The organism is Bacillus cereus group sp. MYBK101-2 (assembly GCF_051918845.1).
GTDB lineage: Bacteria > Bacillota > Bacilli > Bacillales > Bacillaceae_G > Bacillus_A > Bacillus_A paranthracis.
The window spans coordinates 1-98,941 of record NZ_JBQAIE010000018.1; the positions used below are offsets into that span (position 1 = coordinate 1).

Below are 98,941 nucleotides of genomic sequence, written 5' to 3' on the forward strand. Positions count from 1 at the left end.
AAAACCCATTGTTTTTCTACTTATGATTGGGGTTTTTATCCATATACAGGAAAAATAAAAGAAGTTGTCTCCAAAAGTTCGTTTTTAACGACCTTTTGGGACAACCTCTTTACTCTTTTATCACAATTATAAACTCTTCCGTTAACACTTTTAGACAAACCATTTGTACAGAACATCAATATAAAATTATTACTGTCTGTAAATAGTAGCTTCACCATATCTTTTTTACTACAATGATGACTTTTCTGTATGAATATTCTATAATCTTTATATATGACTATTAAAAAATAAAGGATAGGTGATTCACTATTATACAAGCCACGCAACTAACTTACCCACAAAAACATCCTATGTCACTCTCACAATTTCTATTTTCACTCGTTTTTGCGATTTGGGGAACAGGATTTCTAGCCGACCTCTTTATAGGTCTTCCTACCGTTATTTATACAGAAGGTTTAACCGATCCAAAACAAATTGCTTTAACAAAATCACTTACTACTTTTGGGAAGAATTTATTTGTATTGTGCATTTTATTAATTTTAATTTATGCATATAAGCCATTAAAAAATTTAATTGTCCCAACACTAAACTTTACAGCATTAAAAAAAGTAAGCACATACATCTATATCATTCTTTTTTATGGACTACATATCATTAATGACATATTTATAATTAATAATATTTTTCCTGATGCGGTAAAAGAGCAGTCATCTGCTTTAGATCTAGAAATGTTAAAACAATACAAACTATTATTACTAATAGGTGGCGCTATACTTGTACCTATTTTTGAAGAACTTATAGTCCGCGGTATTATTCTTCACTTCCTACAACAGCGTTTCCCATTTTGGATTGCAGCGCTTGGGTCTAGCTTCCTCTTCGGAATAGCTCATATATACTCAACTGGTGTGATGTTTAGTATGTTCATCATGGGTCTATTTATGGCTATTTTATGTAAAAAAACAAAATCCATTATTCCAGCTATATTACTTCATATTATGAATAATATGTTAGCCTTTTTAGGATAAAGAGAGGTATCATCACGATACCTCTCTTTACTCTTTTATAACAACTTCAAACTCTTCTTCCACATAATGCTTCATAAAGATTTCTTTATCTTTCTTCTTTAAATGATTTAATATATGTTCCATATCATTACTAATTTCTCTTTTAGTAGTATCGGTATGTACCGCTATTTCATCTATTTGATCTATTCCTTTTTCATTTACTGTCTTCGTATATTTTCTCGCATAATCGATAGATCTATATTTTGTAATAGCTGCAATCCAATTTTTTAGCGTATTTTTCTCTTCATCATACTTTTCAATATGATTCCAAATTGCCAATAACACATCATCCATACATTCCTCTTGCACATCTCCAAACGAAGCTACATGCTTCTGAATAATACTTTTTATTAGTCCGCTGTACTGCTCGATAATAAAATATAATGCTTTTTTGTCCCTTTTCCTTAGCTGATTCACAACATTTTCTTCTGTAATTTTCATACATCTCCTCCTCTCTCATGCTCTACATCTATTAATTCGTATCGGTACTACTCATTTCTATCAATTTATACATATTTATTAATAATATCCAAAATAAACCTCATGTAGTAAAATATAACTGATTACACAGAAGGAGATTATATATGTTGAGCTTACTTTGGATTGTTTATATGCCACTTCTTGTTTTATGCGGATTTTTCGGTGGTATTTTTTTAATTGTTACTAGCGTGAAACACCGTAAATTATTTGTCGGTTTAATGGGACTACTTAGCTTTTCCTTTGTCACACTACCTTTTGTTTTTTGGGGCATGGGAGTGGAGAGCAATACAATCATCCCTATTTCCACTACTTTATATTGGATACTGTTTTCTTTAACTGGATTATTAGCAGGGTTAAGTGGATTACAAGCCAAAATTAAAAGTATACGTAATATGGGATTCATTATTTTTACCGCTGGAATATTAGGGGTTATTTTCTGGGTGCTCATGTCTGTAGGTGATTCATTCTATATATAACATTTTTTGAAACCCAAAAATCGGAGGTAATACAGAAGTGTTCGGAATATTAACTTGGATGATTTTAGCTCTTACTTTCATGTTATGCGAATTCATCGTCGGCATTTTTTTAATTATTGCTGGCATGAAACATCGGAAATCACTTACCACTATAGCTGGTTTCATTAGCATATTACTTATCGTTGTTCCTATCTTTTGTATAGGTTCTGGAATAGATTTAGAAGGGATGATTCCAATTTCGGGAACTTTATATTGGTGCTTCTTCTCTTTAGCTGGACTATTAGCTATTATAAGCGGCAGACACATATCGAGTATTCGTTCTATGGGGACGATTTTGTTTATAGCAGGGCTTTGCTCCGTAGCTGGTTATCAGCTTTTATATGTAACTGCATAAAGAACACAAAAAAAGCAGGGAATTTAATTCCCTGCTTTTCTATTTGGTTTATTGCCTGATGGTAAGAAGAACGATAATACCCAAGCAATACCTGCAAGTATCGTTGCAATTAAGAAGGCATCGTTAATACCGTTAATTGCAGATAGCTTTGAAATTTGTCCATATAATAATTGCGTGCTCATCGCATCTCCTGCTTGCGCTGATCCAGCTAAGGCCGCTAAGCTTTGCCCCATGCCGTGTACTTTATCAACTAAAATTGGATTTGAAGTTGTTAACATGTTGCCGTAATCTGCTACGTGAGCAGTCGTTTGTTGCGTCATAAGTGTAATTAAAATCGCTGTTCCGATTGAACCCGCTACTTGTCTTGACGTATTTTGCGTTGCTGTACCGTGAGAAATTAATTTCATCGGCAGCGCGTTCATACCAGCCGTCATAATTGGCATCATAATGAATGACATACCAATCGAACGTATAATATAATCCATCATAATAACGCTATATGGTGTATCCATAGATAACGTTGTGAACTCATATGTCGCAAATGTTGTAATGGCTAATCCAACAATTGCTAACGGACGAATACCATACTTATCAAATAGTTTACCTGCAATAGGTCCCATGATCCCCATAATTAATGATCCTGGAAGTAATAATAAACCTGATTCTATCGGTGTGAAACCGCGAATGTTTTGCAGATATACTGGAAGTAATAACATCCCCCCGAATAATGCCATCGTAACGATTGCGTTAATTACTAAAGTAAAAGTAAATACTGGGTATTTAAACACTTGTAAATCAAGCATTTTATTATCCGTTGTTAACTCTCTCCAAATAAATAACGCTAAACCAATTACACCGATAATAAGTGAAATAACAACTTCTGCACTAGTCCAACTATTATTTCCAGCTTCACTAAATCCGTACAATAAGCTTCCTAGTCCAATACTTGAACTAACCACACCGAATATATCTAATTTCGTTTTAGACACTGGCTGAGCTAGTGTAAAGAATTTTAAAGATAGGAACGTAATAATTAAACCGATAATAAACATCGCATAGAACATTAAGTTCCAGCTGTAATTTTCAATTACCCAACCTGTTACAGTTGGTCCGATAGCTGGTGCTAAAATCATTGCTACGCCTAGTAATCCCATCGCTGCTCCGCGCTTATGAGGCGGGAATAGTGTCATGAAGATATTCATACCAACCGGCATTAAAATACCCGCACCAACCGCTTGAATAACACGGCCCGTCATCATCATCGTAAAGTTTCCTGAAGTAGCACAAATGATAGATCCTACCGTAAAGAATAACATTGCTGCTACGAATAATTTACGATACGTAAATCGTGAAACTAAAAAGGCACTAATCGGTACTAAAATACCATTTACAAGCATGAAACCTGTAATTAACCATTGTGCTGTTGAAGTTGATACGTTAAATTCATTCATTAACGGAGGTAATGCAACGTTAATGATTGTTTGGTTTAAAATAGAAACGAACATGCCGAGAATTAATACAGCTACAACTGCTTTTACGTTCACATTCTCTACAGGCGTAGACATTTGTTTTTTCGGCACTTCTTTTTCTTCTTTTACTTCTTCTTGCTTTCCTGTTTCTAACTCAACTACATTAGAAATTTCCGGTTCTTGCTTTCGTTCAATTTCTTTCTCTTCTGTTTCAACTTTACTTACTTCTATTTTACTTACGGCTGGGACTTGTTCTTCTCCCATTTTCGTTTTTTTCTTTCGTAAAAGACGATTTACAAGGAAGAAGACGATTATACAAAATAGTGCATATCCTGCAATTACAATTGAGGACATCTCATCTCCCCCTTACTTATGAATACGAACTGTCACATTCATGCCAGGAACAATATTTACTGATTTGCTATGATCTAAAGAAATTTTAACTGGTACTACTTGTGTTACTTTCGTATAGTTCGCTGTTGCGTTGCTTGATGGTAACATAGAGAATGTGTTCGCTGTTGTTAATCCAACTTGCTCTACTTTTCCTGATAACGTTGTATCTGGGTATGCATCTACATACACATCTACGTCTTGACCTTTTTGTACATCGTCAACATCTGTTTCTTCAATGTTTGCCGTTACCCATAAATTGTTCATATCAAATGCATAAGCGATCGGGCTACCTGCTCCAACGAAAGCATTTGTCGTCGCGTTTGATTGTACAACCGTTGCATTTTGTGGAATTGTTACATCTACTGTTTGTTCTCCATTTGCTGCCGCTACAGTAACAGCACCTAATTTATCGTTCTCATTGTAGTTCTTACCTACTTCAGCTTTCCAGTCAGTTAATTTACCTGCTACTGGTGATGCAATCGGAATTACCTTTCCATCAATTTTTGCATTGTCTGTTTTTAAGTAATTTTCCGCTTGATTGTAATAGTAATAACCGCCAATACCGCCGCCAACTAGTACAATTAATGTGATAATGTTGATAATCACCATTCTTCGAAACTGATTCATTGCATTCCTCTCCTTATATCGCATATAATTTTTTTCTAAACTATTTACGTCCTTATTGTTTAGACTATTTAATTGTTAATTATATTAACTTTTAAACAAAAAAATCACACCATCTGCGGTGTAAATCGAAATTTATCTACCTGCGAGCGGTGCTGATTTCTGAAGGACTATCGTTTATAATTATAAATAATTATTTTAAATCTACAACCGACAATTTACGTATGAAATGTCGCTTAAACAACAATATAATACCAATATGTTGCTTAAGTATAGAAAATTAAACGAGGGGAAATAAAAATGTCTATTAAAAATACAAATGATCCACGTGTAAAACGGACGAGACAACTCATACAGGATGCTTTTGTCGCTTTAGTAGGCGAAAAAGGGTTTGAAAATGTAACTGTTCAACATATTGCAGAACGTGCTCCTGTAAATCGTGCTACGTTTTATAGCCATTACCACGATAAATATGACTTATTGGACAAAAGCATTGAAGAAATGTTAGAGAAGCTAACAGAAGTCATTAAACCGAAAAATAGAAATAAAGAAGATTTTCAACTTGCATTTGATTCACCACATCCAAGTTTTTTGGCCTTGTTCGAACATATTGCAGAAAATGCGAACTTCTATAACGTCATGCTTGGTGATAAAGCTGCCGGAAACTATACGTATAAGATGATGAAAGCAATTCAAACACATTTAACATTAAGCCTCTCTATTTCACAACCTAACGATGAAAAACTAATGGTTCCGCGTGATATTCTCATTAGTTATGTTACTGGTGCCCACCTCGGGATGATTATGTCATGGCTAAAAAGAGGGATGATATATACCCCGCATTTTATGGCCATGCAATTAACTCGCTTAATCATTTTAGGTGCTCATACTGCAGCGGGATTAGAACGACCTTTTTAAAATATAAAAAAGCGAAGGAGAGGCTCCTTCGCTTTTTCTATTAATTAAATGTAATGTTATGTACAGCCTCTTTATCAAGATGTTTAATAACTTCTACAATTAACTTCACTGCATTTTCATAGTCATCACGGTGTAACATTGCCGCATGAGAATGAATGTAGCGCGTCGCAATCGTAATTGCCATAGACGGAATACCATTTACAGCAATATGAATTGCACCTGCATCCGTTCCACCGCCCGCTACTGAATCATATTGGTATGGAATTTGTAATTCATCAGCAACATCAACTACAAAGTCACGTAAACCTGTATGACCAATAACAGAAGCATCATATAAAATGATCTGTGGTCCATCACCCATTTTACTTTGTGCTTCTTTTGACGTTACCCCCGGTGTGTCACCAGCAATACCAACATCTACTGCGAATGCGATATCTGGTTTAATATAGTTTGCAGATGTTTTCGCACCACGAAGACCGACTTCTTCTTGTACAGTCCCTACGCCATATACAACGTTTGGATGCTTTTCATCTTTTAATTGTTTTAATACGTCAATTGCAATTGCACAACCAATTCGGTTATCCCATGCTTTTGCAAGTAACATTTTTTCATTCTTCATCACTTGGAATTCAAAGTAAGGTACAACTTGATCTCCTGGTCGTACGCCCCACTCCATTGCTTCTTCTTGGCTAGAAGCACCAATATCAATGAACATGTCTTTAATTTCAACTGGCTTTTTACGCGCTTCTGGAGGTAAGATATGCGGTGGTTTTGAACCGATAACACCTGTTACATCTCCTTTACGCGTTACAATTGTTACGCGCTGTGCAAGCATAACTTGTGACCACCAGCCACCAACCGTTTGGAAACGAAGGAAACCTTTGTCATCGATTTGTGTAATCATAAATCCAACTTCATCTAAATGACCTGCAACCATAATTTTCGGGCCGTTTTCTTCCCCTACTTTTTTCGCAACTAAACTTCCTAAATTATCAGTAGAAAGTTCGTCCGCAAACGGCTCAATATATTTCTTCATTACTTCGCGTGGTTCACGCTCGTTACCCGCAATACCACGTGCATCTGTTAATTCTTTTAGCATTGTCAATGTCTCGTCTAATTTTGTCATTGCCAACACCCTCCTTTTTCTTCAGTCACTTCATTATACAAAAGGAAATTGAAATATTCAAAAATTAACTTAGTATCCTTGTGTTTGACGCTGATGATTTACTTCGTTTTTATCTAAATATGCCTTTTCAATCTCTTCTTGTTCAAACTCAAGTGCTTGTCCAAGTCGAAGGTAGCTTGTAAATAATTCAATATAGTTCGTAATAGATGGTTGATCTGTAAAACGAATCACCTTCGCATATGTGTCTAAGAAAATTTCTACTTGTGTTTTATTCGTCTGTGCACACTTATAGAATAAGAAGTTTTTATCAATACCTAAATCAATTCCGATTGATAAAATAAAATGTAAACCATCTACGTATTCTTCTAGTATGACTTCACGTTCTGATGCTGGTTTGTTGCTCCAATATTTAAAACAACGTGTTTCATTTGCAAGTTCTCCAATTTCTACAAGAAGAGCTAACATTTTCTCTTTTAACAATTTTTTCGGTTGTAAGTCATGTTCTTTCGCAATACGGTCATCTAATTCTTTTTGTAATTTAAATAGTTGTAGTAAGTCCACTCTATTGTCCTCCTCCAACATCGCATTTTACGCAACAATGTTGTTTCATCTCAAAGTTCATTATTATTTTTCGTTTCTTATTAATAAGTCAGCCATTTACCTCTTTACAAAATAGCTTGTCCTTAATTTACAAATACGTTTCAATCATCACGATTAGATTGCTTACTCCAATTGGTGATAGTTAATAATTATCCAGGAATTGCCCACTAATAAAAATATTATTTTATCTGATGAAAGTTCCATATCATCTTTCCATTATAGCAGTGTCGTTTCAGGTAGGAAAGATACTCTTCTTTCCAGAGGATGATAATTAAAAGAAGCCAGGAGGATTCTCCTGACTTCATATGCATATTCTTCTATATTGCTATAACTTTTATATTGATTTTGTCATATCGATAACGACACACTTCTCTTTGCATACAAATAAAAAAACCTTAGAAGAAAAATCTTCTAAGGTTTCAACTAATTAATTAGTTAATGTTGTTTTTTGCAACTGTTGCTAATTCAGCGAAAGCTTTTTCGTCATGAACAGCTAAGTCAGCAAGCATCTTGCGGTTAACTTCGATGCCAGCATTTTTAAGACCGTGCATTAAGCGGCTGTAAGAAAGACCATTCATACGAGCTGCTGCATTGATACGTGTAATCCATAATTTACGGAAGTCACGTTTCTTTTGACGGCGGTCACGGAATGCATACATTAGAGATTTCATAACCTGTTGGTTAGCAACCTTGAATAATGTATTTTTTGAACCGTAGTAACCTTTTGCTAATTTAATTACTTTTTTACGACGTTGACGAGTAACTGTACCACCTTTTACTCTTGGCATAATATTACCTCCTAATTGTTCTATATATCAGCCGAACTTATTTTAAGTTGTCAAGCATTTGACGAATGCGTTTGAAGTCACCAGCGCTTACTACACCAGCTTTACGTAGTTTACGTTTAGCTTTTGTAGATTTGTTAGCGAATAAATGGCTTGTGTAAGCGTGAGAACGTTTCAGTTTACCTGATCCAGTCTTTTTGAAACGCTTTGCAGCGCCGCGATGAGTTTTTTGTTTAGGCATAGGTATTTCCTCCTCTATCTATTACTTATCGTTTTTCGGTGCTAAAACTAAGAACATACTGCGTCCTTCCATTTTAGGCTTAGATTCGATTGTACTAACTTCAGCACAAGCTTCTGAGAAGCGATCTAAAACACGTTGACCGATTTCTTTATGAGTAATGGCACGTCCTTTAAAGCGAATTGACGCTTTAACCTTGTCGCCTTTCTCTAAAAACTTGATAGCATTACGAAGTTTTGTGTTAAAGTCGTGTTCATCAATTGTTGGACTTAAACGAACTTCTTTCATGCTAATTACTTTTTGATTTTTGCGCTGTTCTTTTTCTTTCTTCTGTTGCTCAAAGCGGAATTTACCGTAGTCCATAATGCGGCATACTGGCGGTTTCGCATTTGGAGCAACTAATACTAAATCAAGATTAAGATTTGCAGCTAAGTCTAAAGCGTCATTACGAGACTTGATTCCAAGTTGATCGCCATTTGCACCAACTAAACGTACTTCACGTGCACGAATTTGCTCGTTAATCATCATATCCTTGCTAATAGTAAGCCACCTCCAAGGTTTTCTCAGAACATAGTTTGTAGTCATAGAACCCGACAAAAAAAGTGCGGGCATACGACACCCACACTTGTAAAATCTTAAGTAAGAAATACATTTACCTGTAAACTGCGAATGCGTCCATCAGGTGAGAAGCGGGTGCTTCTACTTGTTCCACAAAACAATATTCTATTATCCTTGATGAGTTTATCATAGGACATGACGTCTGTCAAGAAGACGCGATGTGTTTTACTAACAACAAGAAATATTGTAACAAACAACTAACATACTTGCAATACTTTTTTACGATAAGTGTTACATGGTTTTTTTTTCTAATTTCCCTTACTCATATTACATAGAAAAGCCGCGGTATACCGCGGCTTTTTCTTATCGTTTTCCTTCTACTTTAATCATATCAACAAAAGCATCTAATGCGATTGTTTCTGATTTTTGTTCACCGTATTTACGTACGTTTACGCCGTTTTCAGTTACTTCATTGTCACCTACTACAAGCATGTACGGAATTTTTTGCATTTGTGCTTCACGGATTTTGTAACCAATTTTCTCTTCACGAGTATCTAATTCAACACGGATACCAGCACGGCGTAATTCGTCTTGTACTTTCTTCGCATAGTCTAAATGTACTTGCGGAGAAACTGGAATTACTTGTACTTGAACTGGAGCTAACCAAGTTGGGAATGCACCTTTGTATTCTTCAATTAAGAAGGCTACGAAACGTTCCATAGTAGATACAACACCACGGTGAATTACAACTGGACGATGTTGTTTACCGTCTTCACCGACGTAAGATAGTTCAAAGCGTTCTGGAAGTAAGAAGTCTAATTGTACAGTTGAAAGTGTTTCGTCTTTTCCAAGAGCAGTACGAACTTGAACGTCAAGTTTTGGACCGTAGAATGCCGCTTCACCTTCAGCTTCATAGTAATCAAGACCCATTTCATCCATAGCTTCTTTTAACATACCTTGTGCCTTTTCCCACATCTCATCATCAGCATAGTACTTTTTAGTATCTGCTGGGTCGCGATAAGATAGACGGAATGAGTAGTTCTCTAAACCGAAATCTTTGTACACTTCTAGAGTTAAGTTTACAACACGTTTTAATTCTTCTTTAATTTGATCTGGGCGTACGAAAATGTGCGCATCGTTTAAAGTCATTCCGCGTACACGTTGTAATCCAGATAACGCACCTGACATTTCATAGCGGTGCATTGTTCCAAGTTCCGCAATACGGATTGGTAATTCACGGTAGCTGTGAATATCGTTTTTATAAACCATCATGTGGTGAGGACAGTTCATTGGACGAAGAACTAACTCTTCATTATCCATTTCCATTGATGGGAACATGCCATCACGGTAGTGGTTCCAGTGACCAGAAGTTTCATAAAGCTCTCTGCTTCCTAGTACTGGAGTGTATACGTGATCATAGCCTAAGCTTGCTTCTTTATCAACGATGTAACGCTCGATAATGCGGCGGATTGTTGCACCCTTTGGTAACCAAAGTGGTAAACCTTGTCCTACTTTTTGGCTATTAGTAAATAGTTTTAATTCTTTACCTAATTTACGGTGATCGCGCTCTTTCGCTTCTTCAAGCATACGTAAATGCTCATCTAATTCTGCTTTCTTAACGAATGCAGTACCGTAAATACGTTGTAGCATTTTATTATTGCTATCGCCGCGCCAGTAAGCACCCGCAACGCTTAATAATTTAAATACTTTAATTTTCCCTGTAGATGGAAGGTGAACACCACGGCAAAGGTCGAAGAATTCGCCTTGCTCATAGATTGAAATAACTGCATCTTCTGGAAGATCGTTAATTAAATCTAATTTTAACTCATCGCCGATTTCTTCAAAACGGCGAATTGCTTCTGCACGTGGTACTTCATGACGAACGATTTCTAAGTTCTCGTTCACAATTTTTTGCATTTCTTTTTCGATTTTCTTGAAGTCTTCAACTGTAATTGCTTCTTCCATATCAATATCGTAGTAGAAGCCATTTTCAATTACTGGACCAATACCAAGCTCAACCTTAACATCTTTATATAAACGTTTTAACGCTTGTGCTAAAAGGTGAGCTGTTGAGTGGCGTAAAATATATAAGCCATCTTCAGAATCTAATGTAATGATAGAAACTGCACCATCTTCTTCGATTGGTGTAACAAGATCAATCATCTCATCATTTAATTTTCCAGCCACAGCTTTTTTCTTTAAGCCTGGGCTAATAGAAGCTGCGATTTCTTCAGTTGTTACGCCTTTTGGAAACTCCTTCACAGCTCCATCAGGGAAAGTAATTTTAACTACATCTGCCATCACTGGTCACTCCTCTTTTTCTCAAAATAAAAAACACTCATCCCGTAAAAAGGGACGAGTGTTGAATTCGTGGTTCCACCCTTGTTCCAATTAACATAATTGTTAATTGCTCAAGTTCAACATAACGGTGTTGTCCGTTAGCAATTACTAGAAGAATCGTTCACTGCTAAAGTTTAGAGGTGGTAAGTAATAATCCCGTACTAGGAAGCTCACACCCTAAGGCTTCCCTCTCTGAAAATCGTAGAAAACTACTCATGTCCTCATCATGACATTTCAATATATTTCATTTATGTAGGTAATTATATGCTCAAAAACTTAGAAAATCAAGGGCGTTACCTTTATTTTTTAAATTTTTCACATTGCGCTCAAACTCATGTAATCCATGTAATTGTACCCGTTCTTGAAATACATTTCGCAAAGTAATAATCATATTATGGTCTTGTTCTTTCGTATATAAATAAATTTTTTTCGGCGAAATAGAGAGAAGTGGTGCAATTACTTTCGTATCAATATATACATCCTTTTGTTTTAATAAGTCTTCATCTATATATTGAACCAATTTCTCTTGTTTTAAACGTCTACCTTTATCATCATAGAAAATAAAACTTTCATCAAAAATAAGATGTACACATGACAAACGTGATTTCCGGCTACGAACTTGTTGCCGAAGCGTTTCAATAAACATTTGATATTCTTGTTCCAACTTATACTCATCAATCGCCACTTCAGCAAGCTTAGCTACCATTTCCCTATATGTACGAAGACGAAAACGAACATATGATGAAAACGAGAATGAAAGTGGATCACAAAGCCAGTTATTTAAAGAGGATTTAATATATGATTCAAATGTGTGACGTGTTAATTCACGAGCAATTCCTTTTCTTCTTCCTTTTAAAATCTCTTGTGCCATATGCAATATTTGATGGCACTCTTCCTCTTCTTCATAAAAAAACTTCTCTTTTAATATTGTATATATCCACTCATTTTGTTTCACATTCACAATGAAATATACCATTACTGGCAATAAAATCTTTTCAATATAATTTGATTCACATACTGGTATGTGAATCACCACTTTTTGTTCCTGTAAATACACACTCGTTTCCTTATATAACAGTTCCGCTCTTTTCAGTAGTTGTCTATATACGTGCATAGCATCATTTTTTTCTTCGAAGCAAATTTCAATCACTTTTGTCCCCCCTTTTATCCCTGCTCTAAAGGACTGTATCTATACGTTACAAATCCTATAAGAGTCCGTCCCGCGTGAAAGTTCACTCTTAGTAGAATTACCTTTCCTATCGTTAGAAAATCCACTCGATATGGCTTGCTAATTTTATATATATTAAGGGAGGGAGAAAAAAATGATACAGGCTACTAGGAATTTTCAATAAGAACTTTTCATTTTATAATTCGACTACTTTAAAAAGCGTTTAACTACAAAAAAAGAGCAAGCTTCTCAGCTTACTCTTTACTTATGACGACGGTTTTTCCCGCCAATCGGAATTGGTTTCGCTAAATATTTAATTCGCTCCATAATACGAGCTGCTTTCATTTCTTCCGCTTCACCGCGCTGTGTATACGTTAAATGATGTTCTAGCTGTTTAAAATCAAAGTTAGACGTAAAGAACGTCGGTAAGTTTTCTAACATACGGAATTGCAAAATTGCACCGAGTACATCATCACGTACAAAGCTTGACATCGCTTCTGCTCCAATATCATCTAACATTAAAACTTGTACGCGTTTTACTGCATCAATCTTTTCCCCAATCGAATTATCTTGAATCGAACTTTTAATTTCACGTAGAAATTCAGGGAAGTATACAAGCATCGAACTTATTTTCTTTCGAGCAAGCTCATTCGCAATTGCTCCTAACAAATACGTTTTCCCTACTCCAAATTTACCGTACAAATATAAACCTTGTACTTTTTTACCAGGTTCATATGTACTTAAAAACTCATTAGCTGCACCAATTGCATCAATACGCGCATCTAAATCTGAAGGGTCTAAGTTTTCCATCGTTGCTTGCAAAATATCAGTTGGCATATATACACTTTGAACGAGCTTTTCATATTTCTTCCTCTCGTCATATGCTACTTTTCTAACGCAACGATCATATTGAATATCAATCATCTTCCCTTGGATAACGAGCTTTGGCTCATATCCTTGCAGCATGTTTTTACACGAACCTAGATCCGGACAATCCGCGCAACCTACACTTTGTCCAATATATTCGTATAATTTCACAAGACTGCGTTCAATCATAGACGTTGTTACTTCCCCTTTATGTTCGTCTATAAATTCTTTCACACGCGGATGTGCCATTACTTCCGCCTTTAATACTTCATATCTATTTTTAAAATTTTCATTTTCCATTAACTTTGCAAATGAATTTTGAATATGCTCCATTTTCTCACCTCAAAGAGCGTTCATTCTCTTCTATTAATCACGCTTATATTTTTTTAACACTTCTTCTAATCGTTTTCGTTCGTCCTCTAACGTACTTGCACCTTTTTCAGCATTTACATCTTTTTTCACAGTTTCTTTCTCTTGTTCTTTCGGCTCTTCTTTCAGCCAATCTGGTACCATTTCTTTTCGTACTGTTTTCTTCGACGTACGACCTTTCTTCTTCGTCTCAGCCCATTCTTGATATTGACGATTTTCTTCTTTCGCTAATGCCATCGCTTCAGCTACTGTACCGACCTTTTTACGTGCCCAATGTCCAGCAATCTTCTCCACATACGTTTTCGCAAGTTTCATATCTGAGCGTAGCATAACGTAATAAATAAGTACATTCACAACACCTGGTGTTAACTTTTGATTCATCATTACATCTTCAACGATTTGCAAGTCAGCCTTCGTTGCCTCTGCACCGCCAGAGATTTCTTTCAATAGTTGTTTTGGTGAGATTTCCTCTAACTGTTTGATTAACATCTCTTCTTGCGATGAAGGCTCTTTTTCTTTCATCATACGTGCAGCGTGAGGCTGTACTCTTTCACTTAATACAGGTAACGCTTGGCCGTTTTCGAACTGATACCAATCACGTGCTCCTTTTCTAAGCCTTTCGATATCAATTGTCTGCATCTCTGTCACCGCACCAAGAACGATATTTTGCATCGATAACACATCTACATCATACACGTAAGCAAGTGTAATAACACATTCTCGCACTTGATCTGTAATCGCCTTTTTAGGGACAAGAGCGGACAAGCCATCTACAAATAAGGAGAAATCAAAGAAATCATTCCAAACTTTTGGAGCGTCTCCCTTTTCATTACTTGGCATAGCTGTCGTTTTTGGAATACGAAGGTCTTCTTGCGCATGCTCAAGCTGTCCTGGATTAAACGAACCAAACACATCATTAAAAGAACGAGTAACATTTTCATACGATACAAAATCAAATTCTTCTTCTAAGAAATATTGTTTTACTTGATTATATTTTGTCCGACTCAATCGATTATATAAAAAGATACTTAAAACAATATCATCAAAAAACTGCTTCGGAGATAAAGGTGGTTGCAGCTCATATATAAACATTCGAATATCTTTTTCTTTCTTAATATATACTTTCAAAAGCCCAATTGCCTCTAACTTTACTCGTTCCCCATATATTTCAGGAAGCTGCATTTGCATGGTCACCATAAGGGAATGATGCGTATTCTCTTTTCCAAACACACGATCTTGTTCTAACTCTCCCCATAGCGTCATGTACAAGCTAAAAGCTCTACTACCTATTAACGGCTGATATAACATCGTTAACACTTTTCGGTCGTAATTATGCAGTAACCCTTTCGCACTTACTTTATAACGATCAATCGGCAATAGCTCCATCCATGACTGTTTTTCCATTCTTGCTTTCCTTTCTCTCATCCAATCTTCACTATATAATTTATTAGCGAAAAAGAGCTATTAGCTTTCGCTTCTAGCTCTCTTATCTCATTACTTACGGTATGTAAAGAGAATACGATACAGATGCTACTCTCTTTCTTTTTGCAGTATATCTTTTAATTCTTCAATAAATACATTTAAATCTTTAAATTGGCGATATACAGAAGCAAAACGCACGTAAGCAACATCATCGATATCACGCAGTTCTTCCATAACAATTTCACCAATCATATCACTTTTCACTTCTGATATACCTAAATTACGAAGTTCACGTTCCACACTTTGAGTTACTTCTTCTAATTGTCTTAAAGATACTGGTCTTTTTTCGCACGCTTTAATTAAGCCACGTAAAATCTTTTCTTTATTAAACTCTTCTCGTGTTCCTTCTTTTTTTACAACGATAAGAGGTGACTCTTCCACTCTTTCAAATGTCGTAAAGCGGCTTAAACAGCTTTCACACTCTCTCCTTCTTCGAATAGAGCGCCCCTCGTCTACCGGACGCGAATCTAACACTCTTGTACCATTATGAGAACAGGATGGACAACGCAATATATTCACTCCTTTACACTATACTCTTTATTTTTTCTCTACTTACTTCATCTGACAATATATATACATTATTATATAACTCATTTTAACTCTCTTACCACTTTAAGTTTAAACGCATTATGTTATCATCTCGTTTTCAAAAATAAGATAGTAGATAGGGCGTTAACTCATTCGTAAGAGCTCCATTTATTTAACTAACGAGTACGTTATATTTTCTCTTTTTTATAAACTAAAAAAGAGGTGCATTATACACCTCTTTACATTTTAAATCAATTATGTTCTTTTTTAAAGAGCTTTTGTTTCTCTCTGCTTAATTTCGAAGCTACCAGTGCCTCGAGGAAGCTCGATGCTCTCACGCGTTTTCGCGTTTAAACCTTCTGCAATATATTCTGCAGCAACATTTGGATCAATACGATCCCCACAAGTATAAACATCAATACTTGCGTAACCGTGCTCCGGAAAGCTATGAATTGTTAAATGTGATTCCGAGATAATTACTACTCCACTTACACCTTGTGGTGCAAATTTATGGAAAGCAACCTCACGCACTTCAGCACCAGCTCTTAGTGCTGCATCCACAAATAATTGTTCAATATACGGCATGTCATTAAGCTTGTCGAAATCGCAATCCCAAAGTTCAGCGATCACGTGACGACCCATCGTATCCATAGTATCCATTCTACAGTTCCCCCTTGTAAATTTATTCTAACTGTTCGAATTGAAAACTAATTTGCAATTTGGCTTGCTCCACTACCACGGGGGAAAGTTAGTCCAGAGAGGTCCTAACCCTTTAAGTAGTGACTACGTACCTCAGCTCTTAAGTTTACGAGTGTTAGTATACTTTGTTTATTTTCATTTTGCAACAACAGTTTTTTCGATTTTCTGTCATATTTTCCTCTTTACTTTTCCCTAAAAAAAATAAATGATTCACGAATGCAGTAATCCCAACACTTCGTGGTATGTCCACTTCTAAAAATATACTTATATAATTTTTTTCCTTTTCAGAAAAAAATAAAAAAAAGAGGGCAAATATTCACTTGCCCTCTCCTTATTCACTTAAATATGTTGCACATTTTCTTGTTTCGCTAATTCATCCACAACTAACGTTACAAGATCTACAACACGACGAGAGTAGCCCCACTCGTTATCATACCAAGCAAGTACTTTTACTTTACGATCACCCATTACCATTGTAGATAAACCATCGATAATAGCTGAGTGTGTATTTGTATTAAAGTCAATAGATACTAAAGGCTCTTCGCTGAATTCTACAATGCCTTTTAACGCACCGTTTGCAACAGTTTTGAATGCATCGTTAATAGCTTCAACTGTTACATCACGTTTTACATCTACTACTAAGTCAACAAGAGACACGTTTGGTGTTGGTACACGAAGTGCCATACCATGAAGTTTTCCATTTAAATGTGGAAGAACTTTTGCTAGCGCTTTCGCAGCACCTGTCGTTGTCGGAATAATTGATTGTCCGCAAGCACGTGCTCTTCTTAAATCTTTATGTGGGTTATCAATATTTTTTTGGTCATTTGTATAAGCGTGAACTGTCGTCATTAAACCGTTTTCAATTCCAAACTGCTCATCTAACACCTTCACAACAGGCGCTAAACAGTTTGTTGTACAAGATGCATTTGAAATAACAGTATGTTTTGTAATATCTAATTGGTCTTCGTTCACACCTACTACAATTGTTACATCTTCATTTTTACCAGGCGCTGTTAAAATAACTTTTTTCGCTCCAGCTTCAACGTGAAGAATTGCTTTTTCTTTTGAATTAAATTTACCAGTTGCTTCAATTACAACTTCAACACCTAAATCTGTCCAAGGCAATTCCTTTGGATCGCGGTTGTTTAAAAGGCGAATCATTTTCCCATCAACTAATAAGTGATCTTCAAATGCTTCTACTGTTCCGTCAAACTTGCCGTGAACTGTATCATATTTAATTAAATGTGCTAACGTTTCAGATGGATAGCTTGCATTGATTGCTACAATTTCGAATGCGCTTTCTTTTATTGCCTGACGAAATACCATTCTCCCAATACGTCCAAATCCATTAATTGCCACACGAGTCATAATATGTTATCCCCCTTGAATGCGTTATACTATTTATCTCCAATCCCAATAATAGTATAACACAAAAAGGGGATATGTCACTAAGCATTTTCATTAATTTCACAATTTTTTAGTCAATAATGTTCCAATTCTTTAAAATGACCTCCAATTGTGTTTTCGTTCCCATAATTGTGCCATCATTATTTATCACTTCATCTGCATGTTTCACTTTTTCTTCTAACGGCATTTGAGATTGAATACGAGCTGTTGCTTCTTCTTCTGAAAAATTATTTCGCTTCATTAAACGTTCTAATTGCGTATGTGGCTTAACTGCTACAACTAAAACGCGGTCAACGAGACTTGTTAATTTACTTTCAAATAAGAGAGGAATATCTAACACAACCGCTTGCATACCTTCTTTTATGTACATTTCCTTTTGCCTATTCATTTCCTCACGCACTGCAGGATGAACAATTTTGTTTAACTGCAATCGTTTCTCTTCATTATAAAAAACGACACTTCCTAATTTCGGCCGATCTAGTTCTCCATCTTCTTGTAATACTTCTGTTCCAAACACTTCTACAATTTTGTTATATGCTGGCTTTCCTCGTTCTACAACTTCTCGCGCAATAATATCTGCATCAATAACTGGTATATTTAGCTCGCGAAACATTTGAGATACTGTACTTTTTCCGCTTGCAATACCTCCCGTTAATCCAATTACTACTGTCATCATATAATCCTCCTCATAATAAAAGGCGCGAAACTAATGTTCCACGCCCGTACTTACATTTTCCAAATTCCAATAATAATGAGTAATACCCCAGGCAGGAATGTAAATTTTTGCAACCATTTCATATTTGATAAAACCGTTCCAAGTTTCATTCCAATAAATAAAAACAAAGAACTCATCACTGCAACTAATATCGCCATCATAGCAGGTGCATACCCTAATAAAGATGCACCAATTCCAGCACCAAATGAATCTACAGAAAGAGCGATACCAAGAAGTAACGCTTCTCCTGCAGAAATGGTGCCTGATTTATCGAAATCTGCTACAGTCGGTTTCCGTAAAATTTGAATGACTAACCCAAGCGAGGCAATCTCTAATTTCCATACCTTCTCCTCTTGCTTCGGTTCTTCTTTTTTCTCACTTCGAAAAAATTGGTATAATACCCAAATTCCTATTCCAATAAGAACAAGCCCACCGATACGCGTTGCGATAACAGGTGAAAATACTTTCGCAATCATATGTCCAATTCCCATTGAAACAAGCATAACAGCCGCTGAACACATTCCGATAATTATAATTGATCTTAGTGGAATTCTTACGCTTCTTAAACCATATGTTAGCCCTACACTACAGCTATCTAAGCTTAATGTAAAAGCTAATAAAATAAGAGATAAATAAAGGTACATCGGTAAGCTCCTCCCTTATACATAGCTCTGCTGTATGTATATGACAAATGCCTATCCGATGTTATCTCTTTTCTATATTCTTGGCTGACAAATTGGGCAGTAATGCGTTCCTCTTCCACCAACAACTGTTTTTTCTAATATCGTACCGCAAGTCACACACGGTTCTCCTTTTTTTCCATATACATTTAGCAGTTCTTGGAATGAGCCAATTTGCCCTTGTGAGTTGATATACGTTCGAATTGTACTTCCGCCACGCTTCACTGCTTCGCCTAACGTTGTAACAGTCGCCTCATAAATTCGCTCAATTTCTTCTGCTGTTAAAGACGACGCTTCTCGTTCTGGATTAATTTGAGAACGGAATAAAACTTCATCTACATATATATTTCCAAGCCCTACTAAAAGACGCTGGTCTAATAATACAACTTTTATTTTACGATTTGTCTTTTGCAATCTCTCGTGTAAATACTGTGGTGTCAATTCAGCATCAAATGGCTCTGGACCTAAGTCAGCAAGAGGCATTTGATTCATTTCCTCACCTTTTTTAAAGAGATGCATCGTACCGAACTTTCTCACATCTTTATAATGTAATTCCGTTCCATCTGTAAATAAGAAACGGACGTGCGTATGCTTATCAATTGGTTCATCCTCTTGATGCAATAAAAACTTTCCTTCCATACGCAAATGTGAAACAATGACATAATTTGTTACATATAAAAGCAAAAACTTTCCTCTTCGCTTTATATTTTCAATCATCTCGCCTTTTAGCATTTCTTTAAAGATTTCTGCATCATCTGGACGTTTTACGATTTTGGGATAGGTAATAATGACATCTTCAATCGTTTTTCCTGTTACAAGATTTTCAAGTGTCCGTCTGACGTTTTCAACCTCTGGTAATTCAGGCATTTCATCACTTCCTTATTTTGCGTCGTACCAAGTTGGACCGTAAGAATAATCAACTTTCAGCGGAACTGCGAGTTCAATTGCATGCTCCATTACTTCTGGTACAAGCTTCTCTAATTTTTCAATTTCTTCTTTTGGTGCTTCAAATATTAATTCATCGTGTACTTGCAATAGAAGACGCGCTTGTAATCCTTCTTCTTCTAAACGATCTGCCATAATAATCATCGCTTTTTTAATAATATCTGCTGCAGTACCTTGAATTGGTGTATTCATAGCTGTACGCTCAGCAAAGCTACGCAAGTTAAAATTACGACTCGTAATTTCCGGAATGTAACGGCGGCGATTTAATAATGTAGCTACATATCCTTTTTGTTTCGCATCTTTTACGATGTCATCCATGTATTCTTGTACACCAGGGAAACTTTCTAAATACTTTTCAATAAATTCCGCTGCTGCTTTTCTTGTAATTCCTAAGTTTTGTGAAAGACCATAATCACTAATACCATACACAATTCCGAAGTTAACAGCTTTCGCTTGTCTTCTCATATTTGAAGTTACTTCATCTTTTTCAACGCCAAATACATCCATAGCTGTTTTCGTATGAATATCCATATCATGTTGGAATGCTTCAACTAGCCCTTTATCATTGGCCATATGAGCTAATACACGAAGTTCAATTTGTGAATAATCTGCCGCGTACATAATCCATCCTTCTTCTGATGGAACGAATGCCTGACGAATCTTTCTTCCTTCTTCTAATCGAATCGGGATATTTTGCAAGTTTGGATCCGTTGAACTTAATCGACCTGTTTGCGTTAATACTTGATTGAAGCGAGTATGAATTTTAGATGAATCTTCATGTACAACTTTTAATAACCCTTCAATATAAGTTGAATTGAGTTTCCCTAATTGACGGTAATGTAAAATATTTGGAATAATTTCATGGTGATCCATCAGCTTGTCTAGTACATCAGCTGACGTAGAATAACCTGTTTTCGTCTTTTTAATAACTGGTAAGTTTAAGTTCTCAAACAGAATCACACCAAGCTGCTTCGGTGAATTAATATTAAATTCTGTTCCCGCCAGCTTATAAATTTCCTGTTCCATTTCCTTTAATCTACCTGCAAGTTCTTCTCCCATATTACGAAGACGTTCTGTATCAACTTTTACACCTTTCACTTCCATATCAGCTAATACACGTGCAAGTGGTAATTCTAACTCTGTAAACAGTTCATATTGCTCATTCTTTTCTAACTCTTCAACGAATGTTTGCTTTACATCATATAATACATGCACTTTACGAGCTACATGCTCCGCTACTATCTCTAACTCTGGAACAGCACGCTTCGCACCTTTTCCGTAAACTTCTTCATCAGATTTCACAGCATGCGTTTCTTTCATTTTCGCTACAGTACGGAAATCTTTATCTGTATCAGCCGGATCAAGTAAGTAAGCAGCGATTAATAGATCAAAGTCAATTCCTTGCATATCTATACCGTTCCATTTCAGCGCAACGATCGCACGCTTCGCATCAAATGTATACTTTCTCATTTCTCCATCTGCAAGCCACTCTTTAAAAGCATCTGATTTAAGTGCAATGTCTGTCTGAATAAAGTAACATCCGTTTTCATTTTGAATACCGAAACCTTGAATATCTGCTTTATGATAATTATCTTCTTGTACTTCAACGATAAGCGCACTATCTTGCTGAAGCATTTCTTCTGTAACTTCTTCTACAATATCAAATGTAATATCATCTAATTCAGCTGGAGCCGTTTCTTCTGGCGTAACACCTAATTTATTTAAAAGAGATGTGAATCCTAAATTCTCGAACATTGGAATGACATCACTTGCTTCATACCCTTTATACTCCATATCATCCACATGCACTGTAATCGGCGCGTCTGTAATAATGGTTGCAAGATCTTTACTCATAAGAGCTTGGTCTTTATTTGCTTCCAGCTTTTCTTTTAATTTCTTCCCGCTTACTTGATCTATATTTTCATACACTTCTTCAACCGTTCCAAACTGTGTTAACAATTTAATCGCAGTTTTTTCACCAACTCCTGGTACACCTGGAATATTATCTGATTGGTCTCCCATTAAACCTTTCATATCGATAATTTGCTTTGGTGATAAGCTGTATTTTTCAAATAAAGCTTCTTTCGTATATTCGTCTACTTCCGTAATCCCTTTTCGAGGAATACATACAAGCGTGTTATCAGAAACAAGTTGAAGTAAGTCTTTATCTCCTGAAATAACTTTTACACTAGCTCCTTGTTCACTCGCTTCTTTCGCTAGCGTTCCCATAATGTCATCCGCTTCATAATTTTCTAATTCATAACGCGGTACATTGAATGCATCAAGCATCTCACGAATAAATGGGAATTGCTCTGATAACTCAGGCGGAGTCTTTTGACGTCCTCCTTTATACTCACTATATGTTTTATGACGGAATGTCGTTTTCCCAGCATCAAATGCTACTAACATATGCGTCGGTTTTTCTTCCTCTAATATTCTCATTAACATCATTGTAAAACCGTAAATTGCGTTCGTATGTATACCTTTGTCGTTATTTAAAAGCGGTAGTGCAAAGAAAGCACGATACGCGATATTATTACCATCTACTAATACGACCTTTTTTTCCAAATCAGAAACCTCCCCATACAAATTTGAAATGATTTTTTTCACAGAAAAAAACCGTTTCTTTCCTCTCTCTATATTAACATGACTAATAGAGAGAAGAAAAATAACGGTTATTTTCTTTCATATATAAAACAGACTTATATTGGCATAAAGGGAAGTGACGAGAATAGCTTAACTATTCTCGTCCAAAATTACTCCTTGGATGAAGGGGTTTTCATGTATTATATTAACAGAGCTTTATTAATATTTAATTAAGCCATTGTTAATATATTGTAAACATCCTTCATCCTATTTTTCAGTTGCTGATTTTGGTAAAACAACTGTAAACGTTGTCCCTTCTCCTACTTCACTATCCACTGTAATCGTACCGTGATGCGCCTCGACTAAATGCTTTACAATTGATAACCCAAGACCTGTACCACCAGTATTTCTACTTCTCGCTTTATCAACTCGGTAAAAGCGTTCGAAAATACGCGGAATTTCATCTTTACTAATACCAATTCCAGTATCCGATACTTTTATATAAGCATTATATTTATCTTCTGCTAATTCTACAGAAACAACGCCTCCAGCCGGTGTATATACGATTGCGTTATTCATTAAATTAATAAAGATTTGCTGCAAACGACTTGGATCTCCAATGACAGAGACACGTTTTAATGCATTTACTTGTAAAGAGATTTCTTTTTCTCCCGCTTTATTATCAAGCACCATATGAATATCTTCAAGAAGTCCCTTCATATCAACGGTACCCATATTCAATTTAAATCCTTGTTGCTCAATCTTTGATAAATCTAATAAATCTTCAATTAATCCTTGCATACGTTCACTTTCTTTTAAAATAATGTGCAAGAAATGTTCGCAGAATTTTTTATTATCCATAGCACCGTCTAAAAGTGTTTCTGAAAAACCTTTAATAGAAGTAATCGGCGTTTTTAGTTCATGGGAAACATTCGCTAAAAAGTCTTTTCTCATTTGTTCTAACTTTTTCAGCTCAGTAATGTCATGGAATACAAGGACAATCCCTTTCCATTCATGGTTCGTCCCGATAATCGGTGCTCCATATACCTCGAAATGCTTTCGCTCAATGCCAAGTGGCAATAACATTTGTTTGCGCACTTTCACTTCTGTCATAAAGATTTCTTCCACAAGTTCTATAATTTCCGGATGATGAAATGACTCATAATATAAACGATTTAAATATTCTTCATCTGTGACGTGGAAAGTTTCCTTATACGAACGGTTTACAAGGTTAATATAACCGCGGCTATCAATTAAAATCATTCCACTTCCCATATTTTCAATTAACGTATGCAGACGATCTTGTTGCATTTCTTGCTCAAGTGTCATCTCTTGTAAATTACGAGCTAAAATATTAATCGCTTTACTTAACATTCCCGTTTCATCCGAATGACTTTCATAAGCGCGTGCTTTATAATTCCCCTTCGCTAATTCGATGGCAACTTTCGTAACGGATTCAATAGGCCTAATATATTGCCCTGTAATTTTCATACCTAAAAATACGACGACGAGACACGCGATAACAAATCCGATAATTAATAATCCCCACGTTTTTTGATGAACGTCTTTCAAAGGCTCAATTGTGCTCTTCACCAAAATGTATCCTTGTTTCCCTGCTACATCTTGCACGAACACCGCATGGTAAAATTCGTTATTCTGATCTGCTTCTTTCGTAATGACTTTATTTCTTTGCTTCGTTGTTTCCGAGGAAAGTTCTTTAATTATTCCTTGGCTAAAAGCAGATTGTTCTCCCCCACTATATTGAACCTTCTTTTTTTCATCTACAAATGCAATAGAAGCCTGTATTTTTTCTTCTAACTTCTCAAATACATATGGATTTTTTAAAACATCATCAAAACCTTGTTCTTCTGCTAATACCGCAACATACTCTGCCTCTTTTACCATTCTCTCTTTCGCATGATCTATATAATAGTTTTCAAACACGGTTTCCAGCAATAAACCGAGTCCGACTAAAATAAAAACAATAAGAGAAACAAATGTAAAAAGAAGCCTGGAACGAAATTTATTCATCCCCTTTTGGCTCCTCTAATTTATATCCTAAACCACGTATCGTTTTAATGTACGTCGGTTTTTTCGTATTTTGTTCAATTTTATCGCGCAAATGGCTAATATGAACGTCAACAATTCGTGTATCACCAGCGAAATCATAATTCCATACAGCACTTAATAATTGATCACGCGTTAATACGCGACTTTTATTTTTCGCAAGATAAACAAGTAGTTCAAATTCTTTTGGTGTTAATTCAAGCTTTCTTCCTTGGAAATAAGCCTCATAAAACTCCGGTAAAATTTTAAGTTCAGCAATTGTAATGCTCTCTTCATCTGACGATTCTGTAACTTGCTCTTCTTGTTGTAATTTCGTACGGCGTAAAATTGCCTTCACACGCGCAACAACTTCCCTTGGGCTAAATGGCTTCGTCATATAATCATCCGCCCCAAGTTCAAGACCTAGCACCTTATCAAACTCATCATCTTTTGCTGTCAACATTAAAATCGGCGTCATAACGCGCTGCAATCGTAATTCTTTACATACTTCCATACCATCCATTTTTGGAAGCATTAAATCTAATATAATTAAATCTGGACGTTCTGTTGTCGCTTTTTGAAGCGCCATTTCTCCATCCATCGCTGTTATCACTTCAAAACCAGCTTGTTGTAAATTAAATTCGATTAAAGTTAAGATAAACTCCTCATCATCAACTACTAAAATACGATTGTTCATTCTTTTCCTCCAAGTTATAGACTTGAAACCTTCTTCATCCTAGTATTTTCCCCGTTATTCTCATCATACTAGAAAACAAGGTCCCTCTCAATATAATTGTCTATTCATGGATTCAGATTGTTCTATTGTGATTACTCATTCGCTTCCATTAACGCATTGTTATCCATACTTTATATACTTCTATATTTTCACTCCATTCTACTTCCGTATGAATATTGAATTCGTAATTTTTTGCTAGAAAGAACGAAAGAGCATACGCTATTTTATAGTCACGCGTTTCATATCCACCAAATACTCTTCCATACATTTCATTCGCGATCCCGTCTGCCCACACTTCAGCCTCTCTCATCGTTTCAAAGATAACGTCTTCTCTCTTCCATCTCATCTAAAAAAACCACTCCTTCAATTGACTTTAATTATCAAATCACTATATAGTAAATATTGTTAATCTGAAAATCCTAATATAAAAGATAAGGAGACTCTATTATGCGACTAGTGCTACCTATTCTATCTTTAATAGTAACGTGCATTCTTACATTCAACGCCCCAAGCTGGGACACGATTAAAACAGGTTGTTCTGATTTCGCCGAAGGATTCACACAAGGATTCTTCAACTAAAAATAGCGCTAGCTCCTTATAAAAGGTATGCTAGCGCTATTCACATTTTCATGTTTTAAAAATTATCTAATGCTTTTTCCATAATAGAGACTGATTTGTAAGGTGGCGTTACTGTTAATGAGCCTTTCACAACAATATCCCCTTTTTCATCATGAGCAGATACAAGCATATCAATTGTATGTTCCTCCTCAGAAACAGCCACTACTTCAAAGTGGATTTGTAACGTTTCATAATGGTGAACATGCTTCACGAACGTAAGGTCCTTTCTCGTAATATGACTACCTGGACCTGGTAAATATTTCGTAACTGCCGTTGTAATCATTCCAGTTAGCATAATGCTTGGTACAATCGGCTTTTCATACGGAGTTTGGGATGCGTAATCATGCTGAATATATAATGGATTGGCATCATTCGTTAACCCTAAGTACAATAACAAATCTTTATCCTCAATTTTTTCAGTGATAGATAATTTCTCTCCTACTGTAATTTCATCCATTTTACGACCAATTTGAACTTTTTTCTTTAACATGTTACAACCCCCTCCGATTTTTTCACCTTATTATCCTACGAAAAGCGATACTTGATCCGACATTTACTATGATGAGGGCAATGTATAGTATAAATCTATAGTTTCGTTATAGGATACACCAAATGATAGCGTTTTCATGTTATTTCAAAAAAACATTTGTATAAATAGTAGAAAAAGATTCGGGGCCCCGAATCTTTTTCTACTTATATTTAATGATTAAACAAGAACCTTCATAACATTACGTACAGATTCTACAGAGCGATCTAACGCTTCTTTTTCATCTGCAAGAAGTTCTAATTCAATAATTTTTTCAATTCCGTTACCACCTAGAATTACTGGTACCCCTAAGTAAAGGTCACTATAACCGTATTCACCTTCAAGGTACGCAATAGCCGGTAATACACGGCGTTGATCTTTTAAGATTGCTTCTGTCATTTCAACTAAAGAAGCAGCTGGTGCGTAATATGCACTACCGTTTCCTAATAAGCCTACAATCTCGCCGCCACCTTTACGGGTACGTTCTACGATTGCTTCTAAACGCTCTTTCGGAATTAACGTTTCTAACGGAATGCCACCTGCATAAGAATAACGTACAAGAGGTACCATATCGTCACCGTGTCCACCAAGAACAAATCCTGTAATGTCTTTCACAGAAAGGTTTAATTCTTGTGCGATGAATGTACGGAAACGAGCTGTATCTAATACGCCCGATTGACCGATAACACGCTCTTTCGGGAATCCCGCTTCTTTAAATACAGAATATGTCATTGCATCAACTGGATTTGTTAACACAACAATAATTGCATTTGGTGAATGTTTTGCAATGTCGCGCGTAATACTTTTCATAATTTTGGAGTTTGTTGCTACTAAATCATCACGGCTCATACCAGGCTTACGCGCAATACCTGCTGTAATCACAACAACGTCAGAATCAGCAGTATCTGCGTAATCAGATGTTCCAATAATGTTAGCATCAAAACCTTGTACTGGGCTCGCTTCTAACATATCTAACGCTTTCCCTTTTGTTGGATTTTCCAGTTGTGGAATGTCCACTAATACAACATCTGCAAGTTCTTTTTGTGCTAATAAGAATGCCGTTGTTGCTCCTGTAAATCCTGCACCGATGACTGAAACCTTCTTGCGCTTGATTGTCATAATTTACCCCCCGCTTTAATTATGCGTTTTTGATTATCGCTACATCCATGTTTTTAATAAGTTCATTAGCGAACTCAGAACATTTCACTTCTGTTGCACCTTCCATTAAGCGTGCGAAATCATAAGTTACTACTTTTGAAGCAATTGTTTTCTCAACAGAAGCAGTTACTAATTTCGCAGCTTCGTTCCATCCTAAGTGTTCTAATAATAATACACCTGAAAGAAGAACAGAAGATGGGTTTACTTTATCTAAACCTGCATATTTTGGAGCTGTACCGTGTGTAGCTTCAAAGATAGCATGTCCAGTCACATAGTTAATGTTTGCACCAGGTGCAATACCAATTCCACCTACTTGTGCAGCAAGTGCATCAGAGATATAGTCACCATTTAAGTTCATTGTTGCAACAACATCGAACTCACGTGGACGAGTTAAAATTTGTTGTAAGAAGATGTCTGCAATAGAATCTTTTACGATGATTTTTCCAGCCACTTCAGCGTCTGCCATCGCTTTATTCGCTGCATCTTTACCGTCTTTTTCAACGATACGATCGTATTCAGCCCAAGTAAATACTTTGTCGCCGAATTCTTGTTCCGCTACTTCGTAACCCCAGTTTTTGAAAGCACCTTCTGTAAATTTCATAATGTTTCCTTTATGAACTAATGTAACAGAAGAGCGTTTTTCGTTAATTGCATATTGAATTGCAGCACGAACAAGACGCTTTGTCCCTTCTTCTGAAATTGGCTTAATACCAATACCAGATGTTTCTGGGAAGCGGATTTTATTAACACCCATTGCTTCTTTTAAGAAAGCAAGAACTTTTTCTGCTTCTGGAGATCCTTGTGCATATTCAATTCCAGCATAAATGTCTTCTGTATTTTCACGGAAAATAACCATATCAGTATCTTCCGGACGTTTTACAGGTGAAGGAACACCTTCAAAATAACGAACTGGACGTAGACATACATATAAATCTAATTCTTGACGAAGTGCTACGTTTAGAGAACGAATACCACCGCCAACTGGAGTTGTAAGTGGACCTTTAATCGCGATTAAATATTCACGAATTAAATTTAAAGTTTCTTCTGGTAACCACTCGCCTGTTTGGTTGAATGCTTTTTCCCCTGCAAGCACTTCTTTCCAAACGATTTTCTTCTCACCATCATAAGCTTTTTCAACTGCTGCTTCTAGTACACGAGATGCAGCTGCCCAAATATCAGGACCAATTCCATCTCCTTCGATAAATGGAATAATCGGATTGTTTGGTACATTCATAACACCATTAGTTACAGTAATTTTTTCACCTGTCGTCAATGTGATAACCCCCATGTTTGAAATTTCATATGTATGAAACTGAGGGAATAACCCCTCAGTTCAAACCGTTAGTCAAATTAAAATATTCTAATCATTACATCTTTCCGAAAAAATCAGACTTTTGAAAGCGTATTTTCACTATCAAAATAGTGTTATTCGCTTATCGTTGTGCAATTGGAACGTACACTTGATGTGTTGGTCCATTATAATCAGCACGCGGACGGATTAAACGGTTGTTTTCATATTGTTCTAGAATATGAGCTAACCAGCCTGACATACGGCTAATTGCAAAAATAGGTGTAAATAAGTCATGGTCAATTCCTAAACAATGGTATACAGAAGCTGAATAGAAATCAACATTTGGTGGAAGACCTTTTTCTTTTGTTACAATGTCTTCAATTTTGATAGACATATTATACCATTTCTCTTCTCCTAAAAGCACGCATAATCTCTTAGACATTTCGCGTAAATGTTTTGCACGTGGATCACCATGCTCATATACACGGTGGCCAAAGCCCATAATTTTCACTTTATTTTGAAGAGCATTATGAATATATGATTCTACATTTTCTTCTTCGCCAATTTCAGTTAACATCTTCATTACATTTTCATTTGCCCCGCCGTGAAGAGGACCTTTTAACGCACCGATTGCTGCTGTAATGCCAGAATATACATCTGAAAGTGTAGCTACACAAACGCGTGCAGTAAATGTAGAAGCGTTTAACTCATGATCTGCGTGAAGTACAAGTGCCTTATCAAAAGCTTCAATTTCAACTTCATTTGGCTCGCGATCATTTAACATGTACAAGAAGTTTGCAGCTAATGATAAATCATTTCTAGGCTCAACAACATCTAAGCCTTTACGGATTCTTGCGTAAGCAGCAACTAAAGTTCCCACTTGAGCCTGTAATTTAACCGCTTTCAAATAATTGGACTTTTCATCCATAATTTCAGCGCTCTCATCGTATAATGATAGCATGGAAATTGCAGTTCGTAAAACAGACATCGGATGTGCGATTTTTAAATCTACTTGTTTCAAATATGCTAAAATCTCACCTGGAACTTTATAGTATTCCGATACAATCTCCTTAAATTTCGCTAGTTCTTGCTCGTTAGGAAGCTTGCGATGCCATAATAAGTACACTACTTCTTCAAATGTAGCATTCTCAGCTAAATCATCAATATTATACCCAACATAAGTTAATGTATCATCAATAATAGAGCTCACAGATGATGTTGTTGCTACTACCCCTTCTAAACCTCGAATAACAGTCATGACATTCTCTCCTTTTCCTGAAAATTCTCCCAACCTTGCTCCTTATATCTATTTGCTTCCCTTTTGAATTATGAACGCCCGTTCACTCTTTAGGCAAGCAAAATGCACGATCATGCAAATTTGTTGCGATGTTCCCCTCTTATTGTCCATTGTTTACATGGAAAGCATGAGCGTGAATGTCTCCCCGAATCCTCACGCTCAAAACAACAAGTTAGTGAGGAAAATGAATTCCGAAGAGTTTTATGATAAAAACAACATAAAGCAATATCATTATAAAATTGTTTTATGTTGTTTTTATTTTATCTGGTGTAAAGTCTCTGCTGTTATGTAACTTTTCAAAGTTTCTAATCCTATTATAAACAATTATCTGACTTTTGTGAACAGAAAGAATTCAAAAATTTTATATTACTATAAAATTCTTTATTTAAACATCTGTATAATGTTCATAACTGCATAGGCAATTCCAGCCCCAATTAATGGACCTACAGCGACCCCATTAAATAAAGCAACTGCTATAATTGTCCCGAAAACGAGTGCAGTTGTAATATGAGGATCTGTCGTTAATAATTGTACGCCACCTTTCGCTAACAGAGCAACTGCTACCCCTGAAGCTAAAGCAATCCATGCATAATACGATTTCGCCGCTTCCCCAAGTTGTTTAAAACCTATTTCCCCCGTTGCAATCGGTACGAGTACTGCTATTGTAATAACCGTAACACCGAGGTTAATCCCTTTCGTTTGTAGATAAGGGAAGACTTTATCTCCTAGAAACGTAAATTTCAATAGAAATAACACACCAATAGCTACAGTAAGCGATTGGTTTTTCGCAATAAGTCCTATAATAAGTAGTATGAATAAAAATAACGTTGACTGACTAATCATGTTTGCACTTCCTTTCTGAAAATAATGAACTCATTTCCAAACCAAAATACCTTTAAACCTATCGTTATACATGCTATATCGATGCCTATCCAACATGAATCACTTCATTTTTTTATGCATTTTAAAATGAAAAACTGAGACTTTCACCATCCAAATGTAAGCATGTATACATTTTAAAAAACGGGCGTCTCTCCTTTCTTTTCTAATTAGAAACAGGTAAAATAAAAAGAAGAGAAAATGAAGTTTTTACCATATAGTAGAAGCATCAACAGCAAGCTTTCACAGTCACTCACATACTGAAAAAGCAGGAAAAATCCATCATTCCACTATAACATAAAGTGAAACTTTAATCAGTGGGGTACACTCGTTATAAGTTGAACGAATTAGGATAATCCAAATTGGAATGGGAGGTATACATCTTTGAATCGAAACTTACTATATATGATATTGCGACTCGTATTTGTCATTGTAGCTACGGTAGCCGGGTTCTATGCATTACTATATATGTCAGGACTTATCTATCCTTTTATTATCGCTTTCGCATTTGCTTATTTGATTAATCCTGTCGTCAATTTTCTTAATCAAAAACTACAATTCCCCCGCGCACTCGCAGTACTCGTTAGCTTAATTCTCGTATTTGGAGCTATCGTCGGACTCGTTACATACCTTGTAACAGAAGCAATATCTGCTACAACATACTTACTACAACTTGTTACAGTAAAATTTCCGGATATCGTTGCATTCGCTCAGCAGTTTGCACTTAATCATATTATGCCTCTCTACGATGATTTAATTTCTAAATTTAATCATCTTGGGGAACCGCAGCGCTATACGATTACACAAAACATTCAAAACTTAGGAACCGAAGCAACGACGCAAATGAAAGAACTTTTAACCGCTATTATAAGCGGGTTAACAAATTTCATTAGTGCACTACCAACTACTTTAACTGTACTTGTATTTGTTTTATTAGCCACTTTCTTCATTAGTTACGATTGGCATCGTCTTGCTCAGAAAGTAAGAAAGTTTTTGCCCAACCGTGTTCATGGCTATGGAAAAACTATTTTTGTGGATTTAAGAAAAGCTTTATTCGGTTTTGTTAAAGCACAACTTACACTCGTATCTATGACAACTGTTATTGTACTAATCGGACTTTTAATATTACGCGTACCATACGCCATTACTATCGCGATTATTACAGGGGTTGTAGATTTACTCCCGTATTTAGGAACAGGAGCTGTCTTCGTTCCTTGGGTTATATACGTATTTTTCACTGGCGACACCGCCTTCGCCATCGGTCTTCTCATTTTATACATCGTCGTGATTGTCCAAAGACAAATTATGGAGCCAAAGGTACTTTCATCTAATATCGGCCTTGATCCATTAGCAACACTGATTGCTCTATTTGTCGGCTTTAAGCTCTTTGGCTTCTTAGGATTAATCATCGGTCCAGTCACCTTAGTACTACTTAATACATTACACAAAGCTCGTGTATTCCATGATTTGTGGAAATATATTAAAGGCTCACCTTCAAAATAATAGTTTCTAATTCATACACAACCAAAAACTTACATATAATCAGTGGAAATTCCCCACTGATTATTCCTTGTACTTATTTTTCATACTCATTACACACAATAAGAGAATTACCCTAAAAACAGGATAATTCTCTTGTTTTTCGCATAAAAAACGCATATTTCGTGGTATTTTTACATATTTATTCTAATAGTTTTATATTTATTACTTACATTTATTACTTTTTATGTAAATGAATAAATATACAAATCGGCATAGAATGAGACTTAAACTGACCATTTACCTATTCTTATTTAACTTTTTTCATTCCAATTCATTCTTTTTTACATACAAAAAACAATCTTAAGTTCAGATTCCCACTTTAAACACACTGATTCAGAGCTAATAACTCCCCAAATCACATATCCAATCGAAAAAAATACACAACAAATACAACAAAGTAAAACTTTAATCTACAAGGATCCTATCCCCATCGATTATCAACCGTCACATTCGCCGCATATTAAAACACATCTTTCATTAACTGAACTTTAACCACTCTCTCATCCTTTTACAGACAAAAAAATAGTGCTTAGATCGCTATAATCTAAGCACTATTTCTGCACAATAATAGTTGAGTTTTTTCTAAACTTCCATTCCATCCACTTCATAACAAACGGCTTCAATAAAGCCCTCGTCATAGGGACAACAAAGATGAAACCTATTATATCCGTTACATATCCAGGAAGCACCAAAAGAATACCTCCTACAAAGATAAAAATACCATCTAAAACCGCCGCTCCTGGCATTTCTCCTCTATTCAACTTAGATTGAATCTCTCCAAGTACTTTAAACCCTTGTCTTTTCGCCAAATATACACCTACAACACCTGTAAATACGATCATAGCGAACGTAGACCACAAACCTATTACATGACTCGATCCAATTAAGACTGTAATCTCAATAGCCGGTATTAATATAAACAAGAATAGTAACCACTTCATAGTTCTACACTCCTTTCATATCCTATCACTTTAAACACCCCCACAACGTCCATATACAGCATATAAAAGCCAAACGCACTTTCCCATCAAACTTCATAATAAATAGCTTTTAAAAGTAATTTCAGACGTTTTAAGCTAGTTTTACCTCATTTTTGTGTAAAAAAAAGAGAAGGACTCCGATCCTTCTCTCCGTATTACTTATAGCACTTCCGCATGTCCATTATAAACAATTCCGCGTGCTGCATCAACTGTTACTTCTTGGCCATTTTTTAAAGTTGCTGTTACGCCGTTTACACCAACGATAACAGGAATACCGATTGATACACCTACAACAGCCGCATGGCTTGTTAGACCGCCTTCTTCTACAACTAGAGCAGCAGCTTTTTCGATTGCAGGGATCATATCTTTATCAGTGCTTGTTGTAACAAGGATATCACCTTCGTTTACGTTCGCTACAGCTTCAGCAGCTGTTTTCGCTACAACTACTTTACCTTTTGCAGCTTTACGACCGATTCCTTGTCCTTTAGCAACTTCTTCACCAACAACGTGGATTTTCATTAAGTTTGTTGTACCAGTTTCAGCAACTGGAACACCAGCAGTGATTACTACAGTGTCTCCAAGTCCGATTAGACCTGCATCCATACCTGTTTGAATCGCTGTATCTAACATTTCGTCAGTAGAAGCTGCGCGCTTCTCAGCCATAAATGCTTGTACACCCCAAACAAGCGCAAGACGACGTCCTACTTGCTCGTCAGATGTTACAGCTACGATTGGAGATTTTGGACGGTATTTAGAGATCATTTTCGCAGTATATCCACTTTCTGTTGGAGCTACGATTGCAGCTACATCAAGAGCAAGTGCTGTATGCGCAACAGATTGGCTAATTGCATCTGTAATTGTTGGAGTGAACTCTTTAATACGTTTTTTGAACATATCTTCATATTGTAATGATTTTTCAACACGTACTGCAATGTTAGCCATCATTGTTACTGCTTCTACTGGGTATTGTCCAGCAGCTGTTTCACCTGAAAGCATGATTGCGTCTGTACCATCGAAGATTGCGTTAGCTACGTCACTTGCTTCCGCACGAGTTGGACGTGGGTTACGTTGCATAGAATCTAACATTTGTGTTGCAGTAATAACTGGTTTACCTAACACGTTACATTTTTTGATTAGACGTTTTTGTACTAATGGTACTTCTTCTGGTGGAATTTCTACACCCATATCACCACGAGCTACCATTAAACCGTCAGAAACTTCTAAGATTGAATCGATGTTGTCGATACCCTCTTGGTTTTCGATTTTTGGTACGATTTGGATGTATTGAGCGTTATGCTCTTCTAGTAATTCACGGATTTCTAATACGTCAGCTGCTTTACGTACGAATGAAGCTGCGATGAAATCAACTTTTTGCTCGATACCGAAGATGATATCTTTTACGTCTTTTTCAGTGATACCAGGAAGCTTAATGCTTACGTTTGGTACGTTAACACCTTTTTTATTTTTTACAGTTCCGCTGTTAAGAACTTTTGTACGGATGTTTCCATCAGCTTTTTCGATTACTTCTAGCTCGATAAGACCGTCATCGATTAGAATGCGAGAACCTGGGTTTACATCGTCATAAAGACCGGCATAAGATACAGAGAACTTCTCTGCAGTACCTAATACTTGCTCAGTAGAAATAACTACTTCTGCACCTGTTACAAGCTCAGCTTGTCCGTCTACGAAGTCGTGAGTACGGATTTCTGGACCTTTTGTATCAAGTAAGATACCAACTGTTTTACCAGTTTTCTTTGAAGCTTCACGAATGTTTTTAATACGAGCGCCGTGTTCTTCATGGCTACCATGAGAGAAGTTTAAACGAGCAACGTTCATACCTGCTTCGATTAATTGCTCTAATTTTTCAATACTTTCACTAGCAGGACCTATAGTACATACAATTTTAGTTTTACGCATATTGCACCTCCGAAAATTATGAAACCGTTCCCAAATATCCGACATTACGCCGATTAGATGGATAATTCTTTAGATAATTGATACATATCTTTATCGATCGTATGCTTTTGAGCTAACGCTTCGATAATATCATGATCAACAAGTTTGTTATCTTGAATACCTACACAACGTCCACCTTTACCAGCAATTAATAATTCAACTGCTCTTGCACCAAGACGGCTTGCTAATACACGGTCTTGTGCACTTGGTGATCCACCACGTTGTACGTGACCTAATACAGTTACGCGAGTATCAAAGTTTGTTGCTTCTTCAATGTGCTTACCGATGTCAATTGCACTTCCAACACCTTCAGCTACAACGATAATACTGTGTTTTTTACCACGTTCACTACCGCGCTTCAGACGAGCGATAACATCTTCCATGTCATACTCTTCTTCTGGAATTAAGATTGTTTCCGCACCATCAGCTAAACCAGCCCATAATGCGATATCACCAGCGTGACGTCCCATTACTTCGATAACATATGTACGTTCATGAGATGTAGCTGTGTCACGAATTTTATCAATTGCATCAATAACAGTGTTTAAAGCTGTATCGAAACCAATTGTGAAGTCTGTTCCAGGGATATCATTGTCAATTGTACCTGGTACACCAACACATGGGAATCCTTGTTCAGTTAATTTTTTAGCGCCTTGGTAAGAACCATCTCCACCAATAACAACAAGTCCTTCGATACCGTGTTTCTTTAATTGCTCGATACCTTTTAGTCGTACTTCTGGGTCTTTAAACTCAGGACATCTTGCTGTATATAATTTCGTACCACCGCGGTGGATAATATCGCCAACAGAACCTAGTTCTAATTTTTCAATGTGACCAGAAATTAATCCAGCGTATCCATGGTAAATACCATATACTTCAATATCATGGAAAATCGCTTTACGAACAACTGCACGAATGGCAGCATTCATACCAGGTGAATCTCCACCACTTGTTAATACACCAATACGTTTCATTTGTACTCACCTCATAAAGATTATTTGCCTTATAATAAAATAACACGAAAAAATATAAAAATACAATGGAGAAGATGTGTCTTTTCATAATAAAAACGTGCATTCGCGAAGTGGAACGCACGCTTTTCTTATTTTATCCAAATGGAAGCGTTTGAAAACGAAACTTGCCCAATTTTCATATATTTTTCATAACGTTTTTCGATTAATTCATCTTTCGAAATTCCGTTTAATTGTTCAAAAGTTTTCCCAAGCATTAAATCTATATTTTCTGACTGTTTCAAAATATTACGGTGCGCTCCACCTTTTGTCTCTGGAATAATTTCATCGATTACACCTAATTCTTTCAAATCTGCTGCTGTAATTCTCATCGCCTCTGCAGCTTCCTTTGCTTTTCCTGCATCTTTCCAAAGAATTGCCGCTGCACCCTCTGGCGTAATAACAGAATAAGTGGAATTTTCTAGCATATGAATGTAATCTCCTACTCCAAGACCTAGTGCACCACCACTACCACCTTCGCCGATAACGATACAAATAACAGGCACCGTTAAGCCTGCCATTTCAAATAAATTGCGGGCGATCGCTTCACTTTGACCACGTTCTTCAGCAGCTTTACCAGGATAAGCTCCTTTCGTATCAATAAAACAAATAATTGGACGATTGAACTTTTCCGCCTGCTTCATTAAACGCAATGCTTTTCGATATCCTTCTGGGTGAGGCATCCCAAAATTACGGCGAATATTTTCTTTCGTATCTTTTCCGCGTTGATGCCCGATTACAGTTACAGGCATCCCTTTATACTTCGCAATGCCGCCGACAATCGCTGCATCATCGCCAAATAGACGATCTCCATGACATTCAAAAAAATCAGTAAATAAGTGCTCAATATAATCGAGCGTTGTCGGTCGTTCTGCATGACGAGCAATTTGAACACGGTCCCATACTTTCATATTGCCGTATATATCTTCCTCTAAATTTTCTAGCTTGTCTTCCAAAATACGAATCTCCTCACTGAAGTCCATCTGGCTGTTTTTCGTATAGTCTTTCAGTTCACGAATCTTATTTCTTAGCTCAACAACTGGTTTCTCAAATTCTAGCTCTGCCATACAGCCATTTCCCCTCCTTGATGAACTTCTAAAATCTTACGAAGCGATTCTCTCATATCATCACGATGTACCACCGCATCTAATTGACCATGTTCTAGTAAGAATTCTGCCGTTTGGAAATCTTCCGGTAGTTTCTCACGCACCGTTTGTTCAATTACACGTCTACCAGCAAATCCGATCAGCGCCCCTGGTTCTGCAAGATTATAATCACCAAGTGAAGCGAAACTCGCTGAAACCCCGCCCGTCGTTGGGTGAGTCATAACAGAAATAAATAATCCTCCTGCATTACTATGCTTTTTCAAAGCTACGCTTGTTTTTGCCATTTGCATTAAACTTAATATCCCTTCTTGCATACGGGCACCACCCGAAGCAGTAAAGATAATAAATGGAACTTGTAAGTCGTATGCCTTTTCAACCGCACGGGCAATTTTTTCTCCTACAACAGAGCCCATGCTCCCCATTCGAAAACGAGAATCCATTACTGCAACAACAACAAGCATGTCATCAATTGTTCCTTCACCAGTTACAACCGCTTCGTTCAAGTCAGTCTTCTTACGATCGCTCTCTAGTTTCTCTTCATAATCTGGAAACTCGAGTGGATTTAACGAAACCATTTCTTTGTCATACTCACGGAATGACCCTTCGTCCAATATACTATCAAGACGTTCCCATGCATTCATAGGATGATGATATCCACAATTCACACATACTTTTAAATTTTTTAGAAGCTCTTTCGTATACATGATTTTTTTACATTTCGGACATTTTGTCATAACGCCGTCTGGTACATCTTTTCGTACTTGTTCTGAAGGTATTGCAGCGTACTTTTTCTTTTTCACGAATAAATCTCTTAGCACAATTTGACCCCCTTCGTTGAGAGCTAAGGTTAGCGTAAGAAGAAAATTGGGCTAACACCAAAGTTTGATGTTAGCCTTATCTTCTCAATCTGTCTAATAACCTCACTCTTTACGTTTAACTTTAACCGCTACGCGATAGAATGTTTGTCATAACGTGTCATGGTCATTTCGACAAATTTTATACATTACGAGTGAAACTGTATATTCTCTACTAATTCATCGTAAATTTTTAGTGCATCATTTTCTTGTTTTTCTTCCAAAATAGCGTAAAGCTTTCTATACATATCGATAGAATCTCCTGAAACTTTACAAGAAAGCGTTGATACGTAATCATTTACGATCATCCAAATGCGATATAGTAAATAATTATCGACTTGTTCAATAAGTGTTTTAAAGAACGTTTGGTGAAGCATTGGAACTGAGTTTTCATTTCCTTCAAGCACTTGATGTAATTTACTTAGCACTTTAGAAAACATTTCTTTCGGTAAATTACATACAATTCGAATCATATCTTTCTCAAGCAATCGTTTTGTTTGTAATAAATCACGAATTGTTTTCTCATCTTGCAGCAAGAACGGAGCAATCAATTGTACAAGACCGTTATCGTAAAAGTTTCGAATAAACGTCCCTTCACCACGTCTCGTTTCAATTAATCCTACAAGTTCTAAAGCACGCAACGCTTCTCTTACAGAGGAACGTCCTACGTTTAAACGTGAACTTAACTCACGCTCAGACGGCAAACGATCCCCTGCTACCAATCCATCCTCTTCCATAATGGAACGGATTTTTTTTACAATTTCGAGATATACTTTTGTATTTGATGATGTCAATGGAAATTCCTCGCTTATTCTTTTCCAATCAGCGCTAATTGTTTTGTTTTCTCAGCAACTTCATTTGGATCTACTTGACGGCGAGCTACTCCTGTCTCCATTGCAGCTTTTGCAACGTAAGCTGCTACTTGAGGCGCTACACGCGCGTCAAATGGTGCTGGAATGATATAGTCTGCATTTAACTCATCTTCTGCTACAAGCTCAGCAATAGCTTGTACAGCTGCCATCTTCATTTCTTCGTTAATTTGTGTCGCATGTACGTCAAGTGCACCGCGGAAAATACCAGGGAACGCTAGTACATTATTTACTTGGTTTGCGAAGTCAGAACGACCCGTTCCAACAACAGCTGCGCCCGCTGCTTTTGCCAATTCTGGCATAATTTCTGGAACTGGATTCGCCATTGCAAAAATAATTGCATCGTCATTCATTGTACGAACCATCTCTTCTGTTAATGCACCTTCTGCAGATACACCAATGAATACGTCCGCACCTTGTACAACATCAGCTAAAGAACCTTCGATACGATTCTTATTTGTATATTTTGCCACTTCATCCTTCACCGGATTCATACCTGTAGGACGACCATCATAGATTGCCCCTTTACGGTCACACATAATAATGTCGCGTACGCCATAGCGATATAAAAGTTTAATAATTGCAATACCTGCTGCACCTGCGCCATTTGCGACAACTTTAATGTCAGACATTTTCTTTCCAACTAGTTTTAGCGCGTTCACAAGACCCGCTACTGTTACGATAGCTGTTCCGTGTTGATCATCATGGAAGATAGGAATATTTGTTTCTTTTTTCAAACGTTCTTCAATAATGAAGCAGTTTGGTGCTGCGATATCCTCTAAGTTAACGCCGCCAAAAGTTGGCTCCATTAATTTTACAGTTTCAACAATCTTATCTACATCGTTTGTATTTAAGGCAATTGGGAATGCATCTACACCAGCAAAGCTCTTGAATAATACAGCTTTACCTTCCATTACTGGAAGAGATGCTTCAGGTCCGATGTTACCAAGACCAAGTACAGCCGTTCCATCTGTCACAACTGCTACCATATTTCCCTTCATTGTATATTCATATACCTTACTTTTATCGTCATAAATTTCCTTACAAGGTTCTGCAACCCCTGGAGAATATGCAAGACTTAAATCTTTTGCATTTTCTACTTTTACTTTTGATACAGTTTCTAATTTTCCTTGATGCACTTTATGCATGTGAAGTGCTTCTTCACGAAGTGTTGACAAACTATCCACTCTCCTCAAATTATTCTTGCTGATATCAATTTCTCCAAGTGGTCTGACCACGAACACTACTACTATAATAATCGAAGTGTAGGGAAATTGTCCATTATATTTTCACAACCACATTTTCTTCCCCGACAATTTCACGAAGTGCTCCTAAACATTCTTCACTTGGATGAATCGATAAACTTCGAGATAATTGTACCATTTTATGTTCCTTTTCATAATAAATTAGTACTTTCGCAAAACCCGAATAGTCAAACAATATTTTAGTAACTTGATTTAAAAGCTTTTTCTCATACTGAGACGGCAATTTCACGTAAACAGACGCATCTTTCTTTTCCTCATACGCATCCATTTCTTCTAACGGATATAGTCCATTTACAATCCATTGCAACTTATGATTTCTAAGCTCAATCATGCCGTCAACTAAAACAATTGCTCCTTCTTGTAACTTATCTGAGAAATGTATATACGTTTCGGGGAAAAGAACTGCTTCCATTTCATCATTTTGATCACAAAATGTAATAAACGCCATCTTTTGCAACTTTTTCGTACGAATCACTCTCACACTTGTTATATACACGATAGCTCTTTGTACTTTTTTCTTATGTCGCATCGCCTGAGCGAGAGATGGAATTTCTAATTCTTTCGCTAACTTCACATACTGCGCTGTCGGATAGCTTGATAAATAAAAACCTAGTACTTCCTTCTCTTTATTTAACTGTTCAATAAAGGAGAGCTCTTCTCCTTGTACGTATTTTGATTTTGGAACAGCATCTCCTAAATCACGTGCAAGATTGGCATACTCTAACGCTCCTTTAAGACTTTTCCATAAATTCGTTCTCGAAACACCGAAATCGTCAAAACATCCAGACCAGACGAACGCCTCTAAATTTCGCTCTGTTACAAACTTTGATGGCATGCGCAGACAAAATTCAAATAAATCTTCAAACATTTTTTTCTCTCGTTCTTCGATTAATGCTGTCACTGTAGCCATTCCGATGTTTCGAATAGAAAGTAAGCTGTAACGTATCGCATTTCCTTCTATTTGGAAATTGTAACCACTTCTCTGAAGAGACGGCGGCAAAACATGAAAACCTTTTCGCTTCGTTTCGCGTATATACTGCACAATCTTATCTTCATTTCCAATTGCACTCGATAATAGTGCCGTCATAAATTCCAGCGTATAATTCGCTTTTAAGTAAGCAAGCTGATATCCAATCATACTGTAGGCTACAGCGTGACTTCGGTTAAAGCCGTAATTTGCAAATCTTACAATTAAATCGTAAATTTTCTCTGCAGATGTCTTGTCATAACCATTTTGTAAACACCCTTGCACAAAATGCTTACGTTCCTGATCTAAAATATCACGATTTTTTTTACTCACTGCACGGCGTAATAAATCTGCTTCTCCGAGCGAGAAGCCCGCCAACTTCGACGCGATTTGCATAATTTGTTCTTGGTATACAATTACACCGTATGTTCTTTCTAAAATCGGCTTTAAGTCCGGATGTAAATATTCAATTTGTCTTTTTCCGTGTTTTGATTCAATAAAGGTTGGAATTTGTTCCATCGGTCCTGGTCTATATAACGAGTTAACAGCGACAATATCTTCAAACTCATTCGGCTTTAACCCGCGAAGTACATTTCGCATACCACCTGATTCAAGCTGGAATACACCTGTTGTATCCCCTCTACCTAACAATTGGAATGTCTTTTCATCTTGAAGTGGTAAATTTCTTATATCGATTTCTTTCCCTGTTTTTTGCACGATAAACTTTATAATATTTTCAAGTAACGTTAAATTACGTAATCCTAAAAAGTCCATCTTGAGCAACCCAAGTTCTTCTAATGCATCAGCTGGGTATTGCGTAACATACACATCGTTATGTCCTTCTTGAATTGCAACACTCCCGGTTAATGGCTCTTGGCTCATAATAACGCCAGCTGCATGAATAGACGTATGACGTGGTAAGCCCTCTACACGTTTTGCAATTTCAAACACACGCTCGTGCAAAAGATTCCCTTGTATAAACTCACGGAGTGATTGCGATTCCTCATATGCATCTTTTAACGTTATACCAAGCTTTGATGGAATAAGTTTTGAGAATATATCAATATCTCGCGGCGGAAGCCCCATCACACGCGCAATATCTCTAATTGCCGCTTTCGCTGCCAACGTCCCAAACGTTACAATTTGTGCAACACGAAGCTGACCATATTTATCTTTCACATATCGAATCATCTCATCACGTCTTATATCTGGAAAATCGATATCAATATCTGGAAGTGTCACACGTTCGGGATTTAAAAACCTTTCAAATAATAGATCGTATTCAATTGGATCAATATCTGTAATTTCTAATACGTAAGAAACGAGTGATCCAGCCGCCGATCCACGGCCTGGCCCTGTTAAAATATGATTTTCATGCGCATACTTCATAAAATCCCATACGATGAGGAAATAATCACTAAACCCCATACTAGAAATCACGTTTAATTCATGATTCAAACGGTTTATATGTACTTCTTTCGGCGTACCATAACGTTTCTGTAACCCTTCTTCACAAACGCGGCGCAAATACGTGTCATTCGTCTCGTTCGCTGGAACAGGAAATTTCGGTAATTGATTTACATGAAACGGTATTTCTACTCTGCAACGTTCTGCAATTTCTACTGTGTTATAAATCGCTTCTTCTACGTGAGAAAACAGTGCTTCCATTTCATCTGATGATTTTAAATAATATTGATCTGTTTTCAGCCTCGGCCTATCTGGATCCGTCATTTTCGTTCCACTTTCAACAGATAATAAGCATTCATGAACAAGTGCGTCACTTTGATTGATGTAGCGTACATCGTTTGTTGCAACGACTGGAATATTTATCCTACTCGTAAATTCAGGTAATTTCTCTTGCAGAAGCAGTTCATCTTGAATCGCATGATGCTGTAAACTCATATAAAAATTACCGAACATACTTCGATACATGCGAGCTACTTCTTCAGCTTGACTCTCTTTGTCTTCTAATAATAATTGTTCAATTTCCCCATCTTTACCTGGTGAAATTGCAATTAATCCTTTCGCATAATGTGCAAGCCATTTCTTAGGAATACCTTCTTTTGACTTCGTCATAATGCTACTAGAAATCTTTAATAAATTTTGATAACCTATTTCATTTTCAGCAAGTAAGACAAGCGGATAAGGCTTTTCTTCTTCTTCACTAAAAATAGAAGCTGTTAAGCCGATAATAGGATGTATACCATGTTTCTTACATGCTTTATAAAACGGAATAACGCCATACATAACATTCTCATCCGTAATAGCAAGTGATGAATAACCGAGCTCTTTCGCCCTAACTACAAGTTCATCAATTTTACAAGCACTTTTTAATAAACTAAAAACGGTTTGACATTGTAAATGCACAAACTTCACTGTTGTACCCTCTCTTTACCTATTTGACTACTTTTATTATAGGTGAAGAGGAAAGAGGAAATCAAAACATACTTCTTATACTTTGTCCATATATATGAAGAAGAAAGGGGAATGACGATGGATGTAAGAGAACACACTTTTTTCTCTCTGCTTATTATTAGTTATTTTATTGCCTTTGGGGTTATACTTGGTGGTTCATTAATTGGTGGATTTGGTGCATTTCTTATCGGAAAACCAACTCTCACTTACATTAATCAATTCGCCCAAAATTTAAGAATTTGGGCACTCGTTGCAGCGATTGGCGGAACATTTGATACTTTTTATAGCTTTGAAAGAAGTTTCTTTGGCGGGGATATGAAAGATATCGTAAAACAAATTCTCCTTATTTTTTTCGCAACGGGTGGTATGCAAACCGGTCTTATTATTATTAAATGGCTAACGCAGGAACATGTATGAGAGTACCAAGTGCCAATACAGCAAAAAGATGGTATTTAGTTTTAGCTGGGGCTGCTGTTGGAGGTGTGTTGAGCTGGTTTATTTTTTTGTACATATACGGTGTTTTTCAAGAAGAACAAGCTAGTAAAATAGCAGAACAAAGGGAAATTATAGAAAAACAAGAAGCAAAGCTCCACGTCCTTCTCGAAGATCAAGAAAAATTAAATACTGAAAATAAACGGCTCTTAACCATTCAAGAGATTAAAATAAAACTTATAAATCGAGAAAAATACGATTTAGATAATCTTACACTCGAAAATATGACTACATCTATCCATAATGACCTCCAGCATCTTTTAACGAAAAACATTCAAAGTATAGCAAAAAATAAAGACCTACTCAAAAAGGTAATCGAAAACAAAACGTACAAACATTACGATCGGCTATACCGTTTCAAAGTCGATACGATATCTTTTGATACAGTGCTTGAAATTAGTATTACGATAGAGAAAGAAAAATAAAGAAGGAGGGCTTTAGCGCCGCTCCTTCTTTTTGTTCTACTATATAATCTCTTATCTACACAGCTCACGTAAATCAGCAAATAGACGATCCGCTTCTTCCCAAGAAGATGCTTTTGCACCTGAAGCCATCGGATGTCCTCCGCCGTTATATTGCATTGCTAATTTATTTATAACTGGTCCTTTTGAACGAAGGCGAACACGAATCACATCGTCTTCCTCTAAAAATAGAACCCATGCCTTTAATCCATCAATATTACCAAGTGCTCCAACAACGCCAGATGCCTCAGAAGGAAGTACATCAAATTCTTCTAATACTCCTTTCGTTAATTTAATGTAAGCTGCTCCTTCTTCTACCATCGTAAAGTTTTGTAAAATATAACCGTTTAAACGAGCGATTTTTTCTTTTGTCTTATACATTTCATTGTATAAATCTGTGAATTTCACACCCATGTCAACAAGCTCACTTACGTAACGAAGTGTTTTTGCTGTTGTATTCGGGAATAAGAAACGACCTGTATCTCCAACAATACCTGCTAAAATAAGACGAGCTGCTTCTTTTGTTATCTGTAATCCTTTATCTTTTCCATACGTGTAAAACTCATAAATCATTTCACTTGTAGAACTTGCTGTCGTATCTACCCACGTAATATCTCCGTATGGATCTTCATTTGGATGATGATCAATTTTAATTAACATCTTCCCTTTTGCATAGCGTTGATCGTCAACACGTTCTTGGTTCGCAGTATCACATACGATAACAAGTGCATTTTCATATACACTATCTTCAATATCATCCATTACTCGTAAATATGCAAGTGACGGTTCATTGTACCCAACCGTATAAATATTTTTCTCTGGAAACGATTCTTGTAGAATTGTACTAAGACCGCCCTGCGAACCTAACGCATCTGGATCCGGACGCACATGACGATGAATAATAATTGTATCAAACTCTTTAATTGCTCCTAAAATTTGCTCATGCATATGTATAATCTCCTTTTTATTCAACTTCTTCACTTCAACGTGCAGTAAAAGCCCAATGAATGTGGGCTAATCATTAGCGCGGAAACATCCCCACACTAATGAAAGTCTCACTTTATCCTCCATTATAACGGAAAGTATTTCATACATGCGAACAATTGCTTTATAATAAAAATTAGAAAGTTTAGATATTTCTTTTTTCTCTACTATTTTTTCATAAAGCGATGGGAGTGTGCATGATGCCAGTATTAGTCTTCTGTATTATCGTCTCATTTATGTTGTACCTCTTCTACAAAACAAAATACTTTCGTACAAACCGCCCAATGGAGAAAGGTTGGCTCTCAGGAAAATCCGCAATGGCACTTGGTTCATTCGTCTTATTCTTCGGGATAAACCAATTCTTTTTAGAACTTTCAACCGCTCGTATTATCGTTGGTATCTTATTCGTTCTATTCGGCAGTGCAAGTGCCTTTAATGGATTTCGCCAATACAAACATTTCTTACCATTAGCAGTTGAAGAAGCCGAAGTCTATGAAGCAACGTAAAAAAGCATCAACATTGTGATGCTTTTTTACGTCCTCTAACTTTCAAAATCATATATGCGACAAACGCAGATGGTATATTAAATGGGTTGCCTTGCACATGAAGATGTAATTGTTCTTCCCCAAAAGACATTTTTTCGTATAGTTCTCGCTGAGATAATCCTGTTTTTTTCTTTTTTTCATGTAAACCTTGTAAGTATAAATATTGAATCGGTATCATCACAAGGAAGTAAAATAGTGCGATACTACCAAAAAAGAGTACTGTTGATGACATAATGCATACCACCTTTCAGGAATCCATTTTCTTACAATATAATCATAACACAATATACAACTGAGTTGAATTACTATTCTGTCTTTTCTTTATATAACTGTTTCTCCACCTAACTCTTTTTCAGCATACTGAATATATCGCCGAATAAAAGCGCCAGGATCTTTTCTAATAGGTTCAATATCGAGCCTTAACAGTATCTTTCCAGCCATATAAAAGATTCTTGAAGCGGTCCCAAGTCGAATGGATGGTTCTGAAATACATATCCTTCTATTTTTTCACTTCTCTATCCGAACTCTTACGTAGCTTAAATAATACATTCAAAACCAAATAAAACAAAATAAAGTTAACAAAAAAGCCTAATGGATTAAAAGAAATTTCCCATCCGCCATAATAAATAAAATTTTCTGCTGGTATACCAAAGTAAAGAAAATCACTCTTCTTTTCTCCAGTTGTAGGGATAGCGGAACAAACAATAGCGAAAACCAAACTTACCATATACAATTTCTTTTTATTTGCATCCATTCTTCGATGTGTTACCACATGAAAAGTTATTGCAAATACTACCCCCAAAAAGAGAACGATTACTCCCATTCGACACCTCCACAATTATTATTCAAGTATCTTCAAGTGATTGCATGCCCTTATCTTATAAATATGAAACAGAACGTGATAGATTCAGTTGCTAACTAAATTAAAAACTCCCTACTATAGCGTTCTTTAAAAAAATGGAACAAACCAAAGCGGCTTGCTCCATCTTTTTATTTATCGATCAATTGCACCATAAGCAATGCTTTCCCGACAACATTACCTTCATGATGTACTTCTACATCAACCTTACCAAATTTACGTCCAATTTCTAATACTTTCGGATGAACGGATACAACATTGTCAATTTGAACTGGTTTTACGAAATAAATTGTTAAGTTCTCAACAATTAAATCGCTCTTCTTTTGCGCACGAATAACGCGATTCGTTGCTTCTGTCACAATCGTTGCGAATACACCGTAAGATAGCGTTCCGATTGAATTCGTCATTTGCGGTGTTACTGAAAATTGATATAGATGCTCATTTTTCGCTTCTTTCGGCGTCATAAATTGATTCGTTACAATATCATCGATTGTTTCACCGACTTGCGGTTGACGCTGAATCATTTGCAACGCCTGAAGTACATCTTGACGGCTAATAATACCTTGCAACTTATTTCCTTCATCAACAACTGGAAGTAACTCAATACCTTCCCACACCATCATACGTGCCGCAGCTGCGACAGACATTTTTCCATTTACCGTAATCGGATGCTTTGTCATCACTTTATCAATTGGTGTTTCTTTCGCTACACCGATCATATCTTTTGAAGTTACAATACCTAACACCTTTTTATTTTCATCAACAATCGGATATCTTCCGTGCATCGTCTCTTCGTTATACGCATGCCATTGCTGCACTGTATCATCTGGCTTTAAATATAACGTTTCTTCAATTGGCGTTAAAATATCTTCAACGAGTACAATTTCTTTCTTAATAAGCTGATCGTAAATCGCACGGTTAATTAACGTTGCAACTGTAAATGTATCGTAACTACTTGAAATAATCGGCAGTTTTAATTCATCTGCTAATTTCTTCACATGATCTTCCGTATCAAATCCGCCCGTAATTAACACCGCAGCTCCGGTTTCTAACGCTAATTGATGTGCGTTTGTACGATTACCGACAATAAGTAAGTTTCCAGCTTCTGTATAGCGCATCATCGCTTCTAATTTCATTGCTCCGATTACGAATTTATTTAACGTTTTATGTAGTCCTTCTCTGCCTCCAAGTACTTGACCATCGACAATGTTAACGACTTCTGCATATGTCAGCTTTTCAATATTTTCTTTCTTCTTTTGTTCAATTCGAATTGTTCCGACACGTTCAATCGTACTAACATACCCTTTATTTTCTGCATCTTTAATTGCACGATAAGCTGTACCTTCACTTACACTCAAATCTTTTGCAATTTGCCTTACAGAAATTTTATGCCCTACTGGCAGGCTATTAATATGTTCTAAAATTTGGTTATGCTTGGTAGCCAAATGGTTTCACCATACTTTCTTTTCCCTAAATTCTTCATGTGTTGTATTTTTAGTATACTATATTTTCAAAACTGTTACACTCTCTCTTTGTATATCTGTACTATTTTTTTTATAACAAAATACGCCTTACATTACACCACTTCTTCTATTACAACAATGTAATGGTATTGTCATCTCGTTCGATAGTTTGTCCAGCCGCTTCCATATACAATGAAGACAAGAAATGAAACAAAGGAGCGGATACATGATGAAAAAATTATTAGAAGTTGTAGGTGCTGTATTGTTAGCTTTCGTAGACGGGAAAAAAGTTGCAATGGAATTGAATGAAACACCTGAACAGCCACTCCCAAAAAGAAAAGAATCATCAAAACAAGTACAACCATTAAAAAATATCCTACACACGTAAAAAACCCTTCACTTGTCGTTTCAAATGAAGGGTTTCTTTTTTATAGTGTAATACTTTCTCCAGCTTCTAATACTTTCCCTGTACAATTTTGTAGCTTTTCGACAAATTGATATGGATCTTGTTCAATTACTGGGAACGTATTGTAATGCATCGGTACAACAGTTTTCGCCTGAACCCATTTTGCTGCTAAAACAGCATCTTTTGGTCCCATTGTGAAATTATCACCAATTGGTAAAAATGCTACATCAATGTTATTTAATTCCCCAATTAATTTCATATCAGAGAATAGAGCAGTATCCCCTGCATGGTACAAAGTCTTCTCTTCTGCTGTAAATAAAATACCCGCTGGCATACCTGTATATGTAATCGTCTTATTTTCTTCATCAATATAACTAGAGCCGTGGAATGCTTGTGTAAACTTCACTTTTCCGAAGTCAAATTCATGTGAACCACCAATATGCATCGGATGTGTATTTACACCTTGCCAACTTAAAAATGTCGCTAGTTCAAATGGTGCCACTACAACCGCATTATTTTTCTTCGCAAGTTCTACTGTATCTCCAACATGATCACCATGACCGTGTGATAAAAGAATCGCATCTACTTTTACATCTTCAGCCTTTAAATCTGTTTTTGGATTTCCTGTTAAAAACGGATCAATTAAAATTACTTTTCCATTCGTTTCAATCTTTACAACTGAATGCCCGTGATAAGATACTTTCATTATTACATTCCTCCCCTTATTACATTCTCACTTTTTATTCTACATGATTTTTCAATTCCCTGTCTTTTCTAACATCTATTTACTTGTCATAACACTTTCTTCCGAGTTAAAGTTATATTTGTAATTAAATATCTCGGGGGTGCCAATCGATGAATGCTAGATTAGAAAATTTAATGCAATGGCTAAAAGAAAAAAACGTTGAAGCTGCGTTCTTAACTTCTACACCGAACGTCTTCTACATGACAAACTTCCACTGTGAACCACACGAAAGACTTCTTGGTATGTTTGTATTCCAAGAGAAAGAACCTATTTTAATTTGCCCTAAAATGGAAGAAGGCCAAGCACGTAACGCTGGCTGGGCACATGAAATTATCGGATTTACTGATACTGACAGACCATGGGATATGATTGCAAAAGCAATTAAAGACCGCGGTATCAATGCAAATGCAGTTGCAATTGAAAAAGAACATTTAAACGTAGAGCGCTACGAAGAATTAACAAAATTATTCCCAAATGCAGCTTTTACGTCAGCTGAGGAAAAAGTTCGTGAACTTCGTTTAATTAAAGACGAAAAAGAACTTTCTATTTTACGCGAAGCAGCTAAAATGGCAGACTATGCTGTTGAAGTTGGTGTAAATGCAATTAAAGAAGATCGTAGCGAACTAGAAGTATTAGCAATTATTGAACACGAATTAAAAACAAAAGGCATACATAAAATGTCATTTGACACGATGGTATTAGCAGGTGCAAACTCTGCTCTTCCACACGGTATTCCAGGTGCAAACAAAATGAAACGCGGCGATTTCGTACTATTTGATTTAGGCGTAATCATTGACGGTTATTGCTCTGACATTACACGTACAGTGGCATTTGGCGACATTTCTGAAGAGCAAACTCGCATTTACAACACTGTACTTGCTGGACAACTACAAGCAGTTGAAGCATGTAAACCAGGTGTTACACTTGGCGCAATCGACAACGCTGCTCGTTCTGTTATCGCAGATGCAGGTTACGGCGACTTCTTCCCGCACCGTCTTGGTCACGGACTTGGAATTAGCGTACATGAATATCCAGATGTAAAAGCTGGTAACGAGTCTCCATTAAAAGAAGGTATGGTCTTCACAATCGAGCCAGGTATTTACGTACCAAACGTAGGTGGTGTTCGTATTGAAGATGATATTTATATCATAAAAGACGGATCAGAAATTTTAACGAAATTCCCGAAAGAATTACAATTTGTAAAATAATAAAAAAGGCAGCGTGAGTGCTGCCTTTTTTATTTCTCTACTACTTCAAACTTCTCTACAATCATTTTTGCGGGATAGCTTTCAAGCATTTGAGAAGACCATACTTTTATTTTATCCCCTGTTTTTAATTGATCATATGCATCTTTATCCTTAAAAATTAGTACTATATGTGATGGATAATCTTGATTCATTTGTTGTTCTATATAATTTTGCAGCTCTACTTTCGTTTCAAACGTTTTACCACCGATAAAAAACACCGTACCATCTCTTAGTATGACATACCCTTCTTCAGGTACTTTTTTTACTGCTACTTGCTCTACTCGTTTTGTAGTACACGCTGATAATATGGTTAGAAATACAATTATAAACATTAATTTTTTCATATACCTATTCATTTTTAACTCCTTACTCAAGGCTATTTCAAATTTAACACCATCTTCTCCTCATACTTATCATCCCATTTAATCACAACCTCTATCGGTTCATCTTTAGATAAAGGCGCACAACTTATACAAGATGATTTCATTTCAATCTTTGCTCCTTTATGAACTTCTGACGTTTGTGTCATTGTACGAAAGGTTTCATTTACAAATATGAAGAAGACGAGCGCCTCGTTTATCCGATTGTCGCAATGCTACAAAATGGTCTAAAGGAAGAAGCTCTCATATTAGCCCTTCATAATTTAGTAGCTCAATTACCCGTCCAAAAACAAACATTACATATTAAATCGTATGAGTACTTATACGGAAATATAAAATCTTTCTTACGCAGCTTATTTTTCAGACTACGCACACTGTCTATATGTAAAGAAACCGAATGCGAAATTGAAAAATTGCTACAAGAGCTTCCAAAATATTATTAAAAAAAGAAGGCCACTTAAAAAGTACCTTCTTCTATTTCACTAATATTTAATTGAAATTTCACGATCCAAACTGAGAAAAGGTGGACAAGAAGCGCAAACGCCATACATGCTCCGCTTAAAAAAGTTAGTATAGGATGCGAATACACGTGCCCTAATCCATAGGATATCGCCACGAAAAACATAGTTATGTAAATATAAATTGCTCCATGTATTTGCCTCATACAAACCTCCTTTTCCCATAGTATAACATAAATTTTCTGATTATTCACATTAATAGACTGTAATTAATATTTCTCAACTGTTACACCTCTAACAGCAGCCTTAATATATGGTGCTCCTTGTAAACTTTGTAAATCCTCTGTTTTTCCTGTTACAACTACAACGTATATGGGTAGATTTTTTGGTTTAAAGTTTTCACCTTGTTATAGTTTCCCCTAAATTTTTTTAATATCCCTCGTTTTTTTCACTTAAAGATATCTAAATACAGCTTTTCTTCAAAGTTTTTTTCAAGATAAAAAAGCAAACCTACCTTGATGTGCTTCTCCCAAAAATACTATTCTATTATTTCATCGCGTCCTTCACAACATCTTGAATCATAACGACTTCTGTTTTCATTTCAACAGACGGTACTTCCTCATCAATACATTCATACCAAAATTCCAAGTGCTTTTTATCAATTTCATGATGAGAATTTTCGACAAGAGCCCCGCCTTCTCCTTGCACAGAATACCAATATAAGTACTCTTCTCCATCTCTTATTTCCCGGAAAATTGTCTCAACGTACATCTTTTCGTCGTTTAATGTCAAAAGTACTTCTTTCATATTGTCATTCAGAAGCTGCAACCATTCATCTACACGATGACTTTTACCAGGCTTCACTTTAAATCTCGTTAATTCCACATTCATTTTTATTCCCCCGTTTTCTTCCGTACAAATAATCTATATTCTATTGGATTATGAAAACTTAATTTGCTAGCTAATTTTTGCGAAGGAATATTGTCTACATAACAATCCCAACACGGTGTAATATCATTTTGCATGCAATGCTCAATGAACCGCGTCGCAACAGCTTGGGCTAATCCTTTCCCTTGATATGCTTTATGCGTCACAATATCAATTTCAGCAAATCCGTTCCCACTAAATATTGAAACACATTCTGCTACAATCATTCCCTCTAGTTCTATACAAAATCCAAAACCACCGTTTAAAAATGTTTCTTTTGATCCCCAATATTCTTTATAGTACTCCTCTGTAAATTCACCGCTTCGTTCTATATATCTTCTATCAATACGCTTCACTTCATATGTATTTTTGTTACAATCTCGTTTTCTCTCTTCAAAGGTTACGCTTTGAAATTTCATTCGCGGAATGTTTCGAAGTACATGACTAAAACGTTCTTCTATCATCATTTCCCACTCGTCACTCGAAGAGAACAATGTAAATCTCTTCTCTGTTTTTTCGATAGCCTTTTTTATAAACGAAAATAAATCTTCGTTGTAATTTTGATCATCAGTATGACCAAATAAATAATAAATGCCATTCGCTGTACGAATTAGTCCTGCTGTTAACTTCTCGTTTACAAAAACATCACCATCTATCACTTGATCACATACCGCATAAGCAAACGTCGTCGTTTTTGTATGGCTTTCTAAAATCGGAAGGATTTTTCTATACTCAGCTACAGATAATTTTTTCATAATTGCTCCACTTTAATCGTATCCGCCTCTATATTTTCAAAACAAAGATTTACCGTTCTCTTTAATGCTCTCGTTCTATGAATCGTGCATGCTGGAATTAAGATAGAATCATTCGGCTTTAAAACCGCTGTTTCTCCATCTTCAAAATCGATAAGTAATTCTCCCTCTAGTACAATAAATAATTCATCCGAATTAGAATGATAGTGCCAATCGTATTCACCAGTAAATACAGCGATTCGTAAGCAATGACTATTTACATTTGAAACGACGAAGTTTTTATGTTGATCTTGAATGTCTTTTGTTAATTCTATTAAGTTCACAGATTCCATCTTTCGTCTCACCCTTTCATTAGTCGTTCTTCTGAAAAACTAACTTAGTCTCCACCACCTCCACAATCTCCTCCACCATCACTTGAGCTGCTACAATCGTTGCTACTATAGTCACCAAATCCGCTTGATGAACTTGAAGCGGATGAAGATTTTTTATTCCTTTTTCTTTTCTTATCTTTCTTACTTTCATGACTAGGCCATACTGTATCAAATAGTACAGAGAATAAGACTAATTGTATTGCAACAAGGAGAAATTCTAAAATACTCTCAATAATATTAGGAGTTATCTCCAAACTGTAAAACACTCCAAATGAATACATACACAAAATTACATACAGAGCCATACAAATATACCGAAATGTTTTTTCTATCATAAGAACTACTTTTTTTGAAAGAGGTATATTCTGTTCCTGTTTTTTCTTTATGTACTTTTGTCTTTTAGCTTGCTTTTGCTTCCTCTTTTTACTCCCCATCCAATCCCCTCTTTTTATTATATAATTCTAAATTATCACAATAAAAATCGATTTACACCAATAAATAACAATTATTCACATGTTATTTCCCCATATAAAAAAGACCCTCCTTATGAAAAGGAAGGTCTCAAATGTATTTCTATTATGATAAAGCAGGAGCTTTTTCAAGTAGCTCTTTCGCATCAGCATATTGTAAGCCATGAGCTTCTGCAACTGCTTCGAATGTTACATATCCATCTAATGTATTAATACCTTTTAGTAATGCAGTGTTACCTAAGCAAGCATCTTTGTAGCCTTTGTTCGCAATTTGTACTGCATATGGTACTGTTACGTTTGTTAATGCAAGAGTTGATGTACGTGGAACCGCACCTGGCATATTAGCAACTGCATAATGAACAACGCCATGTTTTTCGTAAGTTGGGTTGTCATGAGTTGTAATACGGTCAGTTGTTTCGAAAATACCACCTTGGTCAATCGCGATATCTACAACGACAGAACCTGGCTCCATTGATTGAATCATTTCTTCTGTTACAAGTTTTGGCGCTTTTGCACCTGGAATTAATACTGCACCAATAACAAGATCAGATTCTTTTACAGCTTCTGCGATGTTGTATGGATTAGACATTAACGTTTTTACTTGGTTACCAAAAATGTCATCTAGTTGACGAAGACGTTCTGCACTTAAGTCGATGATTGTTACATCTGCACCTAAGCCTACTGCGATCTTCGCTGCGTTTGTACCAGCTTGACCACCGCCGATAATTGTTACTTTGCCGCGTTTTACCCCTGGAACGCCTGCAAGTAAAATACCTTTACCACCTTTGTTTTTCTCAAGGAATTGTGCACCGATTTGTGCAGACATACGACCTGCTACTTCACTCATAGGTGCAAGTAATGGTAGTGAACGATTGTCTAATTGTACTGTTTCGTATGCAATTGATACGACTTTGTTATCAATTAATGCTTTCGTTAATTCTGGTTCTGGAGCTAAGTGTAAGTATGTGAATAAAATTAAACCTTCACGGAAATAGCCGTATTCACTTGCTACTGGCTCTTTTACCTTCATAACCATATCTTGATTCCATGCTTCTTCAGCAGTTTCAACAAGTTTCGCACCAGCTTGTACGTATTCTTCATCTGTAAAGCCAGATCCTAAACCTGCTCCTTTTTGAACAAAAACTTCATGACCATTTTGTACTAAATGTACTGCTCCCGCTGGCGTCATTGCCACTCGGTTTTCATTGTTTTTAATTTCTGTTGGAATACCGATACGCATGATTAGTTCCCCCTTGAGTTATGAAATGACCCCTGAATCATTTTTTAAAGCGCTTTCTACGCTCTTATATTTTAACATAATATCTCAATATTTGACAAAAAATAATACAAGTTTTCCGATAGATTTAATTTTATATTAAAGGACAGTATTATCCGCACCTATCAGCATAAAGGATAAACTGTCCAATTATTCGAAACTTCACTTTATTTTTTTCTATCGATGTCTATGAATAACATCTACTGCACCAGTTACTTCAATAATTGTACCGGTAATCATATCGGAATCTTCCTCGCATAAAAACGAAATCGTTCTTGCGATATCTTCACCTGTTCCAGATCTACCAATTGGTGTGTTACGTTCTTTCAACTGACGTGCTTCTTGAATTGTCGCTTCTTTCATTTCACCAATAATATCACCAGGACATACCATATTTGCAGTAATACCATATTCTGCTTCTTCGTAAGCAACTGTTTTCGTTAATGAAACAAGTCCTACTTTCGCTGCTGCAAAAGCTGAACGATAAATCCATCCTGGTGCACTATCTGCCCCTTGGAATCCGTAATTAATAATACGGCCAAAGTTCTGTTTTCTCATAATCGGAACGACAAGCTTCAACAAATGAAATACAGCTGTTAAATTACCCTGAATCATTTCATTCCATTCATCTTCTTCATAATCGACTAACTTTTTTCGTTCAAATACATATGGACCAGCATTATTAATTAAGAAATCAATTTTGCCAAAACGGCTTATCGCTTCTTCTACTATTTTATGTAAATCTTCTTTTTTCGTGACATCCGCTTGCACGAATTGTAGACGCTCTTCCATATTTTTATATGTTTCTTTCATTTTTTTCATAGCCGTGATATCGCTATGATACGTTACTGTTACTGAATACCCTTTAGCCAATAACTTCTCTGTTACTTGCTTTCCTAAACCTTTCGTACCGGCTGTAATGAGCGCGTGTCTCACAAAACGGCCCCCTTTTAAATTGCTATAGTTCATATGTAACAAGTTCTCGCACCAATTACAACTAAAATGAATTGAAACAGAGTTTTCGAAATTCTGTAACGTTTCTGGCAAGCACATTACCAAAATTTGTTTTATAATAAAGTTGTAAACGGTAATAAAAATGATTGGGAGGAATTTACTATGAATAATACATATACAAATATTTTAATCGCGGTGGATGGTTCTAAAGAAGCAGAAAAAGCCTTTAAAAAAGCAATTCAAGTCGCAAAACGCAACAATGCAACATTAACTATTGCTCATATCGTTGATGTAAAAGCATACTCAGCAGTAGAAGCTTATAGCCGTGCAATTGCTGAACGTGCAAATCTATTTGCAGAAGACTTATTAGAAGACTACAAAAAAACTGCGCTTGAAGCTGGCCTTGAAAAAATTGAAACTGTATTAGAATTTGGTAATCCTAAATCAAAAATTTCAAAAGAAATCGCTCCAAATCATAAAGTAGATTTAATTATGTGTGGTGCAACTGGTTTAAATGCTGTTGAGCGTTTCCTAATTGGTAGCGTCTCTGAACATATTATTCGCTATGCGAAATGCGATGTCCTTGTTGTTCGTGGTGATGAGGAGCAAGGTGAGCTTTAATTTATAAATAAAACACCAAGTCCAGATGGGCTTGGTGTTTTTCATTTCACATATTTTACTATAAATACAAGACAAGCCACAATAACAATAGTAATTGCCAATACATAAGGCGGGAGAAACTTCAAAGACCATAACGCCATCATAATCGTCGCAACCGTTAAGTACGTTTGCTTTGCATCTTCTGTCATTTTTTTACGAAGGAAGAATACATACAAATAACCAAGTGGCGGCGTAATAAAGCAAAGAACATATATGATTTTAGATTTTAAATACCATTTTTGTTCCCCAAGTTTCTGTATATCTTCTTCTATTCTCTTATGCTCTTGTTCTCTCGCTTCTTCTACAAGCGGATCTTCCTCTTCTCCTCGCTTTTCTTTCATATAAGGAAGAAAATGCATGAAAAAATAGTATGCAAATACGAACGCTCCAAATCCAATATTTACTCTTTCTATTGGAATATGCTCACTAAAAAAGACAGCAGTAAGCACTAAAGACAAACAGTATGTCATCATCCAAAATGAACGTTTTCTCTTTTTTCGTTCCATTTCTTTTTTATCTTGTACATGTTTTCTTTTCGAAAGCCATATCGAAATACAGCAGTCTACTACAAATAGAATAAAGATAAATATCCCGATGTGTACTGTTTCTACATCCTCAAATGAAAAGATATTTGGGAATGCAACGTGTAATACAATTAGCGTATACAAAATTAACCCTATAAAATAAATACGTCTCATTTTCCATCCCTTTCTTATTTCCTAACATTACATTAACATACATTTTTTAGAAGTAAACGGACAAAATATATATGTTGAAAAAAGGAGGCTGCTACATGGATGATTCTGAACGCATTATTTTAGATGTGAATGGGAAAGAAATCGAAATGTTAGATACGATTCGTACTCATTTTAAAGAAAAACATGGTGTGGAACTAAGTAATGGTGCATTACTACGAGATTTGATGGATATTGAGTATATTCGAATTACGGAAGATCGGCATAAGTATGATTGATTTTAAGCTATAAAAATTACAAAAGAAGGTACACTTCCCTCTACTAAGGTTAGCGTACCTTCTTTCTAATCAATCAACTTCCCACAAACTCTCCAACTAATCCCTTCGCCTTCTCCAAAGCTTTTTCAATCTGTTCAAACCCTGTCCCGCCAGCACTGTTACGGCGCTTTACAGCGGCATACGGTGAAAGAACTTCATACAAATCTTCTTCAAATAACGAGCTCATTTCTTTATACGTTTCAAGTGGTACATCTACTAAATAAATTCCTTTTTGTGTGCAGTGTAGCACTAACTTCCCAACAATTTCATGAGCTTGACGGAATGGTAGTCCTTTGTTTGCTAAGTAATCGGCAATTTCTGTTGCGTTAGAGAAATCTTGCGTTACAGCTTGCCCCATTTTTTCTTTGTTTACAGTCATCGTCTCTAGCATGCCTGCCATAATATGAAGGCAGCCTTCTACTGTTTTTACTGTATCAAACATTCCTTCTTTATCTTCTTGCAAATCTTTATTGTAAGCGAGCGGTAATCCTTTCATGACTGTAAGTAAACTAAATAAATTACCGTACACTCTGCCTGTTTTACCACGAATAAGTTCCGCCATATCCGGATTTTTCTTTTGCGGCATAATGCTGCTTCCCGTTGCGTATTGATCGCTCATTTCAATAAATTGAAACTCTTGGCTACTCCATAAAATAAGTTCTTCGCAAAAGCGTGATAAGTGCATCATAAGCATAGAGGAGTTACTTAAAAACTCCAGTATGAAATCACGATCGCTTACTGCGTCTAAACTATTTTCATACATTCCATTCAATCCAAGAAGCTCCGCGCTATATTCTCGGTCAATCGGGAATGTTGTCCCAGCTAACGCTCCTGCTCCTAATGGCGAAATGTTAATACGCTTTAACGAATCTTCATAGCGGTTCACATCGCGCTCTAACATCCAAAAGTAAGCGAGAATATGATGTGCAAATGAAATCGGCTGGGCACGTTGCAAATGCGTATAGCCAGGCATAATCGTTTCAATATTATTTTCTGCTTGATGAACAAGAACAGTTTGCAATTGTTTTGTAGCTTTTATAATATGTTCTACTTTTTCTTTTAAATATAAATGCATATCAGTCGCCACTTGATCGTTACGACTTCGGCCAGTATGAAGTTTCCCTCCTACTTCACCGATTTTTTCAATTAACATCTTTTCGATATTTAAATGAATGTCTTCCGCTTCAACGGAAAAATGCAATTTATTTTGTTTCGCTTCTTCTAATAAATATTGAAGACCTACCTTTATTTTATCGGCTTCTTCTTTCGTAACGATGCCTTGCTTTGCTAGCATCGTTACGTGCGCAATACTTCCCTTTATATCTTGATTTACTAATTGTTGATCGAAGGAGATGGATGCTCCGAACTCTTCAACCCACGCTTCCGCTTCTTCTGTAAAACGTCCGCCCCAAAGTTTGCTCACGCTTCCACCTTCTTTTGATTCACTTGGCTGTATACTTTCGTCGGTAAACCGAATAATGAAATGAATCCAACTGCTGCATCATGATTAAATTCATCCTGAGCAGTATATGTTGCTAATTTTTCATCGTATAAAGAGTACTCAGATTTACGTCCTTCTACAATTGCATGACCTTTAAATAATTTCACACGCACCATGCCTGTTACATTCTTTTGCGTTTCTTGTAAGAAAGCATTCAGCGCTTGTTTTAAAGGCGAGAACCATAAACCGTTATAAATAAGTTCTGTTATTTTTTGCTCAATCATCGGTTTAAAATGCGCTACTTCTTTTACGAGTGTTAAATCTTCCAGTTCCTTGTGCGCCGTAATTAAAGTCATCGCTGCTGGGCATTCATATACTTCACGCGATTTAATACCGACAAGACGATTTTCTACGTGATCGATACGTCCAACGCCATGTTTTCCAGCAAGTGCATTTAACGTTTTAATTAATTCTGAGAGTGGGTATGCAATACCATTTAAAGTCGTCGGTACGCCTGCTTCAAAGCCGATTTCTACAAACTCTGGTTTATTCGGTGTATCTTCTAATGCTAATGTCATCTCATATGCATCTTCTGGCGGTGCTGCCCATGGATTTTCTAAAATGCCACATTCATTACTGCGTCCCCATAAGTTTTGATCGATTGAAAATGGGCTGTCTAAATTAATCGGAATTGGTACATCGTTTTCTTTTGCATAGGCAATTTCTTCTTCACGTGACCATTTCCATTCACGTACAGGCGCAATCACTTCTAAGTAAGGATTTAACGCTTGAATAGAAACTTCAAAACGAACTTGATCATTCCCTTTCCCTGTACATCCGTGTGCCACTGCAGTCGCTCCTTCTTGTTCTGCAATCTCTACTAATTTCTTCGCGATAAGCGGACGTGATAACGCTGAAACGAGAGGGTATTTCCCTTCGTATAACGTGTGCGCTTGCATCGCCATCAATGCATATTCATTTGCAAATTCTTCTTGAACATCAATCATATATGATTTAATTGCACCTACTGAAAGTGCCTTTTCTTTTACAAATGCTAAGTCTTTACCTTCCCCTAAGTCTAAACAAAGCGCGATAATATCATAATTCTTCTCTTGTAACCATTTAATTGCAACGGAAGTATCAAGACCTCCAGAATATGCTAATACAACTTTTTTCTTCTCCATTTTGCATCCCCCTAAAGAATAAATATTCATTTTCTTTTATAATAATTCAAACTTTAACACCTTTTATAAAATGTATCAAGAGTCATTTTCAAATTTTTTCAAACAATTTCGTCGAACTTCTTTCTGTTTTTTTGTACAATATAAGCAGGAAAACGGGGGTGCACTTATGGAAAAGTATTTCTTATACGATGAACATCTCGGAATTGAAATTCCGCATTTACAAGAAGACTGGGAAGATATCCCCGAAAAAATGCAACATGCGATTTTATTAAAATGGGAACAAGTTCGCGGAAAGATTCCTGATCGTATAAAAGAACTCGAACATTATATTAATGCAAAACAGCATCATTTAAATAACGAAGAAGACTTCGAAATTTCTTGCAAACTGAATTCAGAAATTGCCGATCTCGCTTCCATCATTAATGACCTTTGGCTTTGGTATCGACTCACTCAAAATGTATCTGAGGGGAAAGCACACCAATAAAAAAAGCATGCCCCTCAATTACTTCGGGTCATGCTTTTTTGTCGTAACACGATTTACAATATATTTCTTGTGCTGTTTTTGCCAAACACACATCAAATGGACCAACTAATATACTTCTTTCTTTCGGCAACTTTACAAAAGCAATAAGCTCTTCTTCATATTGAATCTTTTTCTGACATGAAGCACATGTTAACTCTTTTCTTTTAAACATGTCTTTTAGCATATTCTCACTCTCCTCTTCATCTATCTATATTAATATACTCTCATAATAGTTAAAACTTGTAAAAACATGACACATTATAAAGTAAATGATTCATATACTATGTACAAAAGGAGGCCTTACACTTATGCGCGCTTTCGTTATTATCGCTTTAACTTTTTTAAGTGTGATTAGCTGGGATGCGTTTTTTAAAGATAAAAATACAACTGAATAGAAACTCTTCTTTTCTTACTTATTGGACAAACTAAAAAAACTGTCCAATTCTCCAAAATAACTTAGGCTTTTCTACAAAAATATTTAAACATAACAATTTTTGTAGATTTCCTCCGTTTATTGTCGGTTTCCATCCGCATACATTTTTTGAAAGTATGATATAATAATATAAATCTTGAAGGAAGGGATTTTGATATCATGATCGCTCGAAGGAGCATGTGGCATCGTATTGACGAATCATACACGTAGCGTATTTTCCAGCTCAGATACTTTAGTCTAGCGAAAAAAATACGAGAGTGGGGAAATTATGATTGCCCGAAGGATAATTTGGCAAAAAAAAGACTCTTCTTACACATAGCGTTTTGTTTAGGGCTTAATTGTTACTAGCTAAACAAAACAAAGAAGAGCAGGATTGCTAAATGAAGAATCCTACTCCACGTTTTGTTTAGTCGTTTTAAGACTTAAACTAAAACGAAAGTAGGGAGAATTGATGGACGAGAGGATTATTCGTTATTTCTTCAGCGACATATAGCGTAGTTAGTTTTTTCGTAAACTAACTGAAGCTACATGTGAGCTCGTAGTTAGTTTACAACACAAAAAAGGACTACTAACTACGGAAAGAAGGAATAACGATGAGGAACATCCAAAGTCGACAAATTATTAAAGAAGTTTTTATGGTTTTAATCGGTTCATTTATTTTAGCAGCAGCGCTATATCACATTCACTTCCAAAATCACTTAACAGAAGGTGGCTTTGTAGGTATCGCACTATTCATCCAAAATTTTTATGATATTTCACCATCTATTTCAACTGTAATGATGGATATCCCAATTATTCTACTATGCGCTTCATTGTTAGGTAGAAAAATGGTTGGCTATTCATTCTTAGGTTCAATTTCATTCGGAGTATTTTATTCTCTTATGGAAAATTATTCTCCATTTACGGTCGATTTATCAAATAATTTATTTATAGCTGCAGTAGTTGGCGGTGCGTTAGCTGGTATTGGACTCGGTTTTATATTGCGATTTGGCGGTGCAACCGGTGGAGACGATATTTTAACAATTGTATTAAGTAAAAAAACACGTTTTACAATTGGGCAAATTTTCTTCGTCTTTGACGCGATTGTTCTTGCGCTTTCATTATATTATTTAAATTGGACAGAAATTGCTTTTACTATTCTTTCGATTGCCGTACAGGCAAAAACATTGGATTTAATTTATTATCCAAAAACAGAAAAAGCAGAAGAAAAGCAGCCAGTATCTATTCCACTGTCCAAAAAGCATGCAACAAATTAAAAAAGCGAAAGGCTTCGGCCTCTCGCTTTTTTTATGCTCTTTTTTCCTTCTCGACTATGTGGCGCACTTGATAAAATCTATTTGCAAATTCAGTAACGTTTCTTGTTAAACGATAATTCACTGTAGACCCGATTGCCATTCCAATTACCGGAATACCTTGGAATAATTTACGACGAAGGGCATAAATCGAAAATGTTTTCAAAATTTGTTTTAAAATAATTTCAGTAGAAGCTGGTTGTAACACCGCTTCATCTCCTTCGTAGAAGAAGGAATCTTCTTGTTCTAGCTCTTGCAGTAAATTGTACCATGCGTATTGCTGAAGTCTTCCTGGTAGTAATGACGCATGAAATACCTTTAACGCAAGCATCATTTCATACGGCTTGTTCACATCATGCCCAAATGACGTTGCAATAAGTTGGACAGCCTTCACATTTAACGCAATCATAACCGGAAAATCAGCTGTTAATAATAATAAACCTCCAGCACCCGTTGCTCCGCCTTGTACGAATGAATATAGGCGATGTCGTGCTGTTTGCTGCTCTGCTATGTATGTTAATTGATCAATAGATAATGCTTTTAAATCCTCTAGTTGCTCAATCGATTCGTCAAATAATCTCGATGTTCCTAAAATACGATTACGCGCCTCTAACTGTGATTGTGAACTTTGAATCAATGCATGCAAATGAAAGAGCCATCCATCTGCTTTCGTAAAGAAATCTTTTCGTTTTTTCTCAGGTAGTTTCGCAATTGTAGTATGTACCCATTTATCAAACATTTTTTGAAAATCAGTCGCTTCTTGCTCAACTAATTGCGATTCCCATTCTTTTATATTGTCTAAAATGGCTTGTTCTCGCTTCGATCGCATCGTAACAACCACCTCGTTCGATTTTTTTCTATTGTAACATATTTCTGCTTATTCTTTGCAAATATGCTTGTCTATCTTTATTCACATACCACTTTTAGTGACATAAAATATTAACAAAAAGGATGAGATAAATCACATGAATCTATCCGATATAAAAAAAGAATATCATGCAGTATTCAGTTTAGGACAAAACTGCTGGCCTGCTTGGGCGTTATATCAATTCAAATTATCACCATTTTTTGGCGTTATTGATTTTATGCTAAGCCCATCATTAGAAAGGGTGAATATATTATTACAAAATCGATTTGACCGTTTTTTACAGTTAGAAAACTTATCCTTCATCTCATTTTGGGATGATGATGCGAAATTAAGACTACGGGACAATCTATATGAAATCGACTCCTGCCACGACTTTAAAACAGATGTAAACACACCAACTTCTTGGCCTTCTTATACAGAAATTAAGTTAAATTATGAGCACCGAATTAATCGTTTTCTAACAACAATTGACACAGCACAATCCATATTATTTATTCGAACTGGAGGAACATACGAAGAAGCACGTTCCTTGGAACACATTTTATCTCAAATCGTTACACATACATTCTCTGTCCTATTACTCATTCCTGAAGATGTACCAACTGTTACGGAAGAAGATTGGGGATTGCAAAATATTTGCGTTATAAAATGTCCTATTATGGATGTATTTCAGTACAATGAAACATTTTGGAATGACTTATTTAATGGCATCGTAATTCGACCACATTCTTAAATACACGACACTTTTATTACGCAATACATTATAATCATCCTTATACAAAATAAAGTGAAACTTTAATCAGTGGGGTTTTTGTTCATCCCCCACTGATTATTAGCCCTCACCAATCGGACTTTTACGGACAGCCCGCCCCCCCCACCTAACTTCTTTGCTTCCGCTGAATTTTGAGGTGGGGGTCTTACTGCCCGTTAAAGCGGGATAAATAAGGAGTGATTGTATATGTATCCACGTGCAAAAGCTTTCGGTCTTGCTTTACATCACGAGCGGCTTCTCGTACAAGAATATCATACAGACGATGAAACATATTACCGTCCTCTTGGCGGTTCAATTGAACTTGGTGAAAAATCAGCACATACCGTTATTCGTGAATTTCAAGAAGAGCTTCATACAGAAGTGGAAATCACTGCTTATTTAGGTTGCTTAGAAAACCTCTTTTATCTTGATGGAGAAATTGCTCATGAAATCATTCAGTTATATTCTTTACGCTTATTAGACACGTCACTATATGGAATAGAAGTACTGAATATACAAGATGAACAAACAGTATCGTATGCGAAGTGGATTCCCATTACAGCATTCATTCAGGAGAAAAAAGCACTATATCCAGATGGAATTTCAAACTATATCCAAAAGAAAAAAGACGAAATCCTATAGGACTTCGTCTTTTTTTTCATATATTAACCGATGTTTCCAAGACGTAGTACGTCACGAGCGATCATAACTTCTTCGTCAGTTGGAATTACAATAATTTTTACTGGAGAATGTGGGAAGTTGATGAATGCTTCCTCACCGAATACGTTATTGCGTTTTGCATCGAAGTATACGCCCATGTATTCAAGGCCTTCTAATACGCGTTCACGAATAATCGCACTGTTTTCACCTACACCAGCTGTGAAGATGATTGCGTCTACACCTTTCATACGAGCAGTGTAAGAACCGATGTATTTGTGGATACGGCTTACGAATACATCAAGTGCTACTTTCGCACGGTGATCGCCTTCTTCTTCTTTCGCAATGATGTCACGTAGGTCACTAGAGTAACCAGTAAGACCTAACATACCACTCTTCTTGTTTAATACGTTAACTACTTCTTCTACTGTTTGGCCTGTTTTTTCCATGATGTATGGAATTAACGCAGGGTCAATGTTACCAGAACGTGTACCCATTGTTACACCAGCAAGTGGAGTGAAGCCCATAGAAGTATCGATAGATTTACCGCCTTCTACTGCTGCGATACTTGCACCGTTACCTAAGTGACAAGAAAGTAAGCTTAAGCTTTCAAGTGGACGACCTAATAGCTCAGCTGCACGCTCAGTTACATATTTATGAGAAGTTCCGTGGAAACCGTATTTACGGATGCCGAATTTTTCATAGTACTCATATGGTAAGCTGTATAGGAATGCAGATTCCGGCATTGTTTGGTGGAATGCTGTATCGAATACTGCTACTGCTGGTACGTTTGGTAATACTTCTTGGAATGCTTTAATACCAACAACGTTTGCTGGGTTGTGAAGTGGTGCTAAATCGCTTAATTCTTCGATATCAGCTAATACTTCATCAGTAATTAGAACAGAGTCAGCAAATTTTTCGCCGCCGTGAACAACACGGTGACCGATACCGCCAATCTCATCTAGAGATTTAACGATTCCGTTTTCAGTTAATTTTTTAAGAAGCATATTAACTGCTACTGCGTGATCTGGAATGTTTGTAATTTCTTTTTGTTTTTCGCCATCTACAGTAATAGTGAAGATACTATCTTCTAAACCGATACGTTCTACTAAACCTTTTGTTAATACTGTTTCACTTGGCATTTCAAATAATTGGAATTTTAAGGAAGAGCTTCCTGCGTTAATCGCGATGATTTTTGACATCTAGTCTTTCGCCCCTTTTTCTCTTGGTAGTTGTGTGGATGTTTCCACAAACCGCTCGATTTTATCTGATCAAATTTACTAAATATGAAAACGTTTCATCATTAGCAAATTTTATACTCACGATTTTAATTTAAACATCGTACGACATATATTTCAAGTGAAAAAATTGTAACACCAAGAAAAAAAATATATTACAGATTTCAAAAAAATTCAGTTAAATCTTGTATATATTTAAAAATATGACATATCATATAAAACTGTACTACATGAATTACTAGCCCTGTTACATATACCTAGCCTTATTTATGCGTTGCAAACCAAGTATTTAATTGGTCCATAATGTCCTCCATCGCCTTCATGTTGGAGAATTTAGGTAACTCCACTAATAACGCCTGTTTTGGCATCGTTACACTAGGACCTTTCTTTTGGAGAACAAATATACTTTTTGCATTTTTCTCGTTTTTAAACATGGAAACAGGTAGCTGTAATAACCCCTGAATAAAGCATGTTTCTTTAATAAATGCATGCAATTTCGGTGCTTGATCACTTTCAAAAATGAAGTTCGGTACTAGGAAGAATAAGTATCCGCCTTCTTTCGTATGTTTCACACTTTGTTCAATAAATAGGTGGTGGGCATATGACATTCCTTCATCTGCTTTTAACTTATATTCACTTGCACCGATTTCATTTGGATAGTAACCAACCGGTAAATCTGAAACGACTGCATCAACTGGATCGATATAAAGCGGTGCTAGTCCATCTTGATGGAAGAATTCGATTGCATGCTTTTGTAAATTCGCATTTACTAAAGCAAGTTTAATTAGCACTTCGTCCACTTCTACACCAAATCCACTCATCGTAATGTTTTCTTGAGCACTATTGAAAACTGTCGTCATCAAGTTACCCGTTCCAATTGCAGGGTCTAACACAGTAATTTCATTTTGACCCTTCATAAATTTATGGAATAAGTAGCTCATGAACATACCAACTGCATCAGGCGTCATTTCGTGATTCGCTTGTACGCCTTCCTTCATTCCTTTTAAGATGGCTAACTGAAATGCTTTACGAATTTCTTCACCTTTATATGTTTCTTCATTAAACGTACTATATTCACGATTCAGCCTTTCAATTGCTGATTCTGATAATTCCTCTTGTAAAATCGCTCCTTCAAACAAGTTATCCCCTGTTTCTACAAGCGCCTCTAAATATGTTACATCTAATTCTTTACGTAAAACTACCGCAGAAGAATCAAAAATAGAAAATAAAGTTTCTACTGTCTGACTCACGTACATTCCTCCTTCTCTCTTTTACACATAACTTATATCATACCATAATCTGATTTTTTCCCAAAAGAAAAAGCGACCTCTTTTTTAGAGCTCCCTTTTTAGTGATGTATGATGTAACGTCTTCTCTCGTATATCGATTCCATATAGCAATATATGAGAGAAGACGACCTCTTACAAAGAGGTCATCTTCGTTCACATTATTTTGCAGCTTTTGCTGCTTCTAATGCTGCTTCATAGTTTGGATGGCTTGTACCTTCGCTTACGTATTCTACGTAAACTACTTTGTCATTGCTATCTACTACGAATACTGCACGAGCAAGTAAACGAAGCTCTTTCATTACTAAGCCGTAAGCTTCACCGAATGAAAGGTCACGGTGGTCAGAAAGTGTAACAACATTTTCTAAACCGTTTGCTGCACACCAACGTTTTTGAGCAAATGGTAAGTCAACGCTAATTGTTAATACTTTCGCGTTTTCAATACCTGCTGCATCTTGGTTAAAACGACGTGTTTGTGCATCACACACACCTGTGTCGATTGAAGGTACAACACTAATTAATTTCACTTCACCTTTGTATGTTTCTAAACTTACTGGAGATAAGTCATTTGCTAACACTTGGAAGTTTGGCGCTTGATCGCCAACTTTAACTTCTGTTCCAACTAAAGTCATTGGGTTACCTTTAAAAGTTACGTTTGCCACTTGAAAATCCTCCCTTATTTAAACAAAATATGTACAATGTAAATGATAGTTTGTCCCTATCGATAATGCAAATAAAATCGCTTTATTTACAAAAAAATTAAAGAAGCTAATCTATTGATCAGCTTCTTTATTCGTTAAATTTGAAATTCAGGATCGTCTTCTTTTCGTTTATCCATCATTTCTTTCACTTTATCAACAGCTTGTGGCGCTAATTCAATTATTTTATCGATGACGTGTGTTTGCTTATCTAAGTGCAACACTTTTACGCCTTCTCCATTTATAACAAGAAAAGCAACAGGATTAATAGAAACTCCTCCACCGCTTCCCCCGCCAAATGGATGGCGGCCTGAATGTTCTATTTTACCAAATTCACTTCCACCAGCCGCAAATCCGAAGCTAACTTTTGAAACGGTAAGAATTACACTTCCATCAGCAGCTTTAATTGGATCGCCGACAATTGTATTTACATCAGTCATTTGTTTTAAATGCTGCATTGCAGTTGTCATTAAACCTTGAATTGGATGGTCCATTCTATATCCCCCCTATGCTTGAACAGATTTTTCTGTCGTACCAGATCTTTGTCTTCTCATAAACACGAGTAATTTCACCGCTGTTTTTATAGTACGGAATATACGAAAAGATGCTGTTAACTCACATCTTGATGCAAATCCTTTCCCTTGAAAAACAGGAGTAATTTCAAATTCTGGTACGTCGACAATATGCATATATTGTCCTACAACTCCAGCAGCCATCCCTTTTGTCCCCCATGCATATCCGGTGACAATTCCAGTACTAGCTGCGTCGCCTGCTCCAATTTGCGTATGCCATTTCCAACCATTGATTTTCACTCGTTTGAGAAAATCTTTAACGATAGTATGAACTTCTTGCAGCTTTTTTATCAGTTCCCCCATACTATCAAGTTGTGCCATAATTTTATTATCAATTCCGCCGTCCTCTTCAGCTTTTTCGATTTTTTGTCCTGTTTTCTTCTGCTGTTTTTCAATTCTTTCCAACACATCAAATGTATATCGGATCATCCATATTTTCACTTGAAGCAAACATTGCTTTTCCATTTCTGAATATAAAAATGTCACTTTAAGCTTTATTTTCGACAATAGTATAAACAAAATAAAAAGGAGAAGAATTATTATTCCAATTATGAGCCACTTCATACGTATCATCCTTTCACTCCGTACCCATTATCGACAACTTTATTCATCATTAAACAGAGTTTTATAAGATTGAATATAAAAATTTTTCTAAAAATAAAAAGGTATTTTGACAATTTATATCGAAATATATTATTTGAACATATCGTCAGGGAACGGACTCTAATGATATGTAGCACGAAGCATAGAAAATTTAACTGCAGTGGAGGGATACATAATGGCAGATCGTCGCAATTTATTTTTCTTTTATGGTGATGACAAAGCAAAGCTCGTTGAAAAAATGAAACCAATCTATCGTATTTTAGAAGAGAATGGATTCACCATATTAGATCATCCAAAAAATGCAAACGCTATCGTCAGTGTTGGAGATGATGCAACTTTCTTACAAGCCGTTCGTAAAACTGGTTTTAGGGAAGATTGCTTATACGCAGGGATTTCTACGAAAGATGAAATTTCATTCTACTGCGATTTCCATATTGATCACGTTGATACAGCCCTTCAAGAAATTACAAAAAATGAAATTGAAGTGCGAAAATATCCAACAATTGAGGTAGATGTAGATGGTAGCACATCTTTCCATTGTTTAAATGAGTTCTCATTACGTTCTAGCATTATTAAAACGTTCGTTGTAGATGTTCACGTTGATGATTTATATTTCGAAACTTTTAGAGGTGACGGTTTAGTTGTTTCTACCCCAACAGGAAGTACAGCTTACAATAAATCGTTACGTGGTGCAGTTGTTGATCCGCTTATCCCTTGCTTCCAAGTAAGTGAATTGGCATCTTTAAATAACAACACATATCGTACACTTGGTTCACCGTTCATTTTAAATCACGAACGTACATTAACTTTAAAACTAAGACCAGACGGTAACGATTATCCTGTTATCGGCATGGATAACGAAGCGCTTAGCATTAAACAAGTGGAAAAAGCTGTTGTACGCTTAAGCGATAAACAAATTAAAACAGTTAAATTAAAAAACAACTCTTTCTGGGAAAAAGTACAGAGAACGTTTTTATAGTATTAAAATAACCGTAGAATTATGGTGGCCCATAATTCTACGGTTATTTATTTACCCCGATTGGCGCGAGCAACAACCTCTCGCTATCCGGCCGATATTCTTGTCAGTTTTTGTCGATAAGTCGATATATTTTAATAATCGCTGATATATTTCGAGTTACGGTCGATATATTTCAATAATCGCTGATATATTTTTACGCATCTTTTCTATAGACGACTCGGCCATCTATTACGGTCATTTCTGCCTGTACTTCTTTTATTTCTTCTGCCTCTATTTCAAAAATATCGCGGTCTAATATCGTAAAGTCTGCTTCATATCCTTTTGTAATTTGCCCTCGCTTCGCTTCTTTTCCAATCGCATAGGCACTTCCTGTTGTAAATAAAGAAACAGCCTCATATACCGTTAATCTTTCTTCTGGCATATAACATAAACCGTCAATAAAACTTCTACGTGTAACAGCGCTATATATACCTAGAAACGGATTTACTTGTTCAATGGGTGCGTCAGAACCACCGTTGCAGTGTAACCCTGCTTCTAGTAACGTTTTCCACGCGTATGCATAACGGAGACGATGCTCGCCTAGTTTTTCAATGACTGACGGGAAGTCCGATGACAGAAAGACGGGCTGAATATCGATAATAGCCGGCAAATATTTCATTCTCTCAATCAACTCTTCACGAGCGAGCTGACAATGAATAATGCGGTCGCGTAATCCTTTTGCTGGTGGATATAATTCAAGTGCATCAATGACATATTCAAGAGATAAATCACCGATTGTATGAATCGCAACTGGCATATGTAAGTCTCGTGCTTTCTTCACTAACTCCGCAAGCTCTTTGCGCGAGAAGATTGCAACTCCATTTGTTTCCTGCGCATCTTCATACGGTTCACTTAATAAAGCTGTTCTTCCGCCAAAAGAACCGTCAGAAAAAATTTTCATCGCACCAAATTCAATATAGTGTTCATTTTCATATTCTTTTCGTTCATGTGCTACTTCATGGTGAACGAGTAAATGTGCTTTAAATGGCATATCCTTTATGACATGAGAAAACGCATTGTGCGTTTTTCTAAAGCCCCCGTAATAATTTAAATCTTCCGTATGCCCACCAACGAGGCCATATTGCCAACAATCTTTAATCGCTGTTTGCAAAGCCCTTTGTAAATAAGCTTCATCAATTTCAGGTTGTACATGTTTAATTAATTCTTGCCCTTGTTCATATAAAAGTCCCGTTAACATATTTGATGAATCACGACCGATTTTCCCGCCTTTCGGGTCTTGCGTCATTTCTGTTATGTTCGCTTCTTGCAATATGTATGAATTCACCCATGTAACGTGACGACAAACTCGCTTTAATAAAATTGGATGTTCTTTAGAGATTTCATCTAAATCACGTACATGAACTTGCTTTGTATCTGTAAAATTATTTTCATTCCAGCCTTCTCCAATAATCCAAGAACCTTTTGGTGCTTTTTCTACGCGCTTTTGAACGAGAGTAAGCACTTCGCTATATGATGTGCAATTTGATAAATCTAGACGAAGTAACCTCTCTCCATGCCCAATAAGATGCATATGACTATCAACGAGACCTGGAATCATCGTTTTGCCTTTTAAATCGTGCAATTTAGCCACAGCATATCGGTTTTCTAACTCATCCTTATTCCCGACATCAACAATCATACCGTTCTCAACATAAATAGCTTCTACTTTTTCTTTCTCTTCTCGCATCGTGTAAATGGTGCCGCCATACCAAATTTCCCCCATATATTTCATCTCCTTTGTTTTATTGTATAAAAAAAGCACCATTCCAAAACATGGTGCTTTTCTAAACATTACTTTTGTTCAGTAGTAGACGTTGTAACTTGCCATTCAATATTAAATTTATCTTTCACTTGTCCGTATGCTGGGCTCCAGAACGTTTCTTGAAGGGGCATAATAACTTCGCCACCTTCTTGTAACTTATCGAATACTTCTTTCGCTTTTTCCGCGTTACTAATTTGAATTGCGATTGTTACTTGAGATCCAATTGCATGCCCTTGACCTGGGAATGTATCAGAAATCATAAGATCCGTATTACCAACTTTTAAAGTAGCGTGTAAAACGCGTTCTTTCGCTTCAGCTGGAACCGGGTATTCTGGATTTTCAGGCATATCACCAAAAGTTTGCATGACTTCCACTTTTGCATCTAACGCCTCTTTATAAAACTGTACAGCTTCTTGCCCACTACCATCTAAAACTAAGTACGGATTAATACCTAAAATCATACGGACACCTCTTTTTTTAATTTATAAAATCGAACTTGTGTTCGTTTTTATATTATCATTGTTTGCCATTTCATTCAACTATTTCCTTCACTGTTTTCAAATTTATTTTGACGGAATCTCCATCTCTTGTTTTCTAAGTTCAATACGGCGGATTTTTCCAGAAATCGTTTTTGGTAGTTCATCTACAAATTCAATTTTGCGAGGGTATTTATATGGTGCAGTAAGTTCTTTGACGTGTTGTTGGAGTATTGGAATTAATGTTTCTTCGTTCTTTTCTATATTCTCTCTTAATACGATAAATGCCTTCACGACACTTCCGCGAATTTCATCAGGACTTGCGACAACCGCACATTCTCTCACGTAAGGGTGCTTTACGAGCGCATCTTCTACTTCAAACGGCCCGATTGTATAACCAGAGCTAATAATAATATCATCACCGCGCCCTTCAAACCAGAAATAGCCGTCTTCATCTTTCTTTGCTTTATCACCGGTAATATAATAATCACCGCGGAATTGCATCGCTGTGCGCTCATCGTCTTTATAGTATTGTTTAAAGAGGGCTGGTGTTTCAATGTGAACCGCAATATCACCAACTTCGCCTACCCTTACCGGCATCCCTTCCTCATCTACAATATCAACGTGGTTGCCTGGCGTCGGTTTCCCCATTGATCCTGGTCTAATATCCATCCCTTTCATTACACCAACAAGCAATGTGTTTTCCGTTTGCCCATAGCCGTCTCTCACTGTAATATGAAAGTGCTTTTGGAACGTTTCAATGACTTCTCTATTTAATGGCTCACCTGCGGATACAGCGCTATGTAACGCTTCTAAATTGTACTCGCTTAAATTTTCTACCTTTGCCATTAATCTATACTCAGTTGGCGTACAACAAAGCACATTCACCTTATTATCGTCTAATAAATTTAAATACGTTTTTGGTTCAAACTTACCGTGGTATACAAACCCTGTTGCCCCCGAGCCTAGAGTTGCTAAAAACGGGCTCCAAATCCACTTTTGCCATCCTGGACTAGCCGTTGCCCATACAACATCATTCTCTTCAATTCCGAGCCAATTTGGAGCGCTCGTACGTAAGTGAGCATATGCCCACGCATGCGTATGAACAACACCTTTTGGATTTCCTGTCGTTCCTGACGTATACGATAAAAAGACCATATCTTCTTTATCTGTCTTTGCCATCTCTAACATGTCACTTTCTGTTTCTAACGCTGTTTTTAAATTCATCCATCCATCTACTGACTGCTCGCTCAGAACGAATTTTTGAAGAGATTCCATCGCTTCTATATCATCAAACTGTCCAATGTACGGCTCATAACTTACGATTGCTTTTACTTCCCCGTGTCCAATGCGGTATTCAATATCCTTTTTGCGTAACATTTCCGAACTCGGAATTACGACAAATCCTGCTTTAATCGCAGCGATATACGTCATGTATGCTTCAATTAAACGCGGCATCATAATGAGGAGCTTGTCCCCTTTTTGCAGACCACTCTTTATAAAAGCGTTTCCAATTTTATTTGCACCTTTCATTAACTCAGCGTATGTAACTTCTCGTCGATTCCCTTTATCATCTTGCCAAATTAAAGCAAGCTTCTCTTTATCACCTGTATATTTCTCTATTTCAGAAACTAAATTATAAGACGGTGGTGCCAACAATTCCTCTCTCTTCATAAACATCCTCCTTTTTCTTTATGCCTCCCTTATATAATAAAGAATTTTCTGTTAATTTTGAACCCTCATCTTTTGACAAATTTTTCAGTTCTGTCGAATATATCGAACACAACTTAGAATATATTAACAAAAAAATTAAATATATCGATTTACCGACAAATGGCGCCACAACACAAAAAAGAAAGAGCGGGAGAACCCGCTCTTTCTAAGCCATCTTATATGGGATTATTTTTGGAAACCGCCTAATTGTTGCTCAGCTAGTGAAACTAGACGTTTAGTGATTTCACCACCAACAGAACCGTTAGCGCGAGCTGTTGCATCAGCTCCAAGTTGAACACCAAACTCTTGAGCGATTTCGTATTTCATTTGGTCTAATGCTGATTCAGCACCAGGAACCGCTAATTTATTTGTGCTACGTGACATGTTATATCACCTCCTTGTGAGTATAGAGTGTGATAAATAACATGACTTCATACACGTTTTAGATATGGTAATTTATGGTTTTAGAAAAGTTCTTCGAATTTTTCTTCTTCCGCCACTACTTCTACCGTTTGTAATACCACTGTTTCTTTGTTCGCTACAGCTTCATCGATTAATGGTGTGAAATCGTATTTCGCTTCAAAACGATTCGCTTTTTCACGCTTCGGCTTCGTCGCTGGGCTTGCTGGTGTGAATACTGTACAGCAATCTTCGTACGGACGAATTGAAATATCATATGTGCCGATTTCTTCAGCGATTTTAATAATTTCTAATTTATCCATCGTAATAAGCGGACGAATAACTGGATAGTTTGTTACTTCGTTAATCGTATGCATACTATCTAACGTTTGACTTGCTACTTGTCCAAGACTTTCACCAGTCGTGATTGCTAGTGCGTTACGCTCCTCTGCGATACGCTCTGTAATACGCATCATCATACGGCGCATAACTGTCATTGAATAGCTAGATGGGATTTCTTTATTAATCGTTTTTTGCACTTCTGTAAATGGAACAAGGTGAAGTGTTACACGTTTACAGTATTTCGTTAACTCTTGTGCTAAATCGATTACTTTTTGTTTTGCGCGCTCACTTGTGAAAGGTGGGCTATGGAAGTGAACTGCTTCCACAGATACGCCGCGTTTCATCGTTAAGTACGCTGCTACTGGGCTATCAATACCGCCAGAAAGAAGTACCATTACTTTTCCGCCAACGCCAACTGGTAAACCGCCAGCTCCCATACGCTCATCGCACATAATGTAGCTATAACCACTGCGAATTTCTACACGTACATTTACATCTGGATTATGAACATCTACAGTAATATCTTCTGTATTTTCTAGAATGTGTCCACCAATCTCAGGTAATAATTCCATCGTTCTCATTGGGAAATGCTTATAAGAACGGTGTACAGTAATTTTAAATGTTTTCACATCGCCTTTTACTTGTAAGAAAGCTGCTAATGCACCTTTTTTAATATCTTCTAATTCTGATGGTACTTTCATCGCTAAGTTAAACTTATGAATACCGAATACATCTTTTAATCTTTCTGATACCGCTTCATGATCTTCACCATTTAATTGGATGTACATACGATCATGCGTTGCATCGATTTTAATATTTGGGAATTTTTTCAGTTTGAACTTCACGTTATCTTTTAATGTGCTTACAAATTTAGAACGGTTCTTTCCTTTAGTCGTCATTTCTCCATAACGAACTAAAATATATTCATATGTCATCATATTCCTTTACCTCATCACTTCATATAATTTTGGCATTGTTTCTTTCACAATACCTTCAAATTGCTTTACTTCTTCCATCGTGTTTTCTGGGGCCAAACTAATGCGAATAGCACTTGCAGCCGCCGCATGCGGTACTCCCATTGACACTAACACTCTGCTCACTTCATTTGCTTTTGAAGAGCAAGCAGATTTCGTTGATACATATACACCGTGTTCTTCTAAAGCATGAACGACCACTTCTGGTTTTAAACCTACAAATGATACATTTAAAATGTGCGGCGCTGCGTGTGCAAGCGACGTATTGATCGTTACGTCTTCCATCTCTTTAAAGAAACGAACAAGCTCTGCTTGTAAGCTTTGCAAATGAGCTACCTTTTCTTTCACTTGTTCCATCGTCATGCGAAGTGCTTTCACCATCGCTACAATGCCAGGTAAGTTTTCTGTACCAGAGCGGTACTTCAGCTCTTGTTGACCACCTGATAAAATCGGATCTAATCTTACGCCATCACGTACGTAAAGAAGACCCGTCCCTTTTACACTGTGGAATTTATGTCCAGATATTGAGCAAAGATCAATATGAGAAGCGTATAAATTAAGCGGTACTTTTCCTATCCCTTGTACATGGTCCACATGGAATCTTATTTTCGGATAATTCGATAATAACGTTCCAATTTCAGCAACAGGCTGAATTGCTCCAGTCTCGTTGTTCACGTGAATAATTGACACAAGAATCGTATCTTCACGAAGCGCTCGTTTTACATCCTCTACCGATACAACACCATGCTCATTAACCGGTAAATATGTTACATCAAAACCGAGATCTTCTAATTGTTTATATGCTTCAAACACAGACGCGTGTTCAATATTTGTTGTAATGATATGTTTACCGCGCGAACGATTCCTCATCGCTATCCCTTTAATCGCAAGGTTATTCCCTTCCGTTCCACCTGATGTGAAAATAATTTCAGAAGGTTTAACATGAAGAAGCTGCGCTGCAATTGTTCTTGATTGTGTTAATAGACGCTCTGCCTCTCCTCCAAGCGAATGAATAGAAGAAGGATTCCCAAAATATTTCCCCGCAACCGTTACGTACGATTGAAGAGCTTCTGGATATGGCTTTGTCGTCGCACTATTATCAAAATAGATCATCGTTCTTCCCCTTTCAGCGCTGTCACATCATATAATCATATCACAAATACGTGTCATTACGCTAAGACTACTCAAAGGTTCCGTTATATTTTAAAACGAATAACCTTACTGTATTCCGCTCTTCATTATAGCAACATCGCCTGCAAAATTACACAAAAAAACAAACCCTTATGAAAGGGTTTGTTCATTGTCTACATATTCAGCTATTTTTTGAACAACGCCAGGCTCAAGTTGCTCTAGTACAGAAGCCGCTTGTTCTAAAGCAGCATCGTATTGATATTCACGGAATAATTTCTCCGCGTAATTTAAGCTCTCTGCAAGGTTTTCATCATGACTGCGGTAACGATTACCATATTGAATTAATTTTTCAACTAAATACGCTTGTCCAATTAACTCTTCTGTCATTTCAGCTACACCATTAACAGTTTTGTAAGCTTCTTCTAAACTGCTATTTACAGCATTCATATTTAACGGCTTCACTTCTAATTGCTCATATACAGCTTGCATTGCCATTTGTCCTCTTTTTAAATCTTCCATAATGCTCTCTGGAAGCCCTGGCAAATTCGACTTTTGCATAAAGCGTTTCGTTTCGAAAATAGTATTTCGCATTTCTTGTAACTTCTCACGCGCTTCAAATTCTTCTTTACGCATCGTTTGCAGCATTTCTTTATATTCTGCATGAAGTACTTTTAATGTTTCACATTGCTCATAAATCTCTTCTAGTTCCTCACGAATAATAGAGAAGGCAATATCTTGTTCCGCAACGCGTAATTGCAGCATTTCAAAACGTTTCATTAAAATGTGCATTTGCTTTTCAATTACTTTTTGAGACTCAATGTCTTTATCTTGTAACTGATAACTTTGTTTCACAAGTTGTGTTTCTGCTTTTGTTTCAATCGTTTCAATGCGAATTTCTTCTAAGTCTTCATAAACAGAAAGTGTTTTTTGCTCCACATAATGTCTCGCATGTACTTCTTGTTCTAGTTGATCATAGAAGCTATCTAAACTTGTTTTTAAGTTTTCTACTTTTTCAGCCGCTTCTGTTATGTGAAGCTCCTGTATATCCATTAAACATATTTGTAGTTGTTTCTTCATATCGCGAACTTCTTTAGGGATTTCCAAATACTCTAATACATAACCTTGTCTTACCATATCATTATGTCCGTGTAATAAATCTTCCAGCTGAACCGGTAACGTCGCTTGACACTCCACCAATAAATCTGGAATTTGGTGAATAATGATTTCTAAATCTGCTAAACCTTCTTCCAAACTAATAACAATTTCTCTCGCTTTTAAATAGTCACCATTATTTGTTGCTTCTTCAAAGGTTTTAAATTTCTCAGATTCAGCGTCTAGCATCTCTTCGATTTTCTGCTCTGCTGCTCCATACATATGTCTATGAGCAAGAACACTCTTCTTCATACTACGATATGTATCACGTAACCCTTCAATTTCCGAGCTATTTTTTTCATGGCTTTCTAACAATTGCTGTAATTCATTTAAAATGTCTGTAATACGATTATCAGCGTCATCTAAACCACTTATGGATTCATTCATCGCATGCTTTGCTTTTCGGAAGGAGAATTGCGAGGCGAATTTTCGCGCTTGCGCTAAATCTTTTTCAGCTTTCGGAATGGTTGTTGATACAATTTCATCCCATTCTTCACGCCATTTACCAAACAGTTCTTCTGTTTGACCCGTCATATTTAAATCTTTCACCCGTTTTAGTTCATCTGCCACAGGTTTATCTTTTATCTCTTGTTTCCACTGCTCAAGTGCTTCAATATCTTTATATGAACGATTTCTTATCACAAGCTCTATCATGAGCAGCACTAGAATAGAGCTTACTACAATGATAACGATCGTCAGGATAGAATCCATGCAAAAAAGCCTCCTAGTTATATCTCTTTTTTTGTCCGTTCCGTTTATGAAATGGAAGGCATTATGTATAAAAAGGGAATTCCCCTATATTTAACAACTAACAATGTACTAATCATACCATGTAATGGTTTGTTTTTGACCTAGTTTTTTTAAAATTTCATGTTTCTTTCAATGCAATTGTAATCTTTCTCAATATTCCGTTTGGATTACCTCTCCTCATCAAATGAATGCAGCAAAGGGCCTTCTTCCATATGAGATGCGAAATATATTTTACGTACAAGTGGCGGTTCAATAGAAATCGCATGCACATTTCCTTGCCTTACCGCTTGCTCTACTAATATTTCTGGAAGTAACGTGATGCCAAGTCCAGCACTGACCATCGCAAGCATCGGTTCTGCATAAGAAGTTTCAAATGCAATAATCGGTTTCGCACCTATCCCTTGAAACAGATTCGTAATCATTTTCCTTACATCGCAGATTTCTGGGTATACGATTAACTTTTCATTTTGCAAATCTTCCATTCGAATTACTGTTTTCTCTTTATAAAGATGATCATTTGAAACGACACACACAATTTTTTCTTCTCGTATTTCTTTTATACACGTAGCACCTTCTACTACTGAATCGATGAACATCGCTTCAATCTTCCGTTCTTTAAAAAGTCCTATCAGTACTTTCGTATGCTCAATTTTCCATTCTATTTCGAACCCGTCACCTAATATATCTTTACATTTTGCTATGTAATGTGCTGCTAAACTTGGCAATATCCCTATAGAAATGTTCCTCTTCTCTTGAAACTTCTTCATTTCGGCTTTCACTTCATGTATGTGTCCCAAAATCGGTAACATTCTTTTTATAAATAACTCTCCAGCCTCCGTTAACTCCACTCCTTGCGCGGAACGCTTCAGTAAAGTAACTTCTAAATCCGCCTCTAACCTTTGAATTTGTTTACTAAGCGCCGGCTGAGAAATATGTAAAATTTTACTCGCCTTTGATAAACTTCGCGTATTTTTCACTTCAATAAACGATCGTACTGCCTCCAAATCCATCGTACACACCTCTAACAAAAAGTTATAACCGTTATAAGAAATCGATATTTCCTCCTATAAACAATTACTCTTTATACTTATTTCATCAACTTACTATAACGAAATGTAAAGGGGAAAGATACTCTTGAACAAAAAACAAATGCTACTCGGATCCCTCCTATGCTTACTTGCCGTAACGGCTTGGGGATTTATGTTTCCTGTCATGGCAAACGCCTTACAGTTTATCGATCCGTTCTTCTTCACAACGATTCGCTATGGATCAGCAGCTATTATTTTTCTTATTCTGCTATTACTTACCGAAGGGACAAAGTCACTCCGCTTAGAAAAGAAAACACTTTCGTTACTCTTTTACGGAACAGTCGGTTTCGCAGGATATGGTTTTCTCGTTTTCTACGGACAACAACTTGCCGGACCGTCTGGAGCCATCCATGCCGCGATGATTCAGTCTCTTATGCCACTCATCGCTTTATTATTGCAGTGGCTAACAAAAAACAAACGTCCACAAAACTACACATTCCTTTATATGTTTGTTGCACTTATCGGTGTTATGCTTGTCATTTCAAAAGGAAATATTCACTTATTATTTGGAGCTGCCAGTCACCTTTCAACAAATATACTTATGCTGTGCGGCGTTACTTGCTGGGTTATTTATACAAGCGGTGGTGCTCGTTTTCAATCTTGGTCACCACTGAGGTACACGACGTTAACTTGTTTATTTGGCTCAATATCACTCATCGTTATTGTCACTTTCTTTACTTACACAAACGTCATTACTATACCGGCACTACGTACAATTATGAACGTTCGTTTTGAACTTTTATATATGTCGATTATTGCAGGCGTTATCGCAGTATTTTGCTGGAACGCAGGAAATCGCCATATTTCATCTATTAACGGCATATTATTTATGAATTTAGTTCCTGTGCTTGCACTTATTGGTTCCATTTTTCGAGGTTATACAGTCGACAAAATTGAAGTTGTCGGAGCCTCACTAACAATTATCGCGCTATTATGCAACAATTTATGGCAAAGAAAAGAAAGCACAAAAATCCCCACCTCCGTTCGTTAGGTGGGGATTTCTCACATATGAACAGCTCTTGGCCATTCATAATACATATTCGTTATACATAATGTTTGTTCTATCCATTGTTCAATTTCTTTCGTGTACATTTCTAAGAAAAAGGTCTCAGATGGAAAAGAATGCAGCACTTCTGATATATATTGCGGATATAAAAACGGCATATTCATCATGCCTTTTAATTGCGTCATAAACATTGTAAAAGATACCTTTTTAAATTCTTGTTTCATTTGTCCCTGTCTAATTATTTGCTCTATATAATATCTTTCTTTAGAAAAATAAACAGTCATCACTTCGCGAATTAATGTCGTATCAAGCGAAAGCTCTCGGTAAAAAAAACGTGTCAGTTCCCTATTTTCAAATTGATATCGTAAAATCCCGCGTACCATTTGCACCATCACATCTTTAGCTGACAAATATTCTCTCTGTTCAAACGACATTTCAATCACATGAATATATCCTTCTAAAAAATCAGTAATAAGCTGCTCTAATAGACCTTGCTTTCCAGCAAAATAATATGAAATATTCGCTACATTCACATCCGCTCGCTTTGCAATGTCTCGCACCGACGTTCCATCATACCCTTTCGTGTTAAACAACGATATTGCCGCATCGATTACTTTTTGTTTCGTCTGTTTCATGCGCTCACTTCCTCTCACTGAACAGCTATAGTGTAAATTTCTTGACTTTTAAGACAAATTCCTTTAATTTTCTATCGACAAAGTCATGTGAAATACATCGTATTTTGCTAATATTTTACACATCTCGATAAAAAAGGAGCTGTTTCCATGTTTACTAAAGAAAGTTATGCAGGATCTCGCGTGCAGCAATATGAGACAGTAATAAAACAACTGGATGCATTATTAACTGGCGAATCAAACGTAGTCGCAAACTTATCAAATGCGTCCGCATTATTAAACCAATTTTTAGATCGCGTTAATTGGGTTGGCTTTTACGTAACAGAAGGAAATCAGCTTGTTCTTGGACCATTCCAAGGAATGCCTGCTTGCGTGCGCATTCCATTTGGACGAGGCGTTTGCGGCGTTGCAGCTGAAACGAAAACAACGCAGCTTGTAGCAGACGTCCACCAATTCCCAGGGCATATCGCTTGCGACAGTGCTTCAAATTCAGAAATTGTCGTACCGATTATTAAGGATGGGAATGTCATTGGTGTACTTGATATTGATAGTCCTGAAAAAGATCGTTTCGACGAAGTAGATCAGCGCTATTTAGAAAAGTTTGTGGAAACACTCCTGAAACATATGTAACAAAAAAGAGCCAGTTATCGATTAAGTACATGACGTACAAAACCGATAGCTGGCTCTTTTTTATTGATTACTAACAGTAGATATTTTCTTTAACGCTTGCTCTAAATCAGAAACGATATCCTCCCACGATTCTAAACCGACAGATAAACGTATTAAATTATCATAAATGCCCATTTCTTGTCTTAACTCAGCTGGAATCGCAGCGTGCGTCATCGTTGCCGGGTGCTGAATTAACGTTTCTGTATCTCCTAAACTTACCGCAATTGTAATAAAGTGAAGGTCATTAATAAACGCCTGCGTCTCTTCTTTCCCGCCTTTAATTGAAAAAGATATAACGCCGCCCCCACGTTTCATTTGGCGAGATGCTAACTCTCCTTCTGGGTACCAAACACCTTCTACCGCATCATGATTTTTTAGGAACGATACAATTTTTTCTGCATTATCACAATGGCGGTCCATTCTTACCGCTAGTGTCTTTAATCCGCGTAACAATAACCACGCATCAAACGGTGCCATAATACCGCCGATATCTTTTCGCATCGGGCGAATTTTTTCAGCTAACGCTCTCGTTTTACAAATTGTTACACCCGCTACAACATCACCGTGACCACCAATATATTTTGTCGCACTATGAACAACGGCGTCACAGCCAAGTTCAAGCGGTCTTTGTAAATAAGGTGAACAAAACGTATTGTCAACAATGACAAGTAAACCATTTCGCTTCGCAACCCGAATCACTCGTTTTAAATCAATTAATTTCATTGTCGGATTAATCGGTGTTTCAACGAAAATAAGCTTTGTATTTGGGCGAATTTTATTTTCAATATCAGCCTCTGTCTCCATATCACAAAACGAATGCGTAATCATAAATTTTTCTTCCAACACTTCCAAAAAGCCGTATGTGCATCCGTATAATCCATTTGAACAAATAATATGATCTCCAGCTTTTAGAAAACCAATTAACGTTGCGGAAATAGCTGCCATACCGGATCCGAAAGCAAGCGCTTCTTCTCCTCCTTCTAACACCGCCATACGTTCTTCAAATAATTTCACAGTCGGATTTCCAAGTCTTGAGTAAATATAAGATGGATCCACTCCCGCAAAACTCGCCTCTCCTTGCTGCGCAGTCTCAAATGTAAATGTAGACGTTTGAAATAAAGGCGGTGTCAAACTTCCTTTATGTTCCTCTGATGTATAACCGTGATGAATTAACGCTGTCTCCATATGCTTCTTTTTCATAAAAACATCCCCTTTTATGTTTTTATTGCCGCATATTCACCAACAAAAATTTGATGAACGTTTTTACTACATTTTATGTAAGCGTTTTATTTGTGTTTCTATCTCTTCTTTTATATCGTTTTAAATTCCTTCTTGTTCATTTCCAAAATTTATATGCATAAAACAAAAACGTACTCGCTTGACGAAACTCTGGGTAAAAGATATAATAGCGTTTGTGTAAAATAAAAAGGCAGCCTTGTAATGTGAGTTTATCGTTTGTATTTTGTTCCTCTGCGGAGGTGTATCTCGTAACTCCCTGCTGCTGGAGCGAAGGTACATGAAAACAAAATGCCCGTAAATATCGATTACGTCTGTTTTTATTTTACGTAAATAAAAACATTTTAAAGGAGGAGTCAACTATGGCTCGTTATACAGGTCCAGCTTGGAAACTGTCTCGTCGTCTTGGAATCTCTCTAAGCGGCACAGGAAAAGAATTAGAAAAACGCCCTTACGCACCAGGTCCTCACGGTCCTAACCAACGTAAGAAACTTTCAGAATACGGTTTACAATTACAAGAGAAACAAAAACTTCGTCACATGTACGGCATGACTGAGCGTCAATTCCGTCGCACATTTGACCAAGCAGGTAAAATGCCTGGTAAGCACGGCGAAAACTTCATGATCCTTCTTGAAGCTCGTCTTGACAACTTAGTTTACCGTATGGGCTTAGCTCGCACTCGTCGTGCAGCTCGCCAATTAGTAAACCACGGTCACATCATGGTTGATGGCGCTCGCGTAGATATCCCATCTTACCGTGTAAAACCTGGTCAAACTATCAGCGTTCGCGAAAAATCTAACAACCTTGTTGTTGTTAAAGAAGCGATCGAAGTTAACAACTTCGTACCAGAATACTTAACTTTCGATGCTGACAAATTAGAAGCTACTTACACTCGTCACGCTGAGCGTGCTGAGTTACCAGCTGAAATCAACGAAGCATTAATCGTAGAGTTCTACTCTCGTTAATCTTGGTACTCTGAAAAGAGTCGTATTAAAAGCCTTAGGAACCTTGTTAATTCAAGGATTCTGGGCTTTTTTTATTTTATTTGATAATGCAAGATAAAGCATAAAAAAGAATGTAATTGGGGCCAGTTTGGGGCCACAATAAAAAGGCTGGCGTGTGTATAGAAATTGGTAAGTGTAAGTATATTAATAAAAAATATTTCGCCCCTAAAATTTCAGGAACGAAAACTCATTCGTAGTCCAATTTTGGACAGTGAGTCTGACTAGTGAAAATTCACTTATCTATTTTCGGATATTCATCAATTAATTTAATTCACTCCCCAAAAGTGGTGACTCAAACCCACTAGCTAGATGTTTCGATTTTTAAAATATCTATAAATTGAATTTTTTGTATTTCGTTTCTCTATTACATATTTTTCCGCAATCCCCCTCTATAAATTTGCTATACTTGTATTGGTAATTTTATACACACAAAAAAGAAGGGGGGAACAAATCAATTGGGGCAAATACGAGTTACTCCTGAAAGATTAGAGGAAATTGCAAGTTCTGTAGCACGGGCAAAGGGAGATAGTGAAAGAACCATTCAAGATCTTACACTAATCATTTTCAATTTACAAATGCAGTGGATTGGAACATCGCAACAACGCTTTTATGCTGATTTTTTTGAAGCGAAAAAGCAGATGGAGTCATACTTAAAACATTTAACGTTCACAGAGTTAGAATTAAGAAGAATTGCGAAAAAATTTCGTGAAGCGGATGAAAAAGCATACGGTGAATATAATCCAGTTGATAAAATCTGGACAGCCTTTCAGAGAGGAAGTGGGAAGGCAGCAGGAGATCAGCTTATTGAGCCGCTTGAAAAAGCAGGAAAACAAGTATTAGACTTTTTCGGAAACTTAGTTGATGACCCAAAAGGAACATTCGAAGACGCGAAAGATGGAATCATGGACTTTGTGGAGAGTTCTGTTCATGACAAGAAAGAGGAATTTAAAGATAAATACGAATTTATTAGAGGCCTGTGGAATGACCCTATCGGAACACTGAATCATGAAAAAAACGAAGCAATTCAAAAGATGTATGATATGCGAAACGTTTTGTCTGACTGGTATATAAAGAACGTAGAATACGGTGATACAGAAAGCTATGTAGAATCGTTAGCATATGGAGCGACTTCCTTGGCGATCCTTGCAGTTGGTACCAAAGGTGCTGGTGCTGTAGGTAATGGCGTAAGGTGGGGTAAAGATTTACCATCTATGTCGGCCTTTCGATTCGGAATTCGTTTAGAACCGGCCGTTGCTTATGGTAAAATAGATTATAAAGTAGATACTATTAAACCTTTAGATACATATTCGTTTGCGAAAACTTCAAGTGCAGTAAAAAGAAATTCACCGGGTGCAGTGACTTCAAGCTTTAATCTTGAACGAAGTTTAAGTACTCAAAAGCAGTTAATGTTTAATGATGGTGCTATTGGTGTTATTCCTCAAGAAGTTCGAGAAAAATTAGTAGGAAGAGAATTTAGTTCGTTTGATGAATTTAGAAAAGAGTTTTGGAAAACCGTTGCTGAGTCAAGTTATGCAAAAGAATTTAATTCTATGAACATTAAACTTATGGAAAAAGGATATGCACCATTTTGTCCGAGTTCGGAGAGATACGGAAATCATAAGACTTTTATCTTGCACCACAAACAACCTATTCATCAAGGTGGCGAAGTATACGATCTTGATAACTTGATTATTGTATCTCCAAAAATGCATCAAAATATTTTAGATCCAAAATATCACTTTGGAAAAAAAGGATAAACATAAAATTTGAAACGGAGGAGACCAATGACTCAAAAATTAACTAAACATGAAGTTCTTGAGCTTGTAAAAAAAATATACGAACTTAATATGACAGAGGAAGAAGTTAGTGAAGCTGTAGACATTTTCGAGGAAAATGTTCCTTATCCTGGTGCGGGAGATCTGATTTTCTGGGATGCGCGAGAATTGACACCCGAAGAAGTAGTAGAGATCGCTTGGAACTATAAGAAAGACGAAAAATAAAATATTAAAGGACAAGCCGCCCATCTAAAAATGAGCGGCTTTCTTCATTACCTAATCCATTTTATACTGTCTTATTCGATCTAGTGTTAGTATTTCTTTTTAGTGCCAATACAACATTAGATTTATCATTTCTAAAGTTAGCCAGTGTACCTTCTGCTAAACCAGTTAATGCTTCAAACATATCTTCACGTAGACTTAATTGATACTCACTTGAAAGTTCTTCTAAAATGCTATTGCCATCAAAAACATCATTTTCAAACAATGCAAGAATTGATTTTTTAATTAAAACTGGACTTGTAGGCTTAGATTGTCCATCTAATGGTTCTTTTTTTCTCCAACCATTTTTACTCATTTGTCTTTGCAGATATGAATATTGATTGAAAGTAATTACCCCTAAATTATATGCTCTTCTAATCATTACTCCCACAGAAACATGCCACTTCTTCTTCATAAAGACATAATGGTCTAGATCAATCGGAAACATACTAACATCTCTAATAAAAGGCTCCTTAGGTAGTAGAAATGCACTAGCAAAATCATTTGCCTGCTGTTCCATTTCCCTTTCTTCATCTTTAGACAACGTAGATAAGTCCAGATAAGGCTCATGAATTAATATGTGAGCAAGCTCATGAGCTGCTGCTATAAGCATTACACCAAGTAATCCAGGAAAAGGAAGCATTATTCTTGAATGGTTTAAAACATTCGCAAAAGAAAAGGGCTTCGAGCGTTTAGTATTACAAGAAGTCATAACCAAAGCAGGTTACCACTTTGCATTAAAAAAATAGGTTTACAAAAGCGTGTAATCTATACGTGGAAACATTCGGAGATCCAAGCAGTATTGATGGGGATTATGAATTATATTTAACGTAAAGAATGAAGTAAAAGTGAACAAATATTTCTCCTATGCGTTCACTTTTTACTTGGTGAGTTATCGTATATAGTACGTTCTTTTCTTTCCATAAGACTTTCTTTTTTATTCATGATTTTTTATCCCTTTTCTTTTTATTCCCTTTGTAAATAAGTATCGTACACAACTTACCATCTTCCAGAACAACCTTTCTGTCATAATACGCTAGAATTTCATCACGCTTTATTTTTTCGATTTCTTCATCGTACCTCCAATATCCAGCACGAAGTAGAAACTCAGAATATCCTTCTGAAATCGGTAATTCATAACCATCTAAGGTTATTTTAGTTACTTCAATGCCTTCTCTAATTATCATTTAATCGCCCTTTCAGTTGGAATATGGATAAGTTTGCTTTTGAGATATGTTAATACCTTTACAAAATAATAAGTTACTTAAACAATTTAATAAACAAGTTTTACTTTGATAGTGAGTTTATATGTAATTAACCCTCCGAAGTTGGCATGGTTATCCTGAAAATGGTCCGAAACCTGATGGTCCATTTAGATTATTAGAAGGTGAAGAATATAACCAAGCAAGAAAAGCCGCAAATAGTGCTAATAGGAAGATTCATAGAGAAAACCCTGAATTTAAAGGGAAACAAATCCATGAAGTTCACCCCGTAAAATACGGCGGTAGTCCTACAGATTTAGCAAATAAACTTCCATTATCCCCCACAGAACACTATCAGTATAATAACTATTGGAACAGACTTATGAGAGAGTTAAAAAAGCTAAAGGAGAATGAATAATCATGGATAATATATTTCATAAATACATTGAAGATATGGATTTGGAACAACCCACATCATTAGAAAATATCACTGTAATTGAATCTCAATTGAATATAAGTTTTCCAACAGACTATATTTCTTTTATGCTAGAATCAAACGGTGCAGAAGGTGCAATTGGTGAAAATGGATATCTACAATTGTGGTCAATTGATGTTTTAATACAGCATAACGAGGGCTACGAAGTAAAAGAATTTGCACCAGGAGTCACTTTGTTTGGTTCAGACGGTGGGAATGCAGCTTACGGTTTTTTTGAAAAAGGCGGGGAAACTCAAATAATTGAAATACCTTTAATGGGAATGGATTTAGATGAAATGGCAGTAATCAGTAACACTTTTGTGGATTTCTTAGACTGCTTATATAATGAAGCATAATGAGGTGTATATATGTCTTTAAGAGAATTAGAACAAATAGACTTATTAGCCGTTGAAAAAGAAACAGGATATGTTCATCTTATTATTGCTGATGAAGAGGATTGGTCAGACGAAGAAGAACACGTATCTTTATTGATAGAGAAGATTTATGCTTACTTAGGAGTTATTGAAAGTGGAGCGATATATGAAATGTATCCTGATGCTAAGGGACGACAATTTGTTATTAGCATACACGGAAAATATCGTTGTACTGAGTACGGTGAAGAGTTTTTTGAAAAGACTGAGGAAATAGTTATGAAAGCTGGATACGGTTTCCAATATATACATAAGCCCCATGAAGAAGGGGACAATTTAGCAAAAAAAAACATTTAAGTCACACTCACACGAGCTGTGACTTTTATTATGTAATATTTATAAATTCCCCTAGACATTTCACACCCCCCTACCCTCATAATACATGCGATGCATGTATTATGAGGGTAGGGCCTTCGAGAAGGTACCTCCACAATGTATAGAATTTGCATACGAAAACCAAAATGACTGCCGATAACTTTAGTTATGTAAATACCAACATTCAACTAGCTCTTTTATCAATATTTGTACAAGAAACCATTAAAAATAATATGTGTATACCAAAAAGAAGGTATCTCTCAAAAACCATTTTCACTGACTTTTTGGACACCTTCTTTTTTCGTTTATATATAAAATAAAATTATTTATTTCCCTCTTTCTGAACATATACATAAGCATCTTTCTGCTCTTTATGTACATCAACCTTCGAATTCTCTGCAAGCTGACCCGCATTTAGCAAAGAAAAAATAATGAGCGCTTCTAGTGACATTTTGTTTTACCACTCCTTTCTAGTTGTTATACATTTATCATACCGCTTACATGTGATTTCCGTATGAACTCGAAAAGGAGATTACAACAAAATGGTTACAAGTATATGAATGCACGCTATAATAACCATAAAATAGGAGGTTGATTCATTTTGACAATAAACCAAATGGTTCAGTTAGGCAGTGCATGTATGTTGTTTATTACTTCCGCGCTTATTAATTGGTATCAGGGGAGTAATTTAATAGATGATCCTGATGAATGGAAATATAGCGCTAAGTTTACGAATTACTTCAAAGGCACCGTTTCTAATTACGAAGATATTTATCAAATTGATTTCTTTATATATGCAGCAAAATTTTATCCGACAGCATTTATCGTTATGTTAATTAGCTTACTTTATATGCTCATATTAACTCTTTATATTCTATTTAAAAGAAAAGATACAGCGATTTAAATCCATACATAAAAAACCCCGAATCATAAACTTTTCAGCCTACAATTCGGGGTACTATTTGTTTATATTCGTTTCTAATTAGTAACGAATTAAGAAATATTTCTTTTTACCGCGGCGAATGATTGTGAATTTACCTTCGATGCGGTCTTTTTCTGTTACAACGTAGTCTAATGCTTGTGTACGCTCACCGTTTACGTAGATTGCGCCGTTCGTTACATCTTCACGTGCTTGACGTTTTGATGGAGAGATTTTGCTTTCTACAAGTAAGTCGATTAATACTGTATCTTCTGCAGTACGTTCTACAGATGGTACGTCTTTGAAGCCTTGCTCGATTTCGCTTGCAGTCAGTTCTGCTACAGAACCGCTGAATAATGCAGCTGAAATTTTAATCGCTTGCTCTAATGCTTCTTCGCCGTGAACAAGTTTTGTCATTTCCGCACCTAATGCTTTTTGTGCTGCGCGTTTTTCTGGTGCTTCAGCTACTTGTTTCTCAAGCTCAAGAATTTCTTCATGAGATAAGAATGTGAAATATTTTAAGTATTTAACAACGTCGCGGTCATCTGTGTTAATCCAGAATTGGTAGAACTCGTAAGGAGTTGTTTTCTCTGGGTCTAACCAAATTGCGCCGCCTTCTGTTTTACCAAACTTCGTACCGTCAGATTTTGTAACAAGTGGAATTGTTAAACCGAATGCTTTCGCATCTTCTTCTGATTTACGGATTAATTCAAGACCAGCTGTAATGTTACCCCATTGATCACTACCACCGATTTGTAGGCGGCAATTATGGTGTTGGTATAAGTTTAAGAAGTCGTATGATTGTAAAATCATGTAACTAAACTCAGTAAATGAAATACCAGTTTCTAAACGAGATGCTACTGTATCTTTTGCTAACATATAGTTTAAACCGAAGTTTTTACCGATATCGCGTAAGAATGAAATGACATCTAAGTTACCAAGCCAGTCATAGTTGTTAGCCATCGTTGCTGGGTTGTCCACGTTTTCAAACTCTAAGAAGTTTGAAAGTTGGTTTTTAATGCTTTCTGTGTAGTAAGCAACTGTATCTTTCGTATTTAATGTACGCTCCGCTTTTTTTCCACTTGGGTCACCGATCATACCAGTACCACCGCCAACAAGTGCGATTGGTTGGTGACCAGCTAATTGGAAACGACGTAACATTAATACTGGTAACATATGACCGATGTGTAAGCTATCCGCTGTCGGGTCGAAACCACAGTATAATTTAACGCTTTCTTTTTCTAATAATTGCTCAAGGCCCTCAGCGTCTGTTTGCTGATTAATTAGACCGCGAAATTCAAGATCTTGTAAAATACCCATATCCTACATACTCTCCTTTAAGTTCATTACTGGCGTGAAGGTTGAAAACATAAAAAAATCGCCCCTTCAAATAAGGGACGATTTTGATTATCGCGTTACCACCCTAGTTGCAGACCAAAAAAGCCTACCACCTTATTTACATAACGGCTTAGCACCGTCTCTTCCCTTTTGAATACAATTCAATCGAAAAAAGATGCTCTAGGGGCGTAATTCGCGATCATCTATGTGCTGATTTTCACCGGCCATCAGCTCTCTAAAACAGGGAAATGATCACTACTTCTCCCTTTCCACGCTCAATTATTCATATACTTTTCTTTATACCATCATTTATATAGGCGTGTCAAATAAGGGTCGGGTTTCTCTTCTTGCCAATCCTTTACAACGTCGCAAAGAGTATCGTAATAAGAGAAAGAATTGGAACCCCAATTAATAACGATACATGAAACACAACCGATAAATCATTCCCAATCGTCGCCTCTACAGGATCTTTCGCTGGAGAACCAAGAAAACCGATTAATCGATCGAAGCGACTTACCGTTTTCGGAAAGTCGGGTACTTCTACATGGTCACTATCTAAATGCTGTCTTAATTTATATTCACTCTTAAAGGGATTTTCGCTCAATTTTATCCACCTCCAGCAATTGTTTCAATTTCTTTATCCCGTTATGGAGTCTCGATTTCACTGTTCCAATCGGAATGTTTAATATCTCCGCAATCTCTTTTTGCTGCATATCATGATAATAAGAAAGAATGAGGACAGCTCGCTGTTCTTCCAGAACTTTCAAAATTGCTTCTCTTACTGTAAGCCGATCTTCGTGAGAAAATTCTTTTTCCGGAATCGGCACTAAAAATGGCAAAAGCGTACGCCACTTTTTTCTTCTATTTAATTTATTAATCATAAGGCGATAACCGATTTGAAATAAATACGTTTTTATTCTTCCTTTTTCAAGTTCATACATATGTTTCTTTCGTTCTAACGTCAAAAACGTATCTTGCACAAGGTCGATACTCAATTGTTCATCTCGATTAAATCGATATAAAAATGTGTATAGCGCTGGTTTGATTAAAACATATAGTTTTTCCCCAGCCTGCTTATCTCCCTTTTGATACGCAAGCATGAGCTCTTCTTCACTCCCAATCTGCGCCATGATTTTTGATCTCCTTTATTCCTTTTAACGTTAATGAAATGCGGGAAATTAAATAGCAACTTGCGACAATAATCCATACTTGTGATTGATTCGTAAAAAATTGAACATATGGGTTTTCGATTGTCTCGCCGGTTGAAACTAAAAAGTTTAATGCTTGCACACATATGCATGCATACACTGCAAGACAAACCGAAATCGTATCAAATACATTCCAACGAAAGTACACTTTTGTTTTTGTAAAATCAATTTTATATCCTTTTTTCCGTACTATATGTTTTCTATCAAACGGAATAATGATGGAAAACATAACAATCATCATAACTCCAGCTGTAATCATCGACACTTTAAATCCGATTGGCATCGGTAATAGTAAACCACAAGAAAATACGGCTATAATTCCAATTAAAGCAAAAGTAAGAAGTAATTTATTAGACATATAAAAAGCCTCCCTCATCTATTGTTTCATAAATGTATACAGACGAGGAAGGTACTTCGTTCAAATATTATTTTATTTTTTTATAATCTTTGCAGGATTTCCGCCAACTACTACATGATCTGACACATCTTTTAATACAACTGGATCAGTCGGTATATATATTTCTCCTAGTATCATTTTTTCTTTTTCTGTTTTCATTTTCTTCCCTCTTTATATGTAGGTTAAAGAGAGAAGAAAAAAAGAAAGGTCTGAACGCTATTTCGTTCAGACCTTTCTCTCTTAATCTTCCATCGTTGATAAGTCACCTGTTGGTAAGTTTAACTCCCACGCTTTTAATACGCGGCGCATAATTTTACCGCTTCTCGTTTTCGGTAATTTATCTCTAAATTCAATTTGTCTTGGCGCTGCATGAGCTGCTAGACCTTTCTTTACAAATTGACGAATTTCTTCTTTTAATTCTTCAGATGGTTCGTAACCTGCACGAAGCGCGATAAATGCTTTAATGATTTCACCGCGCACCGGATCAGGAATACCGATTACACCAGCTTCTGCAACAGCAGCATGCTCGATTAATTTGCTTTCTACTTCAAACGGACCAACGCGCTCGCCTGATGTCATAATTACATCGTCAATACGCCCTTGGAACCAGAAGTATCCATCCTCATCCATGTATGCAGAGTCACCTGATACGTACCAATCGCCTGGCATGAAGTAAGACTCATACTTTTGCTTGTTATTCCAAATTCCGCGCATCATCGCTGGCCAACCTTTGCCAATTGCTAAGTTACCCATTGTGTATGGAGGCACTTCATTTCCTTCATTATCAACAATTGCTGCTTTTACACCTGGAATTGGTTTCCCCATTGACCCTGGACGGATTTCCATACAAGGGTAGTTACAAATAACTTGTCCACCTGTTTCTGTCATCCACCACGTATCATGAATACGAAGTCCAAATGCGTTCATACCCCAGCGAATTACTTCTGGATTCAACGGTTCACCAACGCTTAATACGTGGCGCACTTGTGATAAATCGTATTTTTTAATTGCATCTTGTCCAGCGCCCATTAACATGCGAAATGCTGTTGGTGCACTATACCAAACTGTTACACCGTAATCTTGCAGTGCTTCATACCACGCTTCTGGACTAAAGCGTCCGCCTAAAATAACATTTGATGCTCCGACTAACCACGGCGCAAAAATACCGTAAGCAGTTCCCGTTACCCAGCCTGGGTCAGCTGTGCACCAATATACATCGTCTTCTTTTAAATCTAATACCCACTTCGCCGTTTGGTAGTGCTGAACCATTGCGTTTTGCGCATGAAGCACACCTTTTGGCTTACCAGTAGAACCAGACGTGTAATGTAGAATCAAACCGTCTTCACGGCCTAACCATTCAATATGTAATTCTTTTGAAGCTTGTTCAAATAAAGGATTGAATGCTACCGTTTTACCGCCTTCTTCTACATGATCTCCAACAAGAAAGACTGTTTTTAAAGCAGGTAAATCATTTAATGGTACACGCTCTAACAATTCAGGTGTTGTAATTAACACTTTTGCTTCGCTATCTTCTAAACGATCGCGAACTGCGCCTTCCATAAATGCTTCAAATAGCGGACCAACAATTGCTCCCAACTTCACTGCACCAAGAAGTGCGAAATATAACTCTGGGGAACGCGGCATAAAAATAAAAACGCGATCGCCTTTTTCTACATCGCCATAATTTTTCAGGACGTTTCCTGCTTTATTAGAAAAATCCTTCATTTCCTTAAATGTATACTTCTCTTTTCGCGATCCATCTTGATAATAAAGGGCTACTTTATTCTTTCGATCGGATTTCGCATGCTTATCAATTGCCTCATACGCCATATTTACTCGGCCTGTTTCATTCCAAGTAAAGTTTTTATTAACCTCTTCCCAGTTAAAATTCGCGTATGCCTCATCATAATTCGGCAAATTATTTTCTCCTTTAATGACAGGAAGCGTTTCTACTTTCATACTTTACATCCCCCTCCTATGTATTCTATTATCTATTATAATAACATTATTTAAAATTTTCAGTATATTTGTTGATTTTTAGACAAATTTTTAATGACAAATTTCGATTCACATCGCATATATTATAAAGTACGATATGAATAGATTCACAAACCCTCAAGGTGGTGAGCAATACATTGATTCATAAAAAAATATATAATGCTAGAAACTTAAAAACAGCGAAAGGCACTTTAATTATTGAAGGGCCTGTCTCTACACATAACTTAGAAATGTATGAATTTCATCCAGACTTAATTGCGTTTCGTCCTGCCGAGCAACAATATAAAGCAATTGTCGAAATTTCTAAATTGCCAGAAGCTCGTCTCATTATTGCTAGACATGACCAAACGATTGTTGGATATGTTACATACTTGTATCCTGATCCACTTGAACGATGGTCAGAAGGAAAGATGGAAAACTTAATTGAACTTGGGGCGATTGAAGTTGTCCCTGCCTTCCGCGGTTGCGCTGTCGGAAAAAACTTATTAGAAGTTTCAATGATGGACGACCATATGGAAGATTACATTATATTGACGACTGAATATTATTGGCACTGGGATTTAAAACAAACTGGCTTAAATGTTTGGGAGTATCGAAAAGTAATGGAAAAAATGATGAATGCTGGCGGGTTACAATGGATGGCTACAGATGATCCTGAAATTTGTTCGCATCCTGCTAACTGTTTAATGGTCCGCATCGGTAAACGCGTTGATACGGATTCTATTCAAGCATTTGATCGTCTACGTTTTCACAATCGTTTTATGTATTAATAAAGGGGGCAACTGGAATGATTGTAGAAGAAATTATGAATCAAGATGTGGTGACACTACACCCAAACGATACAATCGAAACAGCAATCCGAACGATACGCACGAAAGGCATTCGGCACATTCCAATTGTCGATCAAAATAATCATGTCGTAGGCATTATTTCTGATCGGGATGTAAGAGATGCAAGTCCGTCTATTTTAGATGAACAAGTTTCACTCGATATGCTGAAGCAACCACTTGAACTTATTATGAAACACCCTGTTATGACTTGCCATCCTCTCGATTTCGTTGAGGAAATTGCTACTTTATTTTTTGAAAATAAAATTGGCTGTCTTCCTGTTACAAAGGCTGGAAAGTTAGTTGGGATTATTTCTGAATCTACTGTGCTACACACGTTAGTGAAATTAACAGGAGCACATCAACCGAGTTCACAAATTGAAATTCAAGTAAAAAACGAACCTGGTATTCTCGGGAAAGTCGTTGCCATTTTTAGTGAGTTACAAATCAATATCGTGAGCGTTCTCGTCTATCCAGCAAAAGATGAGAATGATAAAGTACTCGTTTTCCGCATCCAAACGATGAATCCGCTAAAAGTGATTGATGCACTTGAGGCAGAAGGCTACCGCGTATTATGGCCGAACATTATGGGGATGCAAGCATGAGTAGCGCGTTTATTTATTCGGATGACTTTCGGGGCTATTCATTTAGCCCCGATCATCCTTTTAACCAACTGCGCGTCACACTTACGTATGATTTATTACAAAAGGGTGGTTTCATCTCTCCTTCCCAAATCATCTCACCAAGGATGGCTACAGATGAAGAAATTGCCTACATTCATACAGAGGAGTACATAAATGCGGTAAAACGTGCTGGAGAAGGAAAGTTAGAAAAATCAATTGCGATGACATATGGACTCGGAACAGAAGATACACCAATGTTTCCGAATATGCACGAAGCAAGCGCATTACTCGTTGGGGGTACGTTAACAGCTGTCGATGCTGTTCTTTCCGGGAAAGTAAAGCACGCGCTTAACTTAGGAGGTGGCTTACATCACGGTTTCCGCGGCAAGGCATCTGGCTTTTGTATTTATAACGACAGTTCCATCGCAATGAAATATATTCAGAAGAAATACGGTTTACGCGTTTTATATATTGATACAGATGCTCATCACGGTGATGGTGTACAGTGGTCCTTTTATGACGATCCTAACGTATGCACCATTTCACTACATGAAACTGGTCGATATTTATTCCCTGGAACTGGCGCCGTAAACGAACGCGGACAAGGTAATGGCTATAGTTATTCTTTTAACGTTCCACTCGATGCTTTTACAGAAGACGAATCTTTCTTAGATTCCTATCGAACTGTCGTAAGAGAAGTGGCCGCATACTTTAAACCGGATATTATTTTAACGCAAAATGGTGCTGACGCACATTATTACGACCCACTTACACACCTTTGCGCAACGATGAATATTTACCGCGAGATACCGAAGCTCGCTCGCGAAATCGCTAACGAATATTGCGAAGGTCGCTGGATTGCTGTCGGCGGTGGTGGTTATGACCACTGGCGCGTCGTCCCAAGAGCTTGGGCACTCATTTGGCTTGAAATGAACAACATCCAAAACATCTCAGGTTATCTCCCTCCAGAATGGATTGAAGCTTGGAAAGGACAAGCAGAAACAGAACTTCCTCTCACATGGGAAGATCCAGACAACATGTATAAACCTATCCCCCGCAAACCAGAAATTGAAGAAAAGAATGCATTAACTGTAGCGAAATCCCTTGAAATTATTCGGAATAATATGACAAAGTCTTTGTACTAAACGAAAAGGAGGCTCGTTTTTGAATAGCCTCCTTTTATTTAAAGCCTGCTATTATTGTCGATTTCTGTCGGTAAGTCGATATATTTTAATAATCGCTGATATATTTCAAGTTGCGCCGATATATTTTGATAATCGCTGATATATTGGTTCCGTCAAGAAGTCTGTGTAATTTGATAAGGCCCAATACATTGGTTTATCCAGTATGAATTTATAATGATTTGGTATGTGAAAAGTGAAGCTA

At 36.6% G+C, this 98,941-nt stretch carries 105 protein-coding genes, 5 pseudogenes and 3 other annotated features; of the genes and pseudogenes, 31 read left to right on the forward strand and 79 right to left on the reverse strand.

The window, feature by feature from the left end:
- Positions 1–350: 350 nt before the first annotated feature.
- Positions 351–1,025 (forward strand): CPBP family intramembrane glutamic endopeptidase, encoded by a 675-nt coding sequence (locus tag ACTFSI_RS24080; RefSeq protein WP_000059262.1) that lies wholly within the window; start codon positions 351–353, stop codon positions 1,023–1,025.
- A gap of 51 nt (positions 1,026–1,076) precedes the next feature.
- Here the strand turns inward: ACTFSI_RS24080 and ACTFSI_RS24085 are convergent.
- Positions 1,077–1,505: pseudogene (locus tag ACTFSI_RS24085) on the reverse strand (sigma-70 family RNA polymerase sigma factor); the annotation flags it as partial.
- Positions 1,506–1,648: 143 nt separating this feature from the next.
- Here ACTFSI_RS24085 and ACTFSI_RS24090 point away from each other — a divergent pair.
- Positions 1,649–2,020: a hypothetical protein gene (locus tag ACTFSI_RS24090; RefSeq protein ID WP_000950043.1), complete on the forward strand. Its 372-nt coding sequence runs from the start codon at positions 1,649–1,651 to the stop codon at positions 2,018–2,020.
- A gap of 37 nt (positions 2,021–2,057) precedes the next feature.
- Positions 2,058–2,414: an ammonia permease gene (locus ACTFSI_RS24095; RefSeq protein WP_138321032.1), complete on the forward strand. Its 357-nt coding sequence runs from the start codon at positions 2,058–2,060 to the stop codon at positions 2,412–2,414.
- A gap of 23 nt (positions 2,415–2,437) precedes the next feature.
- Here ACTFSI_RS24095 and ACTFSI_RS24100 read toward each other — a convergent pair whose 3' ends face one another.
- On the reverse strand, positions 2,438–4,237 hold the full coding sequence (locus ACTFSI_RS24100; RefSeq protein ID WP_440045689.1) for a DHA2 family efflux MFS transporter permease subunit: 1,800 nt from the start codon (positions 4,235–4,237) through the stop codon (positions 2,438–2,440).
- 12 nt (positions 4,238–4,249) lie between these two features.
- Positions 4,250–4,903 (reverse strand): HlyD family secretion protein, encoded by a 654-nt coding sequence (locus ACTFSI_RS24105; protein WP_001071403.1) that lies wholly within the window; start codon positions 4,901–4,903, stop codon positions 4,250–4,252.
- A 297-nt stretch (positions 4,904–5,200) separates the two neighbouring features.
- Here ACTFSI_RS24105 and ACTFSI_RS24110 point away from each other — a divergent pair, with 297 nt between their 5' ends.
- The gene (locus ACTFSI_RS24110; protein ID WP_000023667.1) at positions 5,201–5,818 is read left to right on the forward strand and encodes a TetR/AcrR family transcriptional regulator; all 618 of its coding nucleotides are present in this window, start codon (positions 5,201–5,203) and stop codon (positions 5,816–5,818) included.
- A gap of 40 nt (positions 5,819–5,858) precedes the next feature.
- Here the strand turns inward: ACTFSI_RS24110 and ACTFSI_RS24115 are convergent, their stop codons facing one another.
- From ACTFSI_RS24115 to ACTFSI_RS24205, 19 genes are all read right to left on the reverse strand, one after another.
- On the reverse strand, positions 5,859–6,944 hold the full coding sequence (locus ACTFSI_RS24115) for a M42 family metallopeptidase (RefSeq protein ID WP_440045690.1): 1,086 nt from the start codon (positions 6,942–6,944) through the stop codon (positions 5,859–5,861).
- Between the two features lie 69 nt (positions 6,945–7,013).
- On the reverse strand, positions 7,014–7,505 hold the full coding sequence (locus ACTFSI_RS24120; RefSeq protein ID WP_000365050.1) for a dUTP diphosphatase: 492 nt from the start codon (positions 7,503–7,505) through the stop codon (positions 7,014–7,016).
- A 470-nt stretch (positions 7,506–7,975) separates the two neighbouring features.
- Positions 7,976–8,332, reverse strand: coding sequence for a 50S ribosomal protein L20 (gene rplT, locus ACTFSI_RS24125; RefSeq protein ID WP_001138362.1), 357 nt, complete (start codon positions 8,330–8,332; stop codon positions 7,976–7,978).
- A 37-nt stretch (positions 8,333–8,369) separates the two neighbouring features.
- Positions 8,370–8,570, reverse strand: a complete 201-nt coding sequence (gene rpmI / locus ACTFSI_RS24130) for a 50S ribosomal protein L35 (RefSeq protein WP_001125945.1) — start codon at positions 8,568–8,570, stop codon at positions 8,370–8,372.
- Between the two features lie 21 nt (positions 8,571–8,591).
- On the reverse strand, positions 8,592–9,095 hold the full coding sequence (gene infC / locus ACTFSI_RS24135; RefSeq protein WP_000973214.1) for a translation initiation factor IF-3: 504 nt from the start codon (positions 9,093–9,095) through the stop codon (positions 8,592–8,594).
- Positions 9,096–9,157: 62 nt separating this feature from the next.
- Positions 9,158–9,278, reverse strand: a sequence feature (ribosomal protein L20 leader region).
- Between the two features lie 210 nt (positions 9,279–9,488).
- A complete protein-coding gene (gene thrS / locus ACTFSI_RS24140; protein ID WP_000786083.1) occupies positions 9,489–11,426 on the reverse strand; it encodes a threonine--tRNA ligase in 1,938 nt (645 codons plus the stop codon).
- Between the two features lie 47 nt (positions 11,427–11,473).
- Positions 11,474–11,702 (reverse strand) — a binding site (T-box leader).
- 31 nt (positions 11,703–11,733) lie between these two features.
- Entirely contained in the window at positions 11,734–12,615 is an 882-nt protein-coding gene (gene ytxC / locus ACTFSI_RS24145) for a putative sporulation protein YtxC (protein WP_000569618.1), read from the reverse strand.
- Between the two features lie 279 nt (positions 12,616–12,894).
- Positions 12,895–13,833 (reverse strand): primosomal protein DnaI, encoded by a 939-nt coding sequence (dnaI, locus tag ACTFSI_RS24150; protein ID WP_000400101.1) that lies wholly within the window; start codon positions 13,831–13,833, stop codon positions 12,895–12,897.
- Between the two features lie 33 nt (positions 13,834–13,866).
- A complete protein-coding gene (locus ACTFSI_RS24155; protein ID WP_138321028.1) occupies positions 13,867–15,273 on the reverse strand; it encodes a replication initiation and membrane attachment family protein in 1,407 nt (468 codons plus the stop codon).
- A gap of 126 nt (positions 15,274–15,399) precedes the next feature.
- Positions 15,400–15,861: a transcriptional regulator NrdR gene (nrdR, locus tag ACTFSI_RS24160; RefSeq protein ID WP_001203687.1), complete on the reverse strand. Its 462-nt coding sequence runs from the start codon at positions 15,859–15,861 to the stop codon at positions 15,400–15,402.
- A 285-nt stretch (positions 15,862–16,146) separates the two neighbouring features.
- Entirely contained in the window at positions 16,147–16,530 is a 384-nt protein-coding gene (gene speD / locus ACTFSI_RS24165) for an adenosylmethionine decarboxylase (RefSeq protein WP_002003660.1), read from the reverse strand.
- Positions 16,531–16,917: 387 nt separating this feature from the next.
- Positions 16,918–17,946 (reverse strand): glyceraldehyde-3-phosphate dehydrogenase, encoded by a 1,029-nt coding sequence (locus ACTFSI_RS24170; protein WP_000198972.1) that lies wholly within the window; start codon positions 17,944–17,946, stop codon positions 16,918–16,920.
- Between the two features lie 109 nt (positions 17,947–18,055).
- Entirely contained in the window at positions 18,056–18,658 is a 603-nt protein-coding gene (gene coaE, locus ACTFSI_RS24175; protein WP_044790626.1) for a dephospho-CoA kinase, read from the reverse strand.
- Positions 18,659–18,711: 53 nt separating this feature from the next.
- The gene (gene ytaF / locus ACTFSI_RS24180) at positions 18,712–19,344 is read right to left on the reverse strand and encodes a sporulation membrane protein YtaF (RefSeq protein WP_000281744.1); all 633 of its coding nucleotides are present in this window, start codon (positions 19,342–19,344) and stop codon (positions 18,712–18,714) included.
- 72 nt (positions 19,345–19,416) lie between these two features.
- On the reverse strand, positions 19,417–20,247 hold the full coding sequence (gene mutM / locus ACTFSI_RS24185) for a DNA-formamidopyrimidine glycosylase (protein WP_270363769.1): 831 nt from the start codon (positions 20,245–20,247) through the stop codon (positions 19,417–19,419).
- A 12-nt stretch (positions 20,248–20,259) separates the two neighbouring features.
- Positions 20,260–22,893 carry a DNA polymerase I gene (gene polA / locus ACTFSI_RS24190; RefSeq protein ID WP_440045691.1) on the reverse strand — a complete coding sequence of 878 codons (2,634 nt, stop codon included), beginning with the start codon at positions 22,891–22,893 and terminating at the stop codon, positions 20,260–20,262.
- A gap of 285 nt (positions 22,894–23,178) precedes the next feature.
- Positions 23,179–24,942, reverse strand: a complete 1,764-nt coding sequence (gene phoR, locus ACTFSI_RS24195; protein WP_440045692.1) for a sensory box histidine kinase PhoR — start codon at positions 24,940–24,942, stop codon at positions 23,179–23,181.
- Complete coding sequence (gene phoP, locus ACTFSI_RS24200) at positions 24,935–25,654, reverse strand: two-component system response regulator PhoP (RefSeq protein WP_001065225.1); 720 nt, start codon at positions 25,652–25,654, stop codon at positions 24,935–24,937. Before phoP ends, phoR begins: the two co-directional genes overlap by 8 nt.
- 148 nt (positions 25,655–25,802) lie before the next feature.
- Complete coding sequence (locus ACTFSI_RS24205; RefSeq protein WP_001267382.1) at positions 25,803–26,039, reverse strand: hypothetical protein; 237 nt, start codon at positions 26,037–26,039, stop codon at positions 25,803–25,805.
- 101 nt (positions 26,040–26,140) lie between these two features.
- On the opposite strand from ACTFSI_RS24205, the gene ACTFSI_RS24210 reads away from it, so the two are divergent.
- Complete coding sequence (locus tag ACTFSI_RS24210) at positions 26,141–26,272, forward strand: hypothetical protein (protein WP_001241581.1); 132 nt, start codon at positions 26,141–26,143, stop codon at positions 26,270–26,272.
- A 55-nt stretch (positions 26,273–26,327) separates the two neighbouring features.
- On the opposite strand, the gene ACTFSI_RS24215 is transcribed toward ACTFSI_RS24210, so the two are convergent.
- From ACTFSI_RS24215 to ACTFSI_RS24235, 5 genes are all read right to left on the reverse strand, one after another.
- Positions 26,328–26,801: a MaoC family dehydratase gene (locus ACTFSI_RS24215; RefSeq protein ID WP_440045693.1), complete on the reverse strand. Its 474-nt coding sequence runs from the start codon at positions 26,799–26,801 to the stop codon at positions 26,328–26,330.
- A 216-nt stretch (positions 26,802–27,017) separates the two neighbouring features.
- The gene (mdh, locus tag ACTFSI_RS24220) at positions 27,018–27,956 is read right to left on the reverse strand and encodes a malate dehydrogenase (RefSeq protein WP_000153232.1); all 939 of its coding nucleotides are present in this window, start codon (positions 27,954–27,956) and stop codon (positions 27,018–27,020) included.
- Between the two features lie 19 nt (positions 27,957–27,975).
- On the reverse strand, positions 27,976–29,268 hold the full coding sequence (gene icd / locus ACTFSI_RS24225) for an NADP-dependent isocitrate dehydrogenase (protein WP_000206898.1): 1,293 nt from the start codon (positions 29,266–29,268) through the stop codon (positions 27,976–27,978).
- Between the two features lie 160 nt (positions 29,269–29,428).
- A complete protein-coding gene (gene citZ / locus ACTFSI_RS24230; RefSeq protein ID WP_138321022.1) occupies positions 29,429–30,577 on the reverse strand; it encodes a citrate synthase in 1,149 nt (382 codons plus the stop codon).
- Between the two features lie 387 nt (positions 30,578–30,964).
- The gene (locus ACTFSI_RS24235) at positions 30,965–31,426 is read right to left on the reverse strand and encodes a DUF441 domain-containing protein (RefSeq protein WP_000625506.1); all 462 of its coding nucleotides are present in this window, start codon (positions 31,424–31,426) and stop codon (positions 30,965–30,967) included.
- A 420-nt stretch (positions 31,427–31,846) separates the two neighbouring features.
- Between ACTFSI_RS24235 and ytvI the strand changes: the two genes are divergently transcribed.
- The gene (ytvI, locus tag ACTFSI_RS24240; protein ID WP_001081397.1) at positions 31,847–32,965 is read left to right on the forward strand and encodes a sporulation integral membrane protein YtvI; all 1,119 of its coding nucleotides are present in this window, start codon (positions 31,847–31,849) and stop codon (positions 32,963–32,965) included.
- Positions 32,966–33,555: 590 nt separating this feature from the next.
- On the opposite strand, the gene ACTFSI_RS24245 is transcribed toward ytvI, so the two are convergent.
- From ACTFSI_RS24245 to dnaE, 8 genes are all read right to left on the reverse strand, one after another.
- Positions 33,556–33,945 carry an FxsA family protein gene (locus tag ACTFSI_RS24245; protein WP_000871625.1) on the reverse strand — a complete coding sequence of 130 codons (390 nt, stop codon included), beginning with the start codon at positions 33,943–33,945 and terminating at the stop codon, positions 33,556–33,558.
- 198 nt (positions 33,946–34,143) lie between these two features.
- Positions 34,144–35,901, reverse strand: coding sequence for a pyruvate kinase (pyk, locus tag ACTFSI_RS24250; protein ID WP_001232661.1), 1,758 nt, complete (start codon positions 35,899–35,901; stop codon positions 34,144–34,146).
- Between the two features lie 53 nt (positions 35,902–35,954).
- The gene (pfkA, locus tag ACTFSI_RS24255; RefSeq protein ID WP_000821163.1) at positions 35,955–36,914 is read right to left on the reverse strand and encodes a 6-phosphofructokinase; all 960 of its coding nucleotides are present in this window, start codon (positions 36,912–36,914) and stop codon (positions 35,955–35,957) included.
- A 128-nt stretch (positions 36,915–37,042) separates the two neighbouring features.
- The gene (gene accA / locus ACTFSI_RS24260; protein ID WP_000818797.1) at positions 37,043–38,017 is read right to left on the reverse strand and encodes an acetyl-CoA carboxylase carboxyl transferase subunit alpha; all 975 of its coding nucleotides are present in this window, start codon (positions 38,015–38,017) and stop codon (positions 37,043–37,045) included.
- Positions 38,005–38,874 carry an acetyl-CoA carboxylase, carboxyltransferase subunit beta gene (gene accD / locus ACTFSI_RS24265; RefSeq protein ID WP_000942861.1) on the reverse strand — a complete coding sequence of 290 codons (870 nt, stop codon included), beginning with the start codon at positions 38,872–38,874 and terminating at the stop codon, positions 38,005–38,007. The genes accA and accD overlap by 13 nt, the downstream gene beginning before the upstream one ends.
- 185 nt (positions 38,875–39,059) lie before the next feature.
- Positions 39,060–39,704, reverse strand: coding sequence for a FadR/GntR family transcriptional regulator (locus ACTFSI_RS24270; RefSeq protein WP_000204431.1), 645 nt, complete (start codon positions 39,702–39,704; stop codon positions 39,060–39,062).
- A gap of 14 nt (positions 39,705–39,718) precedes the next feature.
- Positions 39,719–40,927 (reverse strand): NAD(P)-dependent malic enzyme, encoded by a 1,209-nt coding sequence (locus tag ACTFSI_RS24275; protein ID WP_001970845.1) that lies wholly within the window; start codon positions 40,925–40,927, stop codon positions 39,719–39,721.
- A 133-nt stretch (positions 40,928–41,060) separates the two neighbouring features.
- Entirely contained in the window at positions 41,061–44,387 is a 3,327-nt protein-coding gene (gene dnaE, locus ACTFSI_RS24280; RefSeq protein WP_440045694.1) for a DNA polymerase III subunit alpha, read from the reverse strand.
- Between the two features lie 42 nt (positions 44,388–44,429).
- Between dnaE and ACTFSI_RS24285 the strand changes: the two genes are divergently transcribed.
- Complete coding sequence (locus ACTFSI_RS24285) at positions 44,430–44,843, forward strand: YtrH family sporulation protein (protein ID WP_001998397.1); 414 nt, start codon at positions 44,430–44,432, stop codon at positions 44,841–44,843.
- Positions 44,840–45,343 carry a sporulation membrane protein YtrI gene (ytrI, locus tag ACTFSI_RS24290; protein WP_001265736.1) on the forward strand — a complete coding sequence of 168 codons (504 nt, stop codon included), beginning with the start codon at positions 44,840–44,842 and terminating at the stop codon, positions 45,341–45,343. The genes ACTFSI_RS24285 and ytrI overlap by 4 nt, the downstream gene beginning before the upstream one ends.
- 51 nt (positions 45,344–45,394) lie before the next feature.
- Here ytrI and ACTFSI_RS24295 read toward each other — a convergent pair whose 3' ends face one another.
- The gene (locus ACTFSI_RS24295) at positions 45,395–46,327 is read right to left on the reverse strand and encodes a DHH family phosphoesterase (protein ID WP_206703574.1); all 933 of its coding nucleotides are present in this window, start codon (positions 46,325–46,327) and stop codon (positions 45,395–45,397) included.
- 236 nt (positions 46,328–46,563) lie between these two features.
- Between ACTFSI_RS24295 and ACTFSI_RS24300 the strand changes: the two genes are divergently transcribed.
- Positions 46,564–46,869 carry a YtpI family protein gene (locus ACTFSI_RS24300; RefSeq protein ID WP_044790633.1) on the forward strand — a complete coding sequence of 102 codons (306 nt, stop codon included), beginning with the start codon at positions 46,564–46,566 and terminating at the stop codon, positions 46,867–46,869.
- 7 nt (positions 46,870–46,876) lie between these two features.
- Here ACTFSI_RS24300 and ACTFSI_RS24305 read toward each other — a convergent pair whose 3' ends face one another.
- The 4 genes and pseudogenes from ACTFSI_RS24305 to ACTFSI_RS24320 form a co-directional block, all read right to left on the reverse strand.
- A complete protein-coding gene (locus ACTFSI_RS24305; RefSeq protein ID WP_000099739.1) occupies positions 46,877–47,140 on the reverse strand; it encodes a DUF3949 domain-containing protein in 264 nt (87 codons plus the stop codon).
- A gap of 89 nt (positions 47,141–47,229) precedes the next feature.
- A pseudogene (locus ACTFSI_RS24310) lies at positions 47,230–47,397 on the reverse strand (phosphotransferase enzyme family protein); the annotation flags it as partial.
- A 10-nt stretch (positions 47,398–47,407) separates the two neighbouring features.
- The gene (locus tag ACTFSI_RS24315) at positions 47,408–47,731 is read right to left on the reverse strand and encodes a hypothetical protein (protein ID WP_139895979.1); all 324 of its coding nucleotides are present in this window, start codon (positions 47,729–47,731) and stop codon (positions 47,408–47,410) included.
- A 167-nt stretch (positions 47,732–47,898) separates the two neighbouring features.
- The gene (locus tag ACTFSI_RS24320; protein ID WP_000201583.1) at positions 47,899–49,212 is read right to left on the reverse strand and encodes a CBS domain-containing protein; all 1,314 of its coding nucleotides are present in this window, start codon (positions 49,210–49,212) and stop codon (positions 47,899–47,901) included.
- A 244-nt stretch (positions 49,213–49,456) separates the two neighbouring features.
- On the opposite strand from ACTFSI_RS24320, the gene ACTFSI_RS24325 reads away from it, so the two are divergent.
- Positions 49,457–49,618 carry a hypothetical protein gene (locus tag ACTFSI_RS24325; protein WP_440045695.1) on the forward strand — a complete coding sequence of 54 codons (162 nt, stop codon included), beginning with the start codon at positions 49,457–49,459 and terminating at the stop codon, positions 49,616–49,618.
- A 40-nt stretch (positions 49,619–49,658) separates the two neighbouring features.
- Here ACTFSI_RS24325 and ACTFSI_RS24330 read toward each other — a convergent pair whose 3' ends face one another.
- Positions 49,659–50,342 carry a metal-dependent hydrolase gene (locus ACTFSI_RS24330; RefSeq protein ID WP_000868941.1) on the reverse strand — a complete coding sequence of 228 codons (684 nt, stop codon included), beginning with the start codon at positions 50,340–50,342 and terminating at the stop codon, positions 49,659–49,661.
- A gap of 149 nt (positions 50,343–50,491) precedes the next feature.
- On the opposite strand from ACTFSI_RS24330, the gene pepQ reads away from it, so the two are divergent.
- Positions 50,492–51,589 carry a Xaa-Pro dipeptidase gene (pepQ, locus tag ACTFSI_RS24335; RefSeq protein WP_440045696.1) on the forward strand — a complete coding sequence of 366 codons (1,098 nt, stop codon included), beginning with the start codon at positions 50,492–50,494 and terminating at the stop codon, positions 51,587–51,589.
- A gap of 29 nt (positions 51,590–51,618) precedes the next feature.
- Here the strand turns inward: pepQ and ACTFSI_RS24340 are convergent, their stop codons facing one another.
- Both ACTFSI_RS24340 and ACTFSI_RS24345 read right to left on the reverse strand, forming a co-directional pair.
- A complete protein-coding gene (locus tag ACTFSI_RS24340) occupies positions 51,619–51,984 on the reverse strand; it encodes a DUF3221 domain-containing protein (protein WP_044790636.1) in 366 nt (121 codons plus the stop codon).
- 20 nt (positions 51,985–52,004) lie between these two features.
- A pseudogene (locus ACTFSI_RS24345) lies at positions 52,005–52,184 on the reverse strand (hypothetical protein); the annotation flags it as partial.
- On the opposite strand from ACTFSI_RS24345, the pseudogene ACTFSI_RS24350 reads away from it, so the two are divergent.
- Positions 52,176–52,451: pseudogene (locus tag ACTFSI_RS24350) on the forward strand (DUF2785 domain-containing protein); the annotation flags it as partial. The pseudogenes ACTFSI_RS24345 and ACTFSI_RS24350 overlap by 9 nt on opposite strands.
- 14 nt (positions 52,452–52,465) lie before the next feature.
- Here the strand turns inward: ACTFSI_RS24350 and ACTFSI_RS24355 are convergent.
- From ACTFSI_RS24355 to ACTFSI_RS24385, 7 genes are all read right to left on the reverse strand, one after another.
- Positions 52,466–52,672 (reverse strand): hypothetical protein, encoded by a 207-nt coding sequence (locus tag ACTFSI_RS24355; RefSeq protein WP_001248905.1) that lies wholly within the window; start codon positions 52,670–52,672, stop codon positions 52,466–52,468.
- Positions 52,673–53,012: 340 nt separating this feature from the next.
- On the reverse strand, positions 53,013–53,357 hold the full coding sequence (locus ACTFSI_RS24360; RefSeq protein ID WP_001100203.1) for a DUF6176 family protein: 345 nt from the start codon (positions 53,355–53,357) through the stop codon (positions 53,013–53,015).
- A gap of 2 nt (positions 53,358–53,359) precedes the next feature.
- Positions 53,360–54,148, reverse strand: coding sequence for a GNAT family N-acetyltransferase (locus ACTFSI_RS24365; protein ID WP_265153015.1), 789 nt, complete (start codon positions 54,146–54,148; stop codon positions 53,360–53,362).
- Positions 54,145–54,477: a cupin domain-containing protein gene (locus ACTFSI_RS24370; protein WP_044790638.1), complete on the reverse strand. Its 333-nt coding sequence runs from the start codon at positions 54,475–54,477 to the stop codon at positions 54,145–54,147. Before ACTFSI_RS24370 ends, ACTFSI_RS24365 begins: the two co-directional genes overlap by 4 nt.
- Positions 54,478–54,521: 44 nt before the next feature.
- A complete protein-coding gene (locus ACTFSI_RS24375; RefSeq protein WP_000534957.1) occupies positions 54,522–54,950 on the reverse strand; it encodes a hypothetical protein in 429 nt (142 codons plus the stop codon).
- 142 nt (positions 54,951–55,092) lie between these two features.
- Positions 55,093–56,226, reverse strand: coding sequence for an alanine dehydrogenase (gene ald, locus ACTFSI_RS24380; protein WP_001219405.1), 1,134 nt, complete (start codon positions 56,224–56,226; stop codon positions 55,093–55,095).
- Positions 56,227–56,439: 213 nt separating this feature from the next.
- Entirely contained in the window at positions 56,440–57,231 is a 792-nt protein-coding gene (locus ACTFSI_RS24385; RefSeq protein ID WP_002054921.1) for an SDR family oxidoreductase, read from the reverse strand.
- A gap of 147 nt (positions 57,232–57,378) precedes the next feature.
- On the opposite strand from ACTFSI_RS24385, the gene ACTFSI_RS24390 reads away from it, so the two are divergent.
- On the forward strand, positions 57,379–57,837 hold the full coding sequence (locus ACTFSI_RS24390; protein ID WP_001066673.1) for a universal stress protein: 459 nt from the start codon (positions 57,379–57,381) through the stop codon (positions 57,835–57,837).
- A gap of 41 nt (positions 57,838–57,878) precedes the next feature.
- Here ACTFSI_RS24390 and ACTFSI_RS24395 read toward each other — a convergent pair whose 3' ends face one another.
- Positions 57,879–58,574 carry a hypothetical protein gene (locus ACTFSI_RS24395; protein WP_138320993.1) on the reverse strand — a complete coding sequence of 232 codons (696 nt, stop codon included), beginning with the start codon at positions 58,572–58,574 and terminating at the stop codon, positions 57,879–57,881.
- 95 nt (positions 58,575–58,669) lie between these two features.
- Between ACTFSI_RS24395 and ACTFSI_RS24400 the strand changes: the two genes are divergently transcribed.
- Positions 58,670–58,849, forward strand: a complete 180-nt coding sequence (locus ACTFSI_RS24400) for a hypothetical protein (protein WP_000342760.1) — start codon at positions 58,670–58,672, stop codon at positions 58,847–58,849.
- Positions 58,850–58,922: 73 nt separating this feature from the next.
- Here ACTFSI_RS24400 and argH read toward each other — a convergent pair whose 3' ends face one another.
- On the reverse strand, positions 58,923–60,311 hold the full coding sequence (gene argH / locus ACTFSI_RS24405; protein WP_440045697.1) for an argininosuccinate lyase: 1,389 nt from the start codon (positions 60,309–60,311) through the stop codon (positions 58,923–58,925).
- On the reverse strand, positions 60,308–61,513 hold the full coding sequence (locus tag ACTFSI_RS24410; RefSeq protein WP_070806949.1) for an argininosuccinate synthase: 1,206 nt from the start codon (positions 61,511–61,513) through the stop codon (positions 60,308–60,310). The genes argH and ACTFSI_RS24410 overlap by 4 nt, the downstream gene beginning before the upstream one ends.
- A 166-nt stretch (positions 61,514–61,679) precedes the next feature.
- Here ACTFSI_RS24410 and ACTFSI_RS24415 point away from each other — a divergent pair, with 166 nt between their 5' ends.
- A complete protein-coding gene (locus ACTFSI_RS24415; protein ID WP_000417212.1) occupies positions 61,680–61,997 on the forward strand; it encodes a hypothetical protein in 318 nt (105 codons plus the stop codon).
- 28 nt (positions 61,998–62,025) lie between these two features.
- On the opposite strand, the gene ACTFSI_RS24420 is transcribed toward ACTFSI_RS24415, so the two are convergent.
- Positions 62,026–62,220, reverse strand: coding sequence for a hypothetical protein (locus ACTFSI_RS24420; protein ID WP_044790644.1), 195 nt, complete (start codon positions 62,218–62,220; stop codon positions 62,026–62,028).
- An 842-nt stretch (positions 62,221–63,062) separates the two neighbouring features.
- Here ACTFSI_RS24420 and ACTFSI_RS24425 point away from each other — a divergent pair.
- Complete coding sequence (locus ACTFSI_RS24425; protein WP_001244530.1) at positions 63,063–63,725, forward strand: YitT family protein; 663 nt, start codon at positions 63,063–63,065, stop codon at positions 63,723–63,725.
- A gap of 31 nt (positions 63,726–63,756) precedes the next feature.
- Here ACTFSI_RS24425 and ACTFSI_RS24430 read toward each other — a convergent pair whose 3' ends face one another.
- Positions 63,757–64,590: an EcsC family protein gene (locus ACTFSI_RS24430; protein ID WP_001256872.1), complete on the reverse strand. Its 834-nt coding sequence runs from the start codon at positions 64,588–64,590 to the stop codon at positions 63,757–63,759.
- 136 nt (positions 64,591–64,726) lie between these two features.
- Between ACTFSI_RS24430 and ACTFSI_RS24435 the strand changes: the two genes are divergently transcribed.
- Both ACTFSI_RS24435 and ACTFSI_RS24440 read left to right on the forward strand, forming a co-directional pair.
- Positions 64,727–65,362, forward strand: coding sequence for a papain-like cysteine peptidase (locus ACTFSI_RS24435; protein ID WP_265153013.1), 636 nt, complete (start codon positions 64,727–64,729; stop codon positions 65,360–65,362).
- Between the two features lie 225 nt (positions 65,363–65,587).
- The gene (locus tag ACTFSI_RS24440; protein ID WP_265153012.1) at positions 65,588–66,022 is read left to right on the forward strand and encodes an NUDIX hydrolase; all 435 of its coding nucleotides are present in this window, start codon (positions 65,588–65,590) and stop codon (positions 66,020–66,022) included.
- 23 nt (positions 66,023–66,045) lie between these two features.
- Here the strand turns inward: ACTFSI_RS24440 and ackA are convergent, their stop codons facing one another.
- The 5 genes from ackA to ACTFSI_RS24465 form a co-directional block, all read right to left on the reverse strand.
- Positions 66,046–67,239 (reverse strand): acetate kinase, encoded by a 1,194-nt coding sequence (gene ackA / locus ACTFSI_RS24445; RefSeq protein ID WP_000034576.1) that lies wholly within the window; start codon positions 67,237–67,239, stop codon positions 66,046–66,048.
- Between the two features lie 299 nt (positions 67,240–67,538).
- Positions 67,539–68,525, reverse strand: a complete 987-nt coding sequence (locus tag ACTFSI_RS24450) for a class I SAM-dependent methyltransferase (RefSeq protein ID WP_000084356.1) — start codon at positions 68,523–68,525, stop codon at positions 67,539–67,541.
- 197 nt (positions 68,526–68,722) lie between these two features.
- Positions 68,723–69,223 carry a thiol peroxidase gene (tpx, locus tag ACTFSI_RS24455; RefSeq protein ID WP_000024530.1) on the reverse strand — a complete coding sequence of 167 codons (501 nt, stop codon included), beginning with the start codon at positions 69,221–69,223 and terminating at the stop codon, positions 68,723–68,725.
- A 134-nt stretch (positions 69,224–69,357) separates the two neighbouring features.
- Positions 69,358–69,753: a GerW family sporulation protein gene (gene ytfJ / locus ACTFSI_RS24460; RefSeq protein WP_000350002.1), complete on the reverse strand. Its 396-nt coding sequence runs from the start codon at positions 69,751–69,753 to the stop codon at positions 69,358–69,360.
- A gap of 12 nt (positions 69,754–69,765) precedes the next feature.
- Positions 69,766–70,404 (reverse strand): DUF2953 domain-containing protein, encoded by a 639-nt coding sequence (locus tag ACTFSI_RS24465; protein ID WP_041184147.1) that lies wholly within the window; start codon positions 70,402–70,404, stop codon positions 69,766–69,768.
- Between the two features lie 205 nt (positions 70,405–70,609).
- Here ACTFSI_RS24465 and ACTFSI_RS24470 point away from each other — a divergent pair, with 205 nt between their 5' ends.
- A complete protein-coding gene (locus ACTFSI_RS24470) occupies positions 70,610–71,413 on the forward strand; it encodes an NAD kinase (protein ID WP_000785168.1) in 804 nt (267 codons plus the stop codon).
- Positions 71,414–71,606: 193 nt separating this feature from the next.
- Here ACTFSI_RS24470 and ACTFSI_RS24475 read toward each other — a convergent pair whose 3' ends face one another.
- From ACTFSI_RS24475 to ACTFSI_RS24510, 8 genes are all read right to left on the reverse strand, one after another.
- Entirely contained in the window at positions 71,607–73,175 is a 1,569-nt protein-coding gene (locus tag ACTFSI_RS24475; protein WP_440045698.1) for an amidohydrolase, read from the reverse strand.
- A gap of 68 nt (positions 73,176–73,243) precedes the next feature.
- Entirely contained in the window at positions 73,244–73,675 is a 432-nt protein-coding gene (locus ACTFSI_RS24480; RefSeq protein WP_000600363.1) for a VOC family protein, read from the reverse strand.
- A 102-nt stretch (positions 73,676–73,777) separates the two neighbouring features.
- Positions 73,778–75,364 (reverse strand): acyl-CoA synthetase MbcS, encoded by a 1,587-nt coding sequence (mbcS, locus tag ACTFSI_RS24485; RefSeq protein ID WP_044790649.1) that lies wholly within the window; start codon positions 75,362–75,364, stop codon positions 73,778–73,780.
- Between the two features lie 225 nt (positions 75,365–75,589).
- On the reverse strand, positions 75,590–75,787 hold the full coding sequence (locus ACTFSI_RS24490) for an alpha/beta-type small acid-soluble spore protein (RefSeq protein ID WP_000091639.1): 198 nt from the start codon (positions 75,785–75,787) through the stop codon (positions 75,590–75,592).
- An 80-nt stretch (positions 75,788–75,867) separates the two neighbouring features.
- A complete protein-coding gene (thiI, locus tag ACTFSI_RS24495; protein ID WP_000989284.1) occupies positions 75,868–77,082 on the reverse strand; it encodes a tRNA uracil 4-sulfurtransferase ThiI in 1,215 nt (404 codons plus the stop codon).
- A 6-nt stretch (positions 77,083–77,088) separates the two neighbouring features.
- Entirely contained in the window at positions 77,089–78,231 is a 1,143-nt protein-coding gene (locus ACTFSI_RS24500) for a cysteine desulfurase family protein (protein ID WP_138320984.1), read from the reverse strand.
- A gap of 168 nt (positions 78,232–78,399) precedes the next feature.
- Positions 78,400–80,112 (reverse strand): septation ring formation regulator EzrA, encoded by a 1,713-nt coding sequence (gene ezrA, locus ACTFSI_RS24505; protein ID WP_000377295.1) that lies wholly within the window; start codon positions 80,110–80,112, stop codon positions 78,400–78,402.
- A gap of 206 nt (positions 80,113–80,318) precedes the next feature.
- Entirely contained in the window at positions 80,319–81,161 is an 843-nt protein-coding gene (locus ACTFSI_RS24510; RefSeq protein WP_242260626.1) for a LysR family transcriptional regulator, read from the reverse strand.
- A 124-nt stretch (positions 81,162–81,285) separates the two neighbouring features.
- On the opposite strand from ACTFSI_RS24510, the gene ACTFSI_RS24515 reads away from it, so the two are divergent.
- Positions 81,286–82,230, forward strand: coding sequence for a DMT family transporter (locus tag ACTFSI_RS24515; RefSeq protein WP_440045699.1), 945 nt, complete (start codon positions 81,286–81,288; stop codon positions 82,228–82,230).
- A gap of 11 nt (positions 82,231–82,241) precedes the next feature.
- Here the strand turns inward: ACTFSI_RS24515 and refZ are convergent, their stop codons facing one another.
- Positions 82,242–82,880, reverse strand: a complete 639-nt coding sequence (refZ, locus tag ACTFSI_RS24520; protein ID WP_440045700.1) for a forespore capture DNA-binding protein RefZ — start codon at positions 82,878–82,880, stop codon at positions 82,242–82,244.
- 147 nt (positions 82,881–83,027) lie between these two features.
- On the opposite strand from refZ, the gene ACTFSI_RS24525 reads away from it, so the two are divergent.
- A complete protein-coding gene (locus ACTFSI_RS24525; protein ID WP_000494333.1) occupies positions 83,028–83,507 on the forward strand; it encodes a GAF domain-containing protein in 480 nt (159 codons plus the stop codon).
- A gap of 60 nt (positions 83,508–83,567) precedes the next feature.
- Here ACTFSI_RS24525 and megL read toward each other — a convergent pair whose 3' ends face one another.
- Positions 83,568–84,746, reverse strand: a complete 1,179-nt coding sequence (megL, locus tag ACTFSI_RS24530) for a methionine gamma-lyase (protein WP_044790653.1) — start codon at positions 84,744–84,746, stop codon at positions 83,568–83,570.
- 398 nt (positions 84,747–85,144) lie between these two features.
- Between megL and rpsD the strand changes: the two genes are divergently transcribed.
- The 3 genes from rpsD to ACTFSI_RS24545 all read left to right on the forward strand — a co-directional run bounded on the left by rpsD (position 85,145) and on the right by ACTFSI_RS24545 (position 87,786).
- Positions 85,145–85,747 (forward strand): 30S ribosomal protein S4, encoded by a 603-nt coding sequence (gene rpsD / locus ACTFSI_RS24535; RefSeq protein WP_000135311.1) that lies wholly within the window; start codon positions 85,145–85,147, stop codon positions 85,745–85,747.
- A 494-nt stretch (positions 85,748–86,241) separates the two neighbouring features.
- A complete protein-coding gene (locus ACTFSI_RS24540; protein ID WP_265153007.1) occupies positions 86,242–87,543 on the forward strand; it encodes a WXG100 family type VII secretion target in 1,302 nt (433 codons plus the stop codon).
- 27 nt (positions 87,544–87,570) lie between these two features.
- Positions 87,571–87,786, forward strand: coding sequence for a bacteriocin immunity protein (locus ACTFSI_RS24545; RefSeq protein WP_044790654.1), 216 nt, complete (start codon positions 87,571–87,573; stop codon positions 87,784–87,786).
- 61 nt (positions 87,787–87,847) lie between these two features.
- On the opposite strand, the gene ACTFSI_RS24550 is transcribed toward ACTFSI_RS24545, so the two are convergent.
- Complete coding sequence (locus ACTFSI_RS24550; protein WP_306821675.1) at positions 87,848–88,534, reverse strand: ImmA/IrrE family metallo-endopeptidase; 687 nt, start codon at positions 88,532–88,534, stop codon at positions 87,848–87,850.
- Here ACTFSI_RS24550 and ACTFSI_RS24555 point away from each other — a divergent pair.
- Positions 88,425–88,656: pseudogene (locus ACTFSI_RS24555) on the forward strand (N-acetyltransferase); the annotation flags it as partial. The gene ACTFSI_RS24550 and the pseudogene ACTFSI_RS24555 sit on opposite strands and share 110 nt — an antisense overlap.
- 107 nt (positions 88,657–88,763) lie before the next feature.
- Here ACTFSI_RS24555 and ACTFSI_RS24560 read toward each other — a convergent pair.
- Positions 88,764–89,009 carry a hypothetical protein gene (locus ACTFSI_RS24560; protein ID WP_044790655.1) on the reverse strand — a complete coding sequence of 82 codons (246 nt, stop codon included), beginning with the start codon at positions 89,007–89,009 and terminating at the stop codon, positions 88,764–88,766.
- 435 nt (positions 89,010–89,444) lie between these two features.
- On the opposite strand from ACTFSI_RS24560, the gene ACTFSI_RS24565 reads away from it, so the two are divergent.
- Together ACTFSI_RS24565 and ACTFSI_RS24570 are read left to right on the forward strand one after the other, a co-directional pair.
- A complete protein-coding gene (locus tag ACTFSI_RS24565) occupies positions 89,445–89,855 on the forward strand; it encodes an SMI1/KNR4 family protein (protein WP_044790656.1) in 411 nt (136 codons plus the stop codon).
- Positions 89,856–89,867: 12 nt separating this feature from the next.
- On the forward strand, positions 89,868–90,227 hold the full coding sequence (locus ACTFSI_RS24570; RefSeq protein WP_044790657.1) for a DUF6572 domain-containing protein: 360 nt from the start codon (positions 89,868–89,870) through the stop codon (positions 90,225–90,227).
- Between the two features lie 340 nt (positions 90,228–90,567).
- Here ACTFSI_RS24570 and ACTFSI_RS24575 read toward each other — a convergent pair whose 3' ends face one another.
- Positions 90,568–90,696, reverse strand: a complete 129-nt coding sequence (locus ACTFSI_RS24575) for a hypothetical protein (RefSeq protein ID WP_044790658.1) — start codon at positions 90,694–90,696, stop codon at positions 90,568–90,570.
- A 150-nt stretch (positions 90,697–90,846) separates the two neighbouring features.
- Between ACTFSI_RS24575 and ACTFSI_RS24580 the strand changes: the two genes are divergently transcribed.
- Complete coding sequence (locus tag ACTFSI_RS24580) at positions 90,847–91,149, forward strand: YjdJ family protein (protein ID WP_000154631.1); 303 nt, start codon at positions 90,847–90,849, stop codon at positions 91,147–91,149.
- 78 nt (positions 91,150–91,227) lie between these two features.
- On the opposite strand, the gene tyrS is transcribed toward ACTFSI_RS24580, so the two are convergent.
- From tyrS to acsA, 6 genes are all read right to left on the reverse strand, one after another.
- Positions 91,228–92,484, reverse strand: a complete 1,257-nt coding sequence (gene tyrS / locus ACTFSI_RS24585; RefSeq protein WP_000512078.1) for a tyrosine--tRNA ligase — start codon at positions 92,482–92,484, stop codon at positions 91,228–91,230.
- A gap of 70 nt (positions 92,485–92,554) precedes the next feature.
- Positions 92,555–92,783 (reverse strand) — a binding site (T-box leader).
- 77 nt (positions 92,784–92,860) lie between these two features.
- Positions 92,861–93,106, reverse strand: coding sequence for a hypothetical protein (locus tag ACTFSI_RS24590; RefSeq protein ID WP_044790659.1), 246 nt, complete (start codon positions 93,104–93,106; stop codon positions 92,861–92,863).
- Positions 93,087–93,632 (reverse strand): RNA polymerase sigma factor, encoded by a 546-nt coding sequence (locus tag ACTFSI_RS24595; protein WP_138320978.1) that lies wholly within the window; start codon positions 93,630–93,632, stop codon positions 93,087–93,089. The genes ACTFSI_RS24590 and ACTFSI_RS24595 overlap by 20 nt, the downstream gene beginning before the upstream one ends.
- Positions 93,613–94,068 carry a hypothetical protein gene (locus ACTFSI_RS24600; protein ID WP_044790661.1) on the reverse strand — a complete coding sequence of 152 codons (456 nt, stop codon included), beginning with the start codon at positions 94,066–94,068 and terminating at the stop codon, positions 93,613–93,615. The genes ACTFSI_RS24595 and ACTFSI_RS24600 overlap by 20 nt, the downstream gene beginning before the upstream one ends.
- A gap of 72 nt (positions 94,069–94,140) precedes the next feature.
- A complete protein-coding gene (locus tag ACTFSI_RS24605) occupies positions 94,141–94,266 on the reverse strand; it encodes a hypothetical protein (protein ID WP_257469603.1) in 126 nt (41 codons plus the stop codon).
- A gap of 81 nt (positions 94,267–94,347) precedes the next feature.
- The gene (gene acsA / locus ACTFSI_RS24610) at positions 94,348–96,066 is read right to left on the reverse strand and encodes an acetate--CoA ligase (RefSeq protein ID WP_000862042.1); all 1,719 of its coding nucleotides are present in this window, start codon (positions 96,064–96,066) and stop codon (positions 94,348–94,350) included.
- A gap of 176 nt (positions 96,067–96,242) precedes the next feature.
- Here acsA and acuA point away from each other — a divergent pair, with 176 nt between their 5' ends.
- Genes acuA through acuC form a run of 3 tightly spaced genes read left to right on the forward strand, consistent with a single transcriptional unit; the run spans position 96,243 to position 98,700 of the window.
- The gene (acuA, locus tag ACTFSI_RS24615) at positions 96,243–96,875 is read left to right on the forward strand and encodes an acetoin utilization protein acetyltransferase AcuA (protein WP_000581383.1); all 633 of its coding nucleotides are present in this window, start codon (positions 96,243–96,245) and stop codon (positions 96,873–96,875) included.
- Between the two features lie 17 nt (positions 96,876–96,892).
- Positions 96,893–97,537: an acetoin utilization AcuB family protein gene (locus ACTFSI_RS24620; protein WP_000634568.1), complete on the forward strand. Its 645-nt coding sequence runs from the start codon at positions 96,893–96,895 to the stop codon at positions 97,535–97,537.
- Positions 97,534–98,700, forward strand: a complete 1,167-nt coding sequence (acuC, locus tag ACTFSI_RS24625; RefSeq protein ID WP_080776396.1) for an acetoin utilization protein AcuC — start codon at positions 97,534–97,536, stop codon at positions 98,698–98,700. The genes ACTFSI_RS24620 and acuC overlap by 4 nt, the downstream gene beginning before the upstream one ends.
- The last annotated feature ends 241 nt before the right edge of the window (positions 98,701–98,941 follow it).

What these genes read in the sequence shown, in the direction of transcription:
- ACTFSI_RS24080 (WP_000059262.1), top strand. Translation starts at nt 351, where the DNA reads ATGTCACTCTCACAATTTCTATTTTCACTCGTTTTTGCGATTTGGGGA.
- ACTFSI_RS24090 (WP_000950043.1), top strand. Translation starts at nt 1,649, where the DNA reads ATGTTGAGCTTACTTTGGATTGTTTATATGCCACTTCTTGTTTTATGC.
- ACTFSI_RS24100 (WP_440045689.1), bottom strand. Translation starts at nt 4,237, where the DNA reads ATGTCCTCAATTGTAATTGCAGGATATGCACTATTTTGTATAATCGTC.
- ACTFSI_RS24105 (WP_001071403.1), bottom strand. Translation starts at nt 4,903, where the DNA reads ATGAATCAGTTTCGAAGAATGGTGATTATCAACATTATCACATTAATT.
- ACTFSI_RS24110 (WP_000023667.1), top strand. Translation starts at nt 5,201, where the DNA reads ATGTCTATTAAAAATACAAATGATCCACGTGTAAAACGGACGAGACAA.
- ACTFSI_RS24115 (WP_440045690.1), bottom strand. Translation starts at nt 6,944, where the DNA reads ATGACAAAATTAGACGAGACATTGACAATGCTAAAAGAATTAACAGAT.
- rplT (WP_001138362.1), bottom strand. Translation starts at nt 8,332, where the DNA reads ATGCCAAGAGTAAAAGGTGGTACAGTTACTCGTCAACGTCGTAAAAAA.
- rpmI (WP_001125945.1), bottom strand. Translation starts at nt 8,570, where the DNA reads ATGCCTAAACAAAAAACTCATCGCGGCGCTGCAAAGCGTTTCAAAAAG.
- infC (WP_000973214.1), bottom strand. Translation starts at nt 9,095, where the DNA reads ATGATGATTAACGAGCAAATTCGTGCACGTGAAGTACGTTTAGTTGGT.
- thrS (WP_000786083.1), bottom strand. Translation starts at nt 11,426, where the DNA reads ATGGCAGATGTAGTTAAAATTACTTTCCCTGATGGAGCTGTGAAGGAG.
- dnaI (WP_000400101.1), bottom strand. Translation starts at nt 13,833, where the DNA reads ATGGAGCATATTCAAAATTCATTTGCAAAGTTAATGGAAAATGAAAAT.
- ACTFSI_RS24155 (WP_138321028.1), bottom strand. Translation starts at nt 15,273, where the DNA reads ATGGAAAAACAGTCATGGATGGAGCTATTGCCGATTGATCGTTATAAA.
- speD (WP_002003660.1), bottom strand. Translation starts at nt 16,530, where the DNA reads ATGGATACGATGGGTCGTCACGTGATCGCTGAACTTTGGGATTGCGAT.
- ACTFSI_RS24170 (WP_000198972.1), bottom strand. Translation starts at nt 17,946, where the DNA reads ATGACTCGTGTGGCAATTAATGGATTTGGACGTATTGGGAGAATGGTA.
- coaE (WP_044790626.1), bottom strand. Translation starts at nt 18,658, where the DNA reads ATGACAGTAGTAATTGGATTAACGGGAGGTATTGCAAGCGGAAAAAGT.
- ytaF (WP_000281744.1), bottom strand. Translation starts at nt 19,344, where the DNA reads ATGTACCTTTATTTATCTCTTATTTTATTAGCTTTTACATTAAGCTTA.
- mutM (WP_270363769.1), bottom strand. Translation starts at nt 20,247, where the DNA reads ATGCCTGAATTACCAGAGGTTGAAAACGTCAGACGGACACTTGAAAAT.
- phoR (WP_440045692.1), bottom strand. Translation starts at nt 24,942, where the DNA reads ATGAATAAATTTCGTTCCAGGCTTCTTTTTACATTTGTTTCTCTTATT.
- phoP (WP_001065225.1), bottom strand. Translation starts at nt 25,654, where the DNA reads ATGAACAATCGTATTTTAGTAGTTGATGATGAGGAGTTTATCTTAACT.
- ACTFSI_RS24205 (WP_001267382.1), bottom strand. Translation starts at nt 26,039, where the DNA reads ATGAGATGGAAGAGAGAAGACGTTATCTTTGAAACGATGAGAGAGGCT.
- ACTFSI_RS24210 (WP_001241581.1), top strand. Translation starts at nt 26,141, where the DNA reads ATGCGACTAGTGCTACCTATTCTATCTTTAATAGTAACGTGCATTCTT.
- ACTFSI_RS24215 (WP_440045693.1), bottom strand. Translation starts at nt 26,801, where the DNA reads ATGTTAAAGAAAAAAGTTCAAATTGGTCGTAAAATGGATGAAATTACA.
- mdh (WP_000153232.1), bottom strand. Translation starts at nt 27,956, where the DNA reads ATGACAATCAAGCGCAAGAAGGTTTCAGTCATCGGTGCAGGATTTACA.
- ACTFSI_RS24235 (WP_000625506.1), bottom strand. Translation starts at nt 31,426, where the DNA reads ATGATTAGTCAGTCAACGTTATTTTTATTCATACTACTTATTATAGGA.
- ACTFSI_RS24245 (WP_000871625.1), bottom strand. Translation starts at nt 33,945, where the DNA reads ATGAAGTGGTTACTATTCTTGTTTATATTAATACCGGCTATTGAGATT.
- pyk (WP_001232661.1), bottom strand. Translation starts at nt 35,901, where the DNA reads ATGCGTAAAACTAAAATTGTATGTACTATAGGTCCTGCTAGTGAAAGT.
- pfkA (WP_000821163.1), bottom strand. Translation starts at nt 36,914, where the DNA reads ATGAAACGTATTGGTGTATTAACAAGTGGTGGAGATTCACCTGGTATG.
- accA (WP_000818797.1), bottom strand. Translation starts at nt 38,017, where the DNA reads ATGGCAGAGCTAGAATTTGAGAAACCAGTTGTTGAGCTAAGAAATAAG.
- ACTFSI_RS24275 (WP_001970845.1), bottom strand. Translation starts at nt 40,927, where the DNA reads ATGCATAAAGTGCATCAAGGAAAATTAGAAACTGTATCAAAAGTAAAA.
- ytrI (WP_001265736.1), top strand. Translation starts at nt 44,840, where the DNA reads ATGAGAGTACCAAGTGCCAATACAGCAAAAAGATGGTATTTAGTTTTA.
- ACTFSI_RS24295 (WP_206703574.1), bottom strand. Translation starts at nt 46,327, where the DNA reads ATGCATGAGCAAATTTTAGGAGCAATTAAAGAGTTTGATACAATTATT.
- ACTFSI_RS24300 (WP_044790633.1), top strand. Translation starts at nt 46,564, where the DNA reads ATGCCAGTATTAGTCTTCTGTATTATCGTCTCATTTATGTTGTACCTC.
- ACTFSI_RS24305 (WP_000099739.1), bottom strand. Translation starts at nt 47,140, where the DNA reads ATGTCATCAACAGTACTCTTTTTTGGTAGTATCGCACTATTTTACTTC.
- ACTFSI_RS24315 (WP_139895979.1), bottom strand. Translation starts at nt 47,731, where the DNA reads ATGGGAGTAATCGTTCTCTTTTTGGGGGTAGTATTTGCAATAACTTTT.
- ACTFSI_RS24325 (WP_440045695.1), top strand. Translation starts at nt 49,457, where the DNA reads ATGATGAAAAAATTATTAGAAGTTGTAGGTGCTGTATTGTTAGCTTTC.
- ACTFSI_RS24330 (WP_000868941.1), bottom strand. Translation starts at nt 50,342, where the DNA reads ATGAAAGTATCTTATCACGGGCATTCAGTTGTAAAGATTGAAACGAAT.
- pepQ (WP_440045696.1), top strand. Translation starts at nt 50,492, where the DNA reads ATGAATGCTAGATTAGAAAATTTAATGCAATGGCTAAAAGAAAAAAAC.
- ACTFSI_RS24340 (WP_044790636.1), bottom strand. Translation starts at nt 51,984, where the DNA reads ATGAATAGGTATATGAAAAAATTAATGTTTATAATTGTATTTCTAACC.
- ACTFSI_RS24355 (WP_001248905.1), bottom strand. Translation starts at nt 52,672, where the DNA reads ATGAGGCAAATACATGGAGCAATTTATATTTACATAACTATGTTTTTC.
- ACTFSI_RS24360 (WP_001100203.1), bottom strand. Translation starts at nt 53,357, where the DNA reads ATGAATGTGGAATTAACGAGATTTAAAGTGAAGCCTGGTAAAAGTCAT.
- ACTFSI_RS24365 (WP_265153015.1), bottom strand. Translation starts at nt 54,148, where the DNA reads ATGAAAAAATTATCTGTAGCTGAGTATAGAAAAATCCTTCCGATTTTA.
- ACTFSI_RS24370 (WP_044790638.1), bottom strand. Translation starts at nt 54,477, where the DNA reads ATGGAATCTGTGAACTTAATAGAATTAACAAAAGACATTCAAGATCAA.
- ACTFSI_RS24375 (WP_000534957.1), bottom strand. Translation starts at nt 54,950, where the DNA reads ATGGGGAGTAAAAAGAGGAAGCAAAAGCAAGCTAAAAGACAAAAGTAC.
- ald (WP_001219405.1), bottom strand. Translation starts at nt 56,226, where the DNA reads ATGCGTATCGGTATTCCAACAGAAATTAAAAACAATGAAAACCGAGTG.
- ACTFSI_RS24385 (WP_002054921.1), bottom strand. Translation starts at nt 57,231, where the DNA reads ATGAACTATAGCAATTTAAAAGGGGGCCGTTTTGTGAGACACGCGCTC.
- ACTFSI_RS24390 (WP_001066673.1), top strand. Translation starts at nt 57,379, where the DNA reads ATGAATAATACATATACAAATATTTTAATCGCGGTGGATGGTTCTAAA.
- ACTFSI_RS24395 (WP_138320993.1), bottom strand. Translation starts at nt 58,574, where the DNA reads ATGAGACGTATTTATTTTATAGGGTTAATTTTGTATACGCTAATTGTA.
- ACTFSI_RS24400 (WP_000342760.1), top strand. Translation starts at nt 58,670, where the DNA reads ATGGATGATTCTGAACGCATTATTTTAGATGTGAATGGGAAAGAAATC.
- ACTFSI_RS24410 (WP_070806949.1), bottom strand. Translation starts at nt 61,513, where the DNA reads ATGGAGAAGAAAAAAGTTGTATTAGCATATTCTGGAGGTCTTGATACT.
- ACTFSI_RS24415 (WP_000417212.1), top strand. Translation starts at nt 61,680, where the DNA reads ATGGAAAAGTATTTCTTATACGATGAACATCTCGGAATTGAAATTCCG.
- ACTFSI_RS24420 (WP_044790644.1), bottom strand. Translation starts at nt 62,220, where the DNA reads ATGCTAAAAGACATGTTTAAAAGAAAAGAGTTAACATGTGCTTCATGT.
- ACTFSI_RS24425 (WP_001244530.1), top strand. Translation starts at nt 63,063, where the DNA reads ATGAGGAACATCCAAAGTCGACAAATTATTAAAGAAGTTTTTATGGTT.
- ACTFSI_RS24430 (WP_001256872.1), bottom strand. Translation starts at nt 64,590, where the DNA reads ATGCGATCGAAGCGAGAACAAGCCATTTTAGACAATATAAAAGAATGG.
- ACTFSI_RS24435 (WP_265153013.1), top strand. Translation starts at nt 64,727, where the DNA reads ATGAATCTATCCGATATAAAAAAAGAATATCATGCAGTATTCAGTTTA.
- ACTFSI_RS24440 (WP_265153012.1), top strand. Translation starts at nt 65,588, where the DNA reads ATGTATCCACGTGCAAAAGCTTTCGGTCTTGCTTTACATCACGAGCGG.
- ackA (WP_000034576.1), bottom strand. Translation starts at nt 67,239, where the DNA reads ATGTCAAAAATCATCGCGATTAACGCAGGAAGCTCTTCCTTAAAATTC.
- ytfJ (WP_000350002.1), bottom strand. Translation starts at nt 69,753, where the DNA reads ATGGACCATCCAATTCAAGGTTTAATGACAACTGCAATGCAGCATTTA.
- ACTFSI_RS24465 (WP_041184147.1), bottom strand. Translation starts at nt 70,404, where the DNA reads ATGATACGTATGAAGTGGCTCATAATTGGAATAATAATTCTTCTCCTT.
- ACTFSI_RS24470 (WP_000785168.1), top strand. Translation starts at nt 70,610, where the DNA reads ATGGCAGATCGTCGCAATTTATTTTTCTTTTATGGTGATGACAAAGCA.
- ACTFSI_RS24475 (WP_440045698.1), bottom strand. Translation starts at nt 73,175, where the DNA reads ATGGGGGAAATTTGGTATGGCGGCACCATTTACACGATGCGAGAAGAG.
- ACTFSI_RS24480 (WP_000600363.1), bottom strand. Translation starts at nt 73,675, where the DNA reads ATGATTTTAGGTATTAATCCGTACTTAGTTTTAGATGGTAGTGGGCAA.
- mbcS (WP_044790649.1), bottom strand. Translation starts at nt 75,364, where the DNA reads ATGAAGAGAGAGGAATTGTTGGCACCACCGTCTTATAATTTAGTTTCT.
- ACTFSI_RS24490 (WP_000091639.1), bottom strand. Translation starts at nt 75,787, where the DNA reads ATGTCACGTAGCACAAATAAATTAGCGGTTCCTGGTGCTGAATCAGCA.
- thiI (WP_000989284.1), bottom strand. Translation starts at nt 77,082, where the DNA reads ATGATGACATATGAATATATTTTAGTTCGTTATGGAGAAATGACGACT.
- ACTFSI_RS24500 (WP_138320984.1), bottom strand. Translation starts at nt 78,231, where the DNA reads ATGATCTATTTTGATAATAGTGCGACGACAAAGCCATATCCAGAAGCT.
- ezrA (WP_000377295.1), bottom strand. Translation starts at nt 80,112, where the DNA reads ATGGATTCTATCCTGACGATCGTTATCATTGTAGTAAGCTCTATTCTA.
- ACTFSI_RS24510 (WP_242260626.1), bottom strand. Translation starts at nt 81,161, where the DNA reads ATGGATTTGGAGGCAGTACGATCGTTTATTGAAGTGAAAAATACGCGA.
- refZ (WP_440045700.1), bottom strand. Translation starts at nt 82,880, where the DNA reads ATGAAACAGACGAAACAAAAAGTAATCGATGCGGCAATATCGTTGTTT.
- ACTFSI_RS24525 (WP_000494333.1), top strand. Translation starts at nt 83,028, where the DNA reads ATGTTTACTAAAGAAAGTTATGCAGGATCTCGCGTGCAGCAATATGAG.
- megL (WP_044790653.1), bottom strand. Translation starts at nt 84,746, where the DNA reads ATGAAAAAGAAGCATATGGAGACAGCGTTAATTCATCACGGTTATACA.
- rpsD (WP_000135311.1), top strand. Translation starts at nt 85,145, where the DNA reads ATGGCTCGTTATACAGGTCCAGCTTGGAAACTGTCTCGTCGTCTTGGA.
- ACTFSI_RS24545 (WP_044790654.1), top strand. Translation starts at nt 87,571, where the DNA reads ATGACTCAAAAATTAACTAAACATGAAGTTCTTGAGCTTGTAAAAAAA.
- ACTFSI_RS24550 (WP_306821675.1), bottom strand. Translation starts at nt 88,534, where the DNA reads ATGACTTCTTGTAATACTAAACGCTCGAAGCCCTTTTCTTTTGCGAAT.
- ACTFSI_RS24560 (WP_044790655.1), bottom strand. Translation starts at nt 89,009, where the DNA reads ATGATAATTAGAGAAGGCATTGAAGTAACTAAAATAACCTTAGATGGT.
- ACTFSI_RS24565 (WP_044790656.1), top strand. Translation starts at nt 89,445, where the DNA reads ATGGATAATATATTTCATAAATACATTGAAGATATGGATTTGGAACAA.
- ACTFSI_RS24570 (WP_044790657.1), top strand. Translation starts at nt 89,868, where the DNA reads ATGTCTTTAAGAGAATTAGAACAAATAGACTTATTAGCCGTTGAAAAA.
- ACTFSI_RS24575 (WP_044790658.1), bottom strand. Translation starts at nt 90,696, where the DNA reads ATGTCACTAGAAGCGCTCATTATTTTTTCTTTGCTAAATGCGGGTCAG.
- tyrS (WP_000512078.1), bottom strand. Translation starts at nt 92,484, where the DNA reads ATGGGTATTTTACAAGATCTTGAATTTCGCGGTCTAATTAATCAGCAA.
- ACTFSI_RS24595 (WP_138320978.1), bottom strand. Translation starts at nt 93,632, where the DNA reads ATGGCGCAGATTGGGAGTGAAGAAGAGCTCATGCTTGCGTATCAAAAG.
- ACTFSI_RS24600 (WP_044790661.1), bottom strand. Translation starts at nt 94,068, where the DNA reads ATGTCTAATAAATTACTTCTTACTTTTGCTTTAATTGGAATTATAGCC.
- ACTFSI_RS24605 (WP_257469603.1), bottom strand. Translation starts at nt 94,266, where the DNA reads ATGAAAACAGAAAAAGAAAAAATGATACTAGGAGAAATATATATACCG.
- acsA (WP_000862042.1), bottom strand. Translation starts at nt 96,066, where the DNA reads ATGAAAGTAGAAACGCTTCCTGTCATTAAAGGAGAAAATAATTTGCCG.
- ACTFSI_RS24620 (WP_000634568.1), top strand. Translation starts at nt 96,893, where the DNA reads ATGATTGTAGAAGAAATTATGAATCAAGATGTGGTGACACTACACCCA.
- acuC (WP_080776396.1), top strand. Translation starts at nt 97,534, where the DNA reads ATGAGTAGCGCGTTTATTTATTCGGATGACTTTCGGGGCTATTCATTT.